Source organism: Arthrobacter sp. N199823, from assembly GCF_002929705.1.
GTDB lineage: Bacteria > Actinomycetota > Actinomycetes > Actinomycetales > Micrococcaceae > Specibacter.
Window position 1 is genome coordinate 1 of record NZ_PJIN01000002.1, and the last position, 113,908, is coordinate 113,908.

General features: G+C 62.0%; 104 protein-coding genes, 2 tRNA genes and 1 riboswitch (1 of these 107 cut by a window edge). Of the genes, 64 read left to right on the top strand and 42 right to left on the bottom strand.

Features of this window, described 5'->3' with window-relative positions; all coding sequences use genetic code 11:
* Positions 1-187 precede the first annotated feature (187 nt).
* Both CXQ93_RS03975 and CXQ93_RS03980 read right to left on the bottom strand, forming a co-directional pair.
* The gene (locus CXQ93_RS03975) at positions 188-502 is read right to left on the bottom strand and encodes an L-lactate permease (RefSeq protein WP_308470611.1); all 315 of its coding nucleotides are present in this window, start codon (positions 500-502) and stop codon (positions 188-190) included.
* Between the two features lie 271 nt (positions 503-773).
* Complete coding sequence (locus tag CXQ93_RS03980) at positions 774-1,496, bottom strand: FadR/GntR family transcriptional regulator (protein ID WP_258068582.1); 723 nt, start codon at positions 1,494-1,496, stop codon at positions 774-776.
* 273 nt (positions 1,497-1,769) lie between these two features.
* Here CXQ93_RS03980 and CXQ93_RS03985 point away from each other — a divergent pair, with 273 nt between their 5' ends.
* Complete coding sequence (locus CXQ93_RS03985; RefSeq protein ID WP_258068583.1) at positions 1,770-2,180, top strand: LexA family transcriptional regulator; 411 nt, start codon at positions 1,770-1,772, stop codon at positions 2,178-2,180.
* Between the two features lie 185 nt (positions 2,181-2,365).
* Here CXQ93_RS03985 and CXQ93_RS03990 read toward each other — a convergent pair whose 3' ends face one another.
* On the bottom strand, positions 2,366-3,151 hold the full coding sequence (locus tag CXQ93_RS03990; protein ID WP_104109222.1) for a sulfite exporter TauE/SafE family protein: 786 nt from the start codon (positions 3,149-3,151) through the stop codon (positions 2,366-2,368).
* A gap of 158 nt (positions 3,152-3,309) precedes the next feature.
* On the opposite strand from CXQ93_RS03990, the gene CXQ93_RS03995 reads away from it, so the two are divergent.
* Together CXQ93_RS03995 and CXQ93_RS04000 are read left to right on the top strand one after the other, a co-directional pair.
* On the top strand, positions 3,310-4,107 hold the full coding sequence (locus CXQ93_RS03995; RefSeq protein WP_104109223.1) for a hypothetical protein: 798 nt from the start codon (positions 3,310-3,312) through the stop codon (positions 4,105-4,107).
* Positions 4,108-4,109: 2 nt separating this feature from the next.
* Positions 4,110-4,808 (top strand): DUF4166 domain-containing protein, encoded by a 699-nt coding sequence (locus CXQ93_RS04000; RefSeq protein ID WP_104109224.1) that lies wholly within the window; start codon positions 4,110-4,112, stop codon positions 4,806-4,808.
* A 3-nt stretch (positions 4,809-4,811) separates the two neighbouring features.
* On the opposite strand, the gene CXQ93_RS04005 is transcribed toward CXQ93_RS04000, so the two are convergent.
* Positions 4,812-5,279, bottom strand: a complete 468-nt coding sequence (locus tag CXQ93_RS04005) for a hypothetical protein (RefSeq protein ID WP_146073157.1) — start codon at positions 5,277-5,279, stop codon at positions 4,812-4,814.
* Positions 5,280-5,366: 87 nt separating this feature from the next.
* Here CXQ93_RS04005 and CXQ93_RS04010 point away from each other — a divergent pair, with 87 nt between their 5' ends.
* The 10 genes from CXQ93_RS04010 (at position 5,367) to CXQ93_RS04050 (ending at position 13,625) form a co-directional block, all read left to right on the top strand.
* The gene (locus tag CXQ93_RS04010; protein WP_104109226.1) at positions 5,367-5,726 is read left to right on the top strand and encodes a PadR family transcriptional regulator; all 360 of its coding nucleotides are present in this window, start codon (positions 5,367-5,369) and stop codon (positions 5,724-5,726) included.
* Positions 5,723-7,093 (top strand): hypothetical protein, encoded by a 1,371-nt coding sequence (locus CXQ93_RS04015; protein WP_104109227.1) that lies wholly within the window; start codon positions 5,723-5,725, stop codon positions 7,091-7,093. Before CXQ93_RS04010 ends, CXQ93_RS04015 begins: the two co-directional genes overlap by 4 nt.
* Before the next feature lie 52 nt (positions 7,094-7,145).
* Positions 7,146-7,559: a DUF2332 family protein gene (locus tag CXQ93_RS04020; protein WP_374953390.1), complete on the top strand. Its 414-nt coding sequence runs from the start codon at positions 7,146-7,148 to the stop codon at positions 7,557-7,559.
* Positions 7,560-8,736: 1,177 nt separating this feature from the next.
* Complete coding sequence (locus CXQ93_RS04025) at positions 8,737-9,207, top strand: NUDIX domain-containing protein (RefSeq protein WP_104109229.1); 471 nt, start codon at positions 8,737-8,739, stop codon at positions 9,205-9,207.
* Positions 9,204-9,815 (top strand): hypothetical protein, encoded by a 612-nt coding sequence (locus tag CXQ93_RS21245; RefSeq protein WP_308470602.1) that lies wholly within the window; start codon positions 9,204-9,206, stop codon positions 9,813-9,815. The genes CXQ93_RS04025 and CXQ93_RS21245 overlap by 4 nt, the downstream gene beginning before the upstream one ends.
* The gene (locus CXQ93_RS21250) at positions 9,802-10,482 is read left to right on the top strand and encodes a DUF4113 domain-containing protein (protein WP_308470603.1); all 681 of its coding nucleotides are present in this window, start codon (positions 9,802-9,804) and stop codon (positions 10,480-10,482) included. The genes CXQ93_RS21245 and CXQ93_RS21250 overlap by 14 nt, the downstream gene beginning before the upstream one ends.
* A gap of 56 nt (positions 10,483-10,538) precedes the next feature.
* Positions 10,539-10,979 (top strand): DUF2809 domain-containing protein, encoded by a 441-nt coding sequence (locus CXQ93_RS04035; protein ID WP_181036044.1) that lies wholly within the window; start codon positions 10,539-10,541, stop codon positions 10,977-10,979.
* A gap of 39 nt (positions 10,980-11,018) precedes the next feature.
* Positions 11,019-12,128, top strand: a complete 1,110-nt coding sequence (locus CXQ93_RS04040; RefSeq protein WP_104109231.1) for an FAD-dependent oxidoreductase — start codon at positions 11,019-11,021, stop codon at positions 12,126-12,128.
* A 129-nt stretch (positions 12,129-12,257) separates the two neighbouring features.
* Positions 12,258-13,247 carry an LLM class flavin-dependent oxidoreductase gene (locus CXQ93_RS04045; protein WP_104109232.1) on the top strand — a complete coding sequence of 330 codons (990 nt, stop codon included), beginning with the start codon at positions 12,258-12,260 and terminating at the stop codon, positions 13,245-13,247.
* Between the two features lie 9 nt (positions 13,248-13,256).
* Entirely contained in the window at positions 13,257-13,625 is a 369-nt protein-coding gene (locus tag CXQ93_RS04050) for a VOC family protein (RefSeq protein ID WP_104109233.1), read from the top strand.
* A 43-nt stretch (positions 13,626-13,668) separates the two neighbouring features.
* Here the strand turns inward: CXQ93_RS04050 and CXQ93_RS04055 are convergent, their stop codons facing one another.
* A complete protein-coding gene (locus CXQ93_RS04055) occupies positions 13,669-15,141 on the bottom strand; it encodes an FUSC family protein (RefSeq protein ID WP_104109234.1) in 1,473 nt (490 codons plus the stop codon).
* Between the two features lie 73 nt (positions 15,142-15,214).
* Here CXQ93_RS04055 and CXQ93_RS04060 point away from each other — a divergent pair, with 73 nt between their 5' ends.
* Complete coding sequence (locus CXQ93_RS04060) at positions 15,215-15,715, top strand: MarR family winged helix-turn-helix transcriptional regulator (RefSeq protein WP_104109235.1); 501 nt, start codon at positions 15,215-15,217, stop codon at positions 15,713-15,715.
* On the opposite strand, the gene CXQ93_RS04065 is transcribed toward CXQ93_RS04060, so the two are convergent.
* The gene (locus CXQ93_RS04065; RefSeq protein WP_104109236.1) at positions 15,712-16,641 is read right to left on the bottom strand and encodes an NAD-dependent epimerase/dehydratase family protein; all 930 of its coding nucleotides are present in this window, start codon (positions 16,639-16,641) and stop codon (positions 15,712-15,714) included. The two genes, CXQ93_RS04060 and CXQ93_RS04065, sit on opposite strands and share 4 nt — an antisense overlap.
* A gap of 139 nt (positions 16,642-16,780) precedes the next feature.
* Here CXQ93_RS04065 and CXQ93_RS04070 point away from each other — a divergent pair, with 139 nt between their 5' ends.
* Positions 16,781-17,473 carry a TetR/AcrR family transcriptional regulator gene (locus CXQ93_RS04070; RefSeq protein WP_104109237.1) on the top strand — a complete coding sequence of 231 codons (693 nt, stop codon included), beginning with the start codon at positions 16,781-16,783 and terminating at the stop codon, positions 17,471-17,473.
* 71 nt (positions 17,474-17,544) lie between these two features.
* On the opposite strand, the gene thiE is transcribed toward CXQ93_RS04070, so the two are convergent.
* Entirely contained in the window at positions 17,545-18,225 is a 681-nt protein-coding gene (gene thiE / locus CXQ93_RS04075) for a thiamine phosphate synthase (RefSeq protein ID WP_181036045.1), read from the bottom strand.
* Between the two features lie 14 nt (positions 18,226-18,239).
* Positions 18,240-18,365, top strand: a riboswitch (TPP riboswitch).
* Between thiE and thiO the strand changes: the two genes are divergently transcribed.
* The 4 genes from thiO (at position 18,360) to CXQ93_RS04095 (ending at position 21,107) form a co-directional block, all read left to right on the top strand.
* The gene (gene thiO, locus CXQ93_RS04080; protein WP_104109703.1) at positions 18,360-19,616 is read left to right on the top strand and encodes a glycine oxidase ThiO; all 1,257 of its coding nucleotides are present in this window, start codon (positions 18,360-18,362) and stop codon (positions 19,614-19,616) included. Its footprint overlaps the riboswitch before it by 6 nt.
* A gap of 9 nt (positions 19,617-19,625) precedes the next feature.
* Complete coding sequence (thiS, locus tag CXQ93_RS04085) at positions 19,626-19,865, top strand: sulfur carrier protein ThiS (protein ID WP_104109238.1); 240 nt, start codon at positions 19,626-19,628, stop codon at positions 19,863-19,865.
* 49 nt (positions 19,866-19,914) lie between these two features.
* Complete coding sequence (locus CXQ93_RS04090) at positions 19,915-20,721, top strand: thiazole synthase (RefSeq protein ID WP_104109239.1); 807 nt, start codon at positions 19,915-19,917, stop codon at positions 20,719-20,721.
* A gap of 50 nt (positions 20,722-20,771) precedes the next feature.
* Positions 20,772-21,107, top strand: coding sequence for a 4a-hydroxytetrahydrobiopterin dehydratase (locus CXQ93_RS04095; RefSeq protein WP_104109240.1), 336 nt, complete (start codon positions 20,772-20,774; stop codon positions 21,105-21,107).
* A 91-nt stretch (positions 21,108-21,198) separates the two neighbouring features.
* Here CXQ93_RS04095 and CXQ93_RS04100 read toward each other — a convergent pair whose 3' ends face one another.
* The 3 genes from CXQ93_RS04100 to CXQ93_RS04110 form a co-directional block, all read right to left on the bottom strand.
* Entirely contained in the window at positions 21,199-21,504 is a 306-nt protein-coding gene (locus CXQ93_RS04100; RefSeq protein WP_104109241.1) for a hypothetical protein, read from the bottom strand.
* A gap of 49 nt (positions 21,505-21,553) precedes the next feature.
* Positions 21,554-21,778: a DUF3107 domain-containing protein gene (locus tag CXQ93_RS04105; RefSeq protein WP_062286840.1), complete on the bottom strand. Its 225-nt coding sequence runs from the start codon at positions 21,776-21,778 to the stop codon at positions 21,554-21,556.
* A 64-nt stretch (positions 21,779-21,842) separates the two neighbouring features.
* The gene (locus tag CXQ93_RS04110; RefSeq protein ID WP_256939664.1) at positions 21,843-22,481 is read right to left on the bottom strand and encodes a TetR/AcrR family transcriptional regulator; all 639 of its coding nucleotides are present in this window, start codon (positions 22,479-22,481) and stop codon (positions 21,843-21,845) included.
* Between the two features lie 107 nt (positions 22,482-22,588).
* Between CXQ93_RS04110 and moeB the strand changes: the two genes are divergently transcribed.
* Positions 22,589-23,782: a molybdopterin-synthase adenylyltransferase MoeB gene (gene moeB / locus CXQ93_RS04115; RefSeq protein ID WP_104109243.1), complete on the top strand. Its 1,194-nt coding sequence runs from the start codon at positions 22,589-22,591 to the stop codon at positions 23,780-23,782.
* A gap of 76 nt (positions 23,783-23,858) precedes the next feature.
* Positions 23,859-24,845, top strand: coding sequence for an SDR family NAD(P)-dependent oxidoreductase (locus tag CXQ93_RS04120; protein WP_181036046.1), 987 nt, complete (start codon positions 23,859-23,861; stop codon positions 24,843-24,845).
* Between the two features lie 41 nt (positions 24,846-24,886).
* Here CXQ93_RS04120 and CXQ93_RS21030 read toward each other — a convergent pair whose 3' ends face one another.
* A complete protein-coding gene (locus tag CXQ93_RS21030; protein ID WP_308470604.1) occupies positions 24,887-26,383 on the bottom strand; it encodes a glutamyl-tRNA reductase in 1,497 nt (498 codons plus the stop codon).
* Between the two features lie 163 nt (positions 26,384-26,546).
* On the opposite strand from CXQ93_RS21030, the gene hemE reads away from it, so the two are divergent.
* The 9 genes from hemE to CXQ93_RS04170 all read left to right on the top strand — a co-directional run bounded on the left by hemE (position 26,547) and on the right by CXQ93_RS04170 (position 36,125).
* Positions 26,547-27,602: a uroporphyrinogen decarboxylase gene (gene hemE / locus CXQ93_RS04130; protein WP_104109244.1), complete on the top strand. Its 1,056-nt coding sequence runs from the start codon at positions 26,547-26,549 to the stop codon at positions 27,600-27,602.
* Between the two features lie 55 nt (positions 27,603-27,657).
* Entirely contained in the window at positions 27,658-29,190 is a 1,533-nt protein-coding gene (hemG, locus tag CXQ93_RS04135) for a protoporphyrinogen oxidase (protein WP_104109245.1), read from the top strand.
* Between the two features lie 73 nt (positions 29,191-29,263).
* On the top strand, positions 29,264-29,959 hold the full coding sequence (gene hemQ / locus CXQ93_RS04140; protein WP_104109246.1) for a hydrogen peroxide-dependent heme synthase: 696 nt from the start codon (positions 29,264-29,266) through the stop codon (positions 29,957-29,959).
* Positions 29,956-31,119, top strand: coding sequence for a ferrochelatase (locus tag CXQ93_RS04145; protein WP_104109247.1), 1,164 nt, complete (start codon positions 29,956-29,958; stop codon positions 31,117-31,119). Before hemQ ends, CXQ93_RS04145 begins: the two co-directional genes overlap by 4 nt.
* A 17-nt stretch (positions 31,120-31,136) precedes the next feature.
* Positions 31,137-32,120, top strand: a complete 984-nt coding sequence (hemC, locus tag CXQ93_RS04150) for a hydroxymethylbilane synthase (RefSeq protein ID WP_104109248.1) — start codon at positions 31,137-31,139, stop codon at positions 32,118-32,120.
* Positions 32,117-33,112 carry a uroporphyrinogen-III synthase gene (locus tag CXQ93_RS04155; RefSeq protein ID WP_181036047.1) on the top strand — a complete coding sequence of 332 codons (996 nt, stop codon included), beginning with the start codon at positions 32,117-32,119 and terminating at the stop codon, positions 33,110-33,112. Before hemC ends, CXQ93_RS04155 begins: the two co-directional genes overlap by 4 nt.
* 14 nt (positions 33,113-33,126) lie before the next feature.
* On the top strand, positions 33,127-34,107 hold the full coding sequence (hemB, locus tag CXQ93_RS04160) for a porphobilinogen synthase (RefSeq protein WP_104109249.1): 981 nt from the start codon (positions 33,127-33,129) through the stop codon (positions 34,105-34,107).
* A 40-nt stretch (positions 34,108-34,147) separates the two neighbouring features.
* Positions 34,148-35,467: a glutamate-1-semialdehyde 2,1-aminomutase gene (gene hemL, locus CXQ93_RS04165; RefSeq protein ID WP_104109250.1), complete on the top strand. Its 1,320-nt coding sequence runs from the start codon at positions 34,148-34,150 to the stop codon at positions 35,465-35,467.
* A 109-nt stretch (positions 35,468-35,576) separates the two neighbouring features.
* A complete protein-coding gene (locus tag CXQ93_RS04170; RefSeq protein WP_104109251.1) occupies positions 35,577-36,125 on the top strand; it encodes an MOSC domain-containing protein in 549 nt (182 codons plus the stop codon).
* 85 nt (positions 36,126-36,210) lie between these two features.
* Here the strand turns inward: CXQ93_RS04170 and CXQ93_RS04175 are convergent, their stop codons facing one another.
* From CXQ93_RS04175 to CXQ93_RS04185, 4 genes are all read right to left on the bottom strand, one after another.
* Positions 36,211-36,948: an amino acid ABC transporter ATP-binding protein gene (locus tag CXQ93_RS04175; protein ID WP_104109252.1), complete on the bottom strand. Its 738-nt coding sequence runs from the start codon at positions 36,946-36,948 to the stop codon at positions 36,211-36,213.
* Positions 36,949-36,950: 2 nt separating this feature from the next.
* Positions 36,951-37,709: an amino acid ABC transporter permease gene (locus CXQ93_RS20840; RefSeq protein WP_219817323.1), complete on the bottom strand. Its 759-nt coding sequence runs from the start codon at positions 37,707-37,709 to the stop codon at positions 36,951-36,953.
* Between the two features lie 3 nt (positions 37,710-37,712).
* Positions 37,713-38,645: an ABC transporter substrate-binding protein gene (locus tag CXQ93_RS20845; RefSeq protein WP_219817324.1), complete on the bottom strand. Its 933-nt coding sequence runs from the start codon at positions 38,643-38,645 to the stop codon at positions 37,713-37,715.
* A gap of 336 nt (positions 38,646-38,981) precedes the next feature.
* Positions 38,982-39,668, bottom strand: a complete 687-nt coding sequence (locus tag CXQ93_RS04185; RefSeq protein WP_104109253.1) for a 3'-5' exonuclease — start codon at positions 39,666-39,668, stop codon at positions 38,982-38,984.
* An 87-nt stretch (positions 39,669-39,755) separates the two neighbouring features.
* Here CXQ93_RS04185 and CXQ93_RS04190 point away from each other — a divergent pair, with 87 nt between their 5' ends.
* From CXQ93_RS04190 to CXQ93_RS04200, 3 genes are read left to right on the top strand one after another with little or no spacing between them, the layout of a single operon-like run.
* On the top strand, positions 39,756-40,208 hold the full coding sequence (locus CXQ93_RS04190; protein ID WP_104109254.1) for an MGMT family protein: 453 nt from the start codon (positions 39,756-39,758) through the stop codon (positions 40,206-40,208).
* Positions 40,205-43,687 (top strand): ATP-dependent DNA helicase, encoded by a 3,483-nt coding sequence (locus tag CXQ93_RS04195; RefSeq protein WP_258068584.1) that lies wholly within the window; start codon positions 40,205-40,207, stop codon positions 43,685-43,687. Before CXQ93_RS04190 ends, CXQ93_RS04195 begins: the two co-directional genes overlap by 4 nt.
* Positions 43,684-47,178: an ATP-dependent DNA helicase gene (locus CXQ93_RS04200; RefSeq protein ID WP_104109255.1), complete on the top strand. Its 3,495-nt coding sequence runs from the start codon at positions 43,684-43,686 to the stop codon at positions 47,176-47,178. Before CXQ93_RS04195 ends, CXQ93_RS04200 begins: the two co-directional genes overlap by 4 nt.
* A gap of 58 nt (positions 47,179-47,236) precedes the next feature.
* Here the strand turns inward: CXQ93_RS04200 and CXQ93_RS04205 are convergent, their stop codons facing one another.
* A complete protein-coding gene (locus CXQ93_RS04205) occupies positions 47,237-48,619 on the bottom strand; it encodes a macrolide 2'-phosphotransferase (RefSeq protein ID WP_104109256.1) in 1,383 nt (460 codons plus the stop codon).
* 175 nt (positions 48,620-48,794) lie between these two features.
* On the opposite strand from CXQ93_RS04205, the gene nudC reads away from it, so the two are divergent.
* Complete coding sequence (gene nudC, locus CXQ93_RS04210) at positions 48,795-49,751, top strand: NAD(+) diphosphatase (RefSeq protein WP_181036048.1); 957 nt, start codon at positions 48,795-48,797, stop codon at positions 49,749-49,751.
* The gene (locus CXQ93_RS04215) at positions 49,748-51,895 is read left to right on the top strand and encodes an ATP-dependent DNA helicase UvrD2 (protein WP_104109258.1); all 2,148 of its coding nucleotides are present in this window, start codon (positions 49,748-49,750) and stop codon (positions 51,893-51,895) included. Before nudC ends, CXQ93_RS04215 begins: the two co-directional genes overlap by 4 nt.
* Here the strand turns inward: CXQ93_RS04215 and CXQ93_RS04220 are convergent.
* Entirely contained in the window at positions 51,856-53,040 is a 1,185-nt protein-coding gene (locus CXQ93_RS04220) for a ThiF family adenylyltransferase (protein WP_104109259.1), read from the bottom strand. The genes CXQ93_RS04215 and CXQ93_RS04220 overlap by 40 nt on opposite strands.
* A 127-nt stretch (positions 53,041-53,167) precedes the next feature.
* Between CXQ93_RS04220 and CXQ93_RS04225 the strand changes: the two genes are divergently transcribed.
* Complete coding sequence (locus tag CXQ93_RS04225) at positions 53,168-53,917, top strand: M48 family metallopeptidase (RefSeq protein ID WP_104109260.1); 750 nt, start codon at positions 53,168-53,170, stop codon at positions 53,915-53,917.
* 229 nt (positions 53,918-54,146) lie between these two features.
* On the opposite strand, the gene CXQ93_RS04230 is transcribed toward CXQ93_RS04225, so the two are convergent.
* Positions 54,147-55,574, bottom strand: a complete 1,428-nt coding sequence (locus CXQ93_RS04230) for a zinc-dependent metalloprotease (RefSeq protein ID WP_104109708.1) — start codon at positions 55,572-55,574, stop codon at positions 54,147-54,149.
* A gap of 335 nt (positions 55,575-55,909) precedes the next feature.
* Here CXQ93_RS04230 and CXQ93_RS04235 point away from each other — a divergent pair, with 335 nt between their 5' ends.
* The 3 genes from CXQ93_RS04235 to CXQ93_RS04245 all read left to right on the top strand — a co-directional run bounded on the left by CXQ93_RS04235 (position 55,910) and on the right by CXQ93_RS04245 (position 60,303).
* Complete coding sequence (locus CXQ93_RS04235; protein WP_104109261.1) at positions 55,910-56,938, top strand: PDZ domain-containing protein; 1,029 nt, start codon at positions 55,910-55,912, stop codon at positions 56,936-56,938.
* Positions 56,939-57,123: 185 nt separating this feature from the next.
* Entirely contained in the window at positions 57,124-60,057 is a 2,934-nt protein-coding gene (locus tag CXQ93_RS04240; RefSeq protein ID WP_104109262.1) for a UPF0182 family protein, read from the top strand.
* Between the two features lie 172 nt (positions 60,058-60,229).
* Positions 60,230-60,303: transfer RNA gene (locus CXQ93_RS04245), tRNA-Met, on the top strand.
* A 121-nt stretch (positions 60,304-60,424) separates the two neighbouring features.
* Here CXQ93_RS04245 and CXQ93_RS04250 read toward each other — a convergent pair.
* Positions 60,425-62,248, bottom strand: coding sequence for an SLC13 family permease (locus CXQ93_RS04250; RefSeq protein WP_104109263.1), 1,824 nt, complete (start codon positions 62,246-62,248; stop codon positions 60,425-60,427).
* Between the two features lie 198 nt (positions 62,249-62,446).
* On the opposite strand from CXQ93_RS04250, the gene CXQ93_RS04255 reads away from it, so the two are divergent.
* The 3 genes from CXQ93_RS04255 to cls all read left to right on the top strand — a co-directional run bounded on the left by CXQ93_RS04255 (position 62,447) and on the right by cls (position 65,983).
* Positions 62,447-62,824 (top strand): SHOCT domain-containing protein, encoded by a 378-nt coding sequence (locus CXQ93_RS04255; RefSeq protein ID WP_218712850.1) that lies wholly within the window; start codon positions 62,447-62,449, stop codon positions 62,822-62,824.
* Positions 62,825-62,889: 65 nt separating this feature from the next.
* A complete protein-coding gene (locus CXQ93_RS04260) occupies positions 62,890-64,392 on the top strand; it encodes a M17 family metallopeptidase (protein WP_104109265.1) in 1,503 nt (500 codons plus the stop codon).
* A gap of 136 nt (positions 64,393-64,528) precedes the next feature.
* Entirely contained in the window at positions 64,529-65,983 is a 1,455-nt protein-coding gene (gene cls, locus CXQ93_RS04265) for a cardiolipin synthase (RefSeq protein ID WP_104109266.1), read from the top strand.
* A 178-nt stretch (positions 65,984-66,161) separates the two neighbouring features.
* Here the strand turns inward: cls and CXQ93_RS04270 are convergent, their stop codons facing one another.
* The 3 genes from CXQ93_RS04270 to CXQ93_RS04280 all read right to left on the bottom strand — a co-directional run bounded on the left by CXQ93_RS04270 (position 66,162) and on the right by CXQ93_RS04280 (position 68,999).
* Positions 66,162-67,286 carry an AI-2E family transporter gene (locus CXQ93_RS04270; protein ID WP_104109267.1) on the bottom strand — a complete coding sequence of 375 codons (1,125 nt, stop codon included), beginning with the start codon at positions 67,284-67,286 and terminating at the stop codon, positions 66,162-66,164.
* Between the two features lie 166 nt (positions 67,287-67,452).
* Positions 67,453-68,139 (bottom strand): TetR/AcrR family transcriptional regulator, encoded by a 687-nt coding sequence (locus CXQ93_RS04275; protein WP_181036050.1) that lies wholly within the window; start codon positions 68,137-68,139, stop codon positions 67,453-67,455.
* The gene (locus CXQ93_RS04280; RefSeq protein ID WP_104109269.1) at positions 68,136-68,999 is read right to left on the bottom strand and encodes an enoyl-CoA hydratase-related protein; all 864 of its coding nucleotides are present in this window, start codon (positions 68,997-68,999) and stop codon (positions 68,136-68,138) included. The genes CXQ93_RS04275 and CXQ93_RS04280 overlap by 4 nt, the downstream gene beginning before the upstream one ends.
* Before the next feature lie 318 nt (positions 69,000-69,317).
* Here CXQ93_RS04280 and CXQ93_RS04285 point away from each other — a divergent pair, with 318 nt between their 5' ends.
* The 6 genes from CXQ93_RS04285 to CXQ93_RS04310 all read left to right on the top strand — a co-directional run bounded on the left by CXQ93_RS04285 (position 69,318) and on the right by CXQ93_RS04310 (position 77,335).
* A complete protein-coding gene (locus tag CXQ93_RS04285) occupies positions 69,318-70,526 on the top strand; it encodes an acetyl-CoA C-acetyltransferase (RefSeq protein ID WP_104109709.1) in 1,209 nt (402 codons plus the stop codon).
* A 4-nt stretch (positions 70,527-70,530) separates the two neighbouring features.
* On the top strand, positions 70,531-72,696 hold the full coding sequence (locus CXQ93_RS04290) for a 3-hydroxyacyl-CoA dehydrogenase NAD-binding domain-containing protein (protein ID WP_104109270.1): 2,166 nt from the start codon (positions 70,531-70,533) through the stop codon (positions 72,694-72,696).
* Entirely contained in the window at positions 72,696-73,604 is a 909-nt protein-coding gene (locus CXQ93_RS04295) for a crotonase/enoyl-CoA hydratase family protein (protein WP_104109271.1), read from the top strand. The genes CXQ93_RS04290 and CXQ93_RS04295 overlap by 1 nt, the downstream gene beginning before the upstream one ends.
* A gap of 69 nt (positions 73,605-73,673) precedes the next feature.
* Positions 73,674-75,206, top strand: coding sequence for a long-chain fatty acid--CoA ligase (locus CXQ93_RS04300; protein WP_104109272.1), 1,533 nt, complete (start codon positions 73,674-73,676; stop codon positions 75,204-75,206).
* Positions 75,207-75,215: 9 nt separating this feature from the next.
* Positions 75,216-76,301, top strand: a complete 1,086-nt coding sequence (locus CXQ93_RS04305) for a CaiB/BaiF CoA-transferase family protein (protein ID WP_104109273.1) — start codon at positions 75,216-75,218, stop codon at positions 76,299-76,301.
* On the top strand, positions 76,298-77,335 hold the full coding sequence (locus CXQ93_RS04310) for an MBL fold metallo-hydrolase (RefSeq protein ID WP_104109274.1): 1,038 nt from the start codon (positions 76,298-76,300) through the stop codon (positions 77,333-77,335). The genes CXQ93_RS04305 and CXQ93_RS04310 overlap by 4 nt, the downstream gene beginning before the upstream one ends.
* 196 nt (positions 77,336-77,531) lie before the next feature.
* On the opposite strand, the gene CXQ93_RS04315 is transcribed toward CXQ93_RS04310, so the two are convergent.
* A complete protein-coding gene (locus CXQ93_RS04315) occupies positions 77,532-78,068 on the bottom strand; it encodes a MarR family winged helix-turn-helix transcriptional regulator (RefSeq protein WP_104109275.1) in 537 nt (178 codons plus the stop codon).
* Between the two features lie 149 nt (positions 78,069-78,217).
* Between CXQ93_RS04315 and CXQ93_RS04320 the strand changes: the two genes are divergently transcribed.
* The 8 genes from CXQ93_RS04320 (at position 78,218) to CXQ93_RS04355 (ending at position 85,564) form a co-directional block, all read left to right on the top strand.
* Positions 78,218-78,997 (top strand): electron transfer flavoprotein subunit beta/FixA family protein, encoded by a 780-nt coding sequence (locus CXQ93_RS04320; RefSeq protein WP_104109710.1) that lies wholly within the window; start codon positions 78,218-78,220, stop codon positions 78,995-78,997.
* Positions 78,998-79,009: 12 nt separating this feature from the next.
* Positions 79,010-80,038: an electron transfer flavoprotein subunit alpha/FixB family protein gene (locus tag CXQ93_RS04325; RefSeq protein WP_104109276.1), complete on the top strand. Its 1,029-nt coding sequence runs from the start codon at positions 79,010-79,012 to the stop codon at positions 80,036-80,038.
* Between the two features lie 168 nt (positions 80,039-80,206).
* Positions 80,207-81,160, top strand: a complete 954-nt coding sequence (locus CXQ93_RS04330; RefSeq protein ID WP_104109711.1) for a cytochrome b/b6 domain-containing protein — start codon at positions 80,207-80,209, stop codon at positions 81,158-81,160.
* A gap of 111 nt (positions 81,161-81,271) precedes the next feature.
* Complete coding sequence (locus CXQ93_RS04335) at positions 81,272-82,408, top strand: acyl-CoA dehydrogenase family protein (RefSeq protein ID WP_104109277.1); 1,137 nt, start codon at positions 81,272-81,274, stop codon at positions 82,406-82,408.
* Positions 82,409-82,426: 18 nt separating this feature from the next.
* A complete protein-coding gene (locus CXQ93_RS04340; protein WP_104109278.1) occupies positions 82,427-83,536 on the top strand; it encodes an enoyl-CoA hydratase/isomerase family protein in 1,110 nt (369 codons plus the stop codon).
* 2 nt (positions 83,537-83,538) lie between these two features.
* Complete coding sequence (mmsB, locus tag CXQ93_RS04345; RefSeq protein ID WP_258068586.1) at positions 83,539-84,507, top strand: 3-hydroxyisobutyrate dehydrogenase; 969 nt, start codon at positions 83,539-83,541, stop codon at positions 84,505-84,507.
* Between the two features lie 39 nt (positions 84,508-84,546).
* Positions 84,547-85,323, top strand: a complete 777-nt coding sequence (locus tag CXQ93_RS04350) for an enoyl-CoA hydratase (RefSeq protein WP_104109279.1) — start codon at positions 84,547-84,549, stop codon at positions 85,321-85,323.
* A 167-nt stretch (positions 85,324-85,490) separates the two neighbouring features.
* Positions 85,491-85,564: transfer RNA gene (locus CXQ93_RS04355), tRNA-Met, on the top strand.
* A 60-nt stretch (positions 85,565-85,624) separates the two neighbouring features.
* On the opposite strand, the gene CXQ93_RS04360 is transcribed toward CXQ93_RS04355, so the two are convergent.
* The 8 genes from CXQ93_RS04360 to CXQ93_RS04395 form a co-directional block, all read right to left on the bottom strand.
* Entirely contained in the window at positions 85,625-86,575 is a 951-nt protein-coding gene (locus tag CXQ93_RS04360; protein WP_219817326.1) for an alpha/beta fold hydrolase, read from the bottom strand.
* A gap of 253 nt (positions 86,576-86,828) precedes the next feature.
* Positions 86,829-87,950 carry a sulfate/molybdate ABC transporter ATP-binding protein gene (locus CXQ93_RS04365; RefSeq protein ID WP_104109281.1) on the bottom strand — a complete coding sequence of 374 codons (1,122 nt, stop codon included), beginning with the start codon at positions 87,948-87,950 and terminating at the stop codon, positions 86,829-86,831.
* Positions 87,947-88,813: an ABC transporter permease gene (locus tag CXQ93_RS04370; protein WP_258068587.1), complete on the bottom strand. Its 867-nt coding sequence runs from the start codon at positions 88,811-88,813 to the stop codon at positions 87,947-87,949. Before CXQ93_RS04370 ends, CXQ93_RS04365 begins: the two co-directional genes overlap by 4 nt.
* The gene (gene modA / locus CXQ93_RS04375; protein ID WP_104109283.1) at positions 88,800-89,609 is read right to left on the bottom strand and encodes a molybdate ABC transporter substrate-binding protein; all 810 of its coding nucleotides are present in this window, start codon (positions 89,607-89,609) and stop codon (positions 88,800-88,802) included. Before modA ends, CXQ93_RS04370 begins: the two co-directional genes overlap by 14 nt.
* A complete protein-coding gene (locus CXQ93_RS04380) occupies positions 89,606-90,016 on the bottom strand; it encodes a molybdopterin-binding protein (protein WP_104109284.1) in 411 nt (136 codons plus the stop codon). Before CXQ93_RS04380 ends, modA begins: the two co-directional genes overlap by 4 nt.
* 73 nt (positions 90,017-90,089) lie before the next feature.
* Entirely contained in the window at positions 90,090-91,046 is a 957-nt protein-coding gene (locus tag CXQ93_RS04385; protein ID WP_104109713.1) for an NAD-dependent epimerase/dehydratase family protein, read from the bottom strand.
* Positions 91,047-91,186: 140 nt separating this feature from the next.
* On the bottom strand, positions 91,187-92,158 hold the full coding sequence (locus CXQ93_RS04390; protein ID WP_104109285.1) for an aldo/keto reductase: 972 nt from the start codon (positions 92,156-92,158) through the stop codon (positions 91,187-91,189).
* Positions 92,159-92,160: 2 nt separating this feature from the next.
* A complete protein-coding gene (locus tag CXQ93_RS04395; protein WP_104109286.1) occupies positions 92,161-93,033 on the bottom strand; it encodes a helix-turn-helix domain-containing protein in 873 nt (290 codons plus the stop codon).
* A 187-nt stretch (positions 93,034-93,220) separates the two neighbouring features.
* Here CXQ93_RS04395 and CXQ93_RS04400 point away from each other — a divergent pair, with 187 nt between their 5' ends.
* Positions 93,221-94,072: an aldo/keto reductase gene (locus CXQ93_RS04400; RefSeq protein ID WP_258068588.1), complete on the top strand. Its 852-nt coding sequence runs from the start codon at positions 93,221-93,223 to the stop codon at positions 94,070-94,072.
* Positions 94,073-94,199: 127 nt separating this feature from the next.
* Here the strand turns inward: CXQ93_RS04400 and CXQ93_RS04405 are convergent, their stop codons facing one another.
* Together CXQ93_RS04405 and CXQ93_RS04410 are read right to left on the bottom strand one after the other, a co-directional pair.
* On the bottom strand, positions 94,200-94,976 hold the full coding sequence (locus CXQ93_RS04405) for a PspA/IM30 family protein (RefSeq protein WP_104109287.1): 777 nt from the start codon (positions 94,974-94,976) through the stop codon (positions 94,200-94,202).
* A gap of 214 nt (positions 94,977-95,190) precedes the next feature.
* Positions 95,191-97,209 carry a TPM domain-containing protein gene (locus CXQ93_RS04410; RefSeq protein WP_104109288.1) on the bottom strand — a complete coding sequence of 673 codons (2,019 nt, stop codon included), beginning with the start codon at positions 97,207-97,209 and terminating at the stop codon, positions 95,191-95,193.
* Positions 97,210-97,484: 275 nt separating this feature from the next.
* On the opposite strand from CXQ93_RS04410, the gene CXQ93_RS04415 reads away from it, so the two are divergent.
* Positions 97,485-99,320, top strand: coding sequence for a S1C family serine protease (locus tag CXQ93_RS04415; RefSeq protein ID WP_258068590.1), 1,836 nt, complete (start codon positions 97,485-97,487; stop codon positions 99,318-99,320).
* Positions 99,321-99,444: 124 nt separating this feature from the next.
* Here CXQ93_RS04415 and CXQ93_RS04420 read toward each other — a convergent pair whose 3' ends face one another.
* Positions 99,445-100,794, bottom strand: a complete 1,350-nt coding sequence (locus tag CXQ93_RS04420) for a permease (RefSeq protein ID WP_258068591.1) — start codon at positions 100,792-100,794, stop codon at positions 99,445-99,447.
* Positions 100,791-101,621, bottom strand: coding sequence for an ABC transporter ATP-binding protein (locus CXQ93_RS04425; protein WP_104109717.1), 831 nt, complete (start codon positions 101,619-101,621; stop codon positions 100,791-100,793). Before CXQ93_RS04425 ends, CXQ93_RS04420 begins: the two co-directional genes overlap by 4 nt.
* Before the next feature lie 329 nt (positions 101,622-101,950).
* Here CXQ93_RS04425 and CXQ93_RS04430 point away from each other — a divergent pair, with 329 nt between their 5' ends.
* Positions 101,951-102,775 carry an electron transfer flavoprotein subunit beta/FixA family protein gene (locus CXQ93_RS04430; protein WP_258068592.1) on the top strand — a complete coding sequence of 275 codons (825 nt, stop codon included), beginning with the start codon at positions 101,951-101,953 and terminating at the stop codon, positions 102,773-102,775.
* A gap of 12 nt (positions 102,776-102,787) precedes the next feature.
* On the top strand, positions 102,788-103,756 hold the full coding sequence (locus CXQ93_RS04435; protein ID WP_104109289.1) for an electron transfer flavoprotein subunit alpha/FixB family protein: 969 nt from the start codon (positions 102,788-102,790) through the stop codon (positions 103,754-103,756).
* 124 nt (positions 103,757-103,880) lie between these two features.
* On the opposite strand, the gene CXQ93_RS04440 is transcribed toward CXQ93_RS04435, so the two are convergent.
* The 3 genes from CXQ93_RS04440 to CXQ93_RS04450 form a co-directional block, all read right to left on the bottom strand.
* Entirely contained in the window at positions 103,881-104,687 is an 807-nt protein-coding gene (locus CXQ93_RS04440) for a class I SAM-dependent methyltransferase (RefSeq protein ID WP_104109290.1), read from the bottom strand.
* 58 nt (positions 104,688-104,745) lie between these two features.
* Complete coding sequence (locus CXQ93_RS04445) at positions 104,746-105,219, bottom strand: tRNA (cytidine(34)-2'-O)-methyltransferase (protein WP_104109291.1); 474 nt, start codon at positions 105,217-105,219, stop codon at positions 104,746-104,748.
* A gap of 150 nt (positions 105,220-105,369) precedes the next feature.
* The gene (locus CXQ93_RS04450; protein ID WP_258068594.1) at positions 105,370-106,365 is read right to left on the bottom strand and encodes a J domain-containing protein; all 996 of its coding nucleotides are present in this window, start codon (positions 106,363-106,365) and stop codon (positions 105,370-105,372) included.
* Positions 106,366-106,508: 143 nt separating this feature from the next.
* On the opposite strand from CXQ93_RS04450, the gene CXQ93_RS04455 reads away from it, so the two are divergent.
* Complete coding sequence (locus CXQ93_RS04455; RefSeq protein ID WP_104109293.1) at positions 106,509-107,450, top strand: diacylglycerol kinase family protein; 942 nt, start codon at positions 106,509-106,511, stop codon at positions 107,448-107,450.
* Positions 107,451-107,497: 47 nt separating this feature from the next.
* Positions 107,498-108,211 carry a hypothetical protein gene (locus CXQ93_RS04460; protein WP_146073158.1) on the top strand — a complete coding sequence of 238 codons (714 nt, stop codon included), beginning with the start codon at positions 107,498-107,500 and terminating at the stop codon, positions 108,209-108,211.
* 3 nt (positions 108,212-108,214) lie between these two features.
* Here CXQ93_RS04460 and CXQ93_RS04465 read toward each other — a convergent pair whose 3' ends face one another.
* From CXQ93_RS04465 to folE, 4 genes are all read right to left on the bottom strand, one after another.
* Positions 108,215-108,991, bottom strand: coding sequence for a pyrimidine reductase family protein (locus CXQ93_RS04465; RefSeq protein WP_104109295.1), 777 nt, complete (start codon positions 108,989-108,991; stop codon positions 108,215-108,217).
* 81 nt (positions 108,992-109,072) lie between these two features.
* A complete protein-coding gene (gene folP / locus CXQ93_RS04470; protein ID WP_104109296.1) occupies positions 109,073-110,059 on the bottom strand; it encodes a dihydropteroate synthase in 987 nt (328 codons plus the stop codon).
* 8 nt (positions 110,060-110,067) lie between these two features.
* Positions 110,068-111,357 carry an NAD(P)/FAD-dependent oxidoreductase gene (locus CXQ93_RS04475; protein WP_258068595.1) on the bottom strand — a complete coding sequence of 430 codons (1,290 nt, stop codon included), beginning with the start codon at positions 111,355-111,357 and terminating at the stop codon, positions 110,068-110,070.
* Positions 111,358-111,462: 105 nt separating this feature from the next.
* Positions 111,463-112,128: a GTP cyclohydrolase I gene (gene folE / locus CXQ93_RS04480; protein ID WP_104109297.1), complete on the bottom strand. Its 666-nt coding sequence runs from the start codon at positions 112,126-112,128 to the stop codon at positions 111,463-111,465.
* A gap of 128 nt (positions 112,129-112,256) precedes the next feature.
* Between folE and CXQ93_RS04485 the strand changes: the two genes are divergently transcribed.
* Both CXQ93_RS04485 and CXQ93_RS04490 read left to right on the top strand, forming a co-directional pair.
* Positions 112,257-113,096, top strand: a complete 840-nt coding sequence (locus CXQ93_RS04485) for a metalloregulator ArsR/SmtB family transcription factor (RefSeq protein ID WP_104109298.1) — start codon at positions 112,257-112,259, stop codon at positions 113,094-113,096.
* A gap of 119 nt (positions 113,097-113,215) precedes the next feature.
* Positions 113,216-113,908, top strand: the 5' portion of a protein-coding gene (locus CXQ93_RS04490; protein ID WP_104109299.1) for a hypothetical protein. The gene runs 57 nt beyond the window's last position; only the first 693 of its 750 coding nucleotides appear in the window; it begins with the start codon at positions 113,216-113,218; its stop codon lies beyond the right edge, outside the window.

A 113,908-nucleotide genomic window follows, 5' to 3' on the forward strand; every position in this document is an offset into this window, starting at 1 on the left:
CACCTCGCTCACATCGCTGAAGGCATCGAAGATTCCGGCCACACCCGCCAAGAAGCCGCCTCCCTCCTCGCCGCACAATAAAGCGGGGCACTCATACGCGCAGAGGACCAGCCGGAAGTGGGTCCCTGTCTGAGGATTAACCTAATGGGGAGTGTGCGGGCCGGTGGCCCGCACACTCCCCATTAGGTTAATCCTCAGTAGGAAAAGCTGAAACTACGGCAGCATCCAGCCCAAGACGTGGGTGGACTGCAGGTAGGTAAGTGTGCAGACGTACATCACCCTTGCCGATCACGTCAAAGACACGGCCGTGGTCCTCGAACCGCCCGCTGAGCACTGTGACCTGGTAGAGCCAGACGGCCATGGTGACGATCCACAGCACCTGGAAGGCACCAAAGACCCCGCCCTGATTTGCGGACAGGAGCGCCAACCCGGCGGGCATCTTGAAGGCGACGATGACCGACCAGGCAACACTGTTGAGCGCCTGATCTGTGCTGGGGTGAATAGGTACACGGGGTTGCTCCGCGTCGACGGGCGACTAAAAGTTTATGGTCAGGCCTCTATGGTCGGGCCGCCATAATCCAGCGTAGATCTTCCGGAAAATGTGAGCCATTCACCTTGTGGTGACGGCTTGTTGTGGTGCGGGAGCCGCGCTTACTGGGCTCGACCGCAAGGCAGCGCACCTGAGGGCTGCCGTGCGGATCGCTTTCCTGGCTGCGCGGATGACGGAGGGTCCTGCGGCCGGACAGGCAGGGGATTCGCGCTTGGAAGTGTGGTTAGCTTCCATTCTCGATGAAGAACCATTCGATGTGCTCTCGAAGCAGCCGTCCGGCCATCTCGCCGTCGCGGGCAGTGACGGCGTCAAGGATGCCGTGGTGCTGGGCCCGCAGAGTCTCTGCAACAGGAAACCACTGTTCGTCCGTCGTGACGGAATTGCGTACATAATCCATGATGGAGAGGCGCAGAGAATCCATCATCGCGGACACTACGGCGTTGCCGGCCAAGGTGCTGAGGAGGACGTGAAACTGCGAGTCAAGGTCGTGGAATGCCTCGCGGTCAAGAGTAGTGTCGTCCATCAAGTGCAGGAGCTCGCGGGCTCGGGCCAGGGACGGTTCGTTGATCGGCATCTCACTCGCGGCCTTCGAGGCGGCCCACGATTCCATGAGGATCCGGGCCTCTACAATGTCGGCGACCGGCAGGTGCTGGCTCGCCACGTGTAGACGCAAGGTCGAGGATAGCCCCGCAGCGGGATTGGAGATCAGCACCGCCCCGGAGTTCGGCCCTGAACCGGTGGCTGTGCGCACAAGTCCCATGACGTCCAGGATGCGGATGGCGTCTCGCACTGAGGCTCGCGAGATCCCGTGCTGCTCTGAGAGGATGCGTTCCCCCGGGAGGCGGTCGCCGATCTTCAGCCGTCCGGCCCTCAGCTCAGCCTCGATGCTCGCCAAGACCGCCTCGTAGGCGCGCGTTCCTGCCGCTTTTTCCTTTTTATCAGTCACCGTTCCATCCTGCCACGGGCCCACATCCTTCACGGCATCACGCCGAGGGTGGCTCCCGTTCTGACGGTGTGGGTTGTGAGGGGGCGGTTGAGGCATGAGATGGCGTTTACTTTCATGTTCAGGCTTTTGACACGGACACGACCCTTGCTCTGCACCCCATTGTCCTGGGCCGGCAGCGCTTGACTGGGAGTGCTTGGCTCTGCAGTGCCGGGCGGCGCTAGGGTTCGCAGTGCTATGCTAAAGTCTCGAATCTTTGTACTAGGCGGTGGTGGTGTGTTTGGAGTAGATCCGGCGGCCCGCAAGCCGCCGAGTACGGACCCGACCGGTTTTGCCTCGCCCGCCCGCGACTATTTTGATGGCGGAATCGACCTCAATCGCCACCTCATTCGCGACCGCACCAGCACCTTCGTCATGCGCGTCGCCGGCGATTCCATGGCCGGTGCCGGGATTGCAAGCGGTGACGAGATCATCGTTGACCGCGCGCTGACCCCGCGCGACGGATCAGTGGTGGTTGCCGTCGTCGAGGGGGAGCTCTTGATCCGCCGTCTCATGAAGCACGACGGCGTCACCTCCCTCGCCACCCAGCCCGCCCAAGGCGCGTCCCCGGCGACCGCCGAGATGGTTGCGTTGAGCGGCGACGTTACGGTGTGGGGCGTTGTTACCCGGTGCCTGCACCACGTTTAAGGCGCTGCCCCACCATGGTTTGGATGCTGCGCTGCCAAGACCGGCTGCGCAGCCCCGCATGTGCATCCCCGGCAAGGGACACAGCGACTTGAGGCCATCGCTGACTCAAAGTGACTGGGACTGTCAATCAACATGCGACCATGCCGCAAGCTACTGAGTTCAATGATGAGCATCGTCGCCGGCGACTAGGGGAAGAAAATCATCTTCACGAGGGCCGCCGTTCCCACCACAATAATGGTGGCCCGCAGGGCGGTAGGAGGTAGCTTTCGGCCAAACCTGGCTCCGAAGAAGCCGCCCACAAGCGAACCGCAGGCGATCAGCGCGGTCACTCTCCAATCAATATGTTCCCCGGCCACGACGATGAAGGTGACAGCGGCAATGGCATTGACCGCAGTTGTGAGGGCATTCTTGACGGCATTGATTTGCTGCAGCGCAATAGTGGTCACGATGCTCATAAAGCCAACCAGCAAAATGCCTTGGGCGGCGCCAAAATAGCCGCCGTAGATCCCCAGCACAAAGATGCCCGCCAAGAGGCCAACCGAGCCTGCTGAAGGACCGGGAGAGGTGAGAATCCCCGCTGTGGCGAGGGCCCGGCGTCGTGCGGTTAGGCGTTGTAAAGCCGGGCCAAACGCCACCATCAGCAGCCCAAGAACAATGAGAATGGGGACTATGGTTTGGAACGCCGACGCCGGCAGAACCAGGAGCAGTAACGCCCCTGCCAAACCACCAATGGCCGACGCCGGGAGCAGCCGCAGAATCAGGGCTCGGTTCGGCGCCAATTCCTTGCGATAGCCCCATGTGCCGGACAGTCCACCGGCCACCAGCCCAATGTTGTTGGATATATTTGCCGTCAGTGGGGGATAGCCAAAGAGTAGGAGCACCGGAAACGTCACGAGGGTTCCGGAACCGACCACCACGTTGATCATTCCAGCCCACATGCCAGCGAGCAGAATGCCGCCCATTTCCAACATGCATTCCTCCTGTAGTGAAGTGCAGCCGCCAGCCAGTGCTCGACCGCACAGCCCCTATATTTCCACAACCGAAGGGACTGCTGGGAGGATGCGCCGCCGTCGAACTTTAGAAATTGCGGGTTGGAGGGAAAACGGTGTGACGGCTTTAGGATGGGGAAATGGGGAAAAATGTGGGGCGAAAGGAAGCCGCCCGCAAACCGATCTACGTTGAGATTCGCATGAGGGCTGCCTTGGAGCGGGTATGGGAGCTGAGTCAGAATCCGGAAGCGCACCCCCGCTGGGACCTACGCTTCTCACGCATCATCCCCGTTGATCAGGACGAGCAGGGACAGCTGCGTTTCCGCTACGAGTTTTTGCTGCCGATGCACACCATCAGGGGGACTGGGACCTCGCTTGGCCACCGGCACCGGGCGGATGGCCAAGCGACGTCGGTGCTGAAGTTCGATACCTCCGACTGGCTTTCACCGATTGGCCCTGGCTCCGGATATTGGCGCTATATCCCCACCGATGACGGCTTACGCTTCATCACTGGGTACAACTATCAGCCGGGCATGGGATGTGTGGGTAAGGCTCTGGATGCTCGCATCATTCGGCCGGTACTGGGCTGGGCAACGGCCATCAGCTTTGATCGCCTGCGGCTGTGGGCGGAATCGGACGTGGATCCGCAGGACTCACGCAACCGTTGGATCCTGGACGCCGGCAGCCGAGCAGGCGCGCTGCTGCTGGCCGGGGGACTGCTCCGCCGGGCGGTGGCTCAACACAGTCTTGGCACTGCAGCCCTCGGTGCGGCTGCCGTACTGGCATCCCTGGCAACACCGGCCCACTGGTCCGTGCCGCGCGCCGGCCGGTGCCTGCGACGTGCGCCAGATGAACGCGCAGCCCGCGCCCCGTCCGTGCTCGCCGGATTGCGGGAACCCGACCAGTCAGGCAATAGCCATCTGGCAGACAAGGAATAGACATGGCCTCAATCTTTGAAATAACCCTCGGCGAAGATTTCCAACGGCTGCATCCCATGATGCAGAAGCGCTTTGGCGTGGACGTGGAGGCCGGCTACGCCTGTGTCGGCACGGGCGTTTTCTCCGAAGTGCGCCGTGGTGCCTGGTGGACGGTGCCGTTCTTGCGCTTCGGCGCCTTTCGCAACATCCTGTTCCCCGATCAGGGGGACAACATTCCCTTCACGGTGGAGAATTACCCCTATGTAGACGGATTTGGCCGGCCCACCGTCACCTTTGTGCGGACTCTGGACGTGCCCAGTGTCAGGGGTGGACGGGCGAAGAAGCGACGGTTTGACGCCACCATGGTGCACAGCAAAGAGCGCGGCGCGATTGTTGACTACCTTGGAACCCACCAGCATCTGGCCACCGATCTGGTCCTAGACGTCCTCGATGACGGTTCCCTCCACTTGCAAACCACCGGCCAGCGCTTCTATGAGGGGCCTGTGGTCTTCAACTTTCCGGCCATTGGCACAGGAACTGCCGACCTTTACGAAAGCTACGATGACGCCCGCGGTGTCTACACCGTCCAGATGCAGGTGCGGAATCCCTACTTTGGCTTCCTCTTCGGCTACAAGGGGGAGTTCACGTGTGAGTTTCCAGCCATCGGGGGAGATGATGTTCCGGTCCATCTCAAGCCGGTGCGCGAAGAAATTCGAGAATAACTCTTACCCCGGTTGCGTACCAACCGTGGTCATAAGCCATGCGCCGTCGGACTGCTCTGCGTGCCAAATTTGGGTATGCCGGTACTCAGCGTTCACGGCACCATCCGCGCAAAAATCGATGGCCGACCTGTCAACGGAAATGCGCTTGACCTTGCTGCCCTCGGCAAACAGCAGCCACTGCACGGAATCAGTCGACGAGGTGTTGAGCCCCCGCGCTGCCTTGGTGAACGGCTCCGGAACGTCATTGGTATCGCTGTAGGGGCACGCGAGGAACATGGCATCCCACTGCGCAGTGGGAGCGCCGGAGCCTTCCCCCCGCGGCAAGGTGAATTGCCCGCCCTGGGCTTGTTTTGCGACGGCGTCTTGAAAAGTGGGGTTGTTGGTGCATCCGGTGAGGGCCGCTCCCAGCAAGAGTATGGCGGCGGGGATTGCCCATTTCGACGGCGCAGGCGCCATAGGTGCAAGACTCATGCTTCGAGACTAGTTGCAACTGCCGGCGCAAGCAGACGGCGATACTTCATCTTGCTTCATATTCCCACTGTGGGTATATTGGCGGTCATGAATGAGAATACGTTTTGGATCCTCACGGCGCTCGCAGGCGGTCGGCAGCACGGATATGCCATTCTGCGTGACGTTGAATCGCTAACTGCCTCGAAGGTGTCATTGCGGGTGACGACGCTCTACGCCTCGCTCGAGCGTCTGGAACGGGACGGACTGGTTCGCCGGGCCGGCGAGGAAATAGTCGATGGCCGCGCCCGTCGCTACTACGAACTGACGGACGATGGTGTCCAGGGGCTGACGGGGGAGACGGAGCAGTTGGCTGTCAGGCTGAGGGCTGCGAAAAAGCGGCTGGCAGCAGCTCGTCCGGCACCCATTCGCCCGGCGCCGGCAACCATGGCGTGGGGGTTTGCCGGATGAACGGTGCAACGCGTCGGAAGTATGCGCGGCTTTTACACTGGTATCCGAAGGTCTGGCGTGACGAGCATGGCCGCCTGATGCTGGACACTCTCGAGGAGCACGCAGCCGATCGTGCCGTAGCACGGCCGTCCGTTGCCGAGGCCTGGTCCATCAGGGCTCACGGACTGGGTGAACGGGCCACGAACCGTTGGGCAGTGATTGCCGCAACCTTTTCGCTGGTGGTGTTCATTGCTGCTACCGCAATCCTGTTGAGCGACGCGATGATGTTCCCGGGTGCTGGTGCATTGCGAATCGCGTTGGCGGTCTTCATGGGCCCTCTCGCACTTGCTGTTGCTGGTGTGATCCTTCTTCACCGAAGAGGCCAGTTGTCCGCACCGGCTTCGCTGTGTGCGGTAGCGGGTGCCGGGCCTGCCTTTGCCATGACAGCGCTGGCAGCAGCGAGCTGGTCCCTTGGCTTCGACGAAGCCGATGCAGGAGGGACCCGCACTTGGTTTGGCTCGGCAACATTCCTGTTTATCCTGATGGGGTGGTTCTTCGGCACTGTTTCCCTCCTAGCTCCTGTTGCTTCAGTGGTTAAAAGACGACTCCCTTCCCTCATTCGGCTGCTGCTGATCGGGACGCTGGCGGCATTGCTGGCCATTGTTACCGGAATTATGGTGGTAACGGGGCAAATTTTGGGCGGCCTGGGAGCTGCCGTGGTGCTCCTGATGGCTTTGCTGGCCGGTCGGCCTGCGCCACCGTCGGAACGACCAGAGGTTGAGCAGGTAATCAAGCAAGCTGTCCGCCCGGACAGCCCTGCGGTGTTGACCCGTAGCAGTTACACCAAGATTTGCAGGGCGGCACTGTTGGCGCTTGTGGTGGGCATAGGGTGCGCCGCTTTCGCGCTCACCGGCAGTCTCTGGGTGCCCGGAGTCAGGGATTCCAGCCATGCCATGAATCTCGGGTTGGCGGCCGGCGCGCTGGCAGCCATGCTCGTTGTCATCGCGTTGGCGATGGTGCTCAGACCGCGTTTTGGCACGATCATGCGGTGGTCGGCCCTGCTGCTCTGTGCTGGCTTGGCTATGGAATCTGCTGCCCAGATCGCCGGAGCTGGCCATTCGCTGCAGTGGCCGTTGACACTTCTTGCTGCTGTGCTGGCCGGTTTTGCCGTTGCAGTTCCGATCGCACGCTTTGTATCTGCCAAGCCCCCGGTGCGCATCGCAGTGGCCATGGCCCTCGGTTTGGCGGCGGCCATGCCCGGGATCATGATTGTGACTGCGGCTGCGTTCATTGCGCCGGTCGCTGCCGTTGCGCTAGCCGTGTGGTCATGGAGGCGGCTGTCCGCTGGGCGGCGGGCTGCAGGACCGCAGCTGGCCAGTATCCAGTGACGGCCCAACGCTGTCCTGTGTAGTCCACGGCCAACCAACACTTCCCGCCGCTCTGCCAACAACCGCCTGGCGAGGTGGGATCGATCTGAATCCTCTCGACGTTCAGGACACTGATGCGATGGCCTGGCTAACGAACCTTGTCTGGCCCGAGCAAGAAGATCGCCGCCTGAGACTCGAAGCAGCCATCACCATCGCCCGCCATGATCCGCCCCACCTCGAACGCGGAAACATTCTCACCGATCTGCGAAAGCACGTCGACGTTGCAGCACAATTCCAGTCTCTTTTGATGGAACTCGTTGAAAAAGGCGTTTGTCGCTGGGTATCCAACGAAGGCAAAAAAGTCCTACCCGAGATCACCGCGACCGGACCATCCGTACCAGTAGATCGCCCGACATTCGTCCTCGCACTCGATGGACAAGCCCTCGCCTGGACACACGGCCACGGAGCCTCACTGACCTGGCTATGACACACCTTGAGACAAACCATCAATTGCCGCCTCGTGAAACCGTCCCACAGGAGGTTCCTTCAGTGGCCATTCGTCCTGCCTGCCGATTTCTCCGCCACCCCAAGGCGGCGCGGTGACATGTGACACACTGAGGCTATGAGCGGTAAATATTTCACTCGTGTCGCGGCAGCATTCTTGGTCGTCGTTGCCATGACTGGCTGTACCTCCGGCCCGCCATCCGGAAGTGTTGAAGTCGAAGTTCGCGCTATGCGGCCCGGAGCTCAAGGTGGCTCTTACGAGGTGAAAATCATTGGCCCTGATGGAGACTTAGCCGATGCGCAAGAAGTCGCAGCGGGCTCCACTTACGGCATCGAAGGTATCCCCTTTGGTTGGGTCTCAGTCGAGGCAACGTCAGGGTGCACAGCTAAGACAGAGCTGACTTCAGAGTCGCCCACGCTGCGAATGGTAATAGACGGGGAAAACTGCACTCTCTCTGATTAGCCCATTCGATCACTCGTCTAGACCGCCGCTTCATCTGACTTCCAGCGACAGCTATCGGAATCTCAGTGCCCTCAAAATGTTTCATTCGAGCGCCCTGTCCAGCAGATGGTTCCCCTGAGGGACGCCCGGAACATCAACTTTCCCGGGGTCCTGCCCCAATCGATCGCACAAATCATGGCTTGCACGAGAACGAACGGCTAGAGACGATGCCCAGCGTTGTGGGTGGACGCGACACTTGGTAGAGCTGATCGAGAGAAAAATCAGCTTTGAGAACTCCCGCCAGTATTTTGAAGTAAGGCGAACTTGATTTGATCCGAGAGATTTAACCCAGGCGCATGGATTTGCTGGATGACGATGAGCTACTAGCGCTGCATAAGCGAGTACTGCGGGCCCGCATTTAACACGCCAAGAACTATCGTCGTTGCGCCTCAGCCGGGGTGGCCGAGGAAGGCGCACGCGGAAACGCCGGACATCAGGCATCCCTCTTGGATTATGAAAGCGCAGGCTTCCTCGCAAGTCGCAAACGCCCAGAGGTAGGCAAAGCGAGATTCAAAATAGCCAGAAGTCAACATTGTCAGGAAACGGTTACGTCGAGGGTGCAGCAATGCCTCGCACTTCGCTTGCTACCAACCCCTAAAGTTTGGGAACATAGATTCGAAAGCTAAATGTAGCCACAGTATCCAGCGAGGAACCGCGCATGAGTGAACGATTCGCCTTGATTCCCGCCAGCTATGTCATTTTCCGCAGCGGTACCCAGGTGCTGCTCCAGCTGCGTCAAGGAACTGGATACATGGACGACCATTGGGCCGCCGCTGCCGCGGGCCACATGGAAGCCGGCGAATCAGCGGAGGCTGCTGCAGTGCGCGAGGCTCATGAAGAGCTTGGTGTGCGGATCGCTATCGAAAACCTGGTTCCCCTGACGGCCATGCACCGTTCCCAAGCTAACGGTCCCGCCTTGGCACAAAGGGTGGATTTCTTCTTTAGCTGTGAACTGTGGGTTGGCGAGCCGCGCATCATGGAACTGGACAAAGCTGCAGACCTCCGATGGTTCGAACTCGATGAGCTGCCAGCCCAGGTGGTTCCGCATGAGCGATTCGTTCTTGAGCGTCTGACGGCCAGACTCCCTCCGATCGTCAGCTTCGGGTATGAACAGTGGGAAGCACCGTGAGTAACAACCACATCGCCCTGGTGGACGTCAACAACTTTTATGTCTCCTGCGAGCGGGTCTTTGACCCAAAGCTGGAAGGCCGGCCCGTCGTCGTACTCTCCAACAATGACGGCTGTGTCGTGGCACGTTCTGCAGAAGCGAAGGAACTGGGGATCAAAACGGGTGCGCCGTGGTTCCAGATCCAGGGGCAGGCCAAGGCATGGGGGTTGGTGGCGCGTTCGAGTAACTATGAACTGTACGGGGATTTGAGCGCTCGAGTCATGGAAGTCGTAGGTCGCTTTGGCACCTGGCAGGAGGTTTACTCGATCGATGAATCGTTCGTGGGGCTGGTGGGGGAGCCGGCACAACTACAAGCTGCCGGACGCGATATTCGGGCCGCCGTCATGCGCCATGTGGGTGTGCCGGTATGTGTTGGTATCGCGTCGACAAAGACGCTGGCCAAGTTTGCGAACCGGATCGCCAAGCAGAATCCGGGACTGGGCGGGGTGTGTGCGCTTGAATCGATGCCGGAGGGGCATGTGGACGGGATCCAGCAGCGGGTACCGGCCTCGGGGGCTTTGGGGCGTGGGCGGGAAAATCTCGGACCGGTTGAAGATGATGGGCATTGAAACCATCGCCGATCTCAAGGCCGCGGATCCGGCCCTGATCCGCAAGAAATTTTCCGTGGTGCTGCAGCGCACCGTCATGGAGCTCAATGGGACCGAGTGCATTCCGCATGTGGAGGAGCGGGTGGACAAGCAACAAATCATGTTCTCACGCAGCTTCTCCGAACCCGTCACCACGGTGGCTGGCATGGAGGAGGTTATGGGGGTCTATGCCCAGCGGGGCGCCGCCCGGCTCAATGAGGAAGGGCTGCGCGCTGCCATCATGACAGTCACGGCCGGAACCAGCCGATTCGCCGCGGCGGAGGGCAGCTTCCCCGCGTCCACCATCCGTTTTGCCACACCCACTCAGGACCCCATTGTGCTGGTCCGTGCAGCCGTGGCCGCCATCAGGCAGAGCGCCGTGGCCGGGGCTTCCTACCTACGTGCCGGGGTAATGTTCAGTGGACTGGAACCGGCGTCCGGCGCAGGAATGCTGGATGTCTTTGGTGCAGGGCAGGCGCAGCCGGAGGTGGGTGGCGTCATGGGCGAGGTGCGCAGCAAGTTCGGCAACGCAGCCATCGGGATCGGAATCGGCGGCCTGGCAGTTGCCCCGCAATGGACCATGAAGCGCGGGCTTGCCTCACCCCGCTACACCACCGAGTGGAAGGACCTGCCGGTGGTGCGGGCCTAGGCCGTCCAGGACGTCGACGCGGGCCCTGAATGCAGCCCGCCACTAGACTCGAGCCCATGACACTTGTGAAAACCACCAAGTCCCGGCGCTTGGCGCTGTCCTTCGCTGCCACCGATGTCATCATTCTGGGCCTGGTGATTCACTTCTTTGTTCCGGGCGACTTTGCCAGCCTGATCGCCGACGCGCTCTACACCGTGATGGTTTACCTGGTGCTGGCCGTGATCCTGCCCCGCGCCAAGCGAGCATGGCTGGCGCTCGCAGCCTTCAGCCTCAGCGCCGTCATTGAGCTGTCCCAGCTGACGGGCGTGCCCGAACAACTCGCGGTGAGTTTCCCGCCGTCGCGCTTGATCTTTGGCACCACCTTCTCCGCGCTGGACCTGGTGGCTTACGCCGCGGGTGCTGTGGCGGTGTTCTACGCGGACACCATTTTGTCCGCGCGACTGTCCTCACGCCTGTCCGCGAGCGGCACCCAGTGGCGTCCAACACAGCCGGAATAGCCCTCCTCCATCACCAGTTGGAGCTCGTAGGAGGCAAAAATGCTCGATGTGGTGGTTATTGGTGCTGGTCAGGCCGGTCTTTCGGCTGCGTATTACCTTGCTCGGCACGGGCTTGTTGCCGAAACGGATTTTGTGGTCCTCGATGCCAATCCGGCCCCCGGCGGCGCGTGGCTGCACCGTTGGCCCTCGCTTACTCTGGGTGGTGCCCACGGCATCCACGATCTCCCCGGCATGAAACGCCCTCCCTCAGACCCTCGCGAGCCTGCCTCCGCCGTGGTCTCGCGCTATTACGGCAGCTACGAGAAAACCTTTGACGTTCCCGTTCACCGGCCCGTGAAGGCGCTGGGAGTTCGCCCCTTGGTGGCTGACTCCGCCATGCTCTTTCCCGAGGACGACGGCGGCCTGCCCACCGACATTGCCGGCCCGCCTCTTGTGGTGGAAACGGACCGCGGATCCTACGAAACCCGCCTGGTCATCAATGCCACCGGGACGTGGGATAAGCCCTACTGGCCGCACTATCCGGGCAAAGATGTCTTTACTGGCCGGCAGCTGCATACTCACGATTTTCGTTCCGTGACCGAGTTCGCTGGGCAACGTGTTTTGGTGGTTGGGGGAGGGACTTCGGCTGTTCAGTTCCTCCTGCAACTCGCTGAAGCAGGCGTAGAAACAGCCTGGACTACCCGAAACCCGCCGGAGTTCACCAGCCGGGAATTTGACCCCGACTGGGGCCGTGACGTTGAGCGCAAGGTCAATGAGCGCACAGCTGCGGGGCTGCCACCGTTGAGTGTTGTGGGGGTGACAGGTCTTCCGCTAACCCAGCAGTATCGCGACGGGATTGCCGCCGGCACCCTGGTTTCCCGCGGGCCGCTGCAAGGACTCACACCGTCAGGTGCCGTTTTTGCGGATGGCACCACTTTTGCGGCGGATGTTGTTCTCTGGGCCACCGGATTCAGGGCAGCCCTGGACCATCTGGCACCCCTGAAACTGCGTGAACCCGGCGGCGGCATCATCATGGACGGCGTGAAGGTGGCCCGTGAACCACGCCTGCTCATGGTGGGCTACGGCGCTTCCGCGTCCACGCTCGGCGCCAGCCGAGCCGGCCGGGCCGCGGCCTTGGCCGCCCTCGACCGATTGAGCGTTCCCGTTTAGCGAGTCGGCCGGCGAGCATGCACTCCGGCCGTCATGTCCATGCCAGTGATGCGGCTCAAGCTGCTGGTGGAAATATCCCGACGCACTTGGCAGTTGGCGCAAGTAAGACCCCTTTGAAAGGCACTACCCATGACACTTCCCCTTTCCATCCTTGATCTGGCCCACGTAGGCGATGACGGCATTGCCGAAAGTTTCCGTGCATCCGTTGAGCTGGCGCAGAAGGCGGAGGAGTGGGGCTACAAGCGGATCTGGTTCGCCGAGCACCACAACATGCCCTCCATCGCGTCCTCGGCAACGAGCGTTTTGATCGCCCACGTGGCTGCTCACACCAAGTCCATCCGGCTGGGAGCTGGTGGCATCATGCTCCCTAACCACTCGCCGTTGCAGATCGCTGAACAGTTCGGCACGCTGGAGACCTTGCATCCGGGACGCATTGACTTGGGGTTGGGACGCGCCCCCGGCAGCGACCAAAACACCATGCGCGCGCTGCGCCGCGACCCCATGGCTGCGGACACCTTCCCCTCTGACGTGCAGGAGCTACAGGCTTACTTTGCCGGCCAGACCCGTATTTCCGGGGTCAATGCTTACCCGGGCAAGGACACCAATGTGCCGCTGTACATCCTGGGCTCGTCTCTGTTTGGTGCCCGACTGGCCGCCGCTCTGGGGTTGCCCTACTCCTTCGCATCGCACTTTGCCCCGCAGGCACTCGAAGACGCTGTGCGGATCTACCGCCGCGAATTCAAGCCATCCGAGTTCTTGAGCGAGCCGTACGTGATTGCCGGCGTCAACGCCATTGTGGCCGACACCCAAGAAGAAGCAGACAAGCTGGCCCTAGATGCCCGACGTCGCCGGGTGGTTTCCCTGGTAGGCCGCGGTCAGACATTCACGGAAGCCGAAATGGATCTGTTGCTGGATTCACCAGCCGGCCAGCAGGTCACCACCATGTTCAGGTACGCCGCCATTGGGACGCCGTCCGTTGCCCGTGACTACTTGGCGGAGTTCGCAACCGTGGCCGACGCCGACGAGCTCATCGTGGCCACGCAGGTCACAGACCGTGCGGCCTGGATCCGCAGCTTTGAATTGCTCGCAGGGGTTATGGAGCTGACGCCTTCGGTGTAGCCTCCAACCATGGCAATTGCACAGCACCCCAGCGTGGTCATTGACTGTCCCGACGCGTCCAGCTTGGCCAATTTCTATGCTGAACTGCTCGGTTGGGACATCATCGGCAAGGATGGCTGGATCGACATTCGGCCAGCGGATGGCAGCAACACCATTTGCTTTCAACAGGTCAATGAGGGCTACCAGCCACCTGTCTGGCCGGGCCAAGAGCACCCACAACAAATGCATTTGGATTTTGTGGTTGCTGATTTGGACGCCGGTGAGCTCGAAGCCCTGCGCTTGGGCGCCACCAAAGCGCAGGCGCAGCCCGGGACCAGTTTTAGGGTTTTCCTGGATCCGGCCGGCCACCCATTCTGTCTGTGTTCCTCCCAATCCTGAGGGACACGAGTCAGCGTGGACCTTAGGGTTTAGGACTTAGGACTTAGGACTTAGGGCCGTCCGTGCTGGTGGGGATGTGCTGGCGGTCTGAGCGGGAGATGCTGACGGCTGCGACGATGGTACCAATCACCACGCCCACCAGAGTGTCTGCCACGCGGCTCAAGGCGGCCTCCGGGCCCAGAGTTGTCCCCAGCCCTGTCATGATGAGCGCCATGGGTGTTACAGCGATGGTGGTCAACGTGTAGTTCTTGAGGACTAGCAGTTCCGCCAGTACCTGGAAAATAATGACAAGAACCACTGAGGGCCAGAAGCCCAGGGCCAACGATAGAATCCCTACGGCCACGATGGCGCCAATCACATTACCCACTAGGCGTTGGATACTGCGCTGCACCGTGGTGGCGTAACTCAAACCCTGGAGAGCGGCAATGGCACCCATGGTGGCCCAGAGGGGATGCTCCAAACCAAGTCCGACGGCGGCCCAACCTGAGAGTGCGGCGGCTGCGGCCATGCGGAGAGCTTGATGAATGCCGGCTCTGGCCGTCAGCTCGGCTTTGGCGCCTTCCCAGAACCCCTTGGGCACGAGGTTTCGAGTGGATGCTGTGGCAGGAACGTCGGGAGTTTGTGGTGCCGAAACTGTGGGGATGCCGTGGATCTTGCGCAGCTGCGATTCGTGCTGGACCAAACGGATGAAGGCTTCCGAATAGGAGCCGTCGCTAGAGGATTCAAAGAGCGTCAGCGCAGCCTCGGCTTCATCCAGCAAGAGGTGCAGTTGGTCCGCGTTTTGGCGCAGGCTCACCGAACGCGAGTGAGTCGCGCGGAACGTCCCGGAGCTCACTGTCACCGATTCCCGGGCCGAGCGCAAGCTGGCCTTGGCAGCGGTACGGAGGGGACCGGCGTCGTCCGCTTCTAAGGCAACAACATTGGCGATGGCTCGCGCAACAGCTAGACGTGAGGGTGCCAAGGGTACCCAGAGCGCCGGTGCCATGGCCGCGAGCCAACCAACCACCACCCCGATGATAATGGCGACGATGGGCCCGAGCATGGCAGCGTAGCTGTGCGTGTACCCCGAACCGGCGCCGGCCGCGAACACCAGAATGACGGCACCGGGGCCGGAAATGCGGAAGGCCAAGAAAATGTGAGCGGCAAGGCCTGCGAGCACGGACAGGACCAGGATTTGAATCATCATGGGCACGTTCGCAGCACCGAGGAGGGTGCCAATGACCATGGCGATGACCATGCCGACGCCCACAATTGTCATCATGCGTCCCAGTCGGCGGTACGGCTGATAGCGGCCAAATGCGCTGGTCAGGGCCCCGAGGGCGGCCATTCCGGCAAGTTGTGGCTGACCCAGTAAACCGCCGGCGATGAGCACCAGGGTGGCCGCGATTCCGACTTTGATGGCCGTGGTGAAGATGGCATCGGCCGGGCGCATGGCAAAGGCGCCCCGCCAGGCGGAGCTTGAGAGCGGGTGGGCCAATGCGGTGCCCGTATGGCGGAATCGGGGGTTGGAAATCATTCTTCAAGTCTACAATCTATTTTACTAGTAAAATAGATCTGAAATGTGTGAGTGTTGTCTCTAGACTGGTTCCATGAAAGCAGATGCGATGGATTTTGTTGATCGGGCACGGCAGGGGTGGGAATCCTCACGCCCGGATCTGGACGTTGCCAGTATCGAAGTTATGGGCCGCATCGGGAGAATTGGGGCACTGGCAGCCCATCACGCTGGCCGCGCCTTGCAGTCAGCGGAGATAACCCGGGCAGAATTCGATGTCATGTGCACCCTGGCCCGCGGTGATGGCCCCCTGCGCGCCAGTGAAGTTACCGCAGCCACCATGCTCAGCAGTGCCTCCACCACTAAAAATGCCGAACGTCTGGTCCAGCGGGGACTCATTGAGCGGCTGCCGTGGGAACGTGATGGGCGCGTAGTTTTGATGCAATTGACGGCAAAGGGCAATGCGCTTATTGACCGAGAGTTCCCGCGCTTCCTAGAGGCCGATGCGGCGATGCTGGCCGGGCTGACCGTCAAGGAGCAAGCGCAATTGGCCACGCTACTGCGCAAGGTGGCCCTGGCGGTGGAAGCAATCGCCTAACTCTGGTTTCGCCACCATCTGATCGTTGCTGTGGCGGCTAAATTCAGCGGCGTGGGGGAGAGGTGGAGGATTTTCTGGCTCGCCGTTGAGTCCATGACGAACGGTTGCTGAAACTGATACAACATCTCCGCCAGTTCCCGCATTTGCGGTGAGACGATTCCGGCAGACTTGACCACCCAGCTGGGAATGGCGCCAATGGAGAGGGTTGGCACGCCCGCGGCGGCGGCAAATGCCTGAGCCAACTCACGCTGGGTCAGCGCCGGCAGTGTGGGTGCATGCAGAACCGCGTTCCACGCTTGGGGAGTTTCGGCGGCCCGAATCATCGCCGTAGCCAAATCTGGAACGTACGTGAAAGAGTGCGGGATGTCTGCGCTGCCCATGACCTGGACGCGTTTTCCCGCCAAAATCAGCGGCACCATGCGGTCACCAGCGTGGGCGGTGCGCACGCTCGGTCCAAAGAAATCCGAAGCCACCATGCTCACGGTCCTCGTTTCCGAGGCGGCGCGCGCGGCCAGCAGCGCTGTCCTAACCCCACGCTTTCCATGAGTGGCAAGCCTTGGGCTGTCTTCCGTCATGACTGTCTCTGGGGAGCTGTAGGAGTAGAGGCTTTCCGGGAAAACCACGACGGCGTTCACCACGGCTGCCGCCTCCAATACCCTGCGTTCGGCGCGAGGTAGCTCTTCACTCCATGATTTTGCGGCGTACTTGGAGCCGTGAATGCAATGAAACACTGAGTCAGCTCCGTCCAAAGCCGAGCTCAGGGGTGCTGCTTGGCTGACGTCAACCCGCAGCCGTTCAATGAGTGGATGCTCCGGGCCGGAACCGGAGCGGGTCAGTAGCCGGACGCGATGTCCGGCGTCCGCGAGTTGTGTTGCAATGGTGGCGCCGACGGGGCCTGCCCCTGTGACGACTTTGATGGGTTCCATGATTGAGTATGCTCCTTGGTTTCACTGCATTGAAGTGAGAGCGCTGCTCTCACTTCAAGCGTGAGGGGTCGCCGAGATTAAGTCAAGAGCACTGCTCACTTAAGTTGACGGTGGTCTCGATTATGATCAGACTGGAGTCATGACGCAAACACCGCGGGAACGCGCACGCCAGCAAACCATGGTGGAAATTGTTGCCATTGGCCGTAGTCATTTGGAACTCCATGGCGCAGCCGGACTGTCCCTTCGGGCTGTGGCGCGCGATCTGGGCGTGGTGTCATCGGCTGTCTACAGGTACGTCAAGAACCGCGACGAACTGCTGACACTGCTGGTGGTGGACGGCTATAACGCACTCGGCGACGCCGTCGATGCGGCGCTGGAGGATGTCTCAGCCGAGGATTTCAAGGCTCAGTTCCGGGCCACCGGACGGGCTGTTCGGGAATGGGCGTTGGCTGAGCCGGCCCGCTACGGACTGCTTTTTGGGTCACCAGTTCCGGGCTATGAGGCGCCAGCGGAACAAACCATGACGCCAGGAACTCGAGTGGTCACGCGGCTGGTTTTGATCCTGGACGCGGCCTATGCAGCCGGTATGCTCACCGGCCGCGAGCAGGTGATTGATCCACGTCTGAGCGCAGACTTTGCCGCGATCCGCCAGGACCTGGGCGTGACCATGGACGATTCTGCCCTCGCGGCCGGGGTTTTGGCCTGGACCTCGCTCTTCGGTGCCGTCAATTTTGAGGTCTTTGGCCAATACGGAGCGGACACTTTCAGTACGCCAGCCGGACTTTTTGAGTCCCACCTTGATGGCATTGAATCGATGGTCGGCCTGCGCTAGTGAGCGGCGTGAGAGGTTGGGTGGTTGCTTGAGTGGCTGCGCCACCTCCCCAGCGCCGACCGTCACGAGAGTTACCCCAGCGCAGGCAAACGGGAGAGCAACGCCGCAGCGGCCGACGTCGGATCTTCAGCGTGGGTAATGGCCCGCACCACCACAATCCGGGAGGCGCCGGCAGCCACCACCTGATCGACGTTGGACAAATCCACCCCGCCAATGGCAAACCACGGCTTGGTGGTCCCCAGCGCGGCGGCATGCTCCAGCAGGGACAGGCCCACGGCGGCCCGGCCCGGCTTGGTGGGGGTGGCCCAGAGTGGACCAACGCAGAAGTAGTCGGCGTTGGGATCGGTGGCGGCGGCAGAGACTTGAGCCAGATCATGGCTGGAGAGACCCATGAAAACCGAGGGGCCCACCAGGGAACGCGCTGCCGGCAGCGGCAGATCCTTCTGGCCAATGTGGAACACGGGTGCCCCGCTCAACGAGGCAATATCGGCACGGTCATTGACGGCCCAGAGTTTGCCGAATTCTTGCGCTACGGACTTCAAAACCGCCAACAATTCCAGCTCCTGTGCCGCCTCAATGGACTTGTCACGAAGCTGGATGATGTCCACGCCACCGGCATAGGAGGCCCGCAGGAAATCGGCAAAATCGCCCTGTTCGGTGCGCGCGTCCGTGCACAAATACAGCCGGGCACTTTGTAACGTTGGCGTGGACAAGGTGGTGGTGGCTGCGGGGATAGCAGAAGTTTGGCTCATATCTCATAGACTAATGCAGTACCGCGGGAGCCAGTGAAGCTGGCTGAGAGGGCGCCGACTGCGCCGACCGAATGACGCCCCAGGTGGGCGTGTAACCTGATCCGGATCATGCCGGCGTAGGGAAGGAGAAACATTTGAGCGCTCTTGTGCCCGAAATTTTGACCACCGAAGTGGCCGTCATTGGTGGCGGAATCATTGGCCTCGGTATCGCGTGGGAAGCCCAACGAGCCGGCCATGCCGTCACCGTCATTGACCCTGCTCCCGCAACTGGAGCCACCTTTGCAGCGGCCGGAATGCTGGCCCCGGTCAGTGAGCTGCACTACCAGGAAGATGCCCTGCTGGAGTTGACGCTGGCCTCGGCGGCGCGCTGGCCAGCGTTCGTGGCCTCCCTTCCTGCTGGTCTGCCTACAGGGTTCAACACCTCCCCAACCCTGGTGCTGGGCGGGGATCCGGGCGACCGCCAAGCATTGTCTGATCTGCGTGACGTCCAACTGCGCCACGGTTTGGAGGTTTCGCAGCTGAGCATCCGGGAAGCCCGTGCGCTGGAGCCGCTGATTGGCCCCCAGATTTCCTGTGCCTACAAAGTGGAACAGGACCACCAAGTTGATCCGCGTGTCCTTGCGAAGACACTCCGGGCGGCGTTGCTGGCGAGTGCACGTGTCAGCGGTTCATCGGCGCCAATCTACATAGAGCAAGCCGTCACATCCCTGGTCCATCAGGATCCTGACAACACTCACTCGCCGGTGACCGGTGTGTTGCTGGCCGATGGCCGGGAGATCCACGCGCGGGAAGTTATTGTGGCCAACGCGCTGGGTTCGCCCACCTTGGCAGGCCTGCCGGACGGGCTAAACCTGCCCATCCGCCCCGTATACGGCGACATCCTGCGCCTCCGCGTTCCGGAGAATCTGCGCCCACTTACCACTGCCACCGTTCGCGGGTTGGTGCGTGGACTACCGGTGTATATAGTTCCGCGCGAGGACGGCACCGTGGTGATCGGTGCTACCAGCCGTGAGGATCACAACGCTGGCGTCAGTGCCGGGGGAGTGCACCAACTATTGCGTGACGCCCAGGTGCTGTTACCCGCCGTGGCTGAACTGGAGCTCCTTGAATGCACTGCCCGTGCCCGCCCCGGAACTCCGGACAACGCGCCACTGCTGGGCCGCGTTTCTGGATCCGACGGGCGGGACATTCCCGGACTCATCATTGCCACAGGCTTCTTCCGGCACGGCGTTTTACTGACCCCCATTGCCGCGACCATTGTGCGCCAATTACTGGGCAACATCACGGACCTAGCGTGGGAAGCGTTCCGCCCGGACCGCTTTTCACCCACACTTCGCCCGGCGCACACCGCTGGCACCACATCCGGCCCCACCACCGGCCACACCACTTAGGAGCAAGCCATGAACACTATCAACCTCAACGGTGCCACCGAGTCTCATCCGGAGGGAACCACCGTGGCCCATCTCGTTGCTGCCGTGACAGGGAGGGAACTGTTGCCTACAGGGCAAGCGGCCGACGGCGGGCGGCTCGGCGTTGCTGTTGCCCGCAACCAGGAGATTGTGCCTCGCAGCCAGTGGGCCGCCACCGCCGTGGAACATCAGGACGCCTTGGAAATTGTCGCCGCGGTACAAGGCGGCTGAGCCGCCTTTCTGGATTCCCCTCCCGCACCAACGACTGAAAGTGAACGTCATGACAGAAACAAAAACACTGACCCGCAATGACGCCTTGGTGATTGACGGGGTGGCTCTGAACTCCCGCCTGATCATGGGCACCGGGGGCGCGCCCAGCCTGAGTGGTCTGGGCGCTGCGCTCATCGCCTCCGGCACCGAGCTGACCACCGTGGCCATGCGCCGGTACTCCGTAGATGAGGCAGCCGGCGGGGGCACCAACTTGTTCAAGCTGCTGTTGGAAAACAACATCCGTGTGCTGCCCAACACCGCTGGTTGCTTCACGGCGCGCGAAGCGCTCATGACGGCCGAGCTGGCCCGGGAAGCCCTGGAGACGGATTGGGTGAAGCTGGAGGTGGTGGCGGATGAGCACACCCTGCTGCCTGATGCTCTGGAATTGGCCGAGGCCACCGAGCAGCTGGTCAACCGCGGCTTCAAGGTCTTTGCCTACACCAACGACGATCCCGTGCTGGCGCTACGCCTGGAACAGCTGGGGGTTGTGGCCGTCATGCCGTTGGGAGCTCCTATCGGCACCGGCCTGGGCATTCTGAATCCGCACAACATTGAGCTCATTGTTTCCCGTGCCTCCGTACCCGTGGTGCTCGACGCCGGGATCGGCACGGCCTCGGATGCCGCCTTGGCGATGGAGCTAGGGTGCGACGCCGTGCTGTTGGCCACCGCCGTCACCCGGGCGCAGAATCCGCTGCTCATGGCTGAAGCCTTTAAACACGCGGTCATCGGTGGCAGACTGGCCTCACAGGGTGGCCGCATTCCCAAGCGGGCGCATGCTTTGGCCTCATCGGCAATGGCTGGCCGCCCCGACTTATAGGGCCTGGGCGTGGGGACCAAGGCGTGTGGAACCGCTGAAAGGAAACCCTCATGGCTGCCCCCGATGATGTGCTGACCCGGACCCGCATCGATATAGAACTTCAATCGCTGCCCCAATGGCGTGACCTTGGTGACCTGCGTACGGTACTGAAATGTCCGACGTCGGCCGGAGCCTTGGAACTCTTCGCCGCCATTGGGGAACTCGCCGAAAAGGCCAACCACCACCCGGATGTGGACTGGCGGTACGACACCTTGTTCATCGCCACCAGCTCGCATGATGCAGGCGGGCAGATCACCGCCCGCGACATCGCCTTGGCCCGGGCAATCTCGAACGCGGCGCAGCGTGCAGGGGCCGTGGCCAGGCCTGAGCTGATCCGCAGAACCTGATGACGGGTTTTCGCGACACTTTGACGTTTTCGCTAGGGTTCAAACAACGGCGAAAACGTCAAAGTGCAGTGAAAACCGGCAGTGCATTTGATTAGTGCATTTGCAGGATCGCGGTGCTCCGTTCCACCTGCCGGGCGTGACGGGAACGGCCCACCAGCCCTGCAGTGGCCCAGGCAGCAGCGCCGCCCACAACAATGGAGAGAATCCATGGGATCCACGCGGTGGCGCTGTCCGCATCCAGGCCCACCGTCATGGTCAGAATCCACACCAGAAGCGAGGCGGCTATGGCAGCACCTGCGGGCAGAACCGCGCCGAACGTGGCACGGTTTTTGTCCACGGCCCAAGCGATCGCACCGAAAGCGCCGGCAATGAGGGCAATAATGACCAGGGCAACCATGGAAATTCCGTCTCTATGAGTCTGGATCGAAGGGACTGCGAAAGGGGTGTTAGAGTGCGCCGAATCCTACGCTGCGGGCCTTCTCGCCACCGAGTTCAACGTATCCCAGAGCATTACCGGGAACAATGATCATGCGGCCCTTTTCGTCTTTAAGACGCAGTTCGGTGCCCTTGGCCAGCGCCTCGGAGACCTGATTGGCGACCTCTTCTGAGCTCTCATCGGATTCAAGGACGATCTCGCGGTTGACGTTCTGGATGCCGATCTTAATTTCCACAGTTATCTCCTTGGCGCACACGTACTAATAGATGGATATAGCAACCACTCTAGGGGCAGTCGCCTCAGGTTTCCTTGGGGAACCGACTAATTCCGCGCCAAGCTAAACGGTAGATCAGATCGCTGGCCACATCGAGGTCCAAATCGCCGCTTTCTTCCAACCAGTAGCGGGCGCTCACCTGGGCCATTCCGGCCAGAGCCCGGCCCAGCAACGTTGCCTCAATAGGTGGCAGCTTGGTGTCCTCGGCAATGACAGCACTAATAGCGTCGGCGTAGTTGGCGTTGAACTTCTCCAGGCGAGCAGCCACCTCGACGTCGTTGACAAGATCGGATTCAAAGACCAGCCGGTGGGCCTGGTCGTCTTTGGCCATGAACTGGAAGTAAGCCTTCATGGTGGCCTGAACGCGCAGATTGTTATCCGTTGTGGAGCTTAAAGCCGCCAGCAGCATGGTGGTCAGCCCCTCCAGATGGCTGTCCAGCAGGGCCAAGTACAGTTCCCGCTTACTGGGAAAATGCTGGTACAGCACCGGCTTGCTCACTTTTGCGGTCTCAGCAATCTCGTCCATGGCCGCACCGTGATAGCCGTGAGTGACGAACACTTCTAGGGCCGAGGCGAGCAGCTGGGCGCGGCGTTCGTCACGCGGCATGCGGCTCGGTTGCGTCCGCTGGACGGGACGTTCCTTCGCGGCGGGATCCAAAGTCATGACAGCTGCCTTTCCCTCCGGTGCCCGGGCTGGTGCACGGAGCGGTTTGTGTCATTCTACCGGCCGGTAACGAGCCATACGGCACAAGCGGGACTAGATTAATAGCTATGGTTTCCTTGATTCAGCCCAACCTCGTCACCAAGCCTTCAACGCAGCTGACATTGCCTCCCCTCGTGGAGCCCGGTCCGCCGCTGGAAGCAGCGGAATTGGAGCGATATTCACGCCACGCGCTGATCCCCGAAATTGGGCTGGAAGGTCAGCGCCGGCTGCGTAATGCGCGCGTGTTGGTGATAGGTGCAGGTGGGTTGGGATCCCCGGCCTTGCTGTATTTGGCGGCTGCCGGAGTGGGCACACTGGGCATCGTGGACGACGACAGCGTTGAGTTGAGCAATTTGCAGCGGCAAGTCATCCATGGCGTGTCGGACATTGGCCGCACCAAGCTCGAATCCGCTCGCGATTCCATTCTGGAACTGAATCCCGGTGTCAATGTGGTTCTGCATCAGCTCCGGCTCGATTCCTCCAACGCACTGGACCTTTTTGGTGATTATGACGTCATTTTGGACGGCGCGGACAACTTCGCCACCCGCTACCTGGTCAATGACGCCGCAGCGCTCCTCGGCAAGCCCTATGTGTGGGGTTCAATCCTGCGCTTCGACGGGCAAGTCAGTGTCTTCTGGGATAAATTCGGCCCCAACTACCGTGACCTTTACCCCGAGCCACCGGCACCCGGCACTGTCCCGTCCTGTGCAGAGGGCGGCGTTTTTGGCATGCTGTGCGCCTCGATCGGGGCCATGATGGTCACCGAAGCCGTGAAACTTATCACCGGGATCGGCCAAACCCTCCTGAGCCGGCTCCTCATTTTCGACGCCCTCACCGCCCGCTGGCGTGAAATCCGGATCTCCAAGGACCCCGCCGCGCCACCCATCACCGAACTCATTGACTACGAGATTTTCTGTGGACTTTTCCCTGCCGAGAAGAACGACGGCGACCTCATCTCCGCGACGCAGCTCGCCTCACGCTTGGCCCGCCGAGAGAGCGGTGAGGAAGATTTTGTGCTGGTTGACGTGCGCGAGCCAGTGGAATTTGAGATTGCCCGGATCCCCGGGTCTGTCCTCATACCTCTGGCTGGCATCCGTGACGGGTCCGCGCTGGGAGCGTTGCCGCAAGGCGTTCCGCTGATCCTGCATTGCAAGGCGGGCACGCGCTCGGCTCAAGCGTTGGCGAGCCTGCGCGCGGCCGGTTTTGCCGACGTCGTACATCTTGACGGTGGGATTGACGCCTGGGCTGCTAACGACAAATAGGGCGCAACGGAGTACATTGCGGGCTAAGAGCTTCCTCACGCATGGAGGAGCTAAGAACTCAACGAAGAGGCGCATCATGAACCGCAGTGACCTGCAAGAAACGCCGCAAATGCCCCTGAATTCGGGGTTTGGTCACCACAGCACGGCGGCTTCTGTGCTGGAGGACATGGACTTATCGGGGTGCGCGGCTATTGTGACAGGCGGCTACTCGGGGCTGGGCTTGGAAACTGTGCGAGCGCTGGTGAGTGCAGGGGTGGAGGTCAGCGTTCCGGCCCGCCGAGCCGATCACGCCCGCGGGGTACTCGCGGATGCGGAACTGGGCAATGTGGCGGTATTTGAGATGGATCTGGGCTCGCAGGACAGTGTGAAACGGTTCGCCGCACAGTATCTTGACTCGGGCCAGCGGCTGGACATCCTGATCAATAACGCCGCGATCATGGCGTGCCCGGAGACGCGCGTGGGGCCAGGCTGGGAAGCCCAATTTGCCACCAACCACCTAGGTCATTTCACTCTGGTCAACGAGCTGTGGCCGGTGCTTTCCACAGATGGTGCGCGGGTGGTGGCGTTGTCCTCAACGGGTCATAAACGCTCGGGCATTCATTTTGATGACCCGCAGTTTACGAGTGGATACGATAAATGGGAGGCCTATGGTCAGGCCAAGACTGCCAACAGTCTTTTCGCCGTGGAACTGGACGCGCTCGGGGCGCAGAGTGGCGTGCGAGCTTTTGCCGTCAACCCCGGCGGCATCATGACAGGGCTGCAGCGTCACCTGACACAGGAGGAGATGGTGGCCGCCGGCTGGATGGATGCCGCTGGTACCTTGCGAGAAGGGTTTAAGAACACGCAGCAGGGTGCCGCCACTTCTGTCTGGGCCGCGACCTCGCCACTTCTGGATGGCCATGGTGGGGTCTACTGCGAGGACTGTGACATTGCCGCGCCCACCGATCCGGCCTCGGAGCTGGCCCGGTTTGCCGGTGTGGATGCCCACGCCGTTGACCCCGAGAGCGCCAAGCGACTTTGGGAGTTATCGGCGGAACTGACAGGCGTCAACGCCTTCGGCTGAGTTGCGGCTGCGGCTGCGGTTAGTGGCTTAGGGCCACTTGCTCAGGCGGTTGCTTTTCTCGCCGGGTCTGTCTGGGTCAGCGGGGTGAGATGGCTGGCGGAGGTGAGGGGGACGCCGTCGTGCTCTACAGCGGAGTCCGTGACCCGGGTGTTCACGGCGGAGCCAATCACCTCGGGGGTGAGCTTGAGGCCGTACAGGACATCAAGGGCGGCAAGGTAGCTTTCGGAGTCGCCTGCGGCGGCCAATTCCTTGGCCCGGACAGTGGGCACATGCAGGAGCTGCTTAACCATCCGGCGCATGGCCAGCTCCACCTCGGCCGTAGCGGCGTTGCAACCATGTTGCTTGCGAACCTTGGCAAGTTCATCATCCAGAACACCCATGGTGTGCCGGCGCAGAGCCACGATGGCGTGATCCAGCGACCTGGCGTTTCTGGCTTGTTCAAAGTTGCTGGTGGCTTCATCGACCATGGCGGCGGCTTGGGCCAAGGTTGATTCCTGCTCCGCCGGGGCTGCCTGCCGGACGGTTTCCAGCGTCAACAAATCCACGCCTGGAATCTCTGCCACATCGGGAGCGAAATCGTGAGTCAGGGCAAGATCGATCACCGTCAATAGCGGAGAATCGGCGTGGCGCAACTGTGCTAAATCAGTGCCCGTGATCTGGTGACCTGAGCCGCTGCAACCTACCAGTAGCGAGGCACTTGCCAGGGCTGCAGGGAGGGACTGCTCATTGAGGGCCGTGCCGCCGCGCGAGGCCGTGAACGTTTCGGCTCGGCCTGAGGAGGAGTAGACCGAAATGTCGGTGCAGCCGCGCTGCATTAGCTGGGCCATGGCTGCCCCGGCGTAGGCGCCCGTGCCGAACAAAACCGCAGACTTTCCGGCGAGTGGGCTGGCTGCTGCAGATGGTGAGGTGGGCCCACGGCCGCGAGGGTCCCGCGGCGAGCTTGCGAGCAGGGGGAGCGGCCGGGGAGCGTTGGGCGACACGCCGACAGGATGTGAGGGAGCGTTTTGCAACTCGGCGGCGAGGTCCAGGGCAACCGAAACGATCGACATGCCGCGGCGGCCCAACGCTGTCTGGGCGCCCACGTCTTTGGCGGTCTTGGCGGCGGACTGGAAAAGCCTGACCAATGATGGCGTGGTGGCGCCTTGATCCTGAGCAGATGCCAAGGCGCGGCGTACCTGGCCGGCAATTTCTCGTTCGCCCACCACGGCGGATTCCAGCCCGGTGCTCACAGCAAAAAGGTGACGGACTACGGCGTCGCCCTGCAGCGTGGCCAGAGCCTGTGAAACTTGGGATTCGGCCAGTCCGGAGTGCCGGCTCAGGGCTTCAATGGCCGTACTGCGCGCGGATTCGAGATCCTCGCCGCTACTTGCCTGAACATAGAGCTCGTAGCGGTTGCAGGTGCTCAAGGTGACCAGCCCCGCTACGGCGTTGGTGTCAGCGGAGAGCTCAGCACTGGCCGCCGCGGCCCCGGCACTGAGGCGGGCAACGGTTTCCAGATCAATGGAGGAGTGAGAGGCTACGAGCGAAAAGAGGACCACAATTTCACTATGGTAGTCCCCCAAGCTGGGCGTTTATGCACAGGAACTCTCAGATCGTCACCAAAAATTGTGATGCTACTTACCTGTGAGTGCGGGGCCACACTCTATTACGGTGACAGTTTGTGCACAAACAATGCCCAGATTGGCTCTGTAGGGTGGTGCCATGACTCTGAGCCCCAGCCACCCCCTGATGGATGGCCGCACCGCACATTCCCCATTGATCACCGCCTACAGGGGCGAAAAGCCCAGCCGCAACCCTGTTTGGTTCATGCGCCAAGCAGGACGCTCACTTCCTGAATACCGCGAACTGCGGGTTGGCACCACCATGCTGGAATCGTGCCTCAAGCCGGCCATGGCCGCTGAAATCACGCTCCAGCCCGTGCGCCGTCACGGCGTCGATGCCGCAATCTTCTTTTCCGACATTGTCATTCCGCTGAAGCTCGCTGGCGTGGGCGTGGACATTGTCCCCGGCGTGGGCCCGGTACTGGATAAGCCCATCCGTACCGCTGCTGACATTGCTGCTTTGCCCGAGCTGACGGACGCATCCCTTGACCCGATCCGTGAGGCCGTTGCGCTGACGGTTGCCGAATTGGGAAGCACTCCGTTGATCGGATTCGCCGGGGCACCCTTCACGGTGGCTGCCTACATGGTTGAAGGCAAGCCGTCCCGCGACCACCTAGGCCCGCGCACCATGATGCACGCGCAGCCCGAACTGTGGGCGGAACTGATGAACTGGGCCGCCGACGCCTCTGGAAAGTTCCTGCGCGCCCAGATCGAAGCTGGCGCCAGCGCGGGTCAGCTCTTCGACTCCTGGGCAGGGTCCCTGGGACTGGCCGATTACACCGCACATGTGGCCCCGGCGTCGTCCCGGGCCTTTGACCACGTTCGCGATCTGGGCGTTCCGCTGGTCCACTTCGGCACCGGAACCAGCGAACTTCTAGGTGCCATGCACGCGGCCGGCGGCGACGTCATGGGCGTGGATTACCGTCTGCCGTTGGACGAGGCGAACAGGCGTCTGGGCGGTACCGTGCCGCTGCAGGGCAACATCGATCCGGCGCTGCTCACCGCTCCGTGGGAAGTCTTGGAGAGGCATGTTCGCGAAGTGCTGGCGGCTGGCGCCAGCGCTCCCTCACATGTGGTGAACTTGGGGCATGGAGTGCCGCCGGAAACAGATCCGGCCGTCCTGACTCGCCTCGTTGAATTGATCCACTCCATCTAGCACCCGGGCCATCGGCCCGCACCAGTAAGCCGTTCCAGTCGCAAAAGGGGAGACCATGGAAAACCGCAGACTCGCAGCTAAGGCCCAGAAGCCACAGAGCCATCCGGCTCCCAACCAGGCAGTGGTTGTGGGTGGCGGAATTTCCGGGCTGGTGGCGGCACTGGACCTGCAGTCAGCCGGTTTTCAGGTCAGCATTTACGAGGCCGGCTCCGCGTGGGGTGGCTGCGTTGGCGTTCATGAACTGGCCGGCGTCAAGCTCGATAGCGGTGCGGAATCGTTTGCGACGCGGAACACGGCTGTGGCGGATCTGGCGGCCGAGCTGGGGCTGGGGTCAAAGATCGTGACCCCGGATCCAGCCGGCGCCTGGGTGTGGCTGCCCGATGGCCCTGTGCCGCTGCCGCGCACGGGAATCCTTGGCATCCCCTCAGACCTCACAGCCCCCGAGGTCAAGGTTGCCCTGGGTGCCGCGGGAGTGCTGCGGGCCGCCCTAGACGCCAAAATGCCCGTCAATATTGGCACCACCGAGGCCGTGAGCAGTGTGGCCGATCTGGTGCGGCACAGGATGGGCAAGCGGGTGCTCGAACGCCTCGTGGCACCTGTTGTTGCTGGCGTGCATTCGGCCGATCCGGAACTGCTGGACGTGGATATGGTGGCTCCGGGCCTGCGTGCCGGCATTCGTGAACACGGATCCCTCGCCGCTGCCGTCGCCGCCCAGCGTGCCGGCGGAACTAAGCCAGGTTCTGCTGTGGGCGGGCTGGAAGGTGGCATGCACACGCTGATCAGCGCGCTCGTTGCGGCGCTGCAAAAGGCTGGCGTCGCCATGCATTCCGGGCACCGCATCAAGGCGATTTATCGCGGCGACACCGAGGAGCCGCAGCCGCAAGAAGCCGCGTACGACGGCGCTGCACCGTTGCGCTGGACCGTTGACTGGGAGCACGGAACAGATCGCGGCTTCGAGTCCGCCGACCTCTTGGTAGTGGCTACCGATGGTCCAACCGCTGTCAAGCTCCTCGGTGCGGAAGTCCCCAATCTGAGCGCTTTTGCCCCGGCGCCGGGTCCTGACATTCGGCTCGTCACCCTTGTGGTGGATGTGCCCGAACTCGATTCGGCTCCGCGGGGCACGGGCGTCCTGGTTGCGCCCGGCGTGGACGGTGTCACGGCCAAGGCCCTCACGCACGCCACGGCCAAATGGGAGTGGCTGGCCGATGCCACAGGCCCCGGAACGCACATCCTGCGCCTGTCCTACGGCCGTGCCGGCACAAAACCGGCCGACGCCGTCCGGCTCACCGCCCGCACACCCAGCGATGAGGACCTGCTGAACACGGCGCTGCGTGACGCCTCAACGCTCTTGGGGATTCCCGTCACGGAATCCGATCTCCTGGGGTCAGACATTGTCCGCTGGCAAGGCGCACTGCCGTTTGCCGCCGTCGGACATCAGGGCAAAATTGCCAAGGTTCACGCCCTCGCCAATGACGTCCCGGGGCTGGTGTTGACGGGTGCTTGGATGAGCGGCAACGGCCTGGCCGCGGTGGTCAGCGGGACTCGCCGTCAGGTTCGCGCCGTGGTGGACGCAGCCGGCCGCGTGTGAGCTTGGCCACTTTCTACGCAATGTAGAGAACTCTGATTTAAGCTTTCGGGCCAATGGGTGCAAACTTGAAACCATGAGCCACACTTCTGCGCAAACTGTCACTAAAAATCCCGCCGAGACTCCGTTCACCTTGTGGACCGTGTTTAAGCGAACCGGATCCTTCACGGGTGGGGAAGCTGCGGTGAGCGAATTTGTTGCGCTCGTTGCCTCGCTGGCTGCCGAGAGCATCACCTTGCGCGGAGCCTACGATGTTTCCGCGATGCGCAACGACGCCGACATCATGGTGTGGCTTGTCGGCGCAGATGCGGAAGGCCTGCAGAAGGCTGTCCGCTCCATCCGTCGCACGGAACTGTTCGCCAACACCGAGATCGCCTGGTCCGCCATGGGCGTGCACCGCGAAGCAGAGTTCACCAAGTCCCACGCTCCTGCGTACATGGGCGACCACGCGCCCAAGGGTTGGGTTTGCGTCTACCCGTTCGTTCGCTCCTATGACTGGTACATCCTGCCAACTGAAGAACGCTCACGCATGCTGCGCGAACACGGCATGCTGGGTCGGGAGTACCCGCAGGTTCAGGCCAACACCGTCTCCGCGTTCGCCTTGGGCGACTGGGAATGGCTGCTGGGTCTGGAAGCGGATAACTTGGTCGATCTCGTCGACATGATGCGCAGCCTGCGCTACTCTGATGCCCGCCTGCATGTGCGCGAAGAGGTCCCCTTCTACACCGGCCGCCGCGTGAGCAGCGCCGAAATTGCCGAGGTACTACGATGAACAACCGCAAGGTAGCCCCCGCCGAATACGACGCAATTTTGCTGGCCTCCTTTGGCGGCCCCGAGGGCCAAGATGACGTCATCCCCTTCCTGCGCAATGTCACCCGTGGCCGCGGCATCCCCGATGAGCGCCTCGAAGAGGTCAGTCACCACTACCGTAAAAACGGTGGCATCAGCCCCATCAACGCCCAAAACCGTGCGCTGAAGGCGGCGCTGGAAGCTGAGCTGGCTGCCCGCAATATTGCCCTGCCCGTACTCTGGGGCAACCGCAATTGGGATCCTTACATCCCTGCCGTTTTGCAGGACGCCTACGACGCCGGTCACCGCAGACTCTTGATGGTCACCACGAGCGCCTACTCCTCATACTCCGGCTGCCGCCAGTACCGTGAAGACATTGGCATGGCCCTGACGGAGACTGGACTGGATGGCAAGCTGGCCGTGGACAAGGTGCGCCAATACTTTGACCACCCCGGTTTTGTTGAGCCCTTCATTGAAGGAACCGCAGCGTCCTTGACGAAGGTGCGCGCCGAGTTGGCCGCAGCCGGCACTCCGGAGGCGCCGGTGCACGTCATGTTTGCCACGCACTCGATTCCCACCAGGGATGCGGAAGCCTCGGGTAACTCCGAGCTGGAACTACGCGAATTCGCCGAGAACTCTGCCTACGTGGCGCAGCACCTCGCGGCAGCTGAAGCCATCATGGCTGCGGTTGACCCCTCTCAGGAATGGTCACTGGTTTACCAGTCCCGTTCGGGTGCTCCGCATGTGCCGTGGTTGGAACCGGACATCAACGATGCTCTTGCCGAAAAGGCCGCGGCTGGCACCAAGGGCGTTGTTGTTGTCCCCTTGGGCTTTGTCAGCGACCACATGGAGGTCCGCTGGGATCTCGATACCGAAGCCGCAGAAACGTGCGCCGAGTTGGGCCTGACCTTTGACCGCTCACCCACCCCTGGCACGCACCAGAAGTTTGTCAGTGGCCTCGTGGACTTGATCTGTGAACGCACCATTGAGAACCACATTGAAGAACGCCCGGCCATGACAAAGTTGGGGCCGTGGTTCGACGTCTGCAACCCGGGCTGCTGCGCCAACTTCCGTGGCGCGAAGCCTGCTATCTCAGAAGTGGGCAGCACCATAGGTCTGGTATCCGCGCCGGCTGGCTCCTGATCGCCGTGGCTGAAACAATGGCAAGTGTGAAAATTGGAACCCGCGGAAGCAAATTGGCCCTGAGCCAGACTCAACAGATCACCGATCAGCTCAGTGCAATCGGCGGCTTTGTTGCCGAGATCATCCCTGTTAAGACCGACGGCGACGTCCTCACCGGTCCGCTGTCTCAAATGGGCGGCACGGGCGTCTTCGCCGCTGCCCTGCGAGACACCCTCCTTAACGGTGGCGTTGATGTGGCTGTGCACTCGCTCAAGGATCTGCCCACGGCAGCAGTGCCCGGGCTGACACTCGGGGCCATTCCTGTGCGTGCCGATGCCAGAGACGCCTTGTGCTCTCGTGACGGACTCAAGCTTGCCGAGCTGCCTGTTGGCGCAACCATTGGCACGGGTTCCCCTCGCCGAGCAGCTCAGCTTCTGGCAGCCCGTCCGGATCTAGTCATCGTGGACATCCGCGGCAACGTGGATACCCGCCTGGCTCGGGTCCCCGGCTTGCCCGGCAACCCCGACGTCGAATGGGTAGATGGCAAGGTGGGTGACCTGGACGCTGTGGTGCTTGCAGCTTCAGGTCTGGGGCGGATCGGCCGGCTCGACACCGTCACCGAATTCCTCGAATCCGATGTCATGCTGCCGGCTCCGGGGCAAGGCGCGCTTGCGCTGGAATGCCGCTCCGCCGACGTCGATCTGACAGGGGTCTTGGGACAGTCACTCAACGCGGTGGATGATCACGACACGCGCCTGGCCGTCACTGCCGAACGCGCTCTTCTGGCCCGCCTCGAAGCTGGCTGCAGCGCACCCGTCGGTGCCCTCGCGCACCGCAAGGGCTCCATGCTCTACCTGGAAACTGTTGTCAGTTCCCTCGACGGCACCCGCTCCATGCGCCTGAAGAAAGCCACCGACGGTCTCACCACCGTCGGGGCCACCATCCTTGGCATTGAACTGGCCGAGGAACTGCTCGCCGGCGGCGCTGGCGACTTAGCGGATTTGGCCGGCTCCGCGAAATGACGCAAAGTGGCGGGGCCCCGCTGACCGGCCTGCGCGTGGCCGTGACCCGCAGTGCTGACCGCGCCGGTGCCATGGCTGATGCGCTGGCCGCAGCTGGCGCTGAGCCGGTTTTGGTTCCCGTCATCGACTTTGAGGTGGGCGAGCAAAAGGTACTCGGCGAATCTCTCCAGCGGCTGGCCGCGGGGGAGTACCGCTGGCTTGTCATCAGCTCCATCACCACGGTGCGGGCGCTGAAGCAATGGTGCGAGGCGGCTGGAACGTCACTGAACACTTTGATTCCGGCGGCAACCTCCGTCGCAACCATCGGACCTACCTCGGTCGCCGTTTTGGCGGCAGAGGGCATTCATGCGGAGCTGGCACCTGTTGATCTGCAATCGGCCGCCGGCCTCGTTGCGCTGTGGCCGGATTTTGATTCGTCCGACGGCGGATCCCCTCGAGTCCTACTGCCGCAATCCAACCTCGCCGAACCCACCCTGGTGGAAGGCATTGCTGCTCGGGGCTGGCAGCCCGAGATCGTCACGGCCTACCGGACCGTCGACTACCCGGCTCAGCCCGAGTTGCGCCTGACGGCGACGTTGGAGCCAAAGACTCCGGAGCGGGGATGGCGTGATTTTCTACCCTCGCCTCGCAAGCTCGGCGGGGAACCCTCGAAAATCTCTTACGAGGTCGCCCAGCGACCGAAGAAATCTTACTGCCCGCGAGGAGCCTTTGGCTCCAACGCCTACCCGTTGCTCACTCCGGCAGAAGCGGCACAGCATATTGCCGCAGGGGCGATTAACGCCGTCGTACTTGCCTCGGGAAGTGCTGCGCGCAGAGTGGCAGCCACCATGGCGCCACTGCCGGAGAGCTGCTTGGTCATCGCGATCGGCCAGCCCACCCGGGCCGAGGCCCAGCGCTTGGGCATGGTGGTTGCCGCGACCGCAGAGCACCCCACGCCTGAGGGCATCGTGGCCGCACTGGCCCTGGCCCACACTAATTTTCTAACCCAGTAAGTTACGGAGTCATCATGAGTTTCCCCCAGCAACGCCCCCGCCGCATGCGCACCACCCCCGCTATGCGACGTCTGGTCAGCGAGTACTCGGTGGCGCCGGCGGACCTTATTCTGCCGGTGTTCATTCGTGAGGATCTGAGCGAGCCCAAGCCCATCACCTCGATGCCTGGCGTGGTGCAACACACCACCGCCTCACTCATCGAGGCTGCGCGCGAGGCCGTGAAGCTGGGGCTGGGCGGCATCATGCTGTTCGGTATTCCGGCACAGCGCGATGCCACCGGGACCGCTGGCGTGGATCCTTTTGGCGTACTGAATAAGGCCATTCGGGATGTGCGTGCCGCCGTGGGTGATGACCTCGTAATCATGAGTGATCTGTGCCTGGATGAGTTCACCGATCACGGCCACTGTGGAGTGCTAGATTCCGCCGGACAGGTGGACAACGATGCCACCTTGGAGATTTACGCCAAGATGGCTGTTGCACAGGCCGCGGCTGGCGCGCACGTGGTGGCGCCGTCGGGCATGATGGATGGCCAGGTGGCCGTCATTCGCGAGGCTCTGGATGCCGCGGCTTTCACCAACGTGTCAGTGCTGGCCTACGCCGCCAAGTACGCCTCAGCGTTCTACGGCCCGTTCCGCGAAGCCGTTGATTCCCAGCTGGACGGTGACCGCCGCACCTATCAAATGGATCCCGGTAACCGCACCGAAGCCCTCTACGAAGTTGAGCTGGATCTGGCCGAGGGCGCCGACATCATCATGGTCAAGCCGGCCATGAGTTACCTGGACATCCTGGCTGACGTGGCAGCGATGAGTCCCGTCCCCGTAGCGGCCTACCAAATCTCCGGCGAGTACGCCATGATCGAAGCAGCCGCAGCGAACGGCTGGATCAACCGCCGGGGCGCCATCGAGGAATCGGTGCTGAGCATCAAACGAGCCGGTGCCACCATGATCCTCACTTACTGGGCGGCCGAACTGGCCGGCTGGCTGCGCGAAAACTAACGCTTCTCCTCCTTTCCAGACCCTTAGCCAAGGATTTTTCATGACCTCCTCGCAGGAACTTTTTGACCGCGCCAAGACCCTCATGCCCGGTGGGGTGAACTCGCCTGTGCGTGCTTTTGGCTCCGTGGGTGGTACGCCACGCTTCATGGTCAATGCCAAGGGCGCCTACCTCACCGACGCCGACGGCCGCGACTACGTGGATCTGGTGTGCTCCTGGGGTCCGGCACTGTTGGGCCACTCGCACCCGGATGTGCTGGCAGCCGTTCATGCCGCCGTGGACCACGGACTGAGCTTCGGCGCCTCCACCCCGGCTGAAAGCGAACTGGCCGCCTTGGTTCAGGGGCGAGTCGCCGGCGTGGAACGTCTGCGCATGGTCTCCACCGGCACCGAGGCGACCATGACGGCTGTGCGCCTGGCACGCGGCTTCACCGGTCGGGACCTGATCATCAAGTTTGCCGGCTGCTACCACGGGCACCTGGACTCGCTTTTGGCAGCGGCAGGTTCGGGGCTGGCCACTTTGGCGTTGCCCGGTTCAGCTGGTGTCACGGCTGCAACAGCTGCCGAAACGCTGGTGCTGCCGTACAACGATCTGGCCGCCGTTGAGGCAGCTTTTGCCACGCACGGTGACCGGATTGCTGCCGTCATCACGGAGGCTGCACCGGCCAACATGGGTGTTGTGACACCGAGGGAGGGCTTCAACGCGGGCCTTTCGCGCATCACCACCGCCCATGGCGCGCTGTTGATCTTGGATGAGGTCCTTACCGGATTCCGCACCGGACCTGCCGGCTACTGGGGCTTGACCGGCGGCGCGGCTGACTCCGCCGAGCGCTGGACCCCGGATCTGTTCACCTTCGGCAAGGTCATCGGTGGCGGTTTGCCCACTGCCGCACTGGGTGGCCGCGCCGACGTCATGGACTATCTGGCTCCGCTGGGCCCGGTTTACCAGGCAGGCACGTTGTCCGGAAACCCTGTTGCCATGGCCGCCGGCGTGGCCACGCTGACAGCTGCCACCTCTTCCGTCTACGCCACGGTGGATGCCCGCTCTCTGGAACTCTCAGCAGCCTTGTCTTCAGCGTTGTCCGCCGAGGGCGTTGACCACTCGATCCAGCGTGCTGGCAGCCTGTTCTCCGTAGCGTTTGGCACCTCGGCCTCCGGCGTGCACAACTACGACGACGCCCAGGCTCAGGATGTGTTCCGCTACGCGCCGTTCTTCCACTCCATGCTGGACTCGGGTGTGTACCTGCCGCCGAGCGTCTTCGAAGCCTGGTTCCTGTCCGCCGCACACGACGACGCTGCCATGAACCGCATCTTCGCGGCACTGCCAGCCGCAGCGAAGGCTGCAGCAGCCGCAACGGCGTAGCTTTTACGCACAATTGTCGCCGTTCCCGCATTTGCCGCCAATAGACCCTGTGGCAATATGCGGGAGCGGCGGCATTTCTCATTTCTGTGGTGGCGTCTAGACTGACCGGATGAACACCAATGCGCAGGTTTCAGCCGTCCACCTCGACACCTCTCATCGCTTCAGCAAGGAATCGGTGGGTCAGATTGACCTCGAGGCGGGGCTTGGCGTGACCGGAGATGCCCACCGCGGCGTCACTGTCCAGCACCTCTCGCGCGTCCGGGCAGATCCCACCGCCCCGAATCTGCGCCAGGTTCACTTGATACAGCAAGAACTCTTCGAGTGGTTGAAACCCAGAGGGTTCAGCGTTGCTCCCGGCGAACTCGGGGAGAATATCACCACCCGAGGCATCGATTTGTTGAAACTGCCGCGTGGCACCCTGCTGCACCTTGGCGACCACGCAGTGGTGCAGCTGACAGGCCTGCGCAATCCCTGCTCTCAAATCGAGAATTTCAGCCCTGGCTTGCTCAAAGAACTCGTTGGCCACGACGACGGCGGCACTGTGGTTCGCCGGGCCGGCGTCATGGGAGTGGTCCTCACCGGCGGCCCCATCCACCCAGGTGAGCCGATCGTCGTCGTACTTCCGGAGGGACCGCACGAGGCGTTGGAGCGCGTTTAGCCTTAAACGCCGCCGCTCCCGCATATTTCCGCCAGTAGAACTGCGGCAATATGCGGGAGCGGCGGCACTTTTCACCCCGTGGGTGTTACAAGACGTCCGAGAGGAAGCCTTTCAAACGATCAGTCTTCGGCTCGGTGAACAGCTGATCCGGCGAACCGGTCTCAACCACTACGCCGCCATCCATGAACGTCACGGTGTCGGAGACGTTGCGGGAGAAGCCCATCTCGTGGGTCACCACAACCATGGTCATGCCGCCCTTGGACAGATCGGTCATGAGCGCCAGAACGCCCTTGACCAGCTCCGGGTCCAAAGCGCTCGTGGCCTCGTCGAAGAACATGACCTCGGGCTCCATAGCCAACGCGCGGGCAATCGCCACACGCTGCTGCTGGCCTCCGGAGAGATTCCCGGGGCGGGCATCAGCCTTGTGCTTCAGGCCCACCAAATCAAGTTGTTCCATAGCCTTGGCATGCGCCTGATCCTTGGGCATCTTGCGAATCTTGCTCAGCGCCAAAGAAACGTTCGCCACCACAGTCTTGTGCGGGAACAAGTTGAACTGCTGGAACACCATGCCAATACGACGGCGGAGCTCGTCCGGGTTGTCCTGCAGGACGGATTTGCCGTCGAGGAGAATGTCACCTTGATCGGGTTCAATCAACCGGTTCATAACGCGCAACAGCGTTGACTTGCCTGAACCTGAGGGACCAATGACCGACGCCGTGGTGCCCTGAGGTACGTGCAGGTCAATGCCACGCAGTACCTTGTTGCTGCCGAAGGCGAGGTGGATATTTGTAGCTTCTAGAGAACCTGAATTAAAGTCGCTCATATTTAGGCACCCTTTCCAACAACAGCAGCGGCCTCGTCGGGTTCAATTTTGACCGGCTTGCCATCACGCATGCGCTTGTCCATAAAGTTCACCAGATGTGTGAGCGGAATGGTCAAGCACAGGTAAAACAGTCCAGCCGCCACAAGAGGCGACAGGTTACCGGTATTGGCAGCCTGATCCTGGCCAATCTGAAAGATCTCCCGTTGGCTGGCCAGTAGACCGAGTGTAAAGATCAGGGACGATTCCTTGATCAAGCCGATCAGCTGGTTCACCAGGGCTGGCAACACGCGTCGGATGCCTTGCGGGATGACGACGAGGATCATGGATGAGTTGTAGCTGAATCCCAATGCCCTGGAAGCCTCGAGCTGCCCCTTCTCAACGCTTTGAATACCGGACCGGAAGATCTCGCCAATGTAAGCCGCAGCCATCAGAGTCAGTGCTGCAATGCCCAACGGGTAGGGATTGGTGCTGCCGGTCAAGATTCGCACGATGGGGCCAAAACCGAGGCCGATGAGCAGGATGACCAAGATGGCCGGAAGGCCGCGGAAAACATCCGTGTACACACGGGCGATCCAGCGGGGAATCGGGTTTCTGGAGATGCCCATGACCGCCAGGATCATGCCCAGGATGCAACCGAGAATTCCGGAGGAAATAGCCAGAATCAGGGTATTCGCCAATCCGACAGCAAACATCTCGGGGATTACCTGCCCCATTGCCTCCCAGTCGAAAAACGTTTTGACCAGCTGATCGAGAACTTCCATCAACTATCCTTTCGGAACTGCTACAGCCTTGGACCCGGGGGTCCAGTCTGTGGGCATTTCGCGGGTGGGGTACCACTCTTTGGTCAACGTGGACCAAGTGCCGTCGGCAATAACTGAATCCAGTGCGGAGTTCAGGGCGTCAATCAGGGGCTGGTTCTTGGAGTTAACAGCGTAGGCCGTGAAGTTCTGGGTGTTGACAACGCTCTCAACGATCGTGGCGCCGTCTCCGGGCTTGACCTGGCCTTCAGCCTGCTGAGAAGGAGCAACCCAAGCGTCAATCTGGCCGTTCTTCAGGTTGGCGTAGGCAATGTTGTAGTCCTTGAAGCGGACCGGCTGCAGCTTCAGTGTGTTGGTGACATAGTCATCCTGGACGGTGCCCTGAACCACGCCAATGCGGGTCTTATCGGTCAGGTCCTTGAAACCCTTGATGGGGGTCTTGTCCATGGCAACAACGGCCATGTAGCCAAAGTCGTAACCGTTGGTGAAGCCAACGTTCTTACGACGGGCGTCAGTGGTGGAGATTGAGGAGGAACCGACGTCGAACTGCTTGTTCTCAACCTGGCCCAACAGGGAAGCGAAAGATGTTGACTTGAACTCAACCTTCAAGCCCAATTTTTCACCCATGGCGCGCAGCAGTTCGTTATCGTAACCGGTGAACTTGCCATCTTTGATGAAGATGTTCGGCGGGGCATCGGAGAGGGTGCCAACCGTGATGGTGCCGGGGGTGATGAGACCCAGGGCAGCAGCATCTATCTTGTCTAACGGGGTGACATCCGCGGTGGTGTACTTATCCAGTGACACCTGGTCGCTACCGGCGAGGGCGTCTGTGGGGCCAGCGCTGCTGCTTGCATCCGTGCCGCCGCATGCTGCGAGGGAGAAGGCCAGAGCAAGGGCGACCGGAACGGTCGTGATCCACTTCAGGGCAGATTTCTTCATCAAACATTCACTTTCATTGCAGGAGCCCAGCTCGAAGGACTGATCGGGCGGGGATAAGCGTGGCGCGGGAGTCGGGCCAGATACTCACAGGAGCTACTTAGCAGAACTCAACCAACGAAACTAAATTATGTCACCCCGCCTGAAATTATGGCAGATGCGAACATATGCGAAGTTAACAGTGCGTTCGAAGAAAGAATCGGCGAACATTGGGGCTTTCGCCGCGGCAGCGACCATGCTCTAGCTAGTGAGGGCGCACGACTGACGCGCAGGAAGTTCCCCAGCCCGACGATTTAATTTGTGATTTAGCTCATAAATGATCACTTTGTGGCTCTAAACTCAGGGCAGGACGGGCCAATCGCCCTCAATCACGGCGGCGGGGTCCTTGACGCGGCGCAAATAAGCTTGGAAATCGGCGGCCTGGTCGCGAGCCCACCCCACCTGTGCCTGGTGCAGTTCCATGACATCAACGCGCAGGGCGCTGTACTTGGCGGCCAGCGCATCAGCCAGCCGCAGCGTGGCCTCCGCATCGGCTGCCGAGGTATGGGCGTCCTCGAGATTGATCCCGTATTCCTCGCAAAGGGCCACCAATGTTCGGCTGCCCTTGCGGAATCGGTCCACGTTCTTATTGCAGATGAAGGGGTCGATGACAGGGGCCGCGGTAATTTGATTCAGGCTGTGGCGGCGGGCTTCATGGGCCAAGACAGTGAAGTCGTAACTGGCGTTGAAGGCGATCACGGGAATGTTGTTGGCAAAGAGAGTAGCTAGAACAGCGCCCACCTCGGCCGTGACCATATCTGAGGGGCGGCCATTCTCGCGTGCATGCTCGGTGCTGATGCCGTGGATGGCAGCGGCCTCTTCCGGAATTTCCATGCCGGGATCAGCCAACCATTCATGGGTATCCACCACGGTGCCTCCATCATCGACTACAACGATCGAGGCCGTGACGATCCGGGCCGTGCGGGGATCCTTGCCAGTGGTTTCTAAGTCAAAGGCGGCACGGGGGTGCATATTCCAGCTAGTCATGTAACTTACGGTACCTGTTGGGACCCACATTCATGGCGGCCGATGCCTGTGCCACTGCTGCGCTGTGGCACAAACTACGCTGGAGGCATGCATGAAGAGTATGTCGAGGCGGTCCTGGCAGTGGCCGAGCTGATCCCTGAGTCCAAGGTTTTGTCATATGGGGACATTGCTGCGCTGTTGGACAGTGGCGGGCCGCGTCAGGTGGGTGCCGTCATGTCCGCCCATGGAAACGCCGTGGCATGGTGGCGGGTTATTCGTGCCAGCGGGGCTGCTCCGCAGGGCCACGAGCGGCAGGCCTTGGAGCATTATCTGCAGGAGTCGACGGCCTTGCGTGGCGACACTGCGGCCGCCCCAGTGCCGGGCAAGAACCCGCCGTGGCGCGTGGACATGAAAAGTGCCCGCTGGAATCCGCAGGAAGCCGAGTTTGAGCTCATTGACGCCGTTGCGGGCGCCTTGCATGACGCATCTGATCCAGCCCCGGAAGCCTCTGCTGACTCGGATCTGAGAATGTCAGTGCCTCGTGGTGAACTGAGACTATGAGCACGCAAGCAGAGCCGGCCGAGCAAGCACGTCAAACAGAGCCAGCAGATCAGGCACAGCAGCAGCTGCAGGCTAGTGCCCAGCCAGCCAATGCCCATAAGGCGCAGAGTACGCCAGCGAACAAGTTCTTCCAGCCCTTGCCGCAGCTGATGTTGGTCCGGCCCTCACAAAGCGTCAAGACTGAGCTGGTGCTCAGTGCCGACCAGCAGGCCGTGGTTGATCTGGCACCCGGCACCGGTCCCGTTCTGCTGTGGGGTGCCCCCGGCACCGGAAAATCAACCGTGCTGATTGAGGCGGCTGTCGAACGGATGGAGCACCACGGAGTTGATCCGGGTGCTGCACTCCTGCTGGCCCCTTCCCGCTTGGCTGCCGCTAAGCTTCGTGACGGTTTCAGTGCTCGGCTCACGCGGAGCATCAGCACCTCCCCTGCCAGGACCTGGTCCTCCTATGCCTTTGACTTGTTGCGACGTGCCACAGTGGCGGGCCGGATGCCGCACCTGGACGGCCCGCCGCGGCTCATGAGCGGTCCCGAGCAGGACCTGATCATTAAGGACCTGCTGGCGGGCCACAAGTTGGGCTTGGGCACGGACCCGAAGTGGCCCGACGAGTTGTCCGAGGCCCTAGAAACCCGCGGCTTCCGCCAAGAAATCCGTCAACTCTTTGACCGCGTCATTGAGTACGGCCTCCTGCCTGAGGAATTGGCCCAGCTGGGTGTTGCCAACCGCCGCCCGGACTGGGTGGCCGCAGCATCGCTGTACTCCGAGTACCGCGATGTGGTGGATTGGGGCAAGTCAGGCTCCTTTGACCCGGCCGGTATCATCACGGCAGCCACCACGCTCCTGCAACTCGATGCGGAATTCCTGTCTGCCGAGCGCAGCAGGCTTGAGCTGATTGTGGTTGACGATATTCAAGAAGCCAACAGGTCGGTCCATGAACTGCTGCAGTTGGTGGGCCGGGGCAAGGACATTCTGGTGGCTGCCGCCCCGGACGTTGTGGTCCAGGGTTTCCGTGGCGCCCGCCCGGACATGGTGGCGTCCTTGGCTCAGTCGCTGGGCACGCAGGAATATCCCTTGCAACAGTTTGTGCTCTCCACCTCGCACCGGATGAGCCCCACCGTTGCCGGCGCGTGGTCGGGGGTGGCTGAGCGGATTTTCCAGATCCGTGGCGGACAGAAGGCTCGCGAGCTTGTGTGGCCGGAGCCGGGGGACCAAGGTGAGGGAGAAGCCAGCGCCGGGGACCCGGCGTCGTACGTCAGGGCCCATGTGGTGGCCTCCGAGGTCCATGAATTGCGCTTGGTGGCCGAGCGGATCCTGCACCTGCAGCATATTGAGAAGCACAGCCTGGACCAGATCGCCGTGATTGTCCGGACGGGATCGGCACTGGCCGCGCTCCAAAGGTATTTGAGCGGGCTGGGCATCGCCGTGAAGGTGCCGGTGGCGGAGAACCCTGTCCGCGACGAGCCCGCCGTCCGCCCCTTGTTGGAGGCCTTCGGGGTGGCTCTTGATCCTGGGAAGCTCGACGCCGAGGCTTGTGTGGCGCTGTTAACGTCCCGTTTGGGTCGGTCAACGGCGCTGCAATTGCGCCGCCTGCGTCAGGCGCTGCGCCAACAGGAACTGCAGGCTGGGGGTGGCCGGGCCAGCGACGAGCTGCTAGTCGAGGCGTTGTTGCACCCGGAAAAGTTGGCGCCGTTGGGCTGGGAGGCAGGCAACGCCACGCGTATTGCTGCCATGGTGGCTGCCGGGCATGACGCGGTGGCCCAGCCCGGAGCCAATGCGGAGACAGTCCTGTGGGCGTTATGGGAGGCCTGCGACAGCTCTGGAACGTGGGAAACCCAAGCGTTGCGTGGCGGGCCCACGGGCATCCGCGCCGACAGAGACTTAGATGCCGTCATGGCGTTGTTCCAGACGGCTGAGCGGTATGTGGACCAATTGCCGGGATCGAGCCCGCAGCAGTTCCTTGATTATTTATTGAGCCAGGAACTGCCCATGGACACGTTGGCGGCGCGTGCTCAGCGGACCGACGCCGTGGAAATCCTCACTCCGGCCAGTGCTGCCGGACGTGAATGGCAGGTGGTTATTGTCTCGGGTTTGCAGGAGGGAGTCTGGCCCAATACCAGGCTGCGCGGGGAGTTGCTGGGCAGCCAGTTGTTGGTGGATGTGCTGGAAAATGGGGCCGAGGTAGCCCGGCAGATTGAGCCGGCCGCGCGCATTCGAGATATCAGGTATGACGAGTTGCGCAGTTTTTCTGCCGCCATTTCACGGGCCGGGCAAAAGCTGATCTTGACGGCCGCAGCCGGTCATGACTTGCAGCCTTCACAGTTCATTGACCTCGCCGCGCCGTACAAAGCTGTCACTGATTCAGGTGGCGAGTCGCAGTATCCGGTGCGTCCGGTAGAGCAGGTCCCCCGGCCCATGACATTGCGCTCACTGGTCTCTGAGTTGCGTCAGGAATCGGAGATGTATGGCGATCCGGAAGCCGCCAGAATGCTGGCCGTGCTGGCCCACGAAAACGTGCCCGGGGCTCATCCCGGGCAATGGTGGGGTTTGTTGCCGCTCAGCAGCGACGTCCCCATTGTGCCTGTCGGTGAACCGGTTAACGTCTCTCCGTCCAAGGTGGAGGAAGTGCTCAAGTCACCGCTGAACTGGTTCATCCGAGCCGCTGGTGGGGAAGCGACCACCGATTTCGCCAGGAGCTTGGGAACGCTCATTCACGCCATCGCCCAAGACATTCCGAATGGGGCCGGGCATGAGTATGTGGCTGAACTGGACAAGCGCTGGCCCACCCTAGGGCTGCCCGATTCATGGGAAACCCAGGTGGACTACAAACGCGCCCAAGAGATGTTGGGGAAGTTAGCGCAGTACGTGGTGGAGGCACGCCAGCAGGGCCGCACGCTTATAGGGGTGGAGGAGGATTTCAGCGTTGAACTCGGCGAGATCCCTGCCACGGTGGCCGCACCCGCAGCCGCACCCGCACCCGCAGCCGCACCCGGTGAAGCGGAAACCGGCCTCGGGGATGCGCCCGCAGGCACTCCCGGCCACGTGGTGCGCTTGCGCGGCCAGGTGGACCGGCTGGAGGCCGACGCCAATGGGAACCTGGTGGTGGTCGATATAAAAACGGGCCGCACCAAACCCACCAAGGAACAAGTTCTGGCCCATCCGCAGCTGGGCGCCTATCAAGTGGCCGTGACAGCGGGTGGCTTTGCCGAGTTGGCTGAAGCCGCTGGCTTCTCCGGATCTGTCTCCGGGGGAGCAGCGCTGCTGCCGCTCGGTGATGGCACCAAGAGCGTGAAGACCCAGGATCAGCCGGCCATGGTGCCCGGCAGCGAGAACGATCCCACGTCCAAGGTCATGGAAGCTGCACTCCTGATGGCCCAAGCCGCATTTCCTGCCCGCCACGGCACTGACTGGTCCGAACGTAACGGATGCCCGCTGCCTACTATTTGTCCGCTGTGCCCGGAAGGGAAACAAATCACCGAATGACACTTTCACAGCCCGTGAGCCCGTATGACTTGGCCGAACTGCTGGGCCAGTTCCCGCCCACGCCGGAACAGGCAGCCATCATTTCTTCACCCCTGGAACCGCTGCTCGTCATTGCCGGAGCAGGCTCGGGAAAGACCACCACCATGGCAGACCGCGTGGTGTGGCTGGTGGCCAACGGCTTGGTGCTGCCGGAAGAGATTCTCGGCGTCACTTTTACCCGCAAGGCAGCCGGAGAGCTGGCCTCCCGGATCCGCGGACAGCTAGCCAAGTTGGGTACCTTGGCCCGCTCCGGGGAGGTGGAATTGGCGCCGGCCGCAGCAGCTAAGGATGCGCTGGAGGCCAAGGTATCCACCTACCATTCCTACGCCAGCGGCATTGTCACCGACTACGGGCTGCGCCTGGGGATCGAGCGTGATGCAGTGGTTCTGGGAGCGGCCGAGGCATGGCAATTGGCCAGCGAAGTGGTGGAAGCCCACAATGGCGCTCATGAGCATTTCACGGCGGCCAAATCGACCTTGATCCAGTCCGTCATGGATCTGGCCGGGGAATGCGCCGAACACCTGCAAGAACCCACACAGGTTCAAGGAATCATTGCCGCTTATCTAGCGGGTTTCGAGACCCTGCCGTACATCGCCGAGACCACCAAGCCGCGCAGCGCCTTGGTCAACAAGCAGCTGGACGTCTTGCGGACGCGCGGCTCGGTGGTGGAGCTGGTCCAAAAATATGCCGAGGCCAAGCGGCGGCGCAACGTTTTGGACTACGGTGATTTGGTGGCGTTGGCGGCCAAGATCGCCCAGGAAGTCCCACACGCTGGCGAGGTGGAGCGCCAGCGGTACAAGGTGGTCTTGCTGGACGAATTCCAAGACACCTCGCACGCGCAGTTGCAGCTCTTCGCCGAACTTTTCGGATCCGGCCACCCCGTCACGGCTGTGGGAGATCCACACCAGTCCATTTATGGTTTCCGTGGGGCCTCCGCCGGGCAGCTGTTCCGCTTCCCCGAGATTTTCCTGAAGTCCGACGGCGGGTACGCACCGACTGCCGAACTCACCATCGCGTGGCGGAACTCAGCTCACATCCTGGATACCGCCAACGTCATGTCAGCAGAGCTTGCCCAAGCACAAACGCGGAAGGCCAACGCCAAATTGGCGGCGGGGCTAACCGAGGAACAGCGGGCAGCTGCCGGCCCCCGGGTGGTGGTCTCACCCCTGCGCGAAAAACCTCAGGCCCCTGACGGGGAAGTGGTGTTGGCCCGCTTTGAGACGGATATGGCGGAGGCTGAGGCCATTGCCGATGAAATCCTGTCCCGGAAGGGCGATTTCACGCACCGCAGTGGCACCCAAGGTGCCATGACTGTGGCAGTGTTGTGCCGCCGTCGTGCGCAATTTTCGGGGCTGCAGAGCGTCTTTGAGGCTCGCGGCATCCCCTACGAAACCGTGGGACTGAGCGGTTTGCTCAGTACCCCGGAGATTGTGGACCTCGTCGCCACCTTGCGGGTGGTGGCCGATCCCGGGCGTTCTGATGCCTTGATGCGGCTGCTGACAGGTGCCCGGTGGCGGATTGGGCCATCGGACCTCATGGCATTTTCGGATTGGGCACGGCATCTGGCCCGGCGCCGAGCATGGGCTGCCAAAAACCGGGTGGACTTCAATGCTGCAGCCTTGCGTGGTGAGCTGGAGCAAGCCTCGCACCACGGCACGGCGGATGGGGGCATGTTCGGGGGAGTGGATGCTGAAGGGGCGCAGGAAATTGTGGTGACGGCAGATCTGGTTGACGCCTCATCCCTGATCGAAGCCCTGGACTATCTCAGTGCAGATTATTGGCCGGAGTCGCTGCGCCCACTCTCAGAGACGGCGCGTGGCAGGTTGCTGTCGCTGCGTGATGAGTTGCGCATGCTGCGCACCTTTGTGGGCGAGGATCTGAGTAATCTGCTCGGTGTGGTGGAACGGACCATGCTGCTGGACATTGAACTGGCAGCCAAACCCGGTGCCAGCATTCACCACGCCCGGCGCAACCTCGATGCCTTTGCCGATGCTGCTGCAACCTTCATGCAGGCGGCCCAGCGGGTTGACTTGGACGCATTTCTCGGCTGGCTCGAAACAGCAGAATCCGAGGAAGGCGGGCTGGAAATGACGCCGTTGGAGAGCAACCCGGATGCTGTGGCACTGCTAACCGTCCATGCCTCCAAAGGGCTGGAATGGGACGTGGTGTTTGTTCCGGGCATGAATATGGGGGCATTTCCCAGCACCCGGGCAGACCGTTGGAGCACAGGAGCGAAATCGCTGCCCTGGCCTCTGCGTGGCGACCGGCAGGATCTGCCGGAATGGGACTTGAACGTTCCGGATCTCAAGACCCTGATGGACAATGAGAAGCTGTTCGCCGCTGATGTAAGCCTGCATGGGGAGGAGGAGGAACGGCGGCTAGCCTATGTCGCTTTCACCCGTGCCCGCGATTTCCTCATGTGCTCCAGCACCGTGTGGGGAAGCGGAAAGAAACCGCTGCAACCGTCTCCTTTCATTTCTGAGCTGCTAGTTCTGGCAGAAGGGGCGCGGCAGAGTGCCCGGATCTCGCTATGGTCTCCGGACCCGGAAGAGGATGCCCAGAACCCCACCAGCGCAGGTGCCGAAAGCGCGCAGTGGCCTTATGACCCGCTTAATGGCCCTGAGATTCACGGTCGTCCTGGGGCCGTGAAGCGCACGGGCCGGCGTGAGAACGTGACTCGCTCGGCGGCTGCCGTCGAGGTTGCGCAGGCTGCAATCCACGCCAGCGGACTCTCCCCGGAACAGCTTTCGGCCCTTGTAGGCGGCAGAGATTTCTTGGCCAGGCATCCGCGCTGGGGGCTTGAAACCAGTGTGCTGCTGGCGCAGGAACAAGTGGATTCGGACCAACTCAGGGTGGAACTGCCACCGCACATTTCAGCCTCCCGGCTGGTAGCTCTGAGTGAAGATCCGGAGAAGGTCACCCGTGCCATGCGCCGGCCAGTGCCCACCAAACCAGGCATGGCAGCGCGCAAGGGAACGGCGTTCCACACCTGGATCGAGGACTTCTTCGGGTCAACCGGGCAGCTGGACTTTGATGAGGCTCCCGGGGCCGATTCCTATGTGGACGAGGCTTACGGCCTGGCCGATATGCAAGAAACGTTCAAGAACTCGCCGTGGGCTGCCAGGGTCCCCGCCGAACTAGAAGTGCCCATCGAAACCAGGGTGGCCGACGTGGTGGTGCGTGGCCGTATTGACGCGGTCTTCAGGGATGCCGACGGCGGCTGGGACTTGATCGACTGGAAAACGGGAAAGGTTCCCGGGAAGCAGCAGTTGGCGGTGCGTGGCGTGCAGCTGGCCGTTTACCGGCTTGCGTGGTCCAGGCTCAAGGAGGTGCCCTTGGAGCAGGTGCGGGCAGCGTTTTATTACGTGGGTCAGGACAAGCTCATCCGGCCCGTGGATTTGGCTGGTCAGGACGAACTTGAGGCCATCGTGACGAACGCTTACTCCTCCTGAGCGGCCCGGCCTAGTTCCCAGCTGCCCAGTTCAAGAGGGGTGGCAGCTGGTGTGACAGTTACTTCGTGGTGGGGATGACCTTCAACGCCGTGGTGTCGACGTCCTCGGGGGATCCGGCAATAGCGGTCTTGCCAGCCTGAGCAGTGCCGGCGTCACTATCCCCTGCGTCTTCAGAGGAGTCGCTAGCCTTGGTGCTGGAAACTTCACCGGGAGCGGCACCGCCATCGCTAGCATCGCCTGAAGAGTTCGAGGTATCTGCGGAGTCCTCTGAGTCAGCCGAATCGGCTCCGGCTGTGGCACCAGCAGTTTCGGCAGCGCTGGCGTCGGCAACGGCGCTAGCGACGGAGGCACCAGCAACGGCTTCGGCGGCCCCGGTACCGGAGGAGACACTGATAACAGCGTTGCTAGTCTTCACTGGAGTAGCGGCGCCACCCTTCGCGGGCGCCACAACAGGAGTGTTCTTTTCTGGAACTGCGTCAGGAACGACCTCGGCAACGGGTGCCTTCGTGGGCTCGACACTGATGGGTTGACCACCGTGCTCGGCAATGTCGGCCTCGAGAGTGCGCAGCATGGATTCGGCATCCTCCACCATGCGGGCACTGTCGGCGGCATAGCCCTTGACCAGCCACTGTGCCAGAGCAAACTCGGCGCTCAGGGCAGCCCTGCGCAGCAGATGCGGATCAGGGGTTTCATGGCGGGAACCGGCGTAAGCCTGCAGTACCGTGTCAACAAAATCAGGGTCATCGACGGCAACCAGCCACGCAAAGTCGTCGGCGGGATCGCCCACGCGGAGCTCGGTCCAACCGTTGACGGCGGATACTTGATCGCCGTGGACCAAAATGTTGTCCTCATGGAGATCGCCATGGACCACACAGGCATTAAAACGCCACAAGGCCACATCTTCCATGGCGTGTTCCCAACGGCGCAGCAGCGATGGGGGGATCTTGCCTGTGGTGGCCGACTGGTCAAGCTCATTGAGCTTGCGTTGGCGGAATTCATTGGCGGTATAGCTGGGGAGATCGGAATTGGTCACGAGCTCCTGGGGGAGATCATGGATGGCTGCAATGGCAGCGCCGATTTCCATGGCCAAAGAGGCACCCCCGGCAGCGAGTTGCTCCACCGTGAACGCCTTTCCCCGAATATGGGAGTACACAAAGGTGATGAGTTCGCCTTGCCGCACGGTCCCGGCCACGGTGGGCAGCAAGAACGGCAGTTCGGCCCGGATAGCAGGGGTGAACGCGCGCAATACTTGCCGTTCAGTTTCCAGGCGCGTGCTGGCCTCGGCATGGCGCGGTGAACGTACCCTCCAGCGCCGATTCTCCGAATCCACCAGCAAAGCGGAGCAGAAATCGGCTGCATGGTCGGGCTCCGGACCAAACGCTGTGACGTTAAGTCCGGGCACGGCGGCGCTGGCGATGGCGGCCAGTTCGATTGCAGTCATTCTTCTCACTCCTCCACCGTAGAACGCGAAGGCGCCAAACCTTGCTTCCTTGAGGCGGCGAGTCGCGAGAAGTCCTGCACAGATCCTCCTGCACCGGTCACCCTCAGGAGCCACGTTGTCCACAATCACGTGCTGCGGAATGTATAAATGTGCGGCGCATGCGTACGGTAGAAACATGACCAAACCCAATCTTTCCCCTGACGCTGCGCTTGACCGTGAATGTGAGCAGCGTAGTGAACCCGGGTTTATGGAATCAGTTCTTGCGAAGGCAGCTCACAAGGTCGTGATCTTCCACCGCGGCAAGGCCTTGATGGCCGGTGCCAGCCTCGACGTGCTGGCCTACGTCGATGCCTCGGCGCTGCCCCACGAGCTGCCGGCCGGAACGCTGCAGGTGTATCTGGGAAAGGTGCGGCCCGGACGCGGTCATGCTCTTGCGCCGGGCACGGCGTTGGTGCTGCTGGCACTGCCGGACGACGCCGGGGAGTTGGCTTGGGTGCCTGAGCTCAGCACCTTCGCTGGTTACCGGGCGGCTGCAGAACACATGGGCGGAGCCGATGCGGAGATTTTCATTCAGGCTCAGGCCGTTGCCAACTGGCATTCCACCCACACCTTCTGCCCTCGGTGCGGCAACCCCACCGAAATTCAGGCTGCTGGCTGGATGCGCCGCTGTGGCAACGACGGTTCAGAACATTTTCCCCGCACCGACCCGGCTGCGATTGTGGCGATCGTGGGAGCCGACGATCGGATTTTGCTGGCCAATAACTTTGCGTGGGAAGAAAACAGATACTCCACCGTGGCAGGTTTCATAGAAGGCGGCGAGAGCGCAGAAGCGGGTGCGGTGCGTGAAATCGCCGAGGAAGTGGGCGTCCACCTGCATTCGCTGAAATACCTCGCCTCCCAGGCATGGCCCTTCCCGAGGTCCTTGATGCTGGGATTCATTGGCTACACGGACGACGTTGTCGCAACCCCAGACCTGCGTGAAGTACGGGCGGCCCGCTGGTTTGGCAGGGCGGAGCTGCAGGAGGCCGTTCTGGCGGGGGACGCCGTAATTTCGTCCCGGCTGTCCATTGCGCGGGAGTTGATTGAGCATTGGTACGGCGGGAAAATTGTGGAACCAGGTGAGCAGGAATGAGTTTTGACCCCAGCCAGCGGGGACTGCCGGTGATGGATGAATACACGGCAGAAGAACGGATCCTCTCTGGTCTGGACGAGGAGCAGCGCACCGTCGCCACCACCTTGAACGGGCCTTTGTGCGTGCTGGCCGGAGCCGGAACCGGTAAGACTCGCGCCATCACACACCGCATTGCCTATGGTGTGCACACCGGGGTCTACAACGCGAACCACCTCTTGGCCGTGACGTTCACCGCGAGGGCGGCGGCAGAAATGCGTACCCGGCTGCGCGATCTGGGCGTGGGCACTGTCCAGGCCCGCACCTTCCACGCCGCAGCGTTGCGGCAGCTGCAGTATTTCTGGCCGCACGCCGTCGGCGGTCAACTGCCTGGCCTACTCGAACACAAAGCCCAGATTATTGCCGAGGCCGCGCGCCGGCTTCGGCTGCCCAACGACAGGGCTGCCATCCGGGATCTGGCTGCCGAAATTGAGTGGGCCAAAGTCTCCATGATGACCCCGGAAACTTACCTCACCAAGGCCGAAGATCGCGGCGAACCCGGAGGCCTAGACAAGGTTACGGTGGCTCGGCTCTTCCAGGGCTATGAAGATGTGAAAGCGGATCGAAACCTCATTGACTTTGAGGATGTCCTGCTCATCACCGTGGGGATCTTGCAGGAGGACCCGCGCGTGGCTGCGACCGTGCGCGATCAGTACCGGCATTTTGTGGTGGACGAGTATCAGGATGTTTCCCCGCTCCAGCAGCGGATGCTTGATCTGTGGCTGGGCGGCCGCGATGAACTGTGCGTGGTGGGCGATGCCAGCCAGACCATTTACTCCTTCACGGGCGCCACGCCCCGGCACCTGCTGGAGTTCCCCAAACGCTACCCCGAAGCCAACATGGTCAAACTGGTCAGGGACTACCGTTCCACGCCGCAAGTGGTTGGCCTTGCCAACAACCTGCTGGCCAACCGGCGCAGCGGAGGCTTGGCTGCCGATGCGCTCTGGTCCAAGCCGTTGGAACTCGTCGCCCAGCGCCCGGCCGGCCCGGTTCCGGAATTCATGGAATGCAGCGACGACGAGGCTGAATCGGCCGCCGTCGCCGCCAGAATCAAGGTACTTGTTGACAACGGCACGCACGCCAGCGAGATCGCCGTGCTGTTCAGAACCAATGGCCAGTCAGAAGCGTATGAACAGGCATTGACAGCGGCCGGGCTGGGTTACCAGTTGCGCGGCGGTGAGCGATTCTTCGCCCGTAAGGAAGTCCGCGATGCCATGCTGCAGCTACGCGCTTCCTCCCGGGCGGCGGAGGAAGAGTCTCTGAGCCAACTGGTCAGGGATGTGCTGGGTAACCTCGGCTACCAAGCAGAAGCACCCAAAACGGGCGGTGCCGTGCGGGAACGGTGGGAATCGCTGAGCGCCATTGTGGCCCTAGCCGATGAGCTGGTGGTCTCCCGCAGCACCCCCGAGCACACCTTCTCCATCCTTGACTTTGTGGCTGAACTACAGGAACGAGCCACAGCCCAGCACGCACCCACAGTCCAGGGTGTCACGCTCGCTTCCTTGCACTCGGCCAAGGGCCTGGAATGGGATGCCGTGTTCCTGGTGGGGCTCAGCGAAGGCTTGATGCCCATCTCCTTCGCGGACACCCCGGAGACAGTCGATGAGGAACGCCGGCTGCTCTACGTGGGTATTACGCGTGCACGGGAGTACCTGAACTTTTCCTGGTCAACGGCACGCACTCCGGGGGGCCGGGCGAATCGTAAGCCTTCTCGGTTCCTGGACGGTCTGCGGCCCAACTCTGTGGGCGGGGCTGCCACAGGCCCGCGCATGGCCACCACCCGCAAGTCACGCAAGGTGGTGGGCCCCTCGGTATGCAGGGTCTGCGGGAAGATCCTGAACACCGGAGCCGAACGCAAAGTAGGGCGCTGTCCTGACTGCCCGCCCGGGTATGACGAAGCAGTGTTTGAGCAGTTGCGCGAATGGCGCCTGAAGGAATCGGTCTCCGCATCGGTGCCAGCCTTTGTGGTGTTTACCGATGCCACGCTGATGGCCATTGCCGAGGCAGCGCCGGCTGATTTGGACGAACTGGCGGCCCTGCCAGGAGTGGGGCCCTCCAAGCTGGAACGTTATGGAGACGCTGTCCTGGAAATTGTGGCTGCTGGCTGATTCTGCCATTGGCAGCCGCATTCGGGGTGGGCGCTGAAGACCTGCTCCGTCCAGCAACCAGTGTCGGGGCGAAACGTCATGACGGCAGACCAAGCCCCGGGCTGGTTGACTCCGTCGAGGAACAACAACGCTTGGGTGGCAGCGGTGCCGGCCAGTGCCAGTGATAGCGCCGTGCTTTCCAATCCGGTAACGCTACTGGCTGGCGGAGCTCCACGGTATCCGGCACGTCCGCTCGCCGGGCTGCCGGGTGAACTGCCGCCCGCAGCTACTTCGCCCGCGGCCAGCTCCCCGCAGATCTCCAACCAGTGCGGATCGCCTGTGTTGCGATGCCACTCCACACAGTTGGCACATGCAGTTTCCCCGGGCACCACCAGCGGCCCCACAGTACCGTCCTGTTCCCGGTGCAACACCACCAGGTGGGGCAGCTCAGTGCTCATAAAACGCGCAGTGATGGCCGCAGGGGCCACATCTCGGCCCACCACAACGGCAAGATCAAGGCTCCGTAGGCTGGGTCCTCCGGCCCCGCCGTCGCGCACCATATGGATCTGAGTGCCGGGATCCAGAGCAGTGAGATGGCGGCGCAGCGCCAGAGAACGGGGGATACCAATATCGGCCACGAGAAAGGAACTGGGAGAGACATCGGCGGCGGTGACGGGGGAGTCGTCCTCGAGCAGGAGCGTGCCCACACCAGCATTGGCAAGGACCCCGGCCAAGGCAGCCCCGGTGCGTCCCAGCCCGACCACCTGGACCACGTTCTTCCTTCGCTGGGCTAAAAGTTTCTTGGCCGACTTCCGGTACAGACCCAGCAGCGCAATTCGGTCGGGGCGGAGCCGTTCTTCACGATAGCCATGCGTTGACAGCTCGGAATCCTGGCACAGTACGGTGGCGAGCATGGCGCAGATCTCTTGGGCTCGCAGGGCAGGAACGCCAAGTTCGACGGCGTGATCCAGTACCTGCGCATCGGCAATTCCCTGGCGCAGCGCCTGGATGAACGCCAGATCGGAGCCTTCCAGCCCCTCCAAGATCAGGCCGCCAGGCCCCAAACCTATCTGTATGCTGCTCCTCCCGTGGCTGACCACGCGAAGGGCTGGATTGACAGCCGTCATGATGACCTCCCGGTGAATCTTGATGGGCAGATGCCTCACGTTAAAATCATTGCACTTGGCGGGCCCGCCTGCTTTGGGTTATCCACAGCCACTTGTTCTCCACAGCTTGTCCCCGAACGCCGTAACTGGTGCGCACGGGGCCAGGTCTTGGCGGTACCGTCGAGGTATGGGAACAGCATCAAGAACTCCACCACCCAGGACGCTGGCCGCCAGCGCAGCCCCGTCCAGGACGCTGGCCGCCTCGAGACCGGCACCGTCCGTCCCGGGACGTCGTGGACCCATTGGCACAGGAACCAAGGGGCCCTTGGGCGATTCAATCTCCCGTCACCGGCTCAGCAGCGGGGAAACCATAGTGGTCCGCAGAACGGCACGGCGGAAAACCGGGCTATCTGCCTTTTGGGAAAATGGGCAGGCGGTCATCGCCGTCCCAGCACGGCTCAGCCTTGAAGACGAGGCGTATTGGGTGCCGCACATGGCCGCCAAATTAGAACAAAACAGGTCCCGCTTGGCTGGTAAGCGCCGATTTCCAGGGAGCGACGCGGCCTTATTGCAACGCAGCGTGTCACTCTCGAAAAAGTATCTGGGAGCCCGTGCCGTGCCGGAATCAGTGCGCTGGGTCAACAACCAAAACACTCGCTGGGGATCGGCCACCCCGGCGCTGGGGACAATCAGGATTTCCCACCACGTACAGGACATGCCTGATTGGGTTCTGGATTATGTGGTGCTGCACGAACTAGCCCACTTGATCCATCCAAATCACAGCGCCGCGTTTTGGTCCGAATTGGCCGGGTACCCGAAGTTGGAGGCGGCGCAAGCGTTTTTGCAAGGGGCATCGTTTGCCTCGGCTCGGAACATCGCCGGCATGCGAGCAGGCATGGACGACGGCAATGACGGCGGTAACGACGATGAAAAGTAACGCGGTGTTGAAGACGCCCACTCGCGGAGCCGATGACGGCGCTCGTGGGCGGGAGATTTGCTTTGCGTTGTTAACTGACTCGCGGTGGCGGGAACCACTGAAGGCTGCCGTAGCAGTGCATCCGTGGTTCCCGCCGCCGCGCTGGTGATCGGACCCGCACATCGCCAAGCCCGCACATCGCAAAACTATAGTGTGGAATGGCGGGAGAGGTGTTTGAGGCGTGGGCTGCTTAGTTCTTGTCCCCACTGCCGGAGTCGGTGTCTGAGTCGGTGTCGGGTTCCTCTGTGCTGTCCGTGCTGTCCGTGGGCGCTTCGGCCTGGAAATCGTCGAAGCCGCCGTCCAGCAGTTTGGCCAGTGCCGCGTCAACGTCTGATTCGGAGGCGTCCTCGGCGCTACGGCGAGCGCCGAAGCCAGCTGCATCATCCAGATCCGCGGAGGTGGGCAGCAGATCGGGGTGAGCCCAAATGGCGTCGCGGGCAGCAATGCCACGCTGTTCCTTCAACGATGCCCAGAGAGCAGAGGCCTCGCGAAGCCTGCGGGGACGCAGTTCCAAGCCCACCAAGGAACCAAAAGCATGCTCGGCGGGACCGCCGGTGGCCCGGCGTCGGCGGATGGTCTCGCGGATTGCAGCAGCCGCCGGCAGGTTGGCTGCCGCTGCGAAGGTGACCTCGTCAACCCAGCCTTCCACCAATGCAAGCGCTGTTTCCAGCTTGGCGAGGGCAGCATCTTGCTCAGGCGTGCGGGCCGGCATGAAGACACCCTCGGACAGGGCTGACTGCATGGCCTCGGGGTTGGACGGGTCCAGGTTCTGGGCCAAGTCCTCAATGCGGGACATGTCAATGTGGATGCCGCGTGCGTAGGACTCAATGGTGCCCAGCAGGTGGGCGCGCAGCCACGGAACCTGGACAAAGAGCCGGGCATGAGCCGCTTCGCGCAGGGCCAAGAACAGCAAGACCTCTTGTTCGGGAACTTCCAAGCCCTCTCCGAAAGCCTTGACGTTGGCCGGCAGGAGAGCCATCTGGAGGTCCGCCAGTGGAATGCCGATGTCAGTGGAGCCCACTACCTCCTTGGCCAGTGCGCCCACGGCGGAGCCCAGCTGCATACCAAACAGTGCCCCGCCCATGTTCTGCATCATAGAGGCCGCGCCGCCCATCATGGACTTCATTTCCTCGGGCAACTGTTCGTTCATGGCCGTCGAAATGGCGAAGGCAATGCTGTTGGCCACCGGTTCGGTCAAGCGCTTCCACGTGCCAAGGGTTTCCTCAACCCATTCGGCTCGGGACCACGCACGGCCCACAATGGCTGTGGCAGCCAGGTCCGTAAACGGATCCAGCCACATTTCAGCCAAGCGTAACGCTTCATCAATTTCACGCTGCTGGTTGGGCGTCACGGAAGGGTCATCGCCTGCGGCGGCCTTCCGGGCAGCATCATGGGCCAGATCCCAGTTGACAGGAGTGTCAGAGGAGCCACTCATCATGGCCTGAACCTGAGAGAACATTTGCGCAAGCGCATTGGGATCCGACGGCAGGCCAGCAGCCTTGGCGAGTTCGGCCGGGTCAAAACCCTCCATGCCCTGCCCTCCCAAAAGATTGGCGAGCATTTCCTGAAGCGGATCCTTCGGGGTTTCGTCGTCGTTGTTGGCTGGTGTGGAAGACATGATGGCCCGTTCGTTGGCGTGGACGCTGAATAACTTCACGTTACCGCCGCTTCGTTGCGTTGTCGCCCTGTATCGGTCCGCTGTTCGCTCTAGGCAAAGGGTAGGCGGCACCCGGCGGCCTGAGTCCCGGATTCACTGCACTCTCCCAGCCGGGGCACAAGCACAGCACATTCAAACACAGTAGGCTTGGCGGTTGGTACCCCGTTTTAGACAGCAGTTTATCCCGCAGTCACCTGCGAGACCCGAGAGAATGTGGAGAGGTCACTGCTTTGAGCCAGGAGACACCCGAAACGACCGCACCGACGCGTACTTTTCGCGACAAAAGAGTCTCCCTCATGGCCATCTCGGGCGTGCTGGCCCTTGTGCTTGGCGCGGCTGCACTGACCATCCCCGCCCCGTATGTTGTAGAGTCCCCGGGCCCTGCCATCAACACCATTGCAGATTTCAACGGCAAGCCCATCATTACCGTCTCCGGCCACGAGAGCTTTCCTCCGGCAGCTGGCAGTCTCGCCTTGACCACTGTCCACATGACCGGAGGGCTGCCGGATAGCCGCATCAACTTCTTCGACACGCTGAAGTCGTGGCTCTCGCCGATGGACACTGTGTACCCGGCCGAGCTGATCTACCCGCCGGGGACCAGCCAGGACACCGTGAACAGTGAGAACTCGGCGGCCATGACTGGTTCGCAGGAAAACGCTACTGCCGCGGCCATGACAGCCATGGGCATTGACTTCGAGACCAATCTGGCTGTTGCCGCAGTGCCTGCCGACGGCGCCGCAACAGGGATTTTGAAGCCCGACGACGTCCTGCTCACCATTGACGGCACGAAGGTTACGGACTTGGCCGTTATCCAGGCTGCGCTAGCTGACGGCAAGGGTGCACCCGTGCAACTGACGGTGCGCAGAAATGATGCTGAACAGAATCTGAGCCTGACCCCCAAGCTGGGTAGCGAAGGCAAATACTTGCTGGGCGTCCAGATTCAGAACGTGTTTAAGTTTCCCTTCGACGTCCAGATCACCCTGAGCAACATTGGTGGTCCCAGCGCAGGCATGATCTTCGCCCTAGGCATCATGGACAGCCTGACTCCAGGAGATCTCACGGGTGGCAAGAAGTTTGCCGGCACCGGAACCATTGATCCAGAGGGCAACGTTGGTGCCATTGGTGGCATCGCCCAAAAACTGGTGGGCGCTCGCAGCACGGGCGCTGATTATTTCCTGGCCCCCGCAGCTAACTGCGGCGACGTAGTGGGACACATTCCAGAGGGCCTGCAGGTCATCAAAGTCAGCACGCTTGAAGAGGCCCACGACGCTGTGGCCCTGATTGGTTCAGGCAAAGACGGCTCAGGATTGCCCACATGCAAATAACAATTGATTCCCGAAGCGTAACGATTGCGCATCACACGGAACTTGGCCCGCGACCCGTTCGTGGCACCCTTATGGAAGTACCCGCAGTTTTTGTTGTCCAACAGTTGAGTAAGAGGTAGAGAGTGACATCCCGCCCAGCCCCGCCGCCGAGCAACTCCATCCGGCCCAAGCGACGTAGCGCATTGATGCCCACCATCATTGTGGTGGCGGCGCTCGTGGTCGCAGTGCTGATCTTTTCGGGGGTTTACACTGAACTGCTCTGGTTCAACCAAGTCGGTTACTCCGAGGTCTTCTGGACCGAGCGCATTGCGAAGATTCTCATATTCATCGCCGGCTTCCTCATCATGGCGCTGGCGGTGTACTTCTCCATCCGGGCGGCTTACAAGGCGCGCCCCATTTACGCCCCGGACAGCGCCCATGAGGACAACCTCAACCGCTACCAGCTACAGCTTGAGCCGATCCGCCGCGTCGTCATGCTGGGAGTTCCGATCGTCTTCGGTCTCTTCGCTGGAACGGCAGCCATGGCCCAGTGGGAAAAGGTGTTGTTGTTCCTCTACCGGGTTCCCTTCGGCTCCACGGACCCTGAGTTCGGTCTTGACATCAGCTTCTACACCAACACCCTGCCGTTCCTTGGCTTCTTGGCGGGAATGCTCATCAGCGCCACGGTTATTGCCTTCATCGCCGGCATCCTGACCCACTACCTGTACGGTGCTGTTCGGTTGACCGAGCGCGGCATCTTCACCTCCCGTGCAGCGCAAATCCACATCGCCATTTTGGTGGGCGTGTTCTTGTTGCTGCTCGGCGCCAACTTCTGGCTGGGCCGCTACGCAACCCTGCAGGACAACTCCGGCTACCGCGCTGGTGCAATGTTCACCGACGTCAACGCCGTGATCCCCACCAAGGCGATCCTGGCTGCGGCCGCCATCATCGTGGCCATCTTGTTCATCGTTGCTGCATTCATTGGCAAGTGGAAGCTGCCGCTGATCGGTACGGGCATGCTTGTTGTTACGGCTATCGTGGCCGGCGGCATCTACCCCTGGGCCATTCAACAATGGCAGGTCAAACCGTCCGAAGGTGACGTGGAGCTGCCCTATATTGCGCGGAACATTGACATGACACGGGACGCCTACGGCCTGACTGGCATGGAAGTCACCCCCTACAACGCAAGCACGACGGCGACTGCCGGCGCGCTGCGTCAGGACGCCGACACCGCCGCGAACATCCGCCTCCTGGACCCGAACTTGATGTCCTCAACATTTGCCCAGCTGGAACAGTACCGTCCGTACTACAAGTTCCCCAAGACCCTCAACGTAGACCGTTACACGATCGACGGCAAGGTCCAAGATGCTGTGATCGCGGTGCGTGAGCTCAACCCTGACGGAATCAGTTCCACCCAGCAGAGCTGGTACAACCAGCACTTGGTCTACACTCACGGTTACGGTGTGGTTGCCGCCTACGGAAACACCGTCACATCAGACGGCAAACCCAAATTCATGCAGTATGGCGTGCCCTCTACTGGTGTCCTGGGCACCGATACCAGCTATCAGCCGCGTATTTACTTTGGGCAGTCGACCACTGATTACTCGATTGTTGGCGCACCTGAGGGCACCGATCCCATTGAGCTTGATCGGCCGCAGGGAAACACTCCGGCAAGTACCGCTGACAACCCTGCTGACGAGTCTCTGACTACTTTTGGCGGCGATGCCGGCCCGAACGTGGGCAACTGGTTTAACCGCCTGATGTACGCAATGAAATTCCAGTCAACAGATTTGCTGCTGACCAACGGCGTCAATGAAAGCTCGCAGATCCTTTACGATCGCACCCCGGCTGAACGCGTTGCCAAGGTTGCTCCCTACCTGACCCTCGATGGCAATCCGTATCCGGCCATTATCGATGGCAAGGTCAAGTGGATCGTGGATGGTTACACCACGAGTTCCAACTACCCGTACTCCCAGCAGCAGCAACTTCAGGAAGCCACCACGGATTCCCTGACGGCTGCCGGCGGAGTTGCTGTCATGCCCAATGCCTCGGTCAACTACATCCGCAACTCGGTCAAGGCCACTGTGGATGCCTATGACGGTTCCGTTGACCTGTATGCGTGGGATGCAGAAGACCCCATTTTGAAGGCTTGGCAAAATGTCTTCCCCACCAGCGTCAAGCCTTTTTCTGAAATGTCTGGCGATCTCATGTCTCACGTTCGCTACCCTGAGGATCTCTTCAAGGTTCAGCGTGAACTTTTGGGCCGCTACCACGTAACGGACCCCACCAACTTCTTCAAGAACACCTTGGCATGGAGCGTCCCAGAGGATCCCACCTCCAAAACCAAGGACAAGCAGCCGCCGTACTACCTGTCTCTGAAGATGCCCGGCCAGGACAAAACGGCGTTCTCATTGACCACTTCCTTCATTCCCCAAGAAGTTACAGGTACGGATTCGAGAAATATCCTCTACGGCTTTATGGCGGCTAACGGTGATGCCGGCAAGGTCAAGGGCGTCAAGAGTCCCGACTACGGAAAACTGCAGCTTTTGGAGTTGCCGGATGCCACCCAGGTGCCCGGGCCGGGCCAGGTCCAGAACAAGTTCCAATCCGATCCCACGGTCTCGGAACAGCTCAACGTCCTTAAGCTCGGACAGACAGATGTCATCAATGGCAACCTGTTGACCTTGCCCATGGGCGGCGGCATGCTCTATGTACAGCCTGTTTACGTCAAGTCCACAGGTTCCACCTCGTACCCCACCTTGCAGCGTGTTCTCGTGGCCTTTGGTGACAAGATCGGCTACGCGGCTACGTTGAACGAGGCACTTGATCTGCTGTTCGACGGCGACTCTGGAGCAGCAGCCGGTGACGTTGGCGTGACCAAAGATCCCGATACCGGTGGCACCTCCACAGGCGGTACCGGGGGGACCACCAGCTCGAACCCGGCACTCGCCAAGGCGCTCAATGACGCCAGCGCAGCCATCAAGGAGAGCCAGGCCGCTTTGACCAAGGGTGACTTCACTGCCTACGGTGCAGCGCAGAAGAAGCTGGAGGCTGCCATCGCGGCAGCCGTTACAGCTGAGGGAGCGGTGCCAGCCACTCCCGCGCCCACCGCAACACCCACGCCGAGCGCGGCACCCTAGCTCCGACGTCGGTCGCTAGGTAAAACTAGCGAAGGCGCTAAATAAGGCCCGGTCACCTCACGGTGGTCGGGCCTTATTCCTACCCTCTGAAGACGGGGTAAACGGAGGAGATGAACGTCACGTGCCCTCAGTTTGGCGTGGTGGTGAATGGACGGTAAAGTAATAATCACATCGCGGGGTGGAGCAGTTCGGTAGCTCGCCGGGCTCATAACCCGGAGGTCACAGGTTCAAATCCTGTCCCCGCAACTCCACTAGAAAACCCCCAGCCTTACAGGCTGGGGGTTTTCTGTTGTCTGGGCATTGAGGTGGACCCGGGGCCCGCACCCCGTGCCCCGGCCTTCTGGCCGCTAACCCTAAATAGCTGGCCCTAGAACGGCCAGAATACCGGGACCAGGAATACCGCAACGGCCACGTAGAGGGCCATGATGACCAAGCCAAACTTCCAGTAATCGCCAAATTTATAGCCGGCAGGACGCATGATCATCATGTTCGCAGGGGTGGCAATCGGTGTCAGGAGTGCTGCCGCCGATGCCACACTGACGCACATCAGCACCGTGAGCGGTGAGATCCCCGCCTCCGTGGCGACGGACAAGGCAATCGGGATGATGATCAGGGCTGTCGCCGTGTTGCTGATCAGCTGACCCAACGCAGCAGTGACGACGAAGATGCCAAGGAGCAGCAGATATGGGCTCCCTCCTCCGGTAAGTGTGACAATCCCGTCGGCCAGCAACGCGGCGGTGCCGGTCTTGGTGATCGCCGCAGAGAGTGGAATCATGCCGGCCACCAGGATCAGGGTCTGCCAAGCCATGGAGCGGTGTGCTTGGCCAAGAGTGACCACACGGGTTAGGACCATGGCCATGGCTGCGAGAAGAGCAGCTACGGCCGCTGGGACAATGTTCGTCGTCATCATGACCACCATGGCTACCAAAATGACAAGTGCCGGGAGGGCGCCCGGGCCGAGCGGAACGGTTTGCCGCCGGATGGCATCGGGGGAGTCAACCAGCAGGACGTTGTGATCCAGGGTGTGCTTGTCCAGCTCCTGCCAGCCGCCCTGTAAGAGCAGAGTATCTCCGGCCTTGACGCGGGTTGCGTGATTGTTTGGCACATTAGCTGCGGCGACTTTTCCTGCCCGTTGGTGGGCCAACACCACCAGCGATCCGCTCTCGGTGACCATGCCTGGGAAGACATCCGTGCCAATAAGATTTGACCGCGGCGCCACGAGCACCTCGGCGACTCCAAAGGATTTGCTGATCAGGCCACAAGCAATCCCATGGTCACCAGCAGCCTCCACTGTCATTTCGTGTGCAACGGCGAAATCTGCAATGTCTGTGGCCGTGCCACGCACCACCAAGTAGCTGCCGGCGTCGAGCGTGTCCTCGGTGGCTGGCTTTCCGGCAGCATTCTGGACGCTGATCAGATGGACTCCGCCACGAACGGCTGGCAACACTCCAGCAATGGGGTCGCCGACGTGGTTACTGCCGGCTGAGATGTGCAGGCGAGCAAGTTCGTGCTCGTCCGGCCAGTAGTGGCGCAGTAGCACGCGAGGGTGGTTGCTGAGATCCTTGGGCGTATCCTCTGGGGTTCGTTGCGGAAGGAGTTTCGGACCGAGGTAGATGGCCACGACAATGGTGCCAATGAGCAGCGGCAGCCCCACCAAGGCGAACTCAAAGAAGCCAATACCCTTGCCAGTGGCATCGAGAGCTGCTTCGAGGATCAGAATGTTCACGGGCGAGCCGGTCAAGACCAGCAGGGAGCCGGCGTGGGCTGCGAACGCCATGGGCATGAGTAGTTGTCCGGGTTCCCGGCCCAAGCGTACGGCCAGCACCACCACCATGGGAAGTAGTGCTGCCACGGCGCCATTGACGCTAATAACAGCCGTGAGGAAAGCTGTAAAAAGCATAATCAACGCGATGAGCCGTGGCTTGCTGTCACCCGCAAAGCGAACAAGTAAGCCGCCCATCCACGTGGTGATGCCGGCGGCGTCGATGGCCTCCGCCACTACAAAGAGAGCCGCAATGAGGATGACGGTCTGGGAACCAAAGCCTGAAAATGTTTCATCAACGGTGATGATTCCCGTGGCAAAGAGTAGCAAGGCCACACCAATTGCCACTATTTCTACGGGAATTTTGTTCCAGACAAATATGACAATCGTCATTGTCAGAATTATCAGCATCATGGCTATTTCGCTCATAGGCAAAGGCTAGTGAACAAGACCCTCTAGGACAATTGTGACGACAGGTTGTACGGTGCGTGGATCGTGACCTTAATTCAAGACGAAACCCTTTGCAGGGCTGCTATTCTGGCAGCATAATTACTCGTGGAACCATTATTTTGGTCCCGCGGCGCCACCGTTGGTGAACGTTAACAACTGAATCACATGGAGTCAACAATGCAGTTCTTTGAAGTCTTTTGGTCCATAACCATTGCGTTCCTGTTTTTGGCCTACCTGATTCTCCTTTTCCAAATTGTGGCCGATATCTTCCGGGACCAAACGCTGTCCGGCGTCTTCAAGGCAATCTGGATCTTCTTCCTTCTGGTTACGCCTTATATCTCGGCCCTGATTTACATCATTGTCCGCGGCGCTGGCATGTCCGAGCGGAGTGCCAAGGTGGCCTCGAGCGCACAGCAGCAGACCGAGGAATACTTCCGTCGCGTAGCTGGAACTCAAAGCCCCGCGGACCAGATTTCATCGGCCAAGAACCTGCTGGACTCTGGCGTCATCAACGACGCTGAATACGCACAGCTCAAGGCTAAGGCCCTGGCCTAGCCCACACGCTTGCCGGCCTGTTCTGTTTGCAGTGCGTCCGTATTCTTTGAAAGGTTGTTGTCTCCATGGCACATTCTCCCAACAAGCTCATCCCGGAATCCTATGATCCGGCACCCTCTCTCCGGCTTGATCCCGCGGTTTCTGCCGTGTCGACACCAAATGGTGGGGCTACCGCCGTCGGATATTACGTCTCGACCGAGGGTGATGTTCCGGCAGAACTGGGTCTAGATCGTGACACCTTGGCGTCCGCTGGATTTACCGGTGCCGCAGGACAGTCCCTGGTACTTCCCCGTGAAGGTGCGACGGCGGTCATCGCCGTGGGTGCCGGAAGTGGTGCCGTGCGCACTGTGGATGAATTGCGGGACGGCGCTGCAGCGTTTGCCGCAGCCGCTGCCCGTCACGAATCACTTGCGCTCGTGTTGCCTGAAGGCCATGGAGTTCCGGGGAACGCGGCCGCGCAGGCATCCGTGGAGGGCGCTTTGCTGGCCCGGTACCGTTTCAATGCTCTGAAGAGCGATCCCACCACTGTGGCCGTTGCCAGCCTTGAGATTGTTGGTGCCGGCGAGGGAGCAGATGCCGGTGCGGTCCGCGGTAAGGTATTGGCCCGTTCAGCCGCGCTGGCCCGAGACCTCGCGAACAACCCGCCCGGGCACCTCACGGCCGCCGAATATGCCGATTTCGTTTCGGAGCAGGGTCCGTCCTTCGGTCTAAGCGTTGAGACGTTCGGCCTGGCTGAGCTCATTGATATGGGTTGCGGCGGCTTGTTGGGTGTGAACGCGGGCAGCTTCGAGGAGCCGCGGCTGATTGTGCTGCGCTATGTCCCCGAGGGTGAACCCACGGCTCATGTGGCGCTGGTGGGCAAGGGCATCATGTACGACTCCGGTGGCATCAGCCTCAAGCCCTCGGATCCCATGCACCTGGCTATGAAGATGGATATGGCCGGATCCGGTGCCGTCATGGCAGCCATGACGGGGCTGCGGGATTTGGGGGCCACAGTCGCGGTCAGCGCCTGGCTGGTCTGTACCGACAACATGCCCTCCGGCACGGCCACCAAGCTGGGCGATGTCCTCACGGCCCGCAACGGCACCACCGTTGAGGTCAAGAACACCGACGCCGAGGGCCGCCTGGTCATGATGGATGCGCTCAGCTTGGCCATGGAAGAAACCCCTGACGCCATTGTTGATGCCGCCACGCTGACTGGTGCCGCCATGGCCGCACTGGGCACTTTGGTCGGTGCCGTCATTGGCAACGATCAGGCTCTCGTGGAGCAGATCAAGTCAGCTGGCGCGTCAACAGGTGAGTCCATCTGGCAGTTGCCGCTGGAAACCCGTTACCGCAAGCAACTGGACTCCGACATTGCCGATATCTCCAATATGGGTGGCCCCACAGCCGGCGCCATCACGGCCGCACTCTTCCTCGCCGAGTTCGTCAAGGGCACGCCCTGGGCGCATCTGGACATCGCCGGGACCATGAAGAGTGACTCCAACGACTCATGGCGCCCCATCGGGGCCACGGGCTTTGGTACCCGGTTGCTGAGCGAATTCATCATCAATTACACCAAGCCCTAGAGCATTGCAGCCGGTCCACTAGCTAGGATCGATGAAGAGGCGGCGGAGGACTCCCAGCGAGCCCTCCGCCGCCGCTCTATTTGATCCAGACTTTCACGCAGACTTTCACGCAGACACAGAGCGGAACCCCATCACGATGATCCACCCGGACGTGCTCGCTTGGCTGTTGCTCGCCGGCCACATCATCCTTGGCGCCATCGCCGTAGCCTACATTTCTGCCAGGCGTCGTCCCGCAACAGCCATCGCCTGGATGCTGACCATCATTTTCATCCCTTATATAGGGCTTGTGGCGTTCATGCTGGTGGGCTTCTCACGCCTCCCCAAGGCCCGCCGTGACAAGCAACAGTATGTCAACGAGCTCATCCTGGAACGCACACAAGGATTCGACCAGCTCAGCCACCGGGAGGACTGGCCCCAGGGACTGCCCGGGCTCGTGACCCTCAACAGTGCGCTCGGTGCGCTACCCATGGTGGGAGGCAACGACGTCGAACTTCTCCCGGATTACCATGGCTCCATTGCGGCGATGGCGGCGGAGATCGATCGGGCGCAGAAGTATGTGCACGTGGAGTTTTACATTTTGGTGCACGACGACGTCACCAAGGTTTTCTTCGATGCGCTGGCCAGGGCGGTGGCCAGGGGAGTGAGCGTGCGGGTCATGAGCGATCATTTGGCAGCCCTCATGAATCCCGGGCGCAAGGAAACTCTGGCCGTGCTGGCGGATATGGGGGCGCACTACCAGGCCATGCTGCCGCTGCGGCCGTGGAAGGGGCACTGGCAGCGGATTGACCTGCGAAACCACCGCAAGTTGTTGGTGATCGATGGCGCCGTTGGCTTCACAGGCTCGCAAAATCTGGTGCATGAGAGTTATAACAAGAAGAAGAATATTGCCCGGGGGCTGCGCTGGCACGAGTTGATGATGCGCATTCACGGGCCCGCCGTCAGGGAGCTCGACGCCGTTTTTGTCACCGATTGGTACAGCGAAACCGATGTGCTGCTGGAGCTGGACACTTCACCGGTGGTGATTGATCCGGCGACGCATCTGGTGGACGCGCAGGTGGTGCCCAGCGGGCCGAGCTTTGAAAATGACAATAACCTCAAGCTGTTTGTGGCGATGATTCATCAGGCCACGGAACGGGTCAGCATCACCAGCCCGTATTTTGTGCCGGAGGATTCGGTGCTCATGGCCATCATCACGGCGGCCGGTCGCGGGCTCTCGGTGGAGCTGTTTGTCTCCGAAATTGGCGACCAAGCCATGGTCTATCACGCGCAACGTTCCTACTACGAGGCGCTGCTGCGGGCAGGCGTGAAGATTTACTTGTACAAGGCGCCCGAGGTGCTGCACTCCAAGCACTTCAGCATCGACTCCGATGTGGCCGTGATTGGGTCCTCGAATATGGACGTGCGGTCGTTCTCACTGAACATGGAGATTTCGGTGCTCATCCACAGCGAGTCATTCGTGCAGGAGCTGCGTGTGATTGAGGACGGATACCGGGCCAACAGCCGCGAGCTGGAACTGGCCGACTGGGTCAAGCGCCCGGCGGGGGAGAAGTTCTGGGACAGCGCGGCCAGACTGACCTCCAACCTCCAGTAGCTGCCCACCCCGACGCGGCATCACTTTACGGCGGTTTTTACCCGACGCGGCATCACTTTACGGCGGTTTTCGGCGGACGCCGCATCACTTAACGGCGGTGCAAGCACCGCGGACAGCGGGAGGTGAGGTCCCGCCGTCGTGCCTGGCATTTCTGTCTGTCGAGAAACCGCGGCGGGCGTCAGACCTTCGGGCGCTTGGCCGCCTTCCCTTCGGCTCGCTGGGCCGCGAGCATTGCCTTGGATCCGCTGACGTCGCCAATGAACGGCTTCAGCCACGCGGATTCCGGGTGCGAGTCCACCAGGATTGCTCGAGCAAACAGCGTGAGCGGGACGGCCATCAGGGCGCCGAGTGGGCCCAGTAGCGCTGACCAGAAGATGACGGACAGGAATGTTAGCGTCATGTTCAGATTCACCGAGCCGGAGACAAACTTGGGCTGGATGATGGACTGGATCAGGGAATTGATGACACCGTAGAACGCCACCACCCCGATGAAGGTGGGCAGCCCGCCAGCCAGCAGAGCCATGATGGCCGCCGGAACCAGGGAGATCCAGAAGCCAATGAACGGGATGAAACCGCACACAAAGGACAACAGCGCCCACAAACCTGCGCCTGGGACGCCAAGGATCAGCAGCAGGGCGAGGTTTAGAGCGGCAACGATAGCGCCGAAGAGGGTGGTCATGATCATGAAGGAACGGGAGAGCTTTGCGAAGTTGGAGAGGGCATCAACTACTGGCGCCCGCTTTTCCTTCACGACGGCGAGGATGGTGGGGAAGTAGGTGGCGTCGATGCTCATGAACATGATGAGCAGAAGTAGGAACACCAGGCCCGAGCCCACGTTCATGGCACTGCCCAGGATGGTGTAGGCGGTGTCGAACAGGACCCGCAGATCAACGGAATCCACAATGGCGCGTACTTGCTCGTCCCCAATGCCGAGAGAATCATGCAGGAAAATGCGGAGGTCGTCGCTCAGCTCGGTGATTTGGGGTGCGAATTGCGGCAGCAGTTTGGTGAGCTGAACGGCGGAGACCCACAGGGAGGCCACCAGCGCCCCGATCATCGCGTAGACGGACAAGATGGTGGCGAGGCCGGCCAGCACCGGGGCGACACCGCGGGCCATGAGCCTTTGTTTGACCGGATAAACGCAAATGGTCAGAACGAGTGCCAGGAAAACTGGTCCCACAATGGAGGAGATGCTGCTGAGCCCTATCAACACAATGACTGCCGCGGCCAAACTGATCAGGACTTTGGTCCCGGAGGAATTTGGGCTCGGCGTTGAGGCCGGATTTCCCGTCGATGCGCTCATTATTTTTCCGTTTCAATCCTGCCAGTCCAATGCCCCAATGGCATTGAACTGATCATATCCGGCGCCGGTCCGAACTGACGTGACCGAGCGCAGCCGAAAACACCCCAATCGGTGATGCAGCGTTGCTGAAAACACCCCAATCGGTGATGCAGCGTTTCCCGGGGGGCTAGATGGCCGGGATGACGTCTTCCACAATGACCTTCAGGCTACTGGCCAGCAGTGCATGGACCTGCGGGCGGGTGAGGGTTTTACGCAGCAGCCATTCGCGCGCACCACTGCGGGCCAGCTGGGCATAAATACGGAATATGGCCCGGATTTGCTCGCGATCGGTACTCCGGCCTGCGAACCCACAGGCTTGGATGAGCAACTCGATGGAATCGTTCTCGGCAGCGATGAGAATTGTTTCCAGATCTGGGTCCCGCCCCATGCTGCCGCCAAAGGACAGCCAGGTGGCACCGGATTGTTCCAATGAATCCAGAAACCAGGTCACCGCCACATCGATCCGCTGCTCCGCTGGCCCCTCCGGTAGCGCCGCCACGGCGGATTCTGACATGGTGGAACTGATCTTGATAACTTCCAGATACAGTCCGCGCTTGTTGCCGAAATAGTGGTTGATCAGCGCGCGCGCCACCCCCGCCGCTGCCGCAATATCAGTCGCGGAGACCTCGTCATACGACCGCTCGTTGAACAGCTTCTGCGCGCAGAGAAAAATCTGCTGCCGCCGTTCGTCCGGATTGAGTCGTTGCCTGCGCGGCTCTGTTGCTCCGGCGGGAGGGTCCGGACGTTCGACGCCGGACACCACCGCAGGCGCGATGGTTGCGGTAGTGTGCGGGGTTTTGTTGGCGGGTCTCACGGTGTTGGGTCTGTCTCTATCCAAGGCAGCCACTGTGGCAGGCCCTCCGGCACGGACAGCGGGAAGTGTGGTGGGCGCTTTTCCAGGAAGGAACTCACGCCTTCCACGGCGTCGCTATGTGCGGGGAGTCCGGCAATCAGCCGGGAATCGATGGCGTGGACGGGCAACGGCGATTCGAGCTCACTGAGCTGGTTCAGCATTTGCCGGATCACAGCTGTGGAGACGGGCGAGGTATTGGCAATGATGTCCCGAGCCAGCGCATAGGCGGCGTCCAGCACATCGGCGGGGTCATGCAGGGAGGTGACGAGTCCGGCGTCGAGCGCTTCTGCGGCACCAAAAAGCCTGCCGGTCAGCATCCAGTCCGTGGCCTTGGAGACGCCCACCAATCGCGGCAGGTACCAGACTGATCCGCCCTCGGGGAAGATGCCACGCCGGCTGAAGGGGAAGGAAAAGCGGGAATCGGTGGAGGCCAGCCGAAAGTCGCAGGACAGCGTGATGGTCACGCCGCCGCCCACGGAAACGCCACGCAATGCCGCAATGACGGGCTTGTTCATGCCGAAGATGGTTTTGGAACAGCGCCCGGCGGGCTCCTGCCAATCATCCACCGGGCCGGAAGGCGCTAAGTCGAAGCCGCCGCCACTGAGATCCGCGCCCACGGAGAAATCCCTGCCCACGCTTGTGAACACAACCACCCGCACCGCGGGGTTGGCGTCAGCCGCCAAGAAGGCATGTTCTAGCTCATGCGCCATGGTGAGCGTGTAACCGTTGCGGGTTTCGGGTCGGTTGAGGGAAACCGTGGCGATGCCCTCGGCAACCGTGTACGTGATGGCCGTGTACGGCAGAGTGACTTCAGCGGTCATTACCAATCGCTTTCGGGCCGGAACGGGACACAAGAGACACATGTCATCTATTGACACGATGTCAATAGTCTTGCACTATTGGCGGTATGTCAACAAGTAAGCAATTGTCTGCTGTGCTCGCCCCCACCACAGGTTAAAAACGCTGCATCACTAAACGGCCAAAAATCCTGAACGCTGCATCACCAAACGGCCATTAATCGGTAACGCTCCTGCACTACTTGCACCTAGCAGCCAGCAACACCCAAGTTCTGCCAACCGTCCGCCCGCACCGACGCGGGCCGCGACGACCATGGAAGGAATCACGTGCCCGAACACGCAATACCTGAAGCATTTGTCTTCGACGCCATCCGCACCCCGCGAGGCCGCGGTAAGAAAGGATCCCTGCACGGTACCAAGCCGATCGACCTCGTGGTGGGACTCATCAATGCCCTCCGAGAACGGAACCCCGGCCTTGACGGAGACCTCATCGATGACGTGATTCTCGGCGTCGTTTCCCCCGTGGGCGACCAAGGCGCCGTGATCGCCCGCACAGCGGTGATCGCCGCCGGCCTGCCGGACACCGTGGGTGGGGTGCAGATCAACCGCTTCTGCGCCTCCGGCTTGGAGGCCGTCAACATGGCCGCTGCGAAGGTGCGTTCGGGTTGGGACCAGCTCATCATCGCCGGCGGCGTGGAGTCCATGTCCCGTGTGCCGATCGGATCCGACGGCGGCGCCTGGGCCATGGACCCGGCCACCAATTACGACACTTATTTTGTCCCGCAGGGCATTGGTGCCGACCTCATCGCCACGATGGAGGGCTTCAGCCGCGAGGACGTGGACGCCTATGCCGTGCGCTCGCAGCGCCTCGCTGCGCAGGCCTGGAAAGAGGCCCGCTTCGCGAAATCTGTGGTCCCCGTCAAGGACCAGAACGGGCTCGTCGTCCTAGACCATGACGAGCACATGCGTCCCGAATCCACCCCAGAATCTCAGGCAGGCTTGCGCCCCGCGTTCGCCACTATGGGCGAGGCCGGCGGCTTCGACGCCGTCGCTCTCCAAAAATTCCATGCCGTGGAGAAGATTGACCATGTCCACACCGCTGCGAATTCCTCGGGAATTGTCGACGGCGCAGCCTTGGTTTTGGTGGGCAGCGCTGAGGTGGGTGCGCGGCTGGGACTGACGCCGCGCGCCAGGATCGTGGCCACTGCCACCTCGGGTGCCGACCCCACCATCATGCTCACGGGGCCTACACCGGCCACCGAAAAACTGCTGAAAACCGCAGGGCTTTCCGTTGAGGACATTGACCTGTTCGAAATCAACGAGGCCTTCGCCTCCGTGGTCCTGAAGTACCAAAAGGACCTAGGCATTCCGGACGAGAAGCTCAACGTGAACGGCGGCGCGATCGCTATGGGCCACCCGCTCGGCGCAACGGGGGCCATGATCCTAGGCACCGTGCTGGACGAGTTGGAACGGACCAACAAACGCAGGGCCGTGGTGACCCTGTGCATTGGCGGCGGTATGGGCGTGGCAACGTTGATTGAGAGGGTCTAGGACCATGAGCTACACAAACACCATTCGCTGGGAACAAGACGGAGACGGCGTCGTCATCCTGACCTTGGATGACCCGAACCAGTCGGCCAACACCATGAACAGCGACTACGTTGCCTCCATGCAGGCAGCTGTGGAGCGTCTCACGGCAGAGAAGGAGACCATCACCGGCGTCGTGCTGGCCTCGGCCAAGAAGACCTTTTTCGCAGGCGGTGACCTCAAGGACCTCCTGGCCGCCACCCCGGCGGATGCGCAGAAGATTTTTGAGCTGGGCCAGCAGATCAAGGCTCAGCTGCGCACGCTGGAAACTCTGGGGAAGCCGGTGGTGGCGGCCATCAACGGCGCTGCACTGGGCGGCGGGCTGGAAATTGCCCTCGCGGCGCACCACCGGATCGCCGCTGACACCCGTGGCTCGGTCATCGGCCTGCCGGAAGTCACGCTGGGTCTGCTGCCCGGCGGGGGTGGCATTGTGCGCACGGTGCGCTTGATGGGCATTGCCGACGCCACCATGAAGGTGCTGCTGCAGGGCCAGAAGTACAAGCCACGCAAGGCCTTGGACGTTGGCCTTGTCCACGAGGTAGTGGGCACCGTGGAGGAACTTATCCCGGCCGCGAAGGCCTGGATCGCTTCCAACAAGGAAGCAGTACAGCCGTGGGACGTGCCCGGATACAGGATCCCCGGCGGTACGCCCACCACTCCTGCTTTCGCCGCAAACCTGCCTGCCTACCCGGCCAATCTGCGTAAGCAGCTCAAGGGCGCCAACTACGCTGCCCCGCGAGCCATCCTCGCCGCGGCTGTGGAAAGCACCCAGGTGGACTTTGATACGGCACTGGAAATTGAGTCGCGCTACTTTGTGGAAGTTGTCACCGGCCAGGTGTCCACGAACATGATCAAGGCGTTCTTCTTCGACATGGGCCACATCAACGCCGGCGGCAGCCGCCCCGCAGGTTTTGAGAAATACACGGCCAAGAAGGTCGCTGTTCTGGGCGCAGGCATGATGGGTGCCGGTATTGCCTATGTGTGTGCTCGCGGCGGCATGGACGTGGTGCTCAAGGACGTCTCCCTCGAGGCAGCCGAGCGCGGCAAGAGCTACTCCAAGATACTCACCGATAAGGCAGTGGCGCGCGGGCAGCAAACGCAGGAGGCGGCCGATGCGCTGCTGGCCAAGATCACGCCCACCGCCGACGCCACGGATGTTGCCGGCGCGGACCTGGTCATCGAGGCGGTCTTTGAAAACGTTGAGGTCAAGCAGAAGGCATTCCAGGAGATTCAGGACCTCCTCGGGCCTGACGCCGTGCTGGGTTCCAACACCTCAACACTTCCCATCACCACCCTGGCCGAGGGCGTGCGCAGCCAGGAGAACTTCATTGGCCTGCACTTCTTCTCACCCGTGGACAAGATGCCGCTGCTGGAAATCATCGCCGGGGCAAACACCTCCGATGAAACCCTGGCCAAGGCCTTCGACATCGCCCAGCAGATCAAAAAGACGCCGATCGTGGTCAATGATTCCCGCGGCTTCTTCACCTCCCGCGTGATCGGAACCTTCATGAACGAGGCGATCGCCATGCTCGGCGAGGGCATTGCCGCCCCGTCCATCGAGCAGGCCGGGCTGCAGGCAGGCTACCCCGCGGCGCCGCTGCAGCTGGCGGATGAGCTGAACTTGACTCTCATGTCCAAGATCCAGAAGGAGACCAAGGCAGGCCTGGAAGCCGACGACGGCGTGCAAAAGTACCAGCACCACACCGCCTACGCCATCGTGGACCGCATGATCGAGGAGTTTTCCCGCAAGGGCAAGCTGGCCGGTGCCGGCTTCTACAACTACGCCGATGGCCACCGCACCGGGCTCTGGGAAGGCCTCGCGGAAAACTACGGGGGCACCACGGAAATCCCCTTCGAAGATATGAAAGAGCGCATGCTGTTCGCCGAATCCCTCGAGACCGTCAAGTGCCTTGACGAGGGCGTGCTGCGCAGCGTGGAGGACGCCAACATCGGTTCCATCCTGGGCATTGGCTTCCCGGCGTGGACCGGTGGCGTGCTCCAGTACATGAACGGGTACGACGGCGGTCTGGCGGGTTTTGTGGCCAGGTCACGTGAGCTTGCGGCCGCCTACGGAGAGCATTTCCTGCCACCGGCCTCGCTCGTCGCCAAGGCCGAGCAGGGCGAGAGCTACTGATGGGCGCTGAGACTGCCAACAGGCCCGAGCGGACGGCCGGATACCCGCACGGCCCCGCAGGCGGCACCGCCTTCACGAAACTCTGGACGGCGTTCTCTGTGACACAGGCACCCAAGCCGGGTGTCGCCGTCGTGCATCTCACCGGGCCCGGGCGCGGGAACATGATGGGGACGGCCTTTTGGGCGGAACTGCCACAGGTTTTTGCGGCGCTCGACGCCGATGACACTGTGCGGGCCGTGGTCCTTGCGGGCAGTGGTAACCATTTCAGCACCGGGCTGGATGTGCAAGAGGTGCTGGGCTCCTGGTTGGGCAGGCTGGGCCCCGGCGCCACTGCTCAGGCTGCCCAGCGCACCGAACTGAACGGCCTGATAAGGAGCCTGCAGGACGCCGTCACCTCGGTGGCCACCTGCCGGAAACCCGTCATCGCGGCCGTGCATGGCTGGTGCATTGGCGGTGGCGTGGACCTGATCAGCGCCGCCGATGTGCGCCTGGCCAGTGCTGATGCCCAGTTCAGCATCCGGGAGGCGCGGCTGGCGATCGTGGCCGACGTCGGAAGTTTGCAAAGGTTGCGCGGCATCATTGGCGAGGGCCAGCTGCGCGAACTGGCGCTGACGGCCAAGGACATTGGCGCGAGCAGGGCGGAGAAGATCGGCCTTGTCAATGATGTGTTCGCCGGTCCGGATGAGCTGATGGCGGCGGCGCTGGACATGGCTGGGGAGATGACCGCCAATTCGCCGCTGGCCGTGGCCGGCACAAAGGCCGTGCTGAACGAGGGGCGTGAGGAAGACATTGCTCGCGGGCTGCGGCACGTGGCGCTGTGGAACTCATCATTCCTGCACAGTGAGGATCTACTTGAGGCCGTGACGGCGCTGGGTGAGCGCCGCCGGGCAGTATTTACCGGCAAGTAGCTGACGCCGGGAGCACCGGCGTGGAATGTCCTGTTTGCGAGTTACAGTCGATTTTTTCTAGGAGCCCTCATGTATCTGACCCAGGGCCTGCACCGTTCGTTGCAGGCGGATCCGCAGGCAATCGCCACGATCTTCAAGGACCGGGTGCGCAATTACGCTGAACACGCGGATCGGATCGCCAGGTTTGCTGGAGCGCTGCAGGCCCTGGGCGTGCAGCCCGGCGACAGGGTGGCCATGGTGTCCCTGAACAGTGACAGGTACGCCGAGTACCTGTTGGCCGTGCCTTGGGCCGGGGCGGCAGTGGTTCCGGTTAACACCAGATGGACCCCGGCGGAGATCGCCTATTCCATGAATGACTCGGACACACGTGTGCTGCTTGTTGACGACGCCTTTGTGGACATGGCGCCGACCCTGCGCGAAAAATCCCCGGGTCTCACCACCCTGATCCACTGCGGCGACGGGCCCACACCGGAGGGCATGCTCTCCTACGAGGCCTTGGTGGCGGAGAGTGAACCCGTGGCGGACGCCTACCGCAGTGGTGATGATCTGGCCGGGGTCCTGTACACCGGCGGCACTACCGGATTCCCCAAGGGTGTCATGCTCAGCCACACCAATTTCGTCACCTCAGGTCTTGGCACGGTGGCCAGCGGGGAATTGTTGAAAGCTGGTGACGTGCTCCTCCATGCCGCACCCATGTTCCACGCGGCGGATCTGGCCATTTGGTCAGGGATGACCATCATGGGCGGCACCCACGTCATGGTGCCGGGGTTCGAGCCGATCAGCGTGTTCCAGGCCATCGACAAGCACAAGCCCACGGCGATGCTCTTGGTCCCCACAATGATCCAAATCCTGGCGGACCACCCGGACGCGGGCAACTATGAGCTGTCATCCCTGACCAGCATGCTCTATGGCGGCTCCTCCATTTCCGAGGGAGTTCTCAAACGCGCCATGGCACGCTTCCCGGGGCTGCGCATGACCCAGGCCTATGGCCAGACCGAGGCCTCCCCGGTCATCACCTTGCTGCTGCCCGGTGATCACCATGGCGACGCACTACGCTCCGGTGGCCGGGCGGCGCCCCACAGCCAGGTGGCCATCCTTGACTTTGACGGGAAGGAAGTTCCCACCGGCGTAGTCGGGGAGGTGTGCACCAAGGGCGCAAACGTCATGTTGGGCTACTGGAACAATCCTGAGCAATCGGCCCAAGCCCTGCGCGGCGGCTGGCTGCACACCGGTGACCTAGGCTACGTTGACGCCCAAGGCTTTGTTTATGTTGTGGACCGTCTCAAGGACATGATCGTCACCGGCGGCGAAAATGTCTACTGTGCCGAGGTGGAGAACGCCCTCAGCAAGCACCCCGCGGTGGCGTCCTCGGCCGTCATTGGCGTCCCTGACGAGAAGTATGGCGAGCGCGTGCACGCCGTCGTGGTTCTGACGCCGGGCCACACGGCGAGTGCCGAAGAGCTCATGGCCCACTGTAAGGAGCACATCGCCGGGTACAAGGTGCCGCGCAGCTTCGAGTTCCCGGAGGCGCTGCCCATGTCCGGTGCCGGCAAGATCCTCAAACGTGAGTTGCGCGAGAGCTACACCGCGGCGCAGGACTAGGGACAGCCCATGAGCGGAACATTGCAGGGTTTGAAGGTGGTGGAGCTCTCCGCCATGGGGCCGGCGCCGCATGCCGCCATGATGCTCGCGGACATGGGGGCGGAGGTGGTGCGTGTGGTTGGGCCCGCGCCTCCGGTTGGCGGGTACGACGTCGGCACTCACCTGCAGCGCGGCCGCACCACCGTCCGGGCGAACCTGAAGGATCCCGCCCACCTCGCCGGAGTGTTTTCCTTGGTGGCCGAGGCCGACGTTTTGCTCGAGGGCTTCCGGCCCGGGACTGCGGAGCGGCTCGGTTTGGGGCCGGAGGCGTGCCTGGCTCTGAATCCGCGGCTGGTGTATGGGCGGATGACCGGCTGGGGTCAGGACGGCCCATTGGCACAGCGCGCCGGGCACGACATCAACTACATTGCCCTCAGTGGCGCGCTGCATGCCATGGGTCCGGCCGCCGCACCGCTTCCGCCCATGAACCTGGTGGGTGATTTTGGCGGCGGCTCCATGTTTGTTGTGACGGGCATTCTGGCTGCCTTGTGGGAACGCGAGCGCTCCGGGCAAGGGCAGGTTGTGGATGCCGCCATGGTGGACGGCGTCAGCGTGCTTTCCCAGATCATCCTGGAATTGCGTTCGGTCAATCTGTGGAGCGATACCCGGGGTGCCAATCTGCTGGACGGGACCGCACCGTTCTACAGGACTTATGCCACGTCCGACGGCGGGCACGTTGCTGTGGGTGCCCTTGAGCCTCAGTTTTATGCGCTGCTGCTTGAGGGGCTGGGACTCGCCGTGGAAGATCTACCGGAGCGGGCCGATCCCCTCCAGTGGCCTATGCTCGCGGAGACGTTTGCGGCTGTGTTTGCGGCCCGCACCCGGGATGACTGGGCGGAGACGTTCGACGGCGTAGACGCGTGCGTGACGCCGGTGCTCACGTATGCGGAGGCTGCCGAAAACTCTCATATGGCAGCACGTGCCACCTTGTCCGGAAGCGGCAGGCATGTGGTGGCCGCCCCGGCACCGCGCTTCTCCCGCACCGCATCCGTGGCCCGCCAGCCTCTGGGCGAGACAAATTTTGACACCATTTTGAGTTCTTGGAGGACATCATGATCACTGTTAGCGCCCCGGCGCAGTATCAGGCATGGCAGGCCAACGTCATGCCGCCCGTGGAGGAGGTCCGTCCGGGTGTCTGGTCCATTCCAGTGCCCTTTATTGGCAATCCGATGCGCTACACCCTGTCGTATTTGTTGGTGGGGGAAGGTGAAGCTGCGCTGGTTGATCCGGGCTGGGACTCGGATGAGGGATGGGAGTGCCTCACAGCGGGTCTGGCCGTTGCGGGGGTAGCCCCCGAGAGGATCACCGTCATTGTTGTGACGCACTTTCATCCCGATCATCTGGGCATGGCGGCACGGCTCCGGGCAGCATCCGGCGCGCCGGTGGTGTTGGGGGAGAACGAGCCGCTCCCTGCACAGTGGCGTGGCGACACGGCAGGGTTTGTCGTCGAAGATAGGGCACAATTTACTGCCTGGGGAGTCCCTGCGGAACTTCTTGACGAGGTCAGTTTCCAGACGCACACATGGGAGCAAATGATAGCTGTTGAGCAGCCGCAATTTCGGCTGGCGGATGGCCAACTGCTGCCCGTCGCCGGACTTGCGGTGCGGGTGTTGTCCACTCCAGGGCACACGCCGGGTCACATTTGTTTGGTGGATGAGGCAAACCAGCTCATGCTCACGGGAGACCATGTGCTGCCCCGCATCACCCCGCACGTTTCTCTCGAAGCGACCAACCAGCTCAACCCGCTTGATGACTATCTTCGCTCTCTGGAACGCATGAGTGTTGGGGCGCAAATGGAAGTGCTGCCGGCCCACGAATACCGGTTCCTTGGACTCATGGACCGAGTGGCCGCGTTGACCGAACACACCTTGGAACGCTCCAGAGAGGTCATCGCCGTTCTGGAGACTGGGGTGGCCTCCAGCGTGTGGGAGGTAGCGCAGGAATTGACGTGGTCCCGTGGCTTTGCCTCGCTGCGTGGGTTTACCTTGCGGCTGGCGCTCGCCGAAACGGCGAGCCATCTGGTGTATCTGGAGCAGTTGGGCCGTGCTGTGAACATCGAGGTATCCAGGGGAGCTCCGGCGCGCCCGTGACAGACCCCTGACGCCGCACCACTTTCCGGCCTGTTTTCCCTGACGCCGCACCACTTTCCGGCGTGTTTTCCCTGACGCCGCACCACCTTCATTGCCGAGTGGTGGTGCAGGGGCTGCCGCTTGCGGGAGCGTTTGGCGGAAGGGGCCGGAAAGTGGTGCGGGGTCGGACGGAAAGGGCCGGAAAGTGGTGCGGCGTCTAGAGGGGGTCGGGGTAGGGGACCGGATCGGTGAAATCGCCGGAGTCGCGGCGGAAGCGGGCCAGGATGGCCGTCATGGTCCGCAGATCCTCGGCCGGGATACCTGGGGTGGCGAAGACGCCGGAGTTCAGTGCGGTGGTGGCTTCTTCCACCAGGGTCCGGCCGGCGTCGCTCAGGACAACCAAGGTGGCCCGTCCATCGCTCGGGTGAGCCGATCGGCGTACCAGCCCATCGCGCTCCAAACGGTCCACAACACTTGTCACGGAGGTGGGATGCACCTGCAGGCGGGCGCTGGCACTGGCCATCGGCAGGGCGCCGTCGCGCGTGAAGGACAGCAGGCGCAGCAATTCGAGCCGGGCGTACGACAGTCCCAACGGCTTCAGCACGGCATCAACCCGGCTGTACATGATCTGGTGAGTGCGCATGACGGAGGAAAAAGCTGCCATGGCATCGGCGGCATCGGCCCAGCCGTGGGCGATCCACTGCCGCTTAGCTTCGGCAATGGGATCCATAGGCAGCGGGGATGCGGGAGCCATGGGAGCTCCTTTCGGGCTGATGCGGCGACGGAGGTACTGGCACATTTCCAGGACCAACAACAATTTACTTTGGATACCTAGTAAATACTAGTACTACCTAGTAGTCTTCCAAATGAGACCCGCAACACATGATCATGAAGGGGCAGTCAATGAAGATCGTCGTACTCATCAAACAGGTGCCTGACACGGCAGAGGAACGAACGCTCGTCCCAGCCACAGGTTGGTTGGACCGCGACGCCGCGGACAATGTGGTGGATGAAATCAATGAGCGCGCCCTCGAAGTGGCGTTGCGTGTGAAGGATGCGGACAAATCCACCGAGGTGGTGGTGCTGGCTATGGGCCCGGATGAGGCCACCAAAGCCATTCGCAAGGCCCTGTCCATGGGTGCAGATTCCGGCATTCACGTGCTCGACGGCGGATTGGCCGGCTCCGATGCGGCCCGCACCGCCGCGGTGCTCGCCGCTGCCTTGCGCGGCACCAGTGCTGACGTCATCCTGGCCGGCAATGAGTCCACTGACGGCCGCGGCGGCGTGGTACCCGCCATGATTGCCGAGCATCTGGGCCTGCCGCTGGTAGGTGGGCTGAACGCCGTCGAACTGGTCGGCGCAGCTGGTAGCGGAAAAGTCAGCGGTGAGCGCTCCGGGGACAGCGGATCACTGCAGGTGACCGCAGCGCTGCCCGCCGTGGTGACCGTGACCGAGCGGACCGCCGAGGCCCGCTTCCCGAATTTCAAGGGCATCCTGACGGCCAAGCGCAAGCCCGTCGCCACGCTCACCCTCGCCGATCTTGACGTGGCCGTAACTGTGGCCCACGCGGTCGTGGTCTCCCACAGCGAGCGCCCCGCCCGCGAAGCCGGGCGCAAGATTGAAGACGACGGAACGGCTGGCACACAGCTGGCCAGTTACCTTTTCGAAAACCGCTTAGTCTAGGAAGGCAGCATCATGGTGAACATTCTTGCTCTCATTGAACTCACCCACGCCGGTGATATTGCCCCCTCGGCACGCGGATTGCTGGGCGCTGCCGCATCACTCGGGACCCCTGTCGCCGTGGTGGCTGCCAATGCCAAGGTCGACGCCGTCACGTCCGCCCGGCTCGGACAGCTCGGTGCCGCTGTGGTGTACCAGGGCGTTGGCCCGGCAGCAGGAGCGGTGCTGACGGGCCCCGCCGTGGAAGCGCTGGAGGCCGGCGTTGCGGCGTACAAACCTGCCGCCGTTCTGGTGTCGAACTCCGTGGATGGCCGCGAAGTTGCCGCCCGGTTGTCTGTTCGGGTGGGCGGGGCGCTGCTGGTCGATGCCGTCTCCGTGCGTTTGGACCCTGCTGGTATGGAGAATGGCCGGATTGTGGCCGGCCACTCCATCTTTGGCGGCGCCTACGACGTGGAATCCACAGTTGAGGGTGGCCTGCCCATCATCACCATCCGTCAGGGTGCAATAGACGGTGTTTCCAACGACAACGAAACGAGTGGCGCCGTCGAGCTGGTGACCACTGCTCTGACGGGTTCGGTTCCCGGCGCCACAGTCACCGCCGTCAATGACGCCCCGGCCACCACCAGCCGCCCGGAACTGCGCACCGCCAAGACAGTGGTTTCCGGCGGCCGTGGGCTGGGCTCCAAGGAGAACTTCGTCTTGGTGGAACAGTTGGCAGACGCGCTCGGGGCGGCCATCGGCGCGTCCCGCGCCGCCGTGGATGCCGGTTATGTGGACCAGCACGCCCAAGTCGGGCAGACCGGCGTCAGCGTCTCCCCGCAGCTGTACATTGCGCTCGGGATCTCCGGCGCCATTCAGCACCGGGCCGGCATGCAGACAGCTAAAACCATCGTCGCCATCAACAAGGATGGCGATTCTCCCATCTTTGAGGTAGCCGACTTCGGGATCGTGGGCGATGTCTTCACTGTTGTACCGCAGCTCATGGAAGCGTTGGCGGCCCGTGCCGACTCAACGCCGACTAAGCACCGCCGAAAAGATGTCTAAGCGCCGCCACAACACCCGCACAATGGGCAGCGCCGTGGTGCGTGGCGGTCCATGACGGACAATGAATGGAAACGCATCCAAAAATGCTACAAATAGTAACTGTTGCAAAGCGGTTCCGACACCGCCCGGCTGCTTCCCTGGGGAGCACGTGAAAGAGGATTCAAGACCATGTCGACCCCTAAGAATAAGCAGGCCGCTGGCGTCTCCGAGCGTTGGAAAACGCTGGGCCTGTGGACAAAAATCGGCGTGTCCGGCGCTGGCCTGATCATCCTGTTGGCCATTGCGGTCTTGGCTGCGCGCTGGCTGACCGGTCTGGCCGCCGTCGAAAGTTTCATGGAAAGCTACCCGGGCCACTCTGAACTGCCAGCTAGCGCACCCGTTGGGCTCCCGGCCTGGCTGGGGTGGCAGCACTTCATCAACATGTTCTTGATCCTGCTGATCATCCGCTCCGGCTGGCAGGTGCGCACCACCAAACGCCCGGCCGCGCATTGGATCCGTAACAACAAGGGCCTCATCAAGACCCCCGGCAACCCCACCAAGATCAGCCTTGACCTCTGGTTCCACCTGACCCTGGATGCCCTGTGGGTCCTGAACGGCGCCATCTTCATTGTGGTGCTCTTCGCCACGGGCCAATGGATGCGGATTGTGCCCACCAGCTGGGACGTGTTCCCCAACGCCATCTCGGCCGGCCTGCAGTACCTATCCCTGAACTGGCCCACCGACAATGGTTGGGTGAACTACAACGGCCTGCAACTGCTGACCTACTTCATCACCGTCTTCATCGCCGCACCTCTGGCCATCGCCACCGGCCTGCGCATGTCCGGCGCCTGGCCCAAAAACGCCACCGCGCTGAACAAGATCTACCCCATCACGGCAGCCCGGGCCATCCATTTCCCGGTCATGCTGTACTTCGTGGTCTTCATCGTCATTCATGTGACGCTGGTGCTGGCCACCGGTGCCCTGCGCAACCTCAACCACATGTACACCTCCAGCGACGTGGTCAACTGGTGGGGCTTTGGCATCTTTGCGGCCTCCCTGGTGGTCATGGCCGCCGCCTGGTTCCTGGCCCAGCCGCTCTTCCTGCGCCCCGTAGCATCCCTGATGGGCAAGGTCACCAAATAAAGTTCGACGGCGGACCCCTCACCTCAGGTGTCCGCCACCCCGACGGCCCCACATCCTAGGGACCGCCACTCACCACCCATACCGCAATGACGCGGTAGAAGGAGGCATCCCGTGAACGAGCAGACTGCCGAACAGCTAGCAATGGTGGAGATGGTGCGCGATTTCGCGGCCACTGCCATGGCACCCCATACGGCCGCGTGGGACGAGGAAAAACACTTCCCCGTCGATGTATTGGCGCAGGCCGGTTCCCTCGGGATGGGTGGTATCTACGTGGGGGAGGAGTATGGCGGATCCGGGCTGAGCCGGGTCGATGCCTTGTTGATCTTTGAAGAGCTGGCCGCCGTGGACCCCACCATCGCCGCCTACATCTCCATCCACAACATGGTGGCCTGGATGATTGACGCCTTCGGCAACCAAGAACAGCGTGCAGCCTGGTTGCCGGGCATCACAGCCATGACCGAGCTGAGCAGCTACTGCCTCTCCGAGCCCGGCGTGGGATCGGACGCAGCCGCCATCACCACTCGGGCCGTCCGCGATGGCGACCATTACGTCATCAACGGAACCAAACAATTCATCTCCGGAGCAGGATCCTCCGCTTGGTATTTGGTGATGGTCCGGACGGCTGACAAAGGCGCAAGGGGGATCACCGCCGTCGTGGTTCCGGCAGAGGCCCAAGGCCTCAGCTTCGGTGCCAATGAGAAGAAAATGGGCTGGCGGGCCCAACCCACCCGCCAAGTGGTTTTCCAGGATGTGCGCATCCCCGTCGGGAACCGGCTCGGCGAAGAGGGCGACGGTTTCGGGATCGCCATGAAGGGCCTCAACGGCGGGCGTGTGAACATTGGTGCTTGTTCGCTGGGCGGCGGACGGGCCGCGTTGGAGAAGTCAATCGCGTATCTAAAAGAGCGCCAAGCATTCGGTGGCCCGCTTATTGAAAAGCAGCACCTGCTTTTTGAAATTGCCCAGATGGCCACGGATCTGGAACTCTCGCGGACCATGCTGATACGCGCCGCACAAGCCCTCGATTCCGGCGCTCCTGACACCGTGAAACTGTGTGCCATGGCCAAACTTGTGGCTACGGACGCCGGATTCCAGGTGGCCAACCAGGCCCTGCAGCTGCACGGTGGTTACGGCTATCTGAGCGAATATGGGCTGGAAAAACTGGTCCGCGACCTGCGGGTACATCAGATCCTTGAAGGCAGCAATGAAATCATGCGCTTGATCATTGGCCGTCTGGCCGTGGAGCGCTAAGACATGGAGGATGGAGCTATGGAAAACAACGATGTTCTCGTGGAGCGCACCGGCCAGCTGGGGCACCTGGTCCTGAACCGGCCGGTGGCCATCAACGCACTCAACCACGGCATGGTCCGCACCATTGCCGCTGCGCTGGATGAGTGGGAAGCGGATCCCGGCGTCGCAACAGTTCTCATCTCCGGCGCCGGTGAGCGGGGCCTGTGTGCGGGCGGAGACATCGTCACCATCTACCACGATGCCCGCAGCGGAGGTTCCGAAAGCGAGACGTTCTGGCGCGATGAGTACCATCTCAATGCCCGGATTGCCCGCTATTCCAAACCCATTGTCACGCTCATGGACGGAGTGGTTCTGGGCGGCGGTGTGGGAATTTCCGCGCACGCCTCGCACCGGATTGTGAGCGAACGCTCCCGGATCGGCATGCCGGAAACAGGGATCGGATTCGTCCCGGACGTGGGCGGCACTTGGCTGCTTGCACACGCTCCCGGGGAGTTGGGCCTCCACGCGGCCCTGACAGGCACCATGGTCAGCGGGGCTGATGCGATTCTCATGGGCCTGGCCAGCCACTTCGTCGACTCCGCCATCCTGCCCACGCTGATAGCCGAGCTTGCCGAGCGGGGGGCGAGTGCCGTCGTCGGACGTTATGGGCAGGTTCCGCCGGAATCCGCATTGGCCCGGGAGCGCTGGTGGATCGATGAGGCCTATGCCCCGGACGACGCCGGGACCATCCTTGAGCGATTGGCCTCCATGGGCCACCCCGCGGCTTCGGCGGCTGCGGAGACTATCGCCGCCAAGTCGCCCACGGCCGTAAGCGTGACCTTGGCCGCGCTACGGCGGGCGCGGCTGGCGGGCTCGCTGGAGGAGGCGCTGAACCAAGAATTCCGGGTCTCGCTGCGGGCGCTGCGCTGGCCGGATTTTGCCGAAGGGATCCGGGCTCAGCTGGTGGATAAGGACAGGAACCCCGCATGGTCACCGGTGGCACTGGCTGATGTTGATGCGGGCGTGGTGGCAGGTGCCTTTGCTGATGTGGGGGCGCTGGAGTTGGGACTGAGCGCACCTGACGCGACGGCAACTGACGAGAGCGTACCAAGCAACACGGCACCGCAAACAACTGCGAAGGGGAGCTGACCATGAAATACGAAAATTCGGACCGGCAGGATGCCCAAGAGAGCTCCAATGACTTCATGGGGATTGCCTTCATTGGGCTGGGTCACATGGGCGGACCCATGGCGGCGAACCTGGTGTCCGCCGGATACTCCGTGACAGGGTTCGATGTGGTGCCGGCTGCGCTGGAGGCTGCGGCTGCGGCCGGGGTGGTGGTGGCCGAATCCTCGGCCGCTGCGGCGCTTGGTGCCGATGTCATCATCACGATGCTGCCCGCCGGCAAACATGTCTTTGCCGCGTTTGAGGGCGACGGGCCCGGCGGCGGACTGCTGGCCGCCGCCAAGCCCGGGGCTCTGTTCTTGGAATGCTCCACCATCTCTGTGGAGGATGCCCGCACGGCTCACGAGATGGTTGTTTCAGGTGGTCACCGCGGTCTGGATGCTCCCGTATCCGGCGGCGTCGTGGGGGCCGAAGGAGGCACCTTGACGTTCATGGTGGGCGGCTCCGAGGAAGACTTTGCCGCGGCGGCTCCCCTCTTTGAGGTCATGGGGCGGCGGATCGTGCACTGCGGCGGGCCAGGCTCCGGACAGGCAGCCAAGGTCTGCAACAACATGATCCTGGGCGTGTCCATGATTGCCGTCAGCGAGGCCTTTGTCCTCGGTGAAAAGCTGGGACTGACGCATCAGGCGCTGTACGACGTGGCCGCCAACGCCTCCGGCCAGTGCTGGGCGCTGACCACCAACTGTCCGGTTCCTGGCCCGGTACCCACCAGCCCGGCCAACCGCGATTACGTTCCCGGATTTGCCGGAGCACTGATGGCCAAGGACCTGGGACTGGCGGTGGAAGCGCTCAATGCCACCGGGGTGGATGCCGTGTTGGGCCGATCCGCCGAGGAAATTTTCCGTGAGTTTGCCCTGGATGGGGGCGCTGGCACCGATTTTTCCGGCATCATCAACAGCATCAGGGCAGCCTCGGACCACCCTGAAACCGACTAGATCACTTCACCGACCTTGAACCGAACGGAACTTGTTCTTATGACGCAGCCTTCCCTCATCCTGACCGAACAACGCGGCCGAGTGGGTCTTATTACGCTCAATCGGCCCGAGGCCTTGAATGCCTTGAATGATGCCATGGGGCGGGAAATCCTCACCGCGGCGCAGGCCTTTGACGCCGATCTTGGGGTCGGAGCCATCGTCATTACCGGTTCCTCACGGGCCTTCGCCGCCGGGGCAGATATCAAGGAGATGGCGGAGAAGTCCTCAGTGGAGATGTACCTGAGCAACTGGTTCTCGGCCTGGGATGAGCTGGCCCGGGTTCGCACTCCCATCATTGCCGCCGTGGCGGGCCACGCGTTGGGCGGTGGATGCGAGTTGGCCATGATTGCCGATTTCATCATTGCCGCCGACAATGCCAAGTTTGGGCAGCCTGAAATCAAGCTCGGCGTCATCCCGGGCATGGGTGGATCGCAGCGACTGACCCGGGCCATTGGCAAGGCAAAGGCCATGGAAATGATTTTGACGGGCCGGGTCATGGGCGCCGTGGAAGCAGAGCAGGCCGGACTCGTGGCGCGGGTTGTGTCAGTGGATTCACTCTTGGAGGAGGCCTTGGCTACGGCCCAGACCATCGCATCCATGTCCAAGCCCGTGGCCATGATTGCCAAAGAGGCTGTCAACGCAGCCTTCGAAACCACCTTGGCCGAGGGAGTCCGTATGGAACGGCGCTCCATTTTCGCCTGTTTCGCCACTCAGGACCAAAAAGAGGGCATGGCAGCCTTCACGGAAAAGCGCGCGGCCAACTTCGAACACCGCTAAAAGTGGTTCTGCTCACTTCTGGCTGGCTCGAGTGTTCAGATAATGTACGGTTTGAGGCCATTTTCGGGGCCAAACGTACATTATCTGAACACTCGGCCAAGAATTTTGCCCCGAGGAGCCTCTCGAGTTGGTGATTCGCCGAAAGGCATGTACTGTTGAGGACGCAACGCGGGGTGGAGCAGTTCGGTAGCTCGCCGGGCTCATAACCCGGAGGTCACAGGTTCAAATCCTGTCCCCGCAACTATGATGAGGAAAACCCTCGGCCAGACGGCCGGGGGTTTTTCGTTTCCCCGACAAAATTCTATTCCTGGTGCTCGCTTACTGAGGTCATGAATTGGGTGAAATGCTCGGCGATTTCCTTGGATTTTGTGTGATGCAAATAATGAGTGGCATCCAACTGCACCAATTCCCCGATATTCACACTGGCCACTTGTTCCTCATGCAATGCCAGCCAACCCTCGACGTCGGTGTTGTTGTTTTGGACAAACTCAAGGACGGGAAGATCGCGCGGGAACGACTGTGCACGGCCGGCCATGAAATTGCTGGTGAAGTGCTCCATTTCATTTGAATACGTGACGGACATGGAGTTTTTCAAGGACAGCAGCTTCATTTGCTCCTTTGTGTCATCGTCATAGGGCAATCCGGCATAGGGGTCGCCGGCCAGAGCCGCCGCTACCCGGGTCAGCCCAAGCTTTTTGGCGGCCGTCATTGCGGCGATGGGGAGTGCTTCATCCATGCCTGGCTGGGTCGGGACGCTGCTGTCGATACCGACGAACGATGTTAGTTCCCCTCGATATCTGTTGGCGTAGTCAAGCGCATAGATGCCTGCGATCGAATGGCCCATCAGGGCATAGCGACTAATGTTCAGCTTTGACAAGGCCGTGTGAATTTCCGTGGTGATATTCTGCGTTGTTCTGGGCTTGTCCGTGGTGTCGCTGAGCCCATATCCGAAGGGTTCAACCACCACTACCCTGTAATGCGGTGCCAGTTCAGCGATGAGGGGTGTGAAATCGAGAGCGGGGGCAGCGGTTCCGAACCCTGGTAGCAGCACCACAGTTTCGGCGCCATCTCCCTGAATCAGGACATTCATGTTTTTGTCATCTACGGAAACCCGCTGGCCATAGCTTTTGATCTTGCTGGCTTCGGACCTACTTGCGCTGGCATTGACGATAGTAGTTGTCGCCAGAGTGGCAATGACCACGGCCACAAAAGTGGCGATCACCTTGACCGCAATTTTTAGAAACTTTCTCATTCTTATCCATCTGTAGATTCGTTGTGGCATCGGCCACCGCGTACAGAATTTTTACGAGAATCATTTTCAATTGACATGAAGTATGAACGCTGCGCATCAATGTGAATTGAATATCGAAACTATTCCAATAATATTTACGCACAGATGAACTTCTTAGTGCCAGCTCGAACGGGTAAATCATCATATGGGACGAGTGAATTTAAGTTTCAGTCGTCCTAAAGGGGTATCTTTTTGGCGCAGGAGCTGCGGACTCTTAGGCCGGGTACAGCACCACTTCGGCGGCCTTGACCACGAAGAACACCTCGGTTCCCGGCTCCAGACCCAATTCCGCGATGGCGGCGGGGGAGACATCCGCAGCAAGTCCTGACGCCCGGACCCGGATATGGCCGCCGTGAGGCTCGAGCTCGGTGACTCGCACCTGGAAACAGTTGCGTGGGCTTCCTGCCGGTGGCGATAAGAACACGGATACGGACGACGGCGCGAACGCGGCCATGCCTTCCGGCCCACCCTCGGCCAGTGGTTCTGGGGCAGCATGAGGTGCTTGTGCGCCGGGTCCTCCGGCGGGGCGCCCTGCCACTTTGACGCCGTCGGGCATTAAGAGAGTGGATCCGGACAGGGAACCCGAAAGAACATTGAGCCCAGCCAAGGAGGCCGCGAAGGCGCTTCGCGGGTGGGTCAACACCGCGGCGGTGGGGCCTGCTTCCACGATCCGGCCGTGCTCCATGACAATGATCCTGTCCGCGAGCATGAGTGCGTCGAGGACGTCGTGGGTGACGATGATGGCGCGCCGGCCTGCCAAAACCCGTTTGAGCAGGCTGCGCAGAAACGGCGTGGTGTTGACATCCAGGGCAGCCATGGGCTCATCGAGCAGGAGCAGTTCCGGATCGGTGGCCAGTGCGCGGGCCAGTGCCACACGTTGCGCCTGTCCGCCCGAGAGCTGCGCGGGTTTCCGTTGTGCGAGATCGCCGGCGTCCACCTCCCGCAGCCACTGCCATGCCGTTGTCGCGGCCGCAGCTTTCGTGGCGCCTGCGCTGCGCGGCCCGAACGCCACATTGTCCAAGACGCTCAGGTGCGGAAACAGCAGGGGTTCCTGGGCCAGCGTGCCAATGCCGCGTTGATGTGGCGGCAGCCAAGCGCTGCCAGTATCGCCGGTGCCGGAAGTTCGCGCAGAACTGCCAGTACCCAAGCGGAACAGGGGCCTCCCACCCAAGGTGGCGTGACCGGCGTCGGGCTTCACCAGTCCGGACAGGGCCTGCAGCACAGAAGACTTCCCAGCGCCGTTGGCTCCCATGAGCGCGACGGTTTCGGTGGAGCCAACACTCAAGGCGAGCTCCAGGTGACGGGCGCCGATGGTCATAGTCAGCTCCAGCGTCATGGCAGCACGTCCTGGGGAGGGGCGGATCCGCGGACAAGTACCCGAAGGGGTGAACGGGGAGTTCGGTACGCGAGCAGCACCACCACCAAGGAGACGGCAATCAGGAGGAAGGAGAGGGCCACGGCGGCATCGGGGTCTGTCTCGCGCTGAAGGTAAATTTCCAGCGGCAGAGTGCGGGTGACGCCTTGAAGGCTTCCGGCGAAGGTGAGTGTGGCACCAAATTCGCCCAGGCTCCGAGCGAACGCCAGCACCGCTCCCGAGACCAGACCGGGCAGCACGAGGGGCAGCGTGATGCGCCGCAGCACTGTCGACGGGCGGGCGCCCAGAGTGGCGGCAACGGCCTCGTACTTTTGCCCGGCTGTCCGCAACGAACCCTCAAGGCTGAGCACCAAAAAAGGCAGTGCCACAAACGCCTGAGCCATCACCACGGCAGTTGTGGAAAACGCAATGTCGATGCCAAAAGTACTGAACGTCTGGCCAATCCAAGCAACGCGGCCAAAAGTGTAAAGCAGGGCCAATCCGCCCACCACCGGTGGCACCACCAACGGCAATAGGATCAGCGCACGCAAAACACCCTGGCCGCGAAAGCGCGCCCGGGCCAGCACCAAGGCCAGCGGGATGCCAAAAATGATGCACAGTAAGGTGCTGGCCGTGGCTGTTCTAAGGCTCAGGCCCAGCGCAGCAATGGAAGATTCCGAGCTGATGAGGGGGATGAACGCAGCCCAGTCCACCTGAGCGACCATGCCGAAAAGGGGCAGCAAAATGAACAGCGCACCCACGCCGGCAAGTAGGTAGATCCATCGCGGAACCGCCTGGAACTGCCACGGCTCCCCGAATCGGCGGGGACTGTTACGGGGTGCCAAAACCTGCATCCTGGAGGACTTTCTGTCCTTGCGGAGCCGTCACCAGTGCGATGAATGCCTGGGCAAGCTCCTGCTGCTTTGATCCTTCGACGGCGACAATGGGGTACTCGTTGACAGTTGGCGTAGCGAGCTTGAGGGGAACTTCCTTGACCGCCGTGCCTGCTGGCTTGGCATCGGTGACATAGACCAGTCCGGCATCGGCTTCTCCGGAGGTGACCTTGCCAAGCACGCTGGTGACGTTCAGCTCTTCACTGACAGGTGCCAGGGTCAGGCCCGCGTTCTTTGCATCCGAGAGTGCAGCGGCACCGCACGGGACCTGCGCGGCACAGATCACAAGTTTGGTGCCGGGCTTGGCGGCATCAGCAAAGCTGGCAATGTTGGCCGGATTGTTGGGTGGGACAATCAGCGTCAAAACGTTGGTGGCAAAGTCAACGGGTTCTCCGGCTGCCATCTTGGCGTCGCTGAGCTTGGTCATATTCTTGGTATCGGCTGAGGCAAAAACATCTGCCGGGGCGCCCTGGGTGATTTGGGTGACCAGCGTCGATGAACCATCAAAACTCAGTGACACTTTTACCTTAGGGTGGGCGGCCTCGAATGCTGTGGCCAGATCCGTAAAGGTCTTCTTCAGCGATGCGGCCGCGAACACGCTCAAGGTGCCCGACAACTCCGGGGCAGCGGCTGGTGCTGTTGCTGCTGGTCTTGAGGTGGTGTCGCTGGCGGTAGCGCACGATGCCAGCGACACGGTGAGAATCGCGGCCGCGGCCAGGGCTGAAAGTTTTTTGACGGCGAGTCTCATGAGGATTTTCCGCCGTTCGGAACTTCGATGATGACGTTGGTTGATTTGACGACGGCGGTTGCCACGGAACCGGCCTCAAGTCTTAGCTCCCGCACCGCCTCACTGCTCATCAGGGACACCACACGGAACGGTCCGCATTGGAGCTCCACTTGGGCCATGACCTTATCCATGATGACGTTGGTGACGAGCCCAACGAAGCGGTTCCGGGCTGAGCTGCCAACACCCGTGGGGTCCTCTGGCAGCATCGATTGCGACTTGGCCAGGGCAGCCAGCTCAATCCCGTCGATGACCAGTTTCCCCTGCTGGTCCTTCTGTCCGCCCAGGGTGCCGTTATCCAGCCAGCGCCGAACGGTATCGTCGCTCACGCCCAAAAAACGGGCTGCCTCTGAAACGCGAATAAGTGTCATATTCGCAGTCTAATCCTCATATGCGGAATGAAAGCAATAGTTACCCCGCAAATACCCGTTGAGTTACTGCTGGTTAGAGGGAAGTCAAACGATCCGAGAGTGCCATATGCTCCGGATTCACCACGCGCGCCTGCGGATGGTCAACGAGCCACGCCAGAGTCGCGTGGGCCGCATCCGCGAAACGGATGGAGGTGCCAAACGCTGGCACCAGTGACTTGATCCGGGAGTTATCGAAAATGACCGAGTGGGCTTTATCGCCCAGCAGTCCGGGGCCCAGGTCCGGAGCTATGGCGGCGATTTTCTCGCTCGCCACATGCACCAGCACGGGATCGGGCACCCCGGCCGCCGCGGCAACGCTGCGGTACACGGCATCCCACGGCAGAACGTCGTCGGAAGTGATGGTGAAGGCCTCACCCGAGACAGGGAGCCCGAATAGCCCCACGAATCCCACAGCGAAATCGTTGGTGTGCGTCAGCGTCCACAACGAGGTCCCGTCGCCGTGCACCACCACCGGCAGCCCGGCCCGCATGCGGTGCACATCGGTCCAGCCGAACAGCAGCGGCAGCCCGGTGTGATCATAGGTGTGGGACGGGCGAACAATGGTGACAGGGAATCCGTCCTCCCGGAAAGCCTGCGTGAAAATATCCTCACAGGCGATTTTGTCCCGCGAATACTTCCAGAACGGATTCCGCAGCGGTGTGGACTCCGTGATGGGCAAGCGCGCCGGCGGCTTCTGGTACACCGAGGCCGAACTGATGAACAGGTATTGCTCCGTGCGGCCACGGAAAAGTTCCACGGCGGCGTGGGCATGCTCCGGCGTAAACGTGAGGAAGTCTGCAACAACATCGAAGGTTCGCGTGCCCAAGGCTGTAGCAACGGCGGCTGGGTCCCTGACATCAGCCACAAGATGTTCGACGCCGGAGGGTACTTGCCGCACGGAACTCGCCGCTCGGTTCAGCACCGTCACGGTGTACCCCAGAGCCGCGGCCCGCGCTACTGCCGCCGTGCTGATGGTGCCCGTTCCGCCCATGAACAAAACCCGCAGCGCCGGGAGCCGCCAAAGTCCGGCAACTTCTTCCAGCCTTTGGGCCTCGGAGGATGAATCGGCCAGGCCCCCAGGTGCGTCTTGGCGGAGGTGCAATCCCTGACCAACGCCGTCGTTGAAGCCGCTCACCAGGCGTAGTCTTCCGGGGCAGTCTTCGGACCGGGGAAGATCTTATCGAGGGTAGCTAACGCGTCGGCGTCCAGCGAAAGATTCACAGCGCGCAGGCCCGCCTCGAGCTGGGCCGAGGTGCGCGGTCCTATGATGGGTGCCGTCACGGCCGGTTGATGGATGAGCCACGCTAGCGCCACATCGCCGGGGGCATGCCCCAATTCCGCAGCGAAGGATTCAAAGGCGGCAATGGCGTCATGGTGCGTGGCCAACGCCTCGGCAGCGCGGCCTTCAAGCCTGCGGACGCCGTCGTTCTGCTTTTGCAGCACACCGCCGAGCAGCCCGCCATGCAACGGCGACCAGGGGAGCAGACCTAGTCCGTAGTGTTCGGCGGCGGGAATGACTTCGCGTTCAACGCTGCGCTCCAGCAGGCTGTAGATGGACTGCTCACTGACCAGCCCGGTGACGGGGCGGCGCGCTGCCGCCTCCTGCGCGGCGGCAATGTGCCAGCCGGCAAAGTTGGAGCTGCCGGCGTACAGGATCTTGCCCTGCTGCACGGCGACGTCGATGGCCTGCCAGATCTCATCCCACGGGGTGTCCCGGTCCACATGATGGAACTGGTACAGATCGATGTAGTCGGTTTGCAGCCGTTTGAGACTCGCGTCCAGGGAGCGGCGGATGTTCAGTGCTGACAGCTTCGAATCATTGGGCCATTCGGTCATATTGGCGTAGACCTTGGTGGCCAGCACGGTCCGCTCACGCCGTCCGCCACCCTGGGCGATCCAGCGGCCAATAATTTCCTCGGTCCAGCCCCGGCGGTCATTGCCGCCGTAACCATTGGCCGTGTCAAAGAAGTTCAGCCCGGCCTCGTGGGCCTGATCCATGATCCTGAAGGCATCGGCCTCATCGGTGTGCGGGCCAAAATTCATGGTGCCAAGGCAAAGGGTGGAAACGGACAGACCGCTGCGGCCCAAGTGGGTGTACAACATGCTCATGTGGTTCCTTCGGAAGAAGTGGAAACTTGTTGAGTAGATTCGGAGCCGCCCGCCCAGGAGGACAGCAATTTAAGGGCGTCTTGGGAGGGTGAGCCGTTCTTGGCCGTGTAGATTCGCAGGCTTTGATCGGTGTCGTCAGGGAGGATCAGATGTTCAAAATCCAGCGAAAGATCACCCACCACGCTATGGTGCAGCGCCAAGGTGCCCGAGGCTCTCTGGGCCACTGTGTGCCGCGCCCACCACTGCCGGAACTCCTCGCTATTGACGGCGAGTTCGCCCACAAGAGCGGTGGCCGCAGGGTCGCCGGGATGTCGGCCAATATCGGCACGCAAGGCCGCCACCGCGTCTGAGGCCGCACCATGCCAGTCCCGGAACAATACGCGGGCTTCCGGATCGAGCATGATCCAGCGCGTGTAATTGCGTTGTTCGCGGGTCATGGCAGGGAAGTCGGCAAAGAGCAGCCGGGCCATGCGGTTGCTGGCCAGGACGTCTGTCCTTCTGCCAAGGACGACGGCGGGTACCTCGCCCACCGCGTCCAGTAGCTGACGCATGGCGGCCCGCACCCGCTGGGCAACAGGCGGGCTACTTGCCTGCCCGCCACAGTTTTCCAGGAGATCGTACATATGGGCAGATTCAGAGTCATTGAGTTGCAATGCGCGGGCCACAGCCGCTAATACCGACCGGGAGGGGTGAATGTTACGGCCCTGCTCCAGCCTGATGTAGTAGTCAGTGGAGACGCCAGCACGCTGCGCCACTTCCTCCCGGCGTAATCCGGGAACCCTTCGAGTGGTGAGGGCAGCTTCCGGCCCGGGCGCCAACCGGGACCGCATAGCTGAGAGGAAGCTACCGAATTCAATACTTTGACCCATGGCTCCCATTCTGCCCCGGAGCCGTGGGCGAGCCTAGTGCGAAGGTAGGACTGCTGATCCTAGGATCGTTTCAAACACCTTGAGCGGCTCAGGATGCTTCACCGCGTTCCGGTTCGCGCTTAGGCTGGAGGCAACCGTCCCAAGAGACCATCTGTGGAGACGGACACACTGAAAGGAATGATTTTTCGTGACTGATGTGAATACCGCAGCAGCGGCCGTTCCGGAGCTGACTTTGAACAATGGGGTCACCATCCCGCAGCTGGGATTCGGGGTCTTCCAGATCCCGCCAGAAGAAACCCGTGTAGCCGTCACAGAGGCGCTGGCCACGGGCTACCGCCACATTGATACGGCCGCAGCTTACCGTAATGAATCCGGAGTGGGAGCTGCCATTGCAGAATCCGGGCTGGCCCGCGAAGACCTGTTTATCACCACCAAGCTGCGCAATGGCGAACAGGGCAGCACCCGTGCCGCCTTTGAAGCGAGCCGCAAGGCGCTGGGCGTTGACTGGATTGACCTGTACCTGATTCACTGGCCGGTGCCGTCGCAGGGGTTGTTCACCCAGGCTTGGAAGGACATGGAGTCCCTCTACGCCGAGGGGTTGATCCGTGCCATTGGTGTTTCCAACTTCTTGGCCCCGCACCTGGATGAGCTCTTGAGTAAGTCCACAGTGATTCCTGCCGTAAACCAGATCGAAGCGCACCCATCTTTCCAGCAGCGTGAGCTGGCACAGAAGAGCCGGAGCCACGGCATTGCTGTGGAAGCGTACAGCCCGCTGGGGCAGGGCAAGGACTTGGACAACGCCGTTATCTCCGAGCTGGCCGCCAGCTATGGCGCCACCCCGGCTCAGGTGGTGCTCGCCTGGCATCTGGGAACGGGGAACATCGTGATCCCCAAGACTGTCACGCCTAAGCGCATGCAGGAGAACCTCGCGGCAGCCCAGATTCAGCTCAGCGACGCTGATTTGCAGCGGATTTCAGCGCTGGAAGACGGTGGCCGTATTGGTGCCGATCCTGCCGTGGCAGCTTTTACCCAAATGTAGGCAGCACGCGGCAGCAGAACAACAAAAGCAGAACAACAAAAGAGGGTGCATCATCGCTGAACGATGATGCACCCTCTTTGTGTGAGCTTGGTACAGCTGCAAAGAACGCTAAGCAGCCGTCAACGGCTTACAACTTGTCGAAATCTGCCTCGTCAACATGATCCGGAGCAGTAATGGCGGCCGGAGCGGGGGAGTTGCCGGCCTTCAGGGCAGCCAGACGTGCCTCAATCTCAGTCTGCTCGCCCAAGTCCTCGAGGGAGTTGAACTGGGCATCCAAGCTGGAGGCGGCCAGCTCACTCTGGCCACGAACCTTGGCTTCTTCGCGCCGGATCTTCTCTTCGAAACGGCTGACCTCGCTGGTCGGATCCATGATGTCGATGCTCTTGAGGGCGTCGTGGACCTGAGTCTGCGCGGCGGCAGTCTTGGAGCGTGCGATCAGCTCATTGCGCTTGTTGGCGAGTTCGGTGAGCTTGCCATTCATCTGCTGCAGGCCGGTCTTGAGCTTGTCAACGACTTCGTTCTGAGCCGCAATGTTTGGCTGAGCAGACTTGGCTTCGCTTTCCGAGGTCATCTGGCGCTGCAGTGCGACCTTGGCCAAGTTGTCGAATTTCTGCGCATCGGCGTCGTTGCCAGCGCCACGGAATTCATCGGCCTTGCGGCTCGCGGCGAGGGCCTTGGAACCCCAATCCTGCGCGTTCTTCACATCCTCGTTGTAATCGTCCTCGAGCATGCGCAGGTTACCGATGGTCTGGGCGACAGCGCCTTCGGCCTCCTGAATGTTGGCCTTGTAATCGCGCACCATCTGGTCAAGCATCTTCTGCGGGTCCTCGGCCTGATCCAACAGCGCATTGATATTGGCCTTAGCCAACTGCGCGATCCGGCCGAAAATTGACTGCTTTACCATTCTTTTCCCCTTATTTTTTGCTTGTTGATACGAACAAAATGTTGAATTTGCGTGCCCGGAACGCTCCACCTGATGGGAGTCTGGGTGAGCTGTTCCCATTCTTGCCTTAGGTGCCCGCCCGGTGCAATGCCATGACGTACGACGCCGGATCCTCCTTGGGTGCCTCCCGCAGCCTCACGCCGTGGCTTGCGCCTTAACGGCCGGGTCGGTGGACCTAGAAGTTGCCGCCTCCGCCGCCGAAGCCGCCGCCTCCGCCACCCCCGCCGCCTCCACCGAAGCCGCCGCCTCCGCCGCCACCTCCGCCAAATCCGCCGCCGCCACCTCCGGAGATGAGCCCGCCAATAATGCCACCGAGTATGGCGCCGCCCATGCCACCGCCCATGGAACTGCGGCCACCTCCGCCGTAACCTCCGCCACCGCCGAAGCTATCGACGTCGTTCTGTGCATACGCGATGGCCTGCTTGGCCAAGTCCTGCGCCTGTTGTGCGTAGATCAGGGCGTTAGTGGGGTCTGATTCGGAGATACTCACGGCGTAGTCGAAGTTGCGCTCGGCCTCGGATAAGCGGGTCCTAGCCGCGGATCCAACGCCGCCACGGCGGGCTGCAATGAAGTCCTTGGCCGTGGCAATGTTGGCCTGCGCACCGGCGAAAGCCTGTTGCAGTGCGGCCTGTGCGCGCAGCGCCTGTTGCTGCTGGTCACGGATACCTGTCAACAGTTCATCGAGCTGGCTGTGGGCGCCCTGAACCGCAGCGAGCTGCGCCACTGGATCCGGCTTGCCGGAGGCAGCGTTCATGCGCACGTCGTTCAGTGTTGCTTCCGCGGCCGCAACAGTGGGTGCGTAGCGGGCAAACTGGGATGAAGCCACCATGGACTTGGCCTGCTGCAGATCGGCCAGAGCGGACGGAAGAGCCGTCTGAAGCGTCTGCGCGGCGTCGTGAAAAGTTTTTTCGGTGGTGGCAATGGCGTCCAAGAGGACGGCGGACTGCAGCAAGCTTTCTTCGGCGGCCTTGACGGCAACAGCAGCCCCGGCAGTGTCTGAGGCGCCCAGCTTCGTGTCTGCTTCAGTAGCTGCCGTGTCCACGAAGTCCAGGCGTTCCTTAGCCTCTGCCACGTTGTCGTGCACTGGGGCTAGGGCCGCGTCCGAGTACTGGGCGGTCATCCCGGCCAGCTTTTGCTCGGCGTCGGCTACCGATGTCCGTGCTTGTGCAGCCTGGGTTCGGATGCTGGCAAGAACCTGCGGAGCGGTCCGCTCCAATTCACGCAGTTCGTCGAAGGCGGCCTTTTCAGCATCCAGCGCGGCATTGGCGTCCTCGCTGCGTTTGATGATTTCACCGAGCCAGGAACGCTGTTCTTCAATGGTGTCAGGAATTTCGTCATCGAGCTGTTGCTGGAGCTTGAAGGATTCGGACAGGTGTGTTTTTGCGCTGCTCAGTGCGGCCTGGAATTGCTTGACCGCCTCATCGCCGTAGGACGCCTGAGCAAAGCCAATCTCGTGTTCGCTGGTCTTGATCGCATCATCGGCGGCTATCAACAGCGAACCGGCCTTGGACCGCAGCTCCGGGATGGTCATGCCAGCATTGGGATCCAGCGGTTTTCCGTCGGGACCGTAGCCCTTGGCTGTGGCCTCTGCCACTCCCTTCTTACGCTTGTTGCGCAGGTACAGTGCAGTTCCGGCACCGCCAACCACGACGACGCCGCCTACACCCAGCGCCACGAACCCTCCCGTGGGATCGGGCACGTTGCCCTTGCCTCCGCCGGCGGCGTCACCTAGGGCGGCAGCGGTGTCAATGGCCGCCTGGGCCCAGGCAGACTTGCCCAGCTGGGGTGTGAGCGCACTCTTCTGAATGTTGTCATTTTTGGCCTGGCTGATCACCGAGATGTCGGCAACCAAGGCGTATTTCCGGTCTTGGACGGCCACAGCCAGCAGCGAATCGTACTTGCCGAACTGCTTTTGGGTTGCCGTCTCTGTTCCCCATTCATAGGGATTCACTCCGTCAAAAGAATTCACATAGACCACATACAGCGTGATCCCGTGTTCTTGTTTGAGCTCGTCGATCGCCTTTTGGACGTCGGCTTTTTGGCCCCCCAGCACATTGGCGTTGTCAACAATGTAGGTGCCGCCGGGAATGGTCACTGGCGGTTCGGCTTGAGCAGCGCCGGCTGGAAAGAGCAGGAGGGCCATCAGCGCTAGGGCCGCCAGAACCGGGGGAAATACCTTCAACCGTGCAAACATCGCTCACCTTAGGTGTGGGACCACTGCTGGACCATTCTCGTGAATCGGGCCTAATACACACACGATACTATGGTGCGGTTTTGATTGGGCGGGGTTTCCTGAGCAGGTATTTCGCTGTGCGGATAATGACGTCGCTGCCAGCGGGGGAGATAATGGAAGCTGATGAGGCTTCACAGCAACCTTCCAGCGAACGTTCGTCAGGGCACCAGCTGCGGGCGACATGATGAAAACCAAGCAAGGATTCATCACACAAGATTTCAATGAAGGGAACGCTGATGTCTGAGAACAACGGTGAACACACCACCAACAGCAACGAGCAGTCCGAGCAGGCCAAGCAGGCTGAAGCCGCTCAGGCGAAGCAAGCCGGAACTGCTCAGCCAGCTCAGCCAGCCCAAGCCCCAGAAGGTTTTGCACAGCACGGATACGCAGCTCCCGTGCCGCCGACCGCACCTCGTTATGCGGCGCAGACCTCTTCAATGGACACTCCTTCTGCCGGGGTCCCGGCACCTCCGGCCGCACGACCCGCTGCCTATGGTGCCCCGGCGGCTCCCGCCAGCAACCCTTATGGCGCCCCGCAGCCTCCCGCCAATTCCAATCCCACCGAGCGGATTCCGGCCCCGCCGGCCCACAGTGCAGGATCAGGCAGCGCCGGATCAGGTAGTGCAGGAGCCCACAGCGCCGGCTCACAGAACGTCGGCTCACAGAACCCCACCGAGCCCATCCCCACAGGATTCGGTGCCCACAACGGCGGTGCCAATAACTTTGGTACCAGCAGCTTTGGGAACACCAGTCATGACGCCAGCACCCCGGGCCATGGTGAGGGATACGCGGGACCGGGCTACCCGGCGTCGAACGCTTACCCCCAGACACTGGCACCGGGCGTGGCACCGCAGCGCAAGACCAAGGACGGCAAAAAGGTGGGCATGGGCATGTTCACCACCGGTGTCCTAGCAGCAGCACTCGTGGGCGGACTCGTGGGCGGCGGATCTCTGTTCCTGCTCAATCAGCAAGGAGGCAACTCGTCGGTGGGCGCTACCTCGCAGAGCGCGCCGCTGGTGGTCAACAACACCAACTCGGTCAACCAGGTGACGGCGGCTGCGGCGAAGGCTATGCCGTCCGTGGTGACGATTTCGGCTACGAGTGGTAGCTCCGGCGGCACGGGGTCCGGCATTATTTTGGACACCGAGGGCCACATTCTGACCAACACGCACGTGGTCACCTTGGACGGCGCCGCCGCGCACGCCGCGATCCAGGTACAGACCAGTGACAACAAGGTGTACGACGCCACCATTGTGGGCACGGACCCGCTCTCTGACCTCGCCGTGATCAAGATTGATGCGCCCAACCTGGTGCCAGCGGATCTGGGCGAATCCAGCAAGATCAACGTGGGTGACACCGTCATTGCCATCGGCTCCCCGCTGGGCCTGAACGCGACAGTCACCGAAGGTATTGTTTCCACGCTGAACCGCACTATCCAGGTGGCCTCCTCGGCCGTCCCGGAAACGCCCAGCGACAGCGCACCGGACCAGAACGACGGCGGCGGTTTCCAGTTCTCCCCTCCAGGCGGCGGGTCGGACACCACTGCCGCTACCGGAACGGTGAACCTCAACGTCATTCAGACCGATGCGGCTATCAACCCCGGTAACTCCGGTGGTGCGCTGGTCAACGCTCAAGGCCAGATCATTGGCGTCAACGTGGCCATTGCCTCGACCGGTAGTTCTTCCAGCTCCAGTAGCCAGAGCGGCAACATTGGCGTGGGCTTCTCCATCCCCATGGATCACGCCAAGCGCGTCGCCCAGGACATCATCAAGACCGGTACGGCCACCCACGGCCAGCTGGGTGTGACGGTGGGAAGCACGTCCTCAACGGTATCAAACAGCTCCTTCTCCTCCGGCGCCACCGTGGCTGAGGTAACCTCCGGAAGCGCAGCAGCCAAGGCTGGCCTGAAGAAGGGCGACGTCATCACGAAGCTGGGGAACCGCACCATTTCTGATCCCTCAGAGCTGACAGCTGCTGTTCGCGAACAGTCCGGTGGAGCCACCGTGAAGGTGGACTTCACCCGCGGCGGCAAGGCTCAGAGCGTGGATGTCACCTTGGACACCATGAAGTAGACGTTTTGCGGCCGGCCGCGGCCAAGCAGTTGCAAGCTGCGGCCGGTTAACGGCGAACGGAGCGCCACTCATGGAGTGGCGCTCCGTTCATGCTTAAGGTGCGCAGCTATGGAGGGACCGGCCCTTAGCGTGCCAGCACGGAGCCCAGAACAGGTTTAGAAGCTGCCAGCCCCAGCCACACCAAGGCGATGCCACTAGCCAGCACGCAGGCAATGACCACCAAAGACAGCGGCGCAAAAATCATGGCGGCCCCCGTTAGCGGGAACAGCAGAATGGCAGCCACGGCGGCAGAGCCAATTGTCACAATGCGCACCGGCGACATCACGGCGCGCCGGCGGGCTGCCTCCATGACGGAACGGGGCATGCCGAGCCGGTCCAGGCTGACGTACAGCCCGCTCCTGTCCAAGATGGCGGCCGCCTGATTCACACCGGCACTGGAAGCCACCAACAGGAAGGAGGCCACCACCGTAATCAGCACCCCAGTACGCATATCGGTGGCGAGGTTGATGTCCGCTGCGTTGCCGCCCTCGGGTGCCGTGGCATTCAGGAGCGCCAATCCGGTCCCGGCAATGACGGCAATGAAGCTGGTCATGGACAGCGAGCTGACCTGCCGCCAGGCAGCCTTGGGTGATTCCAGAATGGTCCGGGCAGCCAACAGCCGAGCCGGAGTTTGTGCTTTCCGCAGCCCACGCCCGGCCAGCCACTTCAGCACAAACGGCCCCACCAAGTTCAACAGGGCCATCCCGCCGGCAAAACTGCCGCACAGGATGATGATCATGACGGCCAGAGATCCGCTGGCCGTCAGATTCGCCATGAGCACATAAAGTACGACGGCGGCACCTGCCCCGAGTGCGAATCTCACCCAGTGCACCGTGGGTGCCTTGGCCCTGGTACGCACCCCCAACGGGGAGAGCACCACTTGGCGCAAACCGATGGTGGCACTGATGGCTGCAAGGATCATGAGGGCTGCAGCCGTGGCCAGCACCAGAAGGGGGTTGAGCCACAGTGCCGCCAATCCCAAGGCCTTACCCTGAAACGAGATCAGGGCAACCGCCGGCAGTGCCGCCGCGTACAGCACCACGCCAGCGCAAATACCCACGGCGGCCACAGCGGTGGATTCCACTACTGTCATGGCACCCACCAGCGCCGGGGTGCCGCCCAGCAGCCGCAGCGTGGACAATCGCTCATCACGGCGGCGTGCCGACAGACGTGCCGCCGACCCGCCCAGAGTTAGCAGGGGCAGAACCATCAGAGCCAGGGCCACTCCGGCCAGCATCTGGTAAGTTCCGGCCAGATCGGGGTTTGCATCGATGACAGGTGTGGTGAAAAAGCTCATGGCACCGGCCAGCACTATGAGCGACAGCGCCGTGACCAGCGCAAACGCCACCACGGGCAGTGCCACCACCGCCTTGCTGCCGGGGGTGGGGCGGGACAACATCCAGAGGATGGAGACCATGGATTTGAACTTGTTCACGGCTGTTCCGCCCAATTCTGGCCTGAGATGGGCTGGCCGCTGGTGAACTGTCCGGCGGCGAACTGGCCCGCCGACGGGTGCGCCGCCATGCCGGGGGACGGTACGGCATGCTGCCCGCTCGCGCCGGGTATGAGCTGAGTGGGCGCCGGGGGAGCCGACGGCGAAAGGGAGAGCACGCCGTCGTGCATGTATAAAGTGCGAGAGCAAAGTGCGGCGACAGTAGGATCGTGCGTGACCAGAACCAGTGTGCGGCCCCGTCCGGCTGTGGCGCCGAGGAGCGCGCCCATGACCTCGGCGGAGGTGTGCGAGTCCAGGGCGCCGGTGGGTTCGTCAGCGAAGACGATGCCGGCGCCGGTGACTTGTGCGCGGGCGATGGCGACCCGCTGCGCCTGACCGCCGGAGAGCTCACCGATGCGGCGGTCCTCCATCCCGGCCAGACCAAGGTGGGACAGCCAGCCAGCGGCCTGGGGCTCAGCCTCGCGCCTAGGGACGCCGTTGAGCATGAGGGCCAGCGCCACGTTTTCAATGGCCGTCAGTTCCGGGATCAACAGCCCGGATTGGAAGACGAAGCCAAAGGCCTCGCGACGCAGCTTGGAGCGTTGGGTCTCGTTCAGGGCGGTGACCTCGGTTCCCGCGTAGTGAACGGTTCCGGCGTCGGGCGCGGTGATGCCGGCGAGGGTGTGCAGCAGCGTGGTCTTGCCAGAGCCGGAGGAGCCCATGATGGCCACCGACTCGCCGGCGGCAATGTCCACATCCACGTTATTCAAGGCGATGGATGCGCCGTAGCGTTTGGAAAGGGAGCGTGCGCTCAAAATTGTTGACGTCATGCCTCCACTGTGCCCGTCGGCGGTGGTCTCAGGCATCGGGCTGTAGGCGGAACCTTTCGGCGCACCATCCACCCGGGGGATGAGCTGCCAGACCCTCCATCAGCGATTGGGGTCTTTTTCCGGACGCTCCATCAGCGATGGGGCATTTTTGGTAAACGCTCCCGCACTTGGCGGGCACTTAACGCTCCTTAGTGTTCGCTGGGAGTAAAGTTTCGACGCGGGAAATTCCAGCCGGAGCCGTCACGAACTAAGCTGTTGGAGATAGACAAAGGGCGAAGCAGCTGCACCTGCCCCGAACAGGGGATCGGCGCTGCACCAACCATCCGTCCATGACACAAAGGACAGCAGTGGAAAATTCAGCACTGAACATTGTCGTACTGGTTAAATATGTGCCAGACGCGCAATTTGACCGACAGCTTTCCGGAGAGGCACACGCGCTGGATCGCAGCGAAAGTATCCTCTCCGAACTCGATGAATACGCCTTGGAAGCAGCCCTTGCGCTGAGCGATGCCCGGGGCGGTGTCAAGGGCGGGAACACCGTCACAGCACTGACCGTGGGCCCAGCATCCGCGTCCGTGGCTGTGAAAAAATCGCTCCAGATCGGTGCAACCCAAGGGCTGCACGTCAGTGATGACGCGCTCGCAGGCTCCGATGCTTCGGCAACCTCACTGGTCTTGGCCGCGGCCATCAAGTCCCTCGGGCCGGTTGACCTGGTCATCACGGGCATGGCCTCCACCGATGGGGAAACCTCCATTGTTCCGGCGCAGCTTTCGGCCCGGCTCGGCTTGCCCCAGATCACTTTCGCCTCAGCGCTGGACGTTGCCGGTAATACGGTGACGGCCCGCCGCGACGGAGACGATTTCTCCGAGGAAATCCAGGCCACCTTGCCTGCGCTGATCTCGGTGACCGATCAGGCCAACGATCCCCGCTACCCCAACTTCAAGGGCATCCTCGCGGCGAAGAAAAAGAAGATCACCACCGTGTCCCTGGCTGACCTGGGGATTAGTGCTGACGCCGTCGGACATGCCGGATCCCTGACCAAGGTGACAGCGGCAGCCGAGCGCCCCGCACGCACCGCTGGCACCCTCATCACCGATTCAGGCGATGCCGGCATCCAGCTTGTTGATTTCCTGGCCGCTGCGAAACTGATCTAAGGAACCCTTTTCATGAGTGCAATTGTTGTTTACATTGATCAGCTGGATGCTCCGGGCAAACTTTCTACCACTGTCTCGCAGCTGTTGACCTTGGCCCGCGGCGCTGGCGAGCCCGTGGCAGTTGTTGCCGGTCCTGTCAGCGCTTCGGTACTGGCCGAACTGGGTGCGCAAGGCGTTACCCGCGTGCTGAACTCGGAGCAGGCCGAGCTGGGGGAGTTCCTCGTTGCCACCAAGGCTGACTTGCTCGCGCAGTCGGCAGCCGCCGTGTCTGCCAGCGCCGTGCTGGTTGAAAACAGTGCCGCTGGAAAGGAAATCGCCGCCCGTGCTGGCGTCAGCTTGAATGCTGGTGTGATTACCGATGCTGTCTCCGTGACCACCGACGGCGGCACCTTGGTTGCGCACAAATCGATCCTTGCCGGGTCCTGGACCGTTGAGGCGCAGGCTACCTCAGCCGTTGCCGTAATCAGCGTCAAAGCACACAGCATTGAGGCAGCCCCGGCGGCCGAGCCCACCACCCCTGTGGTTGAAGCAGTGGAGGTGGCCTTCTCCCCGGCAAGTCTGGGTGCCCGCGTGGTGTCGCGCACGCCACGGGCAGCCTCCGGGCGCCCTGAGTTGGAGGACGCACGCATTATTGTTGCTGGTGGCCGCGGCGTTGATGGCGACTTCACGCCCATCGAAGAACTCGCGGACGTGTTGGGTGCCGCAGTTGGTGCCTCACGTGCGGCCACCGATGCGGGCTGGATTTCCCACGCTTCACAGGTGGGTCAGACAGGCAAGAAGGTGTCCCCGCAGCTGTATATCTCGGTGGGTATTTCCGGTGCCATTCAGCAGAAGGCCGGCATGCAGACCTCCAAGCTGATTGTGGCCGTGAACAAGGACGCCGAATCGCCCATCTTCGAAATTGCCGACTTTGGCATTGTGGGAGACCTGTTCAAGGTATTGCCGCAGGCCGTTGAGGAAATCAAGAAGCGCCGCGCCTAGCGTTTCCATAAAAAAGCGCTGCCGTTTGACGTTTTCGCCATGATTTGAACCCTAGCGAAAACGTCAAACGGTAGCGCTTTTTAACACGGTAGCGCTTTTTAACAGTGGTGCGTAGCTGGGTGTATTAGACCCGCGGGACCGAGGCTGTGGCGATCATGGCATCAGAGTTCATTTCAATCATGGGACCCACTGACTTCATGAATTCGCGCCGGACGCGGGCAATTGCTTCGGGGTCGCGGGGGAGCAAGGTGCGCCAGCCACTTCCCATAACCAGGTTCCAGGCCATAGCGTCATCCACCGTGAGGGTCAGCGGGTGCGTCGCAATGCTGATGTCTTCCAAACCTCGCTCGCTGAGCCATGAGCTCAACTTTTCTACGGAATTTACGCGTGCCATGTTCTGGTTTGGCAACGGGACCACACCACTCAGGCGGGGACGTTCCTTGATGGCCGCCTCGAGGATGAGGCCTGCGAAGGGTTCCAGCGCTCCCTCGATCCAGGTGCTCAGGACCATGCGCCCACCGGGGCGCAGCATGGAGGCCAGGTGTTCGACGCCCGCTTCCATGTTTGAGAAGAAGAACATGCTGTAGGAGCACAGCACCGCGTCAAAGGTGCGGTGCCCGCGCCACTGGGTCACGTCGGCTTCGGTCAGCGTGGCATTGAGAATGCCACGCTCACCCAAGTTGGCCGCCGCGATGCGCAGCAACCCGGTGGAGAGGTCGACGCCGTCGACCGTTCCGGACGGGCCAACGGCCAAAGCGGCGGGAAGGGTTGCCGCACCGGTTCCACAGCAAGCATCCAGAACCTTCTCGCCGGGCTGCAGCACAGCGGCCTCAACCACGTCGCGGCCCATAGGGTCCCAGAGCTTGTCTGCCCAAGCCTCAAATTGCAAGGCTCCGTCGGTGAACGCCAAGCCAGGATCGCGAGCGGACATGCATACCTCCAGTTGATGATGACAGGTGGCCGCCAGGGTGCCCGGCGGCGGGTGTGGACTAGGCCTGGATTTGCGCCCCGGCAAAGCCGTTTTGGCGCCAGGCCTCGAAGACAGCAATAGAGGCAGCGTTGGCCAGATTCAGGGACCGCAGAGCCGGTAGCATGGGCAGGCGGACCCGGGCTGTGATGTGCGGATCGGCCTTGACCTCCACTGGCAAGCCATCGGATTCGCGGCCAAAGAGCAGCACGTCGCCCGGTTGGTAGGCGATGTCCGTGTAGCTGGCCTCGCCGTCTGACGTGAAGGCGAAGACCCGCTCCGGGGCCAGCGAGGCCCACGCGGCATCGAGCGATTTGTGGACCGTGACGACGGCAAGATCGTGATAATCGAGCCCCGCTCGGCGCAGTTTGGCATCTGAAAAGTCAAAGCCCAAGGGCTCCACTAGATGCAGTTCGGCGCCGGTAATGGCGGCCAATCGGATGGCATTGCCCGTGTTGCCGGGGATCTCGGGCGTCAGGAATAGGATGCGAAACACGTCTTTTATCCTACCGCCGGGGGCGGGCTGCCGGGACCCACCGCGGACCCTGAGGTGGAAATGGCCCCGGCGGCGTCTGCTGCAGGGTTCTGGACTCGAACCCGGCAGGGGCCCGGAGGCCAGCCTGACAGTGAGCGAGGAGGAGAAGCGTTAGTACATGCCGCCGAGCAGCCGGTCCAGAACGCCTAGATCCACCACATTGGGGGAGGGGCCAGAAACCAAGAACTGCTTGACTTCGCGCACAAACCGGGCGCCATTAGCCACATTGATCATGTTCGAGCCGTCGGGCTCGGTGCCGCGGGCGTAGTCGATCACTGGTTCAAACAAATTGCCGGTGTTGCTATGCACGCAGACCCACGCCGTGACATTGCATTCCGGGAACAGCTCCTGGAATTGGCGGGTGGCAGCGATGAGCTGCGGCGGGGCGGCCACGCGACTGCCGTGGACCAGCGTGCTGCCGTCCCAGCGGAACGCGCCGTCCGGAACCAGCATGGAACCGACAATCGCGATCCGGTATCCGGATACTAAAACATGGTCCAGGTAGCCGTTGCTGCGCGGCGACGTCAGTCCGTTGACGAGTCTGGCCGCAGGGATTCCAGGCTGCACCTGTTGCATGATGAGCTGAGCGGTACGGGCTTCACGGGCTAACCGTGATGCAGCGCCAAAGACGCCACGCTTCCGGGGCGCACCATGGACGGGCTGGGCAGCTGTGGGCCGTGGCAGCAGCGGCGTTTCTCCTGGCGCCAAATCCTCATAGGCGGGAACATAGATGGCCGGATCCCCGGCTGTGTTGCGCTGTTCCTGCGTGCGGCGCGTGGTGAATCCACTGAAGCCACCGGAACCGGAACCCGAACCGGAGGAACCGGCGGGCGATCCGGATGAGCCGGCGCCAGGCCCCGACGACGAGCCATGCCCGGCGCCAGAGGGCTTGCGCCCTGCACCGTAGGACTTGTCGTAGGACTGCCGTTTGGCAGGGTCCGCCAAGACCTCGTACGCTTCAGTGATTTGCCGAAACAGCGCAGGATCCCCGCCCCTGTCCGGGTGCGTAATTCGGGCGGCCTTCCGGTAGGCGATTTTGACCTCGCGTTCGGTGGCGGCGCGAGATAGTCCGAGGACTTGGTAATGCGTCAGAAACTTCTCGCCCACTGGGGACCTTTCACTCGCTTGGCCGTGCCGGGAATTCATTCTAACCGTCAAGGCTGGGCGTAATACCGGGCGTAAGTTCTGCACGTAAAATCGGTGCATAAATTCGAGGCCGGGGCCTGCTCGCTGACATACTTGCTCTTGCCATGAACATCATCCAAGAACCCGCAGGGACCACAGCCTTGAACATCGCCGTGGCCGTGAATCCGCGCGCGGCCTTTGGCGGCAACCGCAAGAAGTCCCCTGGCGGCACAGGGGACATGGTGGTGGCGCAGCTGCGAGACGCCGGCCACCACGTGACGGTCTTGCGCCGCCGGGACTATGCGGCGCTGCAGGAAGCTGTCGAGTCCGAAATTGCAGCAGGCACCGATGCCCTCGTAGTGGTAGGTGGCGATGGCATGGTCCATTTAGCCGCCAATGCGCTGGTCCACTCCGGCATCCCGCTGGGCATTATTCCGGCCGGCACCGGCAACGACGCCGCACGAGGTCTGGGGCTAGACCCCCTCGATGCGTGCGCTGCCGTGGCGCATTTCATCCAGCGGTGCCAGCAGCCGCCGCGCACCGTGGACCTGGGCCGTATTGATCGAACGGGGCAGAATTCCGTGTGGTTTATGGGCGCATTCTCGGCCGGGTTCGACGCCCTGGTCAATGAGCGCGCCAACGGCTGGCGCTGGCCGCGCGGTCCCATGCGCTACAACCTGGCCATACTGCGTGAGCTGACCCTGCTCAAACCACTGAAGTATGCCTTGCGGGTGGATGGTGTGGCGCGCCAGCAGCCGGCCCTGCTGATTGCGGTCTCCAACGGGATTTCTTTTGGCGGTGGCATGAAGATCACCCCGGATGCCGAGTACGACGACGGATGGCTGGATTTGTTCGTTGTCTCACCCCTACCGCGGCGAACCTTTTTGCGCATTTTTCCGCTGGTGTTCTCTGGACGGCACACCGGCCATCCCGCCGTTTCCATTGAGAGGGTGCGCGAGGTGGTCTTCGAGGCGCCGACCCTGGTGGCCTACGCCGACGGGGAGCGGATGGGTGCCCTGCCGGCAACCGTGACGGTGGACCCCGGGGCCCTAAAGGTTTGGGTGTGAGCAATCCTGGCAGAGAGGGAAGTGCTTGGATCGGTACAGTAGATGCTGTGAACGTTAGAGTTGGAATGTGGAAAACCGCCGCCATGGCCGCCGTGCTGGGCGCCGCACTGAGCGGCTGCACCATTTCCATACCCGATGCCCCTCCTGCTGCCACGGAAACCGCAACGTCAGCCCCGACCACCTACGCGCCGCCAAAAATTGTTGCCGGGCATGATGCTGCTGCCGTGGCCGGCGCCCCCATGACTTTTGCCGCTGGCAACACGCTCCAGCCTGGTGTGCCGGTAGAGTTTAGCGATACGCTGGGTCAGCCCACGGAGGGCTCCCTGAGCACGCCGGGACCGCCCGAATGGAAACTTCTCAAGAACAATGTGGCTGGAGCTACTCAGTACAGTAATGCGCCCGGATGCCAGCTTGCACACTGGACCACCAGCAATCAGGCCCCGCTCATTTCTGCTGGCGATGACAAGAGCTCCACCATCAACTTGATGAAGTACTTGATTCCGTCCGTGACGGAGTCGGCGCTGACTGAAGCCAAGCTGCCGTGGGTGGGCGAGGCCGGCAAAAAAGGCCCGGCCATTTCCTTCCTGGCATTCACTATCAAAGCAGGCAAGGGTGTCATGGCAAGCACCGTATGGGCTCGGATGCTGGGCACCGCCGATACCGGCCTCGTGGTGACCCTGACATGTCCCACGGATGACCTGCTGGCGTCCACAACGCCCAAGATGATGACGAAATTATCGGTGGCACCGCCGTCGAACTAGGCCTTAGACAACGGGGCGGACGTAGCGCAAGAACAGCATTGAGTCCGCTTTCAGGATCCGGGTCAGTTCCATGGAGCGGGCAACATCCGAGGTATCCTCCGGGGCTGCTGGGGCACCCTTGGCAATCCGCCCGGCCGCCCCGCCCACCAACAGTGGCGACACCGTCAAGTTCAATTCATCGACCCTGTTGGCTGCGGCGAAACTGCCTAGCAGGGTGGGCCCTCCTTCGGAGCGAATGTTCCTGTATCCGCGGGCCGCAAGTTCGGCAATAATCCGGTCAACATCCAAAGAGTCTTCCCCGACGGTGACCACGTCGGACACTTCGGCGAGTGCTTCCCTGCGTTCTTGCGGTGCAGAGGCCAGCGTGAGGATGAGCGGGCGCACGGGAGCTTGTGTGAACACCTCGAGGTCGCTTGCCAGATTCAACGAGCCTGAAACGATGGCCAATGGCGGGTGTTCCGTGAGCCAGTTCGCCGAACGCCATGCCTGAGCGCTCTTGCTCAGCAGCTCACCGCCATAGCCTTCGGAGCGGACGGTTTGTGCGCCCACCAAAATGACATCGGCGGTTTGCCGCAACAACGCGAAGACGCGCTGATCCCAGGCATTGCCGAGCTGCCCGGATTGGCCGTCCATGGATGCGGCCCCATCAATGCTGGCGATGAAGTTGAAGCTGACCCACGGCTTGGTGCTGCGCCGATTCTCCGGCGGTGCAGCCAGAATTTCGTGGTCCAGGGCAGCGCCGGAAAGCAACGCAGCGTCAGGGAAGATGCGCTCCATCATGAACTGTTCCTCTCATTGCGGATCATCTTGAACAGCCGTGCCCGATCCATTCTTGGGCAAACGCGGGAGCTATTTCCGGATTTATTTCGGCGGTATCGATGTGGTCCGCGGCGCTGGGTGGGCGGGTTCATTGATGTCGCCCATATTGTGCAATAGATAGGCCGGTTCCCGCCACCCCATGACCGTCTCGGTCATACGGATGGCAGAACTTGAGGCGGCCACGTTGTGCATGCGCAGCACCCGGGCCCCGCCCAAAATGCAGATCACGCCGGTGGCGATGGAGCCCTCCAGCCGATCCTCCTTTTTCTGATTCAGCGATTCCCCAATGAAGTCCTTGTTGGACACGGCAGCCAGGGTAGGGAAACCCAAGGCGGCAATCTCGTTGAAACGGCGCGTGATGGCCAGCGTGTGGAGCGTGTTCTTATTCAGATCGTGCCCCGGATCAATGATGATCTTTTCTGCGGGGACACCCAACGATAACGCCAGCTCAATTTTCTCGGATAAGAAGGCCGCCACTTCAGTGACAACGTCCTCATACTGCGGCCGCGGGTAGACGGTGCGGGGTGAGGCCAAGGAGTGGGTGATGACCAAGTGCGCCCCGGACTCGGCCACTACCGAGGCGATCTCGGGATTGGCCAGGCCCGTGGTGTCGTTGATGACATGGGCGCCGGCGGCAATGCTGCGGGCGGCCACCTCGGGGAGGAAAGTGTCCACGGAAATGATCACCGTGCTGGCAGCGGCCACGGCGGCAATCACCGGGACCACGCGGTCGGCTTCTTCGTCGGCGCTGAGTGCCGGCCCCGGCGCAAAAGGGACGCCGCCAATGTCAACCCAATCGGCGCCGTCGTCCACAGCCTTGAGCGAGGCGGCGACTGCCGCATCCAGCGCGAAGGTGGCTCCGCCGTCGTAAAAGGAATCAGGGGTGCGGTTGACTATGGCCATCAAGGCCACTTGCCGGCTGAAGTCCAGGGTGCGGGGACCAAAATGATGGACCGGATGCAGCAGCGGAGGCGTGTAAAACGGGGTGGCGGTGCCCAGGGGCGCAGCTGAAACGGCGGAAGTGCTCATAGTCTCCATCAAATCGTCTCGAGTGGTGTTTGGGGGTCAGCCAGTGCGGCCGTGTCGACAATGCGTTGGGAGGAAATGAGGTCCTTGATGGCATCTTGCACGTCCCAAATGTTCACGTTCATGCTCGCCACCACACGCCCGTCCAGAACCCAGAAGGCAATGAATTCCCGGGAGGCGAGCTCGCCGCGGATCACCAATTCGGCGTCCTTGGCCAGTGCCCCGAAGCCGGAATACTCCATGCCCAGGTCAAATTGGTCGGTGTAGAAGTAAGGGATGTCATCGAGGGCGGCGTCCTTGCCCAGCATGGATTTCGCCGCCACCTTGCCGCTGGCGATCGCGTTGGCCCAATGTTCGGAGCGGGCGTGAGAGCCGGTCACCGGGTGCTGGGCGTTGGCCACATCACCGGCCGCAAACACATCCGCCGCAGAGGTTCGCAGCGCGGAGTCCACCTCAATACCGTTGTTGATGGTGAGTCCGGCGCCTTGCGCGAGGGCAATATTGGGCACGACGCCCACGGCCACAATCACCACGTCGGCAGGCAGCGTGACGCCGGTGGTGGTCAGCACGGAGCTCACGTGGCCGTCGGTGCCCTGAATCTCGGCGGCGCTGGCCGGCAGCTCAAAACGCACGCCGGCTTCCTTGTGGCGATCGGTGAAAACCGTGCCAAGCGCCGTGCCGATAGCCACGGACAGCGGCACCTCCTCGAGCCCCATGAGCGCCACATTATTGCCGAGCTCGCGCGCCGTGGCGGCAATTTCCATGCCAATCCAGCCCGATCCGATCAGCACTACATTCTTCCCGCCACCGGTGAGCAGCTCCTTCAAGGCAACACTGTCTGCCTTGGTCCGGAACGTGTAAACGCCCTCAAGATCGACGCCGGGAAAAGGGATTCGGCGCGGATCGGCGCCTGTTGCCAAAAGCAACTTGGTATACGGGAGCGTGGTTCCGTTGTCCAAGGTGATGGTGTGGGACTGCGGGTTCAGGGCCGTTGCCTGCGTCCCTTTCATGAGCGTGACGTTGTTCTCGGCATACCAGTCGACGGGCAGGGGGAGCAGCGCATCCTCGCCCTCCTTGCCGGCCAGAAACCCTTTGGACAGCGGCGGACGCTGGTAAGGAACTTCCGGCTCCTGCGCCACGATGGTGATGGCGCCATCCCAGCCTTCTGTGCGCAATGTTTGTGCGGCGGTGGCAGCCGCGAGACCGCCCCCAACGATCACCATGCCGGACGCTTGTGTGGCGTCTGCAAGTGCTGATGCCGTTGCTGATGCAGGAACGGCGGGGCTGGGGATCTGGCTCATGATCGAAACTCTTCTCCGGTGGAAAATCCTAGTGTTTCTGCTTCGTTGGTGGGTGTTGGCTGAGTTGGCGTAAACCAGGTGTCACGTTCCTGGGTAAGTCACCTGTCAGTGCGGGAACTGGCTCCGCAAGGGTCCGTCGTCGTTCAAGGGGCCGGTGAAGACCGAGGTACGGGTTAGGGTTCCTGCTGTGTGGACGCCGCGCAGGGACATGCACATGTGTTCGGCTTCCAAGACTACGCCGACGCCGCGTGGGGCCAGGGTGTTCTCGAGCCAGTCGGCGACCTGCTGAGTGAGGCGTTCTTGGACCTGCAGATCGCGGGAGAAGAGCTCCACGCCGCGGGCTAGTTTGGACAGGCCGAACAGGCGCTCACCCGGCAGATATCCCACATGCGCCACGCCACGGAAGGGCAGCAAATGGTGCTGGCAGAGCGAGTGAAACGGGATGTCCTTGACCAGAACCAGGCCCTGGTAGCCGTCGTCGTTGGGAAAAGTGGTCCAGTTGGTTTCGCGCGGCGTGAGCATTTCGGCATAGGCGGCGGCCACCCGGCGGGGCGTGTCGAGCAGATGTGGATCGGTCTCGTCGCGGCCCAGCGCTCGCAGGAATTCGGCAATGGCGGCTTGTGCCCGGGGGAGGTCAATCTCCGGTCCAGCAGTTTCTGGCAGGGCTGAATCGCGGAGGGCCGAGTCTTGCAGGGCCGATTCGCGCGGGGACAGAGTGTCGGGCTCTTCGATATCGAGGAGCTCCGGGAGGGACGCGCTGGTGATGGACATATCCAACCCTTTCTAAATCTTGTATTATTGACTTTAGAAGCGCAGGCTCAAAGCGTCAAGCCATCCGACACATTCCGCAAACTGCCCGCCATGGGCGGCACAAGCAAGAGAGCAACAGGCTCGAGGCCATGAATCAACAGGTGGAGCACCCAGCAGCCATCCAGTCCCACGCTGCACATTTCGGCGCAGAGTCCGTTGCTTCAACCACTGGCGGAATCACTAAAGCAATCACTGACGCAACTACTGCGCCAGGTGCGGTTACGGCAGTGGCGCGGGCCGACGTCGAGCCTCCCTTGGCTGTCGAGCAACCCTTAGATGAGGGGCAGCGACTCAGCGCCTTGGCCGCGCTGGGCGATCCCGTGCGCAAGCGGCTTTTTGAGCTGGTCAGTGATTCCGGCGCTGCGCTGAGTCGCGACGATTGTGCCGCGGCGCTCGGCTTACCCAAAAGCACCATCCGCGCCCACCTGGACAAGCTGGTGGATGAACAGCTGCTGCGGGTGGAATTCCGCAAGATTGGCGCACGGACCGGCCCGGGCTCCGGCCGCCCCACGAAGCTGTACGCCACGGCCCGCTGCGAGGTGAGCGCCTCCGTTCCCCCGCGCCACTACGATCTCGCCGCGAGTCTGCTGGCCGCCGGCGTGCAACACTCGATCGATACGGGAGTGGGGATTGAGGAATCGCTGGCCCAAGTGGCGCGGGAAGAAGGCCTGCGCATGGGGCGGGTCGCCGGAGATATACAGACGCTGCTGGCCAAGACCGGGTATAGCCCCGAGTCTGACGGTGACGGCGGAACCATCATGGCCAACTGCCCATTCCACCGACTGTCACAGGATCATCAGAGTGTGGTGTGCGCGCTCAATGGCGCACTGCTCGGCGGCGCGCTCGAGGGATGTGGGGATGCGCGGCACGTGCTGGCGCCGGATCAGGAGATCTCGCACTGCTGCGCCCGGCTGGTGGCGAAGCCGTAAGTCCGGGCAGCGCTCGTTGCAAACTATGTCATTTTGCACCCAGGAGAAGCACTCAGCATCGGCTACGCCGCTGAGCCTCGGCCTGCCGACGAGGCGCGGCCATGCAATAGGCTTCGGACATGGATGCTGTCAGCGGTGCCGAGGGGCAATGGATTGCCGATGCGCTGGAGCGCTATCTCACCAAGGAGCGCTGGGACCAGTGGATTGGCACGGTCGCCACAACCATTCCTGACACTTTTGAGGCTTACGCTCGGATCTTTCATCCGGTCGACGACTATGGCGCTCCGGGGCCGGGACTGCGCTGGGCCGATCTCGCCCGAGCCAACAACACTGTCTTTCATCCGGAAGCTCAGTTCCATCGGCTGGCCCGGACCGAACTTTCTGGCCACGCGGTCTTTGATGGCCGTGACGTGGGGCAGGCCCCGCACGGCGAGATGTATCAAAGCGAATTAGCGGCGCTCGCCGAACTCTTGGCGGCACACACGGTGCCATCTCAGGACATCTTCCAGGCCGTGTGGGATGGCTGGGGCGGTTTCGAACCGGGTCGCCACGACATCCCCACCGGAGCTGGCACCACGCTCACTGTAGCTAATGGGCTTCGAGACTATTGGGTGTTTCGCGGAAGCATGGCGGAACTTGTTCGTCCGCCGTGGTTCGACGAGGAATGGGGTCGGAGTGAGCAAACTCCAAACCTGGCCTGGGCCTCGGATCGCAGCTGGTGTCTGGCGAGCGAAATTGACTTCGATTCCACCCTGGTGGGCGGAACAGCGGAACTGATTGCCGCCGTCGTACATTCTCCTTTTTTGGAGGCA

Coding starts and splice junctions, on each gene's coding strand:
- CXQ93_RS03990 (WP_104109222.1), bottom strand. CDS start 3,151: ATGTTGGAAATGGGCGGCATTCTGCTCGCTGGCATGTGGGCTGGAATG.
- CXQ93_RS03995 (WP_104109223.1), top strand. CDS start 3,310: ATGGGGAAAAATGTGGGGCGAAAGGAAGCCGCCCGCAAACCGATCTAC.
- CXQ93_RS04000 (WP_104109224.1), top strand. CDS start 4,110: ATGGCCTCAATCTTTGAAATAACCCTCGGCGAAGATTTCCAACGGCTG.
- CXQ93_RS04005 (WP_146073157.1), bottom strand. CDS start 5,279: ATGAGTCTTGCACCTATGGCGCCTGCGCCGTCGAAATGGGCAATCCCC.
- CXQ93_RS04010 (WP_104109226.1), top strand. CDS start 5,367: ATGAATGAGAATACGTTTTGGATCCTCACGGCGCTCGCAGGCGGTCGG.
- CXQ93_RS04015 (WP_104109227.1), top strand. CDS start 5,723: ATGAACGGTGCAACGCGTCGGAAGTATGCGCGGCTTTTACACTGGTAT.
- CXQ93_RS04025 (WP_104109229.1), top strand. CDS start 8,737: ATGAGTGAACGATTCGCCTTGATTCCCGCCAGCTATGTCATTTTCCGC.
- CXQ93_RS21250 (WP_308470603.1), top strand. CDS start 9,802: ATGATGGGCATTGAAACCATCGCCGATCTCAAGGCCGCGGATCCGGCC.
- CXQ93_RS04035 (WP_181036044.1), top strand. CDS start 10,539: ATGACACTTGTGAAAACCACCAAGTCCCGGCGCTTGGCGCTGTCCTTC.
- CXQ93_RS04040 (WP_104109231.1), top strand. CDS start 11,019: ATGCTCGATGTGGTGGTTATTGGTGCTGGTCAGGCCGGTCTTTCGGCT.
- CXQ93_RS04045 (WP_104109232.1), top strand. CDS start 12,258: ATGACACTTCCCCTTTCCATCCTTGATCTGGCCCACGTAGGCGATGAC.
- CXQ93_RS04050 (WP_104109233.1), top strand. CDS start 13,257: ATGGCAATTGCACAGCACCCCAGCGTGGTCATTGACTGTCCCGACGCG.
- CXQ93_RS04055 (WP_104109234.1), bottom strand. CDS start 15,141: ATGATTTCCAACCCCCGATTCCGCCATACGGGCACCGCATTGGCCCAC.
- CXQ93_RS04060 (WP_104109235.1), top strand. CDS start 15,215: ATGAAAGCAGATGCGATGGATTTTGTTGATCGGGCACGGCAGGGGTGG.
- CXQ93_RS04065 (WP_104109236.1), bottom strand. CDS start 16,641: ATGGAACCCATCAAAGTCGTCACAGGGGCAGGCCCCGTCGGCGCCACC.
- CXQ93_RS04070 (WP_104109237.1), top strand. CDS start 16,781: ATGACGCAAACACCGCGGGAACGCGCACGCCAGCAAACCATGGTGGAA.
- thiE (WP_181036045.1), bottom strand. CDS start 18,225: ATGAGCCAAACTTCTGCTATCCCCGCAGCCACCACCACCTTGTCCACG.
- thiS (WP_104109238.1), top strand. CDS start 19,626: ATGAACACTATCAACCTCAACGGTGCCACCGAGTCTCATCCGGAGGGA.
- CXQ93_RS04090 (WP_104109239.1), top strand. CDS start 19,915: ATGACAGAAACAAAAACACTGACCCGCAATGACGCCTTGGTGATTGAC.
- CXQ93_RS04095 (WP_104109240.1), top strand. CDS start 20,772: ATGGCTGCCCCCGATGATGTGCTGACCCGGACCCGCATCGATATAGAA.
- CXQ93_RS04100 (WP_104109241.1), bottom strand. CDS start 21,504: ATGGTTGCCCTGGTCATTATTGCCCTCATTGCCGGCGCTTTCGGTGCG.
- CXQ93_RS04110 (WP_256939664.1), bottom strand. CDS start 22,481: ATGACTTTGGATCCCGCCGCGAAGGAACGTCCCGTCCAGCGGACGCAA.
- moeB (WP_104109243.1), top strand. CDS start 22,589: ATGGTTTCCTTGATTCAGCCCAACCTCGTCACCAAGCCTTCAACGCAG.
- CXQ93_RS04120 (WP_181036046.1), top strand. CDS start 23,859: ATGAACCGCAGTGACCTGCAAGAAACGCCGCAAATGCCCCTGAATTCG.
- hemE (WP_104109244.1), top strand. CDS start 26,547: ATGACTCTGAGCCCCAGCCACCCCCTGATGGATGGCCGCACCGCACAT.
- hemG (WP_104109245.1), top strand. CDS start 27,658: ATGGAAAACCGCAGACTCGCAGCTAAGGCCCAGAAGCCACAGAGCCAT.
- hemQ (WP_104109246.1), top strand. CDS start 29,264: ATGAGCCACACTTCTGCGCAAACTGTCACTAAAAATCCCGCCGAGACT.
- CXQ93_RS04145 (WP_104109247.1), top strand. CDS start 29,956: ATGAACAACCGCAAGGTAGCCCCCGCCGAATACGACGCAATTTTGCTG.
- hemC (WP_104109248.1), top strand. CDS start 31,137: ATGGCAAGTGTGAAAATTGGAACCCGCGGAAGCAAATTGGCCCTGAGC.
- CXQ93_RS04155 (WP_181036047.1), top strand. CDS start 32,117: ATGACGCAAAGTGGCGGGGCCCCGCTGACCGGCCTGCGCGTGGCCGTG.
- hemB (WP_104109249.1), top strand. CDS start 33,127: ATGAGTTTCCCCCAGCAACGCCCCCGCCGCATGCGCACCACCCCCGCT.
- hemL (WP_104109250.1), top strand. CDS start 34,148: ATGACCTCCTCGCAGGAACTTTTTGACCGCGCCAAGACCCTCATGCCC.
- CXQ93_RS04170 (WP_104109251.1), top strand. CDS start 35,577: ATGAACACCAATGCGCAGGTTTCAGCCGTCCACCTCGACACCTCTCAT.
- CXQ93_RS04175 (WP_104109252.1), bottom strand. CDS start 36,948: ATGAGCGACTTTAATTCAGGTTCTCTAGAAGCTACAAATATCCACCTC.
- CXQ93_RS20840 (WP_219817323.1), bottom strand. CDS start 37,709: ATGGAAGTTCTCGATCAGCTGGTCAAAACGTTTTTCGACTGGGAGGCA.
- CXQ93_RS20845 (WP_219817324.1), bottom strand. CDS start 38,645: ATGAAGAAATCTGCCCTGAAGTGGATCACGACCGTTCCGGTCGCCCTT.
- CXQ93_RS04185 (WP_104109253.1), bottom strand. CDS start 39,668: ATGACTAGCTGGAATATGCACCCCCGTGCCGCCTTTGACTTAGAAACC.
- CXQ93_RS04190 (WP_104109254.1), top strand. CDS start 39,756: ATGCATGAAGAGTATGTCGAGGCGGTCCTGGCAGTGGCCGAGCTGATC.
- CXQ93_RS04195 (WP_258068584.1), top strand. CDS start 40,205: ATGAGCACGCAAGCAGAGCCGGCCGAGCAAGCACGTCAAACAGAGCCA.
- CXQ93_RS04200 (WP_104109255.1), top strand. CDS start 43,684: ATGACACTTTCACAGCCCGTGAGCCCGTATGACTTGGCCGAACTGCTG.
- CXQ93_RS04205 (WP_104109256.1), bottom strand. CDS start 48,619: ATGACTGCAATCGAACTGGCCGCCATCGCCAGCGCCGCCGTGCCCGGA.
- nudC (WP_181036048.1), top strand. CDS start 48,795: ATGACCAAACCCAATCTTTCCCCTGACGCTGCGCTTGACCGTGAATGT.
- CXQ93_RS04215 (WP_104109258.1), top strand. CDS start 49,748: ATGAGTTTTGACCCCAGCCAGCGGGGACTGCCGGTGATGGATGAATAC.
- CXQ93_RS04225 (WP_104109260.1), top strand. CDS start 53,168: ATGGGAACAGCATCAAGAACTCCACCACCCAGGACGCTGGCCGCCAGC.
- CXQ93_RS04230 (WP_104109708.1), bottom strand. CDS start 55,574: ATGTCTTCCACACCAGCCAACAACGACGACGAAACCCCGAAGGATCCG.
- CXQ93_RS04235 (WP_104109261.1), top strand. CDS start 55,910: ATGGCCATCTCGGGCGTGCTGGCCCTTGTGCTTGGCGCGGCTGCACTG.
- CXQ93_RS04240 (WP_104109262.1), top strand. CDS start 57,124: ATGCCCACCATCATTGTGGTGGCGGCGCTCGTGGTCGCAGTGCTGATC.
- CXQ93_RS04250 (WP_104109263.1), bottom strand. CDS start 62,248: ATGAGCGAAATAGCCATGATGCTGATAATTCTGACAATGACGATTGTC.
- CXQ93_RS04255 (WP_218712850.1), top strand. CDS start 62,447: ATGCAGTTCTTTGAAGTCTTTTGGTCCATAACCATTGCGTTCCTGTTT.
- CXQ93_RS04260 (WP_104109265.1), top strand. CDS start 62,890: ATGGCACATTCTCCCAACAAGCTCATCCCGGAATCCTATGATCCGGCA.
- cls (WP_104109266.1), top strand. CDS start 64,529: ATGATCCACCCGGACGTGCTCGCTTGGCTGTTGCTCGCCGGCCACATC.
- CXQ93_RS04270 (WP_104109267.1), bottom strand. CDS start 67,286: ATGAGCGCATCGACGGGAAATCCGGCCTCAACGCCGAGCCCAAATTCC.
- CXQ93_RS04280 (WP_104109269.1), bottom strand. CDS start 68,999: ATGACCGCTGAAGTCACTCTGCCGTACACGGCCATCACGTACACGGTT.
- CXQ93_RS04290 (WP_104109270.1), top strand. CDS start 70,531: ATGAGCTACACAAACACCATTCGCTGGGAACAAGACGGAGACGGCGTC.
- CXQ93_RS04295 (WP_104109271.1), top strand. CDS start 72,696: ATGGGCGCTGAGACTGCCAACAGGCCCGAGCGGACGGCCGGATACCCG.
- CXQ93_RS04300 (WP_104109272.1), top strand. CDS start 73,674: ATGTATCTGACCCAGGGCCTGCACCGTTCGTTGCAGGCGGATCCGCAG.
- CXQ93_RS04305 (WP_104109273.1), top strand. CDS start 75,216: ATGAGCGGAACATTGCAGGGTTTGAAGGTGGTGGAGCTCTCCGCCATG.
- CXQ93_RS04310 (WP_104109274.1), top strand. CDS start 76,298: ATGATCACTGTTAGCGCCCCGGCGCAGTATCAGGCATGGCAGGCCAAC.
- CXQ93_RS04315 (WP_104109275.1), bottom strand. CDS start 78,068: ATGGCTCCCGCATCCCCGCTGCCTATGGATCCCATTGCCGAAGCTAAG.
- CXQ93_RS04320 (WP_104109710.1), top strand. CDS start 78,218: ATGAAGATCGTCGTACTCATCAAACAGGTGCCTGACACGGCAGAGGAA.
- CXQ93_RS04325 (WP_104109276.1), top strand. CDS start 79,010: ATGGTGAACATTCTTGCTCTCATTGAACTCACCCACGCCGGTGATATT.
- CXQ93_RS04330 (WP_104109711.1), top strand. CDS start 80,207: ATGTCGACCCCTAAGAATAAGCAGGCCGCTGGCGTCTCCGAGCGTTGG.
- CXQ93_RS04340 (WP_104109278.1), top strand. CDS start 82,427: ATGGAAAACAACGATGTTCTCGTGGAGCGCACCGGCCAGCTGGGGCAC.
- mmsB (WP_258068586.1), top strand. CDS start 83,539: ATGAAATACGAAAATTCGGACCGGCAGGATGCCCAAGAGAGCTCCAAT.
- CXQ93_RS04350 (WP_104109279.1), top strand. CDS start 84,547: ATGACGCAGCCTTCCCTCATCCTGACCGAACAACGCGGCCGAGTGGGT.
- CXQ93_RS04360 (WP_219817326.1), bottom strand. CDS start 86,575: ATGAGAAAGTTTCTAAAAATTGCGGTCAAGGTGATCGCCACTTTTGTG.
- CXQ93_RS04365 (WP_104109281.1), bottom strand. CDS start 87,950: ATGACGCTGGAGCTGACTATGACCATCGGCGCCCGTCACCTGGAGCTC.
- modA (WP_104109283.1), bottom strand. CDS start 89,609: ATGAGACTCGCCGTCAAAAAACTTTCAGCCCTGGCCGCGGCCGCGATT.
- CXQ93_RS04380 (WP_104109284.1), bottom strand. CDS start 90,016: ATGACACTTATTCGCGTTTCAGAGGCAGCCCGTTTTTTGGGCGTGAGC.
- CXQ93_RS04385 (WP_104109713.1), bottom strand. CDS start 91,046: ATGGGCGGAACGGGCACCATCAGCACGGCGGCAGTAGCGCGGGCCGCG.
- CXQ93_RS04390 (WP_104109285.1), bottom strand. CDS start 92,158: ATGTTGTACACCCACTTGGGCCGCAGCGGTCTGTCCGTTTCCACCCTT.
- CXQ93_RS04395 (WP_104109286.1), bottom strand. CDS start 93,033: ATGGGTCAAAGTATTGAATTCGGTAGCTTCCTCTCAGCTATGCGGTCC.
- CXQ93_RS04405 (WP_104109287.1), bottom strand. CDS start 94,976: ATGGTAAAGCAGTCAATTTTCGGCCGGATCGCGCAGTTGGCTAAGGCC.
- CXQ93_RS04410 (WP_104109288.1), bottom strand. CDS start 97,209: ATGTTTGCACGGTTGAAGGTATTTCCCCCGGTTCTGGCGGCCCTAGCG.
- CXQ93_RS04415 (WP_258068590.1), top strand. CDS start 97,485: ATGTCTGAGAACAACGGTGAACACACCACCAACAGCAACGAGCAGTCC.
- CXQ93_RS04425 (WP_104109717.1), bottom strand. CDS start 101,621: ATGACGTCAACAATTTTGAGCGCACGCTCCCTTTCCAAACGCTACGGC.
- CXQ93_RS04430 (WP_258068592.1), top strand. CDS start 101,951: ATGACACAAAGGACAGCAGTGGAAAATTCAGCACTGAACATTGTCGTA.
- CXQ93_RS04435 (WP_104109289.1), top strand. CDS start 102,788: ATGAGTGCAATTGTTGTTTACATTGATCAGCTGGATGCTCCGGGCAAA.
- CXQ93_RS04440 (WP_104109290.1), bottom strand. CDS start 104,687: ATGTCCGCTCGCGATCCTGGCTTGGCGTTCACCGACGGAGCCTTGCAA.
- CXQ93_RS04455 (WP_104109293.1), top strand. CDS start 106,509: ATGAACATCATCCAAGAACCCGCAGGGACCACAGCCTTGAACATCGCC.
- CXQ93_RS04465 (WP_104109295.1), bottom strand. CDS start 108,991: ATGATGGAGCGCATCTTCCCTGACGCTGCGTTGCTTTCCGGCGCTGCC.
- folP (WP_104109296.1), bottom strand. CDS start 110,059: ATGAGCACTTCCGCCGTTTCAGCTGCGCCCCTGGGCACCGCCACCCCG.
- CXQ93_RS04475 (WP_258068595.1), bottom strand. CDS start 111,357: ATGAGCCAGATCCCCAGCCCCGCCGTTCCTGCATCAGCAACGGCATCA.
- folE (WP_104109297.1), bottom strand. CDS start 112,128: ATGTCCATCACCAGCGCGTCCCTCCCGGAGCTCCTCGATATCGAAGAG.
- CXQ93_RS04485 (WP_104109298.1), top strand. CDS start 112,257: ATGAATCAACAGGTGGAGCACCCAGCAGCCATCCAGTCCCACGCTGCA.